The organism is Geobacter argillaceus, from assembly GCF_007830735.1.
GTDB lineage: Bacteria > Desulfobacterota > Desulfuromonadia > Geobacterales > DSM-12255 > Geomobilibacter > Geomobilibacter argillaceus.
In genome coordinates, this window is the sequence record NZ_VLLN01000004.1 from 112,475 (window position 1) to 227,817 (window position 115,343).

108 protein-coding genes, 1 tRNA gene, 2 pseudogenes and 1 riboswitch (2 of these 112 running past the window's edge) are annotated in these 115,343 nt (G+C 59.4%); of the genes and pseudogenes, 77 read left to right on the plus strand and 34 right to left on the minus strand.

All coding sequences use genetic code 11. The annotated features are described in order from the left end of the window. Window positions 1–312: the 5' portion of a UPF0158 family protein gene (locus JN12_RS04620; RefSeq protein ID WP_145018889.1), read on the minus strand. It extends 126 nt beyond the left edge of the window; 312 of the gene's 438 nt are visible here — the first part of the coding sequence; the start codon lies at window positions 310–312; its stop codon lies off the left edge, out of view. 129 nt (window positions 313–441) lie between these two features. Between JN12_RS04620 and JN12_RS04625 the strand changes: the two genes are divergently transcribed. Continuing rightward, window positions 442–1,188, plus strand: coding sequence for a UDP-2,3-diacylglucosamine diphosphatase (locus JN12_RS04625; RefSeq protein WP_145018891.1), 747 nt, complete (start codon window positions 442–444; stop codon window positions 1,186–1,188). On the opposite strand, the gene JN12_RS04630 is transcribed toward JN12_RS04625, so the two are convergent. The 5 genes from JN12_RS04630 to JN12_RS04650 all read right to left on the minus strand — a co-directional run bounded on the left by JN12_RS04630 (window position 1,161) and on the right by JN12_RS04650 (window position 5,026). Continuing rightward, on the minus strand, window positions 1,161–1,382 hold the full coding sequence (locus JN12_RS04630; protein WP_145018894.1) for a YkgJ family cysteine cluster protein: 222 nt from the start codon (window positions 1,380–1,382) through the stop codon (window positions 1,161–1,163). The genes JN12_RS04625 and JN12_RS04630 overlap by 28 nt on opposite strands. 68 nt (window positions 1,383–1,450) lie before the next feature. Then, window positions 1,451–2,785, minus strand: a complete 1,335-nt coding sequence (locus tag JN12_RS04635) for a penicillin-binding transpeptidase domain-containing protein (protein ID WP_145018897.1) — start codon at window positions 2,783–2,785, stop codon at window positions 1,451–1,453. Window positions 2,786–2,821: 36 nt separating this feature from the next. Then, window positions 2,822–4,207, minus strand: coding sequence for a YihY/virulence factor BrkB family protein (locus JN12_RS04640; RefSeq protein WP_246125748.1), 1,386 nt, complete (start codon window positions 4,205–4,207; stop codon window positions 2,822–2,824). A gap of 109 nt (window positions 4,208–4,316) precedes the next feature. Then, window positions 4,317–4,631 carry a YtxH domain-containing protein gene (locus JN12_RS04645; protein WP_145018900.1) on the minus strand — a complete coding sequence of 105 codons (315 nt, stop codon included), beginning with the start codon at window positions 4,629–4,631 and terminating at the stop codon, window positions 4,317–4,319. A gap of 5 nt (window positions 4,632–4,636) precedes the next feature. Further along, the gene (locus tag JN12_RS04650; protein ID WP_145018903.1) at window positions 4,637–5,026 is read right to left on the minus strand and encodes a DUF948 domain-containing protein; all 390 of its coding nucleotides are present in this window, start codon (window positions 5,024–5,026) and stop codon (window positions 4,637–4,639) included. A 169-nt stretch (window positions 5,027–5,195) separates the two neighbouring features. Here JN12_RS04650 and JN12_RS04655 point away from each other — a divergent pair, with 169 nt between their 5' ends. From JN12_RS04655 to JN12_RS04665, 3 genes are read left to right on the plus strand one after another with little or no spacing between them, the layout of a single operon-like run. Next, the gene (locus JN12_RS04655; protein WP_145018906.1) at window positions 5,196–5,537 is read left to right on the plus strand and encodes a hypothetical protein; all 342 of its coding nucleotides are present in this window, start codon (window positions 5,196–5,198) and stop codon (window positions 5,535–5,537) included. Window positions 5,538–5,567: 30 nt separating this feature from the next. After that, entirely contained in the window at window positions 5,568–5,849 is a 282-nt protein-coding gene (locus JN12_RS04660) for a cytochrome C (protein ID WP_145018909.1), read from the plus strand. A gap of 23 nt (window positions 5,850–5,872) precedes the next feature. Beyond that, window positions 5,873–6,517, plus strand: coding sequence for a putative metallopeptidase (locus JN12_RS04665; RefSeq protein ID WP_342795404.1), 645 nt, complete (start codon window positions 5,873–5,875; stop codon window positions 6,515–6,517). A gap of 65 nt (window positions 6,518–6,582) precedes the next feature. Here the strand turns inward: JN12_RS04665 and JN12_RS04670 are convergent, their stop codons facing one another. Then, entirely contained in the window at window positions 6,583–7,203 is a 621-nt protein-coding gene (locus JN12_RS04670; RefSeq protein ID WP_145018912.1) for a porin family protein, read from the minus strand. Window positions 7,204–7,371: 168 nt separating this feature from the next. Continuing rightward, entirely contained in the window at window positions 7,372–8,028 is a 657-nt protein-coding gene (gene elbB, locus JN12_RS04675) for an isoprenoid biosynthesis glyoxalase ElbB (protein WP_145018915.1), read from the minus strand. Between the two features lie 165 nt (window positions 8,029–8,193). Between elbB and JN12_RS04680 the strand changes: the two genes are divergently transcribed. Both JN12_RS04680 and JN12_RS04685 read left to right on the plus strand, forming a co-directional pair. Continuing rightward, the gene (locus tag JN12_RS04680; protein WP_145018918.1) at window positions 8,194–8,790 is read left to right on the plus strand and encodes a hypothetical protein; all 597 of its coding nucleotides are present in this window, start codon (window positions 8,194–8,196) and stop codon (window positions 8,788–8,790) included. A gap of 88 nt (window positions 8,791–8,878) precedes the next feature. Beyond that, a complete protein-coding gene (locus tag JN12_RS04685; RefSeq protein ID WP_145018921.1) occupies window positions 8,879–9,220 on the plus strand; it encodes a PilZ domain-containing protein in 342 nt (113 codons plus the stop codon). Between the two features lie 10 nt (window positions 9,221–9,230). Here the strand turns inward: JN12_RS04685 and JN12_RS04690 are convergent, their stop codons facing one another. After that, window positions 9,231–9,821: a helix-turn-helix domain-containing protein gene (locus JN12_RS04690; protein ID WP_145018924.1), complete on the minus strand. Its 591-nt coding sequence runs from the start codon at window positions 9,819–9,821 to the stop codon at window positions 9,231–9,233. 135 nt (window positions 9,822–9,956) lie between these two features. On the opposite strand from JN12_RS04690, the gene JN12_RS04695 reads away from it, so the two are divergent. The 10 genes and pseudogenes from JN12_RS04695 to JN12_RS20970 form a co-directional block, all read left to right on the plus strand. Next, on the plus strand, window positions 9,957–11,390 hold the full coding sequence (locus JN12_RS04695; RefSeq protein WP_145018928.1) for a DegQ family serine endoprotease: 1,434 nt from the start codon (window positions 9,957–9,959) through the stop codon (window positions 11,388–11,390). Between the two features lie 56 nt (window positions 11,391–11,446). Next, the gene (locus JN12_RS04700) at window positions 11,447–11,710 is read left to right on the plus strand and encodes a hypothetical protein (protein WP_145018931.1); all 264 of its coding nucleotides are present in this window, start codon (window positions 11,447–11,449) and stop codon (window positions 11,708–11,710) included. 71 nt (window positions 11,711–11,781) lie between these two features. Beyond that, entirely contained in the window at window positions 11,782–12,744 is a 963-nt protein-coding gene (locus tag JN12_RS04705) for an RluA family pseudouridine synthase (protein ID WP_145018934.1), read from the plus strand. 48 nt (window positions 12,745–12,792) lie between these two features. After that, window positions 12,793–13,590 carry a peptidoglycan editing factor PgeF gene (pgeF, locus tag JN12_RS04710; RefSeq protein WP_145018937.1) on the plus strand — a complete coding sequence of 266 codons (798 nt, stop codon included), beginning with the start codon at window positions 12,793–12,795 and terminating at the stop codon, window positions 13,588–13,590. Window positions 13,591–13,662: 72 nt separating this feature from the next. Next, entirely contained in the window at window positions 13,663–13,848 is a 186-nt protein-coding gene (locus tag JN12_RS04715) for a hypothetical protein (RefSeq protein WP_145018940.1), read from the plus strand. 723 nt (window positions 13,849–14,571) lie between these two features. Continuing rightward, window positions 14,572–15,999: a DUF3375 domain-containing protein gene (locus JN12_RS04720; RefSeq protein WP_246125756.1), complete on the plus strand. Its 1,428-nt coding sequence runs from the start codon at window positions 14,572–14,574 to the stop codon at window positions 15,997–15,999. A gap of 2 nt (window positions 16,000–16,001) precedes the next feature. After that, window positions 16,002–16,649: a DUF4194 domain-containing protein gene (locus tag JN12_RS04725; protein ID WP_145018946.1), complete on the plus strand. Its 648-nt coding sequence runs from the start codon at window positions 16,002–16,004 to the stop codon at window positions 16,647–16,649. Next, window positions 16,642–20,016 carry an ATP-binding protein gene (locus JN12_RS04730; RefSeq protein ID WP_145018949.1) on the plus strand — a complete coding sequence of 1,125 codons (3,375 nt, stop codon included), beginning with the start codon at window positions 16,642–16,644 and terminating at the stop codon, window positions 20,014–20,016. The genes JN12_RS04725 and JN12_RS04730 overlap by 8 nt, the downstream gene beginning before the upstream one ends. Further along, complete coding sequence (locus JN12_RS04735; protein ID WP_145018952.1) at window positions 20,013–21,200, plus strand: DUF3322 domain-containing protein; 1,188 nt, start codon at window positions 20,013–20,015, stop codon at window positions 21,198–21,200. Before JN12_RS04730 ends, JN12_RS04735 begins: the two co-directional genes overlap by 4 nt. Window positions 21,201–21,257: 57 nt before the next feature. Further along, window positions 21,258–21,449: pseudogene (locus JN12_RS20970) on the plus strand (ATP-binding protein); the annotation flags it as partial. 47 nt (window positions 21,450–21,496) lie between these two features. Here JN12_RS20970 and JN12_RS04745 read toward each other — a convergent pair. From JN12_RS04745 to JN12_RS04760, 4 genes are all read right to left on the minus strand, one after another. Then, window positions 21,497–21,976, minus strand: coding sequence for a MaoC family dehydratase (locus JN12_RS04745; RefSeq protein ID WP_145018955.1), 480 nt, complete (start codon window positions 21,974–21,976; stop codon window positions 21,497–21,499). 276 nt (window positions 21,977–22,252) lie between these two features. Continuing rightward, window positions 22,253–22,630 carry a helix-turn-helix domain-containing protein gene (locus tag JN12_RS04750; protein WP_145018958.1) on the minus strand — a complete coding sequence of 126 codons (378 nt, stop codon included), beginning with the start codon at window positions 22,628–22,630 and terminating at the stop codon, window positions 22,253–22,255. A gap of 14 nt (window positions 22,631–22,644) precedes the next feature. Next, on the minus strand, window positions 22,645–22,938 hold the full coding sequence (locus tag JN12_RS04755; protein WP_145018961.1) for a type II toxin-antitoxin system HigB family toxin: 294 nt from the start codon (window positions 22,936–22,938) through the stop codon (window positions 22,645–22,647). A 171-nt stretch (window positions 22,939–23,109) separates the two neighbouring features. Then, window positions 23,110–23,186, minus strand: a tRNA-Arg gene (locus tag JN12_RS04760). 154 nt (window positions 23,187–23,340) lie between these two features. Between JN12_RS04760 and JN12_RS04765 the strand changes: the two genes are divergently transcribed. Next, the gene (locus tag JN12_RS04765) at window positions 23,341–23,946 is read left to right on the plus strand and encodes a DedA family protein (RefSeq protein WP_407925370.1); all 606 of its coding nucleotides are present in this window, start codon (window positions 23,341–23,343) and stop codon (window positions 23,944–23,946) included. A gap of 143 nt (window positions 23,947–24,089) precedes the next feature. Continuing rightward, window positions 24,090–24,293, plus strand: a complete 204-nt coding sequence (locus tag JN12_RS04770) for a hypothetical protein (protein ID WP_145018964.1) — start codon at window positions 24,090–24,092, stop codon at window positions 24,291–24,293. Window positions 24,294–24,369: 76 nt separating this feature from the next. On the opposite strand, the gene fsa is transcribed toward JN12_RS04770, so the two are convergent. The 3 genes from fsa to folK are packed head-to-tail and all read right to left on the minus strand — an operon-like array spanning window position 24,370 to window position 25,795. Next, on the minus strand, window positions 24,370–25,014 hold the full coding sequence (fsa, locus tag JN12_RS04775) for a fructose-6-phosphate aldolase (RefSeq protein WP_145018967.1): 645 nt from the start codon (window positions 25,012–25,014) through the stop codon (window positions 24,370–24,372). Continuing rightward, window positions 25,011–25,280: an eL24 family ribosomal protein gene (locus tag JN12_RS04780; protein WP_246125749.1), complete on the minus strand. Its 270-nt coding sequence runs from the start codon at window positions 25,278–25,280 to the stop codon at window positions 25,011–25,013. The genes fsa and JN12_RS04780 overlap by 4 nt, the downstream gene beginning before the upstream one ends. Continuing rightward, a complete protein-coding gene (gene folK / locus JN12_RS04785; protein WP_407925371.1) occupies window positions 25,277–25,795 on the minus strand; it encodes a 2-amino-4-hydroxy-6-hydroxymethyldihydropteridine diphosphokinase in 519 nt (172 codons plus the stop codon). Before folK ends, JN12_RS04780 begins: the two co-directional genes overlap by 4 nt. A gap of 117 nt (window positions 25,796–25,912) precedes the next feature. Here folK and murI point away from each other — a divergent pair, with 117 nt between their 5' ends. The 15 genes from murI to JN12_RS04860 all read left to right on the plus strand — a co-directional run bounded on the left by murI (window position 25,913) and on the right by JN12_RS04860 (window position 51,034). Beyond that, window positions 25,913–26,743: a glutamate racemase gene (gene murI / locus JN12_RS04790; protein ID WP_145018970.1), complete on the plus strand. Its 831-nt coding sequence runs from the start codon at window positions 25,913–25,915 to the stop codon at window positions 26,741–26,743. Continuing rightward, complete coding sequence (locus JN12_RS04795) at window positions 26,740–27,330, plus strand: GerMN domain-containing protein (protein WP_145018973.1); 591 nt, start codon at window positions 26,740–26,742, stop codon at window positions 27,328–27,330. Before murI ends, JN12_RS04795 begins: the two co-directional genes overlap by 4 nt. Further along, window positions 27,327–29,741, plus strand: coding sequence for a homocysteine S-methyltransferase family protein (locus tag JN12_RS04800; RefSeq protein WP_145018976.1), 2,415 nt, complete (start codon window positions 27,327–27,329; stop codon window positions 29,739–29,741). The genes JN12_RS04795 and JN12_RS04800 overlap by 4 nt, the downstream gene beginning before the upstream one ends. A gap of 116 nt (window positions 29,742–29,857) precedes the next feature. Continuing rightward, window positions 29,858–30,301 carry a hypothetical protein gene (locus JN12_RS04805; RefSeq protein ID WP_145018979.1) on the plus strand — a complete coding sequence of 148 codons (444 nt, stop codon included), beginning with the start codon at window positions 29,858–29,860 and terminating at the stop codon, window positions 30,299–30,301. Between the two features lie 32 nt (window positions 30,302–30,333). Next, window positions 30,334–31,179, plus strand: coding sequence for a transketolase (locus JN12_RS04810; RefSeq protein WP_407925372.1), 846 nt, complete (start codon window positions 30,334–30,336; stop codon window positions 31,177–31,179). Between the two features lie 21 nt (window positions 31,180–31,200). Further along, a complete protein-coding gene (locus tag JN12_RS04815; RefSeq protein WP_145018987.1) occupies window positions 31,201–32,139 on the plus strand; it encodes a transketolase family protein in 939 nt (312 codons plus the stop codon). A gap of 2 nt (window positions 32,140–32,141) precedes the next feature. Beyond that, window positions 32,142–32,687, plus strand: a complete 546-nt coding sequence (locus JN12_RS04820) for a type II secretion system protein (RefSeq protein ID WP_246125750.1) — start codon at window positions 32,142–32,144, stop codon at window positions 32,685–32,687. A gap of 33 nt (window positions 32,688–32,720) precedes the next feature. Next, window positions 32,721–34,220, plus strand: coding sequence for a HAMP domain-containing sensor histidine kinase (locus tag JN12_RS04825; RefSeq protein ID WP_145018990.1), 1,500 nt, complete (start codon window positions 32,721–32,723; stop codon window positions 34,218–34,220). Between the two features lie 30 nt (window positions 34,221–34,250). Continuing rightward, a complete protein-coding gene (locus JN12_RS04830; RefSeq protein ID WP_145018993.1) occupies window positions 34,251–35,627 on the plus strand; it encodes a sigma-54-dependent transcriptional regulator in 1,377 nt (458 codons plus the stop codon). 207 nt (window positions 35,628–35,834) lie between these two features. Then, window positions 35,835–38,828, plus strand: coding sequence for a hypothetical protein (locus JN12_RS04835; RefSeq protein ID WP_145018996.1), 2,994 nt, complete (start codon window positions 35,835–35,837; stop codon window positions 38,826–38,828). Between the two features lie 70 nt (window positions 38,829–38,898). Beyond that, entirely contained in the window at window positions 38,899–42,114 is a 3,216-nt protein-coding gene (locus JN12_RS04840; RefSeq protein WP_170241845.1) for a cytochrome c3 family protein, read from the plus strand. Between the two features lie 90 nt (window positions 42,115–42,204). After that, window positions 42,205–44,004 (plus strand): CxxxxCH/CxxCH domain c-type cytochrome, encoded by a 1,800-nt coding sequence (locus JN12_RS04845; protein ID WP_170241846.1) that lies wholly within the window; start codon window positions 42,205–42,207, stop codon window positions 44,002–44,004. A gap of 663 nt (window positions 44,005–44,667) precedes the next feature. Then, window positions 44,668–48,612, plus strand: a complete 3,945-nt coding sequence (locus JN12_RS04850; protein ID WP_145019005.1) for a cytochrome c3 family protein — start codon at window positions 44,668–44,670, stop codon at window positions 48,610–48,612. Between the two features lie 197 nt (window positions 48,613–48,809). Further along, the gene (gene ccsA, locus JN12_RS04855; protein ID WP_145019008.1) at window positions 48,810–49,637 is read left to right on the plus strand and encodes a cytochrome c biogenesis protein CcsA; all 828 of its coding nucleotides are present in this window, start codon (window positions 48,810–48,812) and stop codon (window positions 49,635–49,637) included. 59 nt (window positions 49,638–49,696) lie between these two features. Next, entirely contained in the window at window positions 49,697–51,034 is a 1,338-nt protein-coding gene (locus JN12_RS04860) for a B12-binding domain-containing radical SAM protein (protein WP_145019010.1), read from the plus strand. Window positions 51,035–51,141: 107 nt separating this feature from the next. Here JN12_RS04860 and JN12_RS04865 read toward each other — a convergent pair whose 3' ends face one another. Both JN12_RS04865 and JN12_RS04870 read right to left on the minus strand, forming a co-directional pair. Continuing rightward, complete coding sequence (locus tag JN12_RS04865) at window positions 51,142–53,943, minus strand: GPMC system transcriptional regulator (RefSeq protein ID WP_145019014.1); 2,802 nt, start codon at window positions 53,941–53,943, stop codon at window positions 51,142–51,144. A 167-nt stretch (window positions 53,944–54,110) separates the two neighbouring features. Then, window positions 54,111–55,955: a TIGR04442 family protein gene (locus JN12_RS04870; protein ID WP_145019017.1), complete on the minus strand. Its 1,845-nt coding sequence runs from the start codon at window positions 55,953–55,955 to the stop codon at window positions 54,111–54,113. Between the two features lie 321 nt (window positions 55,956–56,276). On the opposite strand from JN12_RS04870, the gene JN12_RS04875 reads away from it, so the two are divergent. From JN12_RS04875 to JN12_RS04885, 3 genes are all read left to right on the plus strand, one after another. After that, window positions 56,277–58,124, plus strand: a complete 1,848-nt coding sequence (locus tag JN12_RS04875; RefSeq protein ID WP_145019020.1) for a hypothetical protein — start codon at window positions 56,277–56,279, stop codon at window positions 58,122–58,124. A gap of 101 nt (window positions 58,125–58,225) precedes the next feature. After that, entirely contained in the window at window positions 58,226–60,190 is a 1,965-nt protein-coding gene (locus JN12_RS04880; RefSeq protein ID WP_170241847.1) for an ATP-binding protein, read from the plus strand. Next, on the plus strand, window positions 60,172–61,518 hold the full coding sequence (locus tag JN12_RS04885) for a sigma-54-dependent transcriptional regulator (RefSeq protein WP_145019026.1): 1,347 nt from the start codon (window positions 60,172–60,174) through the stop codon (window positions 61,516–61,518). The genes JN12_RS04880 and JN12_RS04885 overlap by 19 nt, the downstream gene beginning before the upstream one ends. Window positions 61,519–61,595: 77 nt before the next feature. On the opposite strand, the gene JN12_RS04890 is transcribed toward JN12_RS04885, so the two are convergent. Both JN12_RS04890 and metX read right to left on the minus strand, forming a co-directional pair. After that, window positions 61,596–62,357, minus strand: a complete 762-nt coding sequence (locus JN12_RS04890; RefSeq protein WP_145019029.1) for a GPMC system MBL fold metallohydrolase — start codon at window positions 62,355–62,357, stop codon at window positions 61,596–61,598. A gap of 126 nt (window positions 62,358–62,483) precedes the next feature. Beyond that, complete coding sequence (metX, locus tag JN12_RS04895) at window positions 62,484–63,593, minus strand: homoserine O-acetyltransferase MetX (protein WP_145019032.1); 1,110 nt, start codon at window positions 63,591–63,593, stop codon at window positions 62,484–62,486. 71 nt (window positions 63,594–63,664) lie between these two features. Further along, window positions 63,665–63,771, minus strand: a riboswitch (SAM riboswitch). 219 nt (window positions 63,772–63,990) lie between these two features. Between metX and JN12_RS04900 the strand changes: the two genes are divergently transcribed. Both JN12_RS04900 and JN12_RS04905 read left to right on the plus strand, forming a co-directional pair. Continuing rightward, entirely contained in the window at window positions 63,991–64,854 is an 864-nt protein-coding gene (locus JN12_RS04900; protein ID WP_145019035.1) for an OmpA family protein, read from the plus strand. Between the two features lie 7 nt (window positions 64,855–64,861). Then, a complete protein-coding gene (locus JN12_RS04905; RefSeq protein ID WP_145019038.1) occupies window positions 64,862–65,545 on the plus strand; it encodes a Smr/MutS family protein in 684 nt (227 codons plus the stop codon). A gap of 72 nt (window positions 65,546–65,617) precedes the next feature. Here the strand turns inward: JN12_RS04905 and JN12_RS04910 are convergent, their stop codons facing one another. The 3 genes from JN12_RS04910 to JN12_RS04920 are packed head-to-tail and all read right to left on the minus strand — an operon-like array spanning window position 65,618 to window position 67,609. Beyond that, window positions 65,618–66,415, minus strand: a complete 798-nt coding sequence (locus JN12_RS04910; protein ID WP_145019041.1) for an alpha/beta fold hydrolase — start codon at window positions 66,413–66,415, stop codon at window positions 65,618–65,620. Then, complete coding sequence (locus tag JN12_RS04915; protein WP_145019043.1) at window positions 66,403–66,996, minus strand: beta-class carbonic anhydrase; 594 nt, start codon at window positions 66,994–66,996, stop codon at window positions 66,403–66,405. Before JN12_RS04915 ends, JN12_RS04910 begins: the two co-directional genes overlap by 13 nt. Window positions 66,997–67,054: 58 nt before the next feature. Then, a complete protein-coding gene (locus JN12_RS04920) occupies window positions 67,055–67,609 on the minus strand; it encodes a YkgJ family cysteine cluster protein (RefSeq protein ID WP_246125751.1) in 555 nt (184 codons plus the stop codon). Between the two features lie 122 nt (window positions 67,610–67,731). On the opposite strand from JN12_RS04920, the gene JN12_RS04925 reads away from it, so the two are divergent. From JN12_RS04925 to JN12_RS04950, 6 genes are all read left to right on the plus strand, one after another. Further along, the gene (locus JN12_RS04925) at window positions 67,732–68,700 is read left to right on the plus strand and encodes a polyprenyl synthetase family protein (RefSeq protein ID WP_145019046.1); all 969 of its coding nucleotides are present in this window, start codon (window positions 67,732–67,734) and stop codon (window positions 68,698–68,700) included. Between the two features lie 151 nt (window positions 68,701–68,851). Continuing rightward, window positions 68,852–69,106 (plus strand): hypothetical protein, encoded by a 255-nt coding sequence (locus tag JN12_RS04930; protein ID WP_145019049.1) that lies wholly within the window; start codon window positions 68,852–68,854, stop codon window positions 69,104–69,106. 319 nt (window positions 69,107–69,425) lie between these two features. Beyond that, window positions 69,426–69,959: a TlpA disulfide reductase family protein gene (locus JN12_RS04935; RefSeq protein WP_145019052.1), complete on the plus strand. Its 534-nt coding sequence runs from the start codon at window positions 69,426–69,428 to the stop codon at window positions 69,957–69,959. An 85-nt stretch (window positions 69,960–70,044) separates the two neighbouring features. Beyond that, on the plus strand, window positions 70,045–70,764 hold the full coding sequence (locus tag JN12_RS04940; RefSeq protein ID WP_145019055.1) for a cytochrome c biogenesis CcdA family protein: 720 nt from the start codon (window positions 70,045–70,047) through the stop codon (window positions 70,762–70,764). A 13-nt stretch (window positions 70,765–70,777) separates the two neighbouring features. Beyond that, on the plus strand, window positions 70,778–71,179 hold the full coding sequence (locus JN12_RS04945; RefSeq protein WP_145019058.1) for a VOC family protein: 402 nt from the start codon (window positions 70,778–70,780) through the stop codon (window positions 71,177–71,179). Window positions 71,180–71,220: 41 nt separating this feature from the next. Then, a complete protein-coding gene (locus tag JN12_RS04950; RefSeq protein ID WP_145019061.1) occupies window positions 71,221–71,859 on the plus strand; it encodes a transglycosylase SLT domain-containing protein in 639 nt (212 codons plus the stop codon). A 322-nt stretch (window positions 71,860–72,181) separates the two neighbouring features. On the opposite strand, the gene JN12_RS04955 is transcribed toward JN12_RS04950, so the two are convergent. Both JN12_RS04955 and JN12_RS04960 read right to left on the minus strand, forming a co-directional pair. Continuing rightward, on the minus strand, window positions 72,182–72,763 hold the full coding sequence (locus tag JN12_RS04955) for a DUF4337 domain-containing protein (protein ID WP_145019064.1): 582 nt from the start codon (window positions 72,761–72,763) through the stop codon (window positions 72,182–72,184). 186 nt (window positions 72,764–72,949) lie between these two features. Further along, a complete protein-coding gene (locus JN12_RS04960; RefSeq protein WP_145019067.1) occupies window positions 72,950–73,489 on the minus strand; it encodes a hypothetical protein in 540 nt (179 codons plus the stop codon). Between the two features lie 507 nt (window positions 73,490–73,996). On the opposite strand from JN12_RS04960, the pseudogene JN12_RS04965 reads away from it, so the two are divergent. The 7 genes and pseudogenes from JN12_RS04965 to JN12_RS04990 all read left to right on the plus strand — a co-directional run. Next, a pseudogene (locus JN12_RS04965) lies at window positions 73,997–74,542 on the plus strand (DsbA family oxidoreductase); the annotation flags it as partial. Between the two features lie 137 nt (window positions 74,543–74,679). Further along, window positions 74,680–75,111: a Fur family transcriptional regulator gene (locus JN12_RS04970; protein ID WP_145019073.1), complete on the plus strand. Its 432-nt coding sequence runs from the start codon at window positions 74,680–74,682 to the stop codon at window positions 75,109–75,111. Window positions 75,112–75,177: 66 nt separating this feature from the next. Further along, on the plus strand, window positions 75,178–77,145 hold the full coding sequence (gene feoB / locus JN12_RS04975; protein ID WP_145019076.1) for a ferrous iron transport protein B: 1,968 nt from the start codon (window positions 75,178–75,180) through the stop codon (window positions 77,143–77,145). Beyond that, window positions 77,142–77,315: a hypothetical protein gene (locus JN12_RS20430; protein WP_170241848.1), complete on the plus strand. Its 174-nt coding sequence runs from the start codon at window positions 77,142–77,144 to the stop codon at window positions 77,313–77,315. The genes feoB and JN12_RS20430 overlap by 4 nt, the downstream gene beginning before the upstream one ends. A gap of 73 nt (window positions 77,316–77,388) precedes the next feature. Next, window positions 77,389–78,033: a metal-dependent transcriptional regulator gene (locus JN12_RS04980; RefSeq protein WP_145019079.1), complete on the plus strand. Its 645-nt coding sequence runs from the start codon at window positions 77,389–77,391 to the stop codon at window positions 78,031–78,033. Between the two features lie 9 nt (window positions 78,034–78,042). Further along, on the plus strand, window positions 78,043–78,738 hold the full coding sequence (locus tag JN12_RS04985; protein ID WP_246125752.1) for a DUF3793 family protein: 696 nt from the start codon (window positions 78,043–78,045) through the stop codon (window positions 78,736–78,738). Window positions 78,739–78,849: 111 nt separating this feature from the next. Further along, the gene (locus JN12_RS04990; protein ID WP_145019082.1) at window positions 78,850–79,578 is read left to right on the plus strand and encodes an HD-GYP domain-containing protein; all 729 of its coding nucleotides are present in this window, start codon (window positions 78,850–78,852) and stop codon (window positions 79,576–79,578) included. 84 nt (window positions 79,579–79,662) lie between these two features. Here JN12_RS04990 and JN12_RS04995 read toward each other — a convergent pair whose 3' ends face one another. Genes JN12_RS04995 through JN12_RS05005 form a run of 3 tightly spaced genes read right to left on the minus strand, consistent with a single transcriptional unit; the run spans window position 79,663 to window position 85,286 of the window. Then, window positions 79,663–81,030, minus strand: coding sequence for a TolC family protein (locus tag JN12_RS04995; protein WP_145019085.1), 1,368 nt, complete (start codon window positions 81,028–81,030; stop codon window positions 79,663–79,665). A gap of 10 nt (window positions 81,031–81,040) precedes the next feature. Further along, on the minus strand, window positions 81,041–84,151 hold the full coding sequence (locus tag JN12_RS05000) for an efflux RND transporter permease subunit (RefSeq protein ID WP_145019088.1): 3,111 nt from the start codon (window positions 84,149–84,151) through the stop codon (window positions 81,041–81,043). Continuing rightward, window positions 84,144–85,286 carry an efflux RND transporter periplasmic adaptor subunit gene (locus JN12_RS05005; RefSeq protein ID WP_145019091.1) on the minus strand — a complete coding sequence of 381 codons (1,143 nt, stop codon included), beginning with the start codon at window positions 85,284–85,286 and terminating at the stop codon, window positions 84,144–84,146. Before JN12_RS05005 ends, JN12_RS05000 begins: the two co-directional genes overlap by 8 nt. Window positions 85,287–85,789: 503 nt before the next feature. Between JN12_RS05005 and JN12_RS05010 the strand changes: the two genes are divergently transcribed. The 22 genes from JN12_RS05010 to ptsP all read left to right on the plus strand — a co-directional run bounded on the left by JN12_RS05010 (window position 85,790) and on the right by ptsP (window position 104,404). Beyond that, window positions 85,790–86,821, plus strand: coding sequence for an energy-coupling factor ABC transporter permease (locus tag JN12_RS05010; RefSeq protein ID WP_145019094.1), 1,032 nt, complete (start codon window positions 85,790–85,792; stop codon window positions 86,819–86,821). 80 nt (window positions 86,822–86,901) lie between these two features. Further along, window positions 86,902–87,714: a cobalt ECF transporter T component CbiQ gene (cbiQ, locus tag JN12_RS05015; protein WP_145019097.1), complete on the plus strand. Its 813-nt coding sequence runs from the start codon at window positions 86,902–86,904 to the stop codon at window positions 87,712–87,714. Beyond that, window positions 87,711–88,466 carry an energy-coupling factor ABC transporter ATP-binding protein gene (locus JN12_RS05020; protein ID WP_145019100.1) on the plus strand — a complete coding sequence of 252 codons (756 nt, stop codon included), beginning with the start codon at window positions 87,711–87,713 and terminating at the stop codon, window positions 88,464–88,466. The genes cbiQ and JN12_RS05020 overlap by 4 nt, the downstream gene beginning before the upstream one ends. A gap of 67 nt (window positions 88,467–88,533) precedes the next feature. Next, the gene (locus tag JN12_RS05025) at window positions 88,534–89,013 is read left to right on the plus strand and encodes a cytochrome P460 family protein (RefSeq protein ID WP_211360502.1); all 480 of its coding nucleotides are present in this window, start codon (window positions 88,534–88,536) and stop codon (window positions 89,011–89,013) included. A gap of 158 nt (window positions 89,014–89,171) precedes the next feature. Next, window positions 89,172–90,422, plus strand: a complete 1,251-nt coding sequence (locus JN12_RS05030; protein ID WP_145019103.1) for an EAL and HDOD domain-containing protein — start codon at window positions 89,172–89,174, stop codon at window positions 90,420–90,422. Window positions 90,423–90,634: 212 nt separating this feature from the next. After that, window positions 90,635–91,393 carry a 3-deoxy-manno-octulosonate cytidylyltransferase gene (kdsB, locus tag JN12_RS05035; RefSeq protein ID WP_145019106.1) on the plus strand — a complete coding sequence of 253 codons (759 nt, stop codon included), beginning with the start codon at window positions 90,635–90,637 and terminating at the stop codon, window positions 91,391–91,393. Between the two features lie 96 nt (window positions 91,394–91,489). Continuing rightward, window positions 91,490–93,091 carry a CTP synthase gene (locus JN12_RS05040; RefSeq protein WP_145019109.1) on the plus strand — a complete coding sequence of 534 codons (1,602 nt, stop codon included), beginning with the start codon at window positions 91,490–91,492 and terminating at the stop codon, window positions 93,089–93,091. Between the two features lie 48 nt (window positions 93,092–93,139). After that, on the plus strand, window positions 93,140–93,970 hold the full coding sequence (gene kdsA, locus JN12_RS05045; RefSeq protein ID WP_145019111.1) for a 3-deoxy-8-phosphooctulonate synthase: 831 nt from the start codon (window positions 93,140–93,142) through the stop codon (window positions 93,968–93,970). 68 nt (window positions 93,971–94,038) lie between these two features. Next, the gene (locus JN12_RS05050; RefSeq protein ID WP_145019276.1) at window positions 94,039–94,971 is read left to right on the plus strand and encodes a KpsF/GutQ family sugar-phosphate isomerase; all 933 of its coding nucleotides are present in this window, start codon (window positions 94,039–94,041) and stop codon (window positions 94,969–94,971) included. Further along, window positions 94,971–95,492: a KdsC family phosphatase gene (locus JN12_RS05055; protein ID WP_145019114.1), complete on the plus strand. Its 522-nt coding sequence runs from the start codon at window positions 94,971–94,973 to the stop codon at window positions 95,490–95,492. Before JN12_RS05050 ends, JN12_RS05055 begins: the two co-directional genes overlap by 1 nt. Before the next feature lie 20 nt (window positions 95,493–95,512). Beyond that, window positions 95,513–95,698, plus strand: a complete 186-nt coding sequence (locus tag JN12_RS05060) for a hypothetical protein (protein WP_145019117.1) — start codon at window positions 95,513–95,515, stop codon at window positions 95,696–95,698. Window positions 95,699–95,701: 3 nt separating this feature from the next. Then, the gene (gene lptC, locus JN12_RS05065; RefSeq protein WP_145019120.1) at window positions 95,702–96,274 is read left to right on the plus strand and encodes an LPS export ABC transporter periplasmic protein LptC; all 573 of its coding nucleotides are present in this window, start codon (window positions 95,702–95,704) and stop codon (window positions 96,272–96,274) included. Next, complete coding sequence (gene lptA / locus JN12_RS05070; protein ID WP_246125753.1) at window positions 96,271–96,777, plus strand: lipopolysaccharide transport periplasmic protein LptA; 507 nt, start codon at window positions 96,271–96,273, stop codon at window positions 96,775–96,777. The genes lptC and lptA overlap by 4 nt, the downstream gene beginning before the upstream one ends. Continuing rightward, window positions 96,764–97,495 carry an LPS export ABC transporter ATP-binding protein gene (gene lptB / locus JN12_RS05075; RefSeq protein WP_145019122.1) on the plus strand — a complete coding sequence of 244 codons (732 nt, stop codon included), beginning with the start codon at window positions 96,764–96,766 and terminating at the stop codon, window positions 97,493–97,495. The genes lptA and lptB overlap by 14 nt, the downstream gene beginning before the upstream one ends. A 65-nt stretch (window positions 97,496–97,560) precedes the next feature. Beyond that, on the plus strand, window positions 97,561–99,000 hold the full coding sequence (rpoN, locus tag JN12_RS05080) for an RNA polymerase factor sigma-54 (protein WP_145019124.1): 1,440 nt from the start codon (window positions 97,561–97,563) through the stop codon (window positions 98,998–99,000). Window positions 99,001–99,059: 59 nt separating this feature from the next. Beyond that, a complete protein-coding gene (hpf, locus tag JN12_RS05085; RefSeq protein ID WP_145019127.1) occupies window positions 99,060–99,608 on the plus strand; it encodes a ribosome hibernation-promoting factor, HPF/YfiA family in 549 nt (182 codons plus the stop codon). Between the two features lie 54 nt (window positions 99,609–99,662). Continuing rightward, a complete protein-coding gene (locus tag JN12_RS05090) occupies window positions 99,663–100,121 on the plus strand; it encodes a PTS sugar transporter subunit IIA (protein ID WP_145019130.1) in 459 nt (152 codons plus the stop codon). Further along, a complete protein-coding gene (gene hprK / locus JN12_RS05095) occupies window positions 100,118–101,077 on the plus strand; it encodes an HPr(Ser) kinase/phosphatase (RefSeq protein WP_145019133.1) in 960 nt (319 codons plus the stop codon). The genes JN12_RS05090 and hprK overlap by 4 nt, the downstream gene beginning before the upstream one ends. Window position 101,078: 1 nt before the next feature. Then, window positions 101,079–101,936 (plus strand): RNase adapter RapZ, encoded by an 858-nt coding sequence (rapZ, locus tag JN12_RS05100; protein ID WP_145019281.1) that lies wholly within the window; start codon window positions 101,079–101,081, stop codon window positions 101,934–101,936. A gap of 3 nt (window positions 101,937–101,939) precedes the next feature. Further along, window positions 101,940–102,332, plus strand: a complete 393-nt coding sequence (locus tag JN12_RS05105) for a PTS sugar transporter subunit IIA (RefSeq protein ID WP_145019136.1) — start codon at window positions 101,940–101,942, stop codon at window positions 102,330–102,332. Between the two features lie 61 nt (window positions 102,333–102,393). Then, the gene (locus tag JN12_RS05110) at window positions 102,394–102,660 is read left to right on the plus strand and encodes an HPr family phosphocarrier protein (RefSeq protein WP_145019140.1); all 267 of its coding nucleotides are present in this window, start codon (window positions 102,394–102,396) and stop codon (window positions 102,658–102,660) included. Then, window positions 102,641–104,404, plus strand: coding sequence for a phosphoenolpyruvate--protein phosphotransferase (gene ptsP, locus JN12_RS05115; protein WP_145019143.1), 1,764 nt, complete (start codon window positions 102,641–102,643; stop codon window positions 104,402–104,404). Before JN12_RS05110 ends, ptsP begins: the two co-directional genes overlap by 20 nt. A gap of 84 nt (window positions 104,405–104,488) precedes the next feature. Here ptsP and JN12_RS05120 read toward each other — a convergent pair whose 3' ends face one another. Both JN12_RS05120 and JN12_RS05125 read right to left on the minus strand, forming a co-directional pair. After that, window positions 104,489–105,919 (minus strand): OmpA family protein, encoded by a 1,431-nt coding sequence (locus JN12_RS05120; protein WP_145019146.1) that lies wholly within the window; start codon window positions 105,917–105,919, stop codon window positions 104,489–104,491. 100 nt (window positions 105,920–106,019) lie between these two features. Then, window positions 106,020–106,301, minus strand: a complete 282-nt coding sequence (locus JN12_RS05125) for a DUF503 domain-containing protein (RefSeq protein WP_145019149.1) — start codon at window positions 106,299–106,301, stop codon at window positions 106,020–106,022. Window positions 106,302–106,495: 194 nt separating this feature from the next. On the opposite strand from JN12_RS05125, the gene metK reads away from it, so the two are divergent. Further along, window positions 106,496–107,665 carry a methionine adenosyltransferase gene (gene metK / locus JN12_RS05130; RefSeq protein WP_145019285.1) on the plus strand — a complete coding sequence of 390 codons (1,170 nt, stop codon included), beginning with the start codon at window positions 106,496–106,498 and terminating at the stop codon, window positions 107,663–107,665. 101 nt (window positions 107,666–107,766) lie between these two features. Here metK and JN12_RS05135 read toward each other — a convergent pair whose 3' ends face one another. Continuing rightward, entirely contained in the window at window positions 107,767–108,489 is a 723-nt protein-coding gene (locus tag JN12_RS05135) for a response regulator transcription factor (protein WP_145019152.1), read from the minus strand. A gap of 15 nt (window positions 108,490–108,504) precedes the next feature. Continuing rightward, window positions 108,505–109,443 carry a sensor histidine kinase gene (locus JN12_RS05140; RefSeq protein WP_145019155.1) on the minus strand — a complete coding sequence of 313 codons (939 nt, stop codon included), beginning with the start codon at window positions 109,441–109,443 and terminating at the stop codon, window positions 108,505–108,507. A gap of 147 nt (window positions 109,444–109,590) precedes the next feature. Between JN12_RS05140 and JN12_RS05145 the strand changes: the two genes are divergently transcribed. The 3 genes from JN12_RS05145 to ahcY all read left to right on the plus strand — a co-directional run bounded on the left by JN12_RS05145 (window position 109,591) and on the right by ahcY (window position 113,206). Then, on the plus strand, window positions 109,591–110,673 hold the full coding sequence (locus JN12_RS05145; RefSeq protein ID WP_145019157.1) for an NAD(P)H-dependent flavin oxidoreductase: 1,083 nt from the start codon (window positions 109,591–109,593) through the stop codon (window positions 110,671–110,673). 146 nt (window positions 110,674–110,819) lie between these two features. Next, window positions 110,820–111,761, plus strand: coding sequence for an ArsR/SmtB family transcription factor (locus tag JN12_RS05150; RefSeq protein WP_145019160.1), 942 nt, complete (start codon window positions 110,820–110,822; stop codon window positions 111,759–111,761). 50 nt (window positions 111,762–111,811) lie between these two features. Continuing rightward, on the plus strand, window positions 111,812–113,206 hold the full coding sequence (ahcY, locus tag JN12_RS05155; protein ID WP_145019163.1) for an adenosylhomocysteinase: 1,395 nt from the start codon (window positions 111,812–111,814) through the stop codon (window positions 113,204–113,206). Window positions 113,207–113,290: 84 nt separating this feature from the next. Here the strand turns inward: ahcY and JN12_RS05160 are convergent, their stop codons facing one another. Beyond that, window positions 113,291–114,553, minus strand: a complete 1,263-nt coding sequence (locus JN12_RS05160; RefSeq protein WP_145019166.1) for a hypothetical protein — start codon at window positions 114,551–114,553, stop codon at window positions 113,291–113,293. Between the two features lie 194 nt (window positions 114,554–114,747). Continuing rightward, window positions 114,748–115,343: the 3' end of an ATP-binding protein gene (locus tag JN12_RS05165; RefSeq protein WP_145019169.1), read on the minus strand. Its footprint extends 1,171 nt past the window's final position; 596 of the gene's 1,767 nt are visible here — the last part of the coding sequence; the start codon falls outside the window, past its right edge; its stop codon occupies window positions 114,748–114,750.

A 115,343-nucleotide genomic window follows, 5' to 3' on the forward strand; every position in this document is an offset into this window, starting at 1 on the left:
TTCAATCCGGCCGTACGGACTCCTGCCGGTGAAGGTCCGTTCCAGGACCTGTCTGAGCCGCTGATCCGGAATCCCTTTTATGAACTGGTGCAGCAGCAGGCGCTCCTGATCATAGTCAAAGCCGGGAATCTGCAGGTACTGGTCGCCATGCTGCGCCACCTCCATCCAGAACGCATCGTCCTCGTAGTCGGTCGGGATGAAAAAGACCTCGCCGGTACTCCTGTCGAGGAGGTAGATCAGCCCCGGATCGGGGTTTTCAAAGGCATCGATCAGGTCGTCCCAGATGATTTCAACGTCGCGGGCCACCCCCATCAGCCCCTCCTGTCCGGGGCAACATGCACGGTGAGATCCGCTGGCAAGGAGACGTGTGGGGAACGTGATCTGCTGTGTATCATTACCTCTGCCTTTACCTGTACCGCTATTTTGGCTATAGTGCCCGGCATGCACGCTATTTTTATTGCCGATGCCCATCTGCGGAGACCGGAGGATGCCAATTACCGGCACCTCCTCCGTTTCCTCGATACCCTTCCCGGGACGGTGGAGACCATCTTCGTTCTCGGGGATCTGTTTGAATTCTGGCTCGGCGCTCCCGGCATCAGCTATCCCCAGTACCAACCGGTTCTGGAACGGTTGCAGCGCCTCGTCCTGAACGGTGTGCGGCTGGTCTGCCTGGAGGGAAACCACGACTTCCACCTGGGGCCAATGTTCACCGGGACGCTGCAGGCTGCCGTTCATCCCGGCCCGGTGGTCATGGAGCTGGACGGCCGGCGGCTCTATCTCTGTCACGGCGACCAGATGAATCGGCGCGACTATGGCTATCGGTGCCTGCGGGCCGTGTTCCACTCCCGGCTGACCCGCCTGCTTGCCCGTCTGGTGCCGGCTGTCGTGCCGCTGACGATTGCCGACCGGCTCGGCTCACGATCAAAGGCGGCCGCGCCGCGGCGGAATGCACGATGGGACTACGACCGGATCATCCGGGGGTTCGCTGCCGAGCGATTCCGCGAGGGGGTCGAGGTGGTGATTACCGGCCATTTCCATCGCCCGTTCCTTGAAGAGAACGGAAAAACCGTCCTCCTTTCCTTAGGTGACTGGATCAGCCAGTTTTCCTACGGGGAATGGCGGGACGGCGTTCTCAGCCTGCGGACGTTTCCGCACGGCGCTCAACCGAGTCCGAACAGCGAAAGGTAGCGGGCAACACGGCCCTCCAGGTCGGGGGCCGCGATTTCCCTGCAGATGGCATCCGGCCGGTACCGTTGACAGACCGTCGGCCGTTCGGCGTAGATCCGGCACCGGTTGTCCCTGTCCAGGTGGCGGCATCGCACCCCCACCGGTTTTTGCAGAGTGGTGATATCCGGTGCCACGCAGCAGGTGCCGCACTGCATGCAAACCTCAGGTCGGGAATCAGGGGCTGGGAGTTCCCCGTCCTCTGATCCCCGGTCCCTGTTTCCCCTCACCTGAAAAACGTCTCCAGCGCCTTTTCTCCCACATGTGTTGCCTTGATCTTCCATTTCCCCTGGTTCACGACCAGGGCGACCAGGGCGATCTGGGGATTCTCGATGGGGGCGTAGGCGGCGAACCAGCTATAGTGGCCTTCCGGGTCCTTGCCATCGATGGAGCCGGTCTTGGCGGCAATGGAGATCGACCCGAGCATGGGGCGACCGCGCCGGTCGTGGAAGGCCCGGCGCGAAGTGCCGCTGCTGACGGTCGTGGAGAGCATTTTTGCCAGGTTTCCGGCCGTCTCGGTGGAGATTGCCCGGCGCAGCGGATGGGGCTGGGCCTGGTACACGGTCGTACCCTTGCCGCTCTTGATCTCGTCGGCCAAAAGCGGCGCCATCAGGGTGCCGCCGTTGGCTAAGGCCCCGATCAGGGCGGCTGCATGCAGGGGGGTGATCTTTACCTCACGACCGAGACCGGCACCCATGAGCATCAGGTCGGCCGTGCTCTGGGGGGTGGCGGCAATGCTCGGCTGAATCTGCGTGCCCGGAAAGAGCACCTGGTTGAAGCCGAAGCGCCCGGCATACTGCAGAAGCGGGTCCCGGCCAACCACATCACTGGCCAGGCGGCCGAAGACCGGATTGACCGATTTGCCCATCGCCTCGGTGAGGGACATTTCCTGGCTGTGGCGGCGACGGGGTTCCCAGATGCTGGGGGAGACCGAGGTCAACTTGCCGTTGAACGCCATGACGGTGTCCGGAGAGATCTTTTTTTCCTCCAGGGCCGCGGCCGCGGTAACGATCTTGAACAGGGAGGCCATGGGGTAGGGGGTATAAAAGGCCTTGCCGGGCCAGGCGGTATCCCGGGTGGAGTGGCTTGCCATGGCCAGGATCTTGCCGGTCCGAGGTTCCAGCGCAACAAAGACGCCAAAGGGAACCCGGTTGTCGTCCATCACCCGCTTGACCCGCTCCTGCAGTTCGGGATTAATGGCGTAGGTGATGGTTCCCCCGCCGGGCAGCCCCGCCTGGAGCCTGTTGCCGACCGGCTGAAAGCTCGACAACTGTTGTGCTGCCACATGGAATGAATTCCAGGTGTTCAACTCCCCGCTGGAGGGGGTGGGCACAGCCTTGCCGACACTGGAAACGGCGGAGCGGGTGGCTAAGGTGAGGCTCATGAACAGCCCGGCGATGAGGACCAAGCCGGCAACAAAGATGGCGAGCCGTTTCCGGGAGCGGGGAGGTCGCTGCTCGTTCCGTCGCCTGAAGGCGTTGCACGAACTGCCGCTGTTCCCGCTCACCAGTCGGTGCAGCAGACTCTTCTTTTTTTGGGTGAGATGTTTTACATCCTGCATGGTAGCGCGTCGTTCAAGGGGTTGATGGCTGGCACACTATATGCCGAACTGCGCTCTCTTGTCAATGTCATCCCCCTCATTTTCGGCATATTCTTCACCCCCGTTTTTGTTCGTTGCCAGGTCGCGCAGGGTGAGCCCGGCCAGCGACTCGGCACTGCACCGGTCGCGACTGGCCAGCAGAGCGCTCAATCGCTCGCCGTTGCGTCCGGGAAGGGCAGGCTGCCAGTCGCTGCCGTGGTGCTGCAGGTGGCTCAGAATCTGGTGCACGGTTATCCGGTCCGGCTCCCGGCCCGGCAGAAATCCCGGCGTGGCGTCGCCGGTTCTGGCCAGAAAGCCGGCGTTGCAGAGCTCGTCGGTGATTTCCCGGACGATACGGGTCGGCAGGTCCAGGTCTTCGGCCAGACTGTCCACGTTCCACGACGGGGTGCCGGCAAGGAATGTCCTGGCAATGTCGGTCATGATGGCCAGGGTCAGGAGCTCCCGTGTCCGCTGGCAGATGCCGGTCGTCCGCTCTTCGCGGCGGAAGGTGCGGATGTTCTGGTGGGCATAGACCACTTCCACCCCCATGAGCACGATGATCCAACTGGTGTAGATCCAGACCATGAAAACCGGCAGGGCGGCCAGGGTGCCGTAAATGGCGTTGTACTTGGAAACGCCGACCTGGAAGTGGAGATACCCCCACTGGGCCACCTCCCAGCTGGTGCCGGCCATCACGCCGCCCACCAGGGCCGAGCGGAGACGGACGCGGGTATTGGGGATGAACAGGTAGAGGAAAATCATGGCAAGCCAGATACTGAAGTACGGAATCAGGCGGAAGAGCGGCATCAGCAGCCCACCCAGCAGGGAATTGGCCATGAGCCACTGCACCATGGTCTGGCTCTGGAGGGAGGTGGTGATGCTGGTCGCGGCAAACAAGAGCAGGGGTCCGCTCACCACGACGCTTAGATAGTCGCTGAATCGTCGCTGCAGGGAGCGGGTTTCCGTAACGCCCCAGATGGCGTTGAAGGCCTCTTCCACCGAGCCGAGCAGGGAGACGACGGTGATCAGGAGGGTGACCAGCCCGATGGCGCCCATGGACGCCATGTTGGTGTTGTTGATGTAGCTGACGATGCTGCTCACCACCTCCTGGGAGCCGGCCGCCACCTGTTCCAGCAGGAGCGGTTCCAGGCGGTTCTGGACACCGAGCCCTTTGAGAACCGCGAACATCAAAGCAAAGAAGGGGACCAGGGAGAGTATGGTGGTAAAGGAGAGGGCCGCTGCCCGTTGGAGGCACAGGTCGGCCATAAAGCCCTTGGCGACGAGGAGCGTAATCTGCAGATACTTGACGGCATAGCGGCGCGGAAACGGGTAGGCGTCCGGGTTCAGTTCCCAGAGGGTGGTCGTAAGGAATGTGCGGATAGAGTCGATGTGACCTTTGGGCACGTTGCCTCCGTGCTGAGAACCGGTTCGCTGTTCGATGGCTAGCTCTAACTCGAACAGCGAACAAAAAAGAGGCGCACTGTCTGTGCGCCTCCCTCTGATGCGGTGGGAACTAGGCTCCCTTGAGGCGTTCGCGTTCCTTTTCAATCGCCTCTTTGCCGGCTTCGATAGCCGAGGAGATGATCGATTTCTTCTCCAGGATCAGGTCCTTGCCGTCGTCGAGCGTTGTCTTGATCTTTTCCTGGGCCTCGGTGGTGTACTCCTTGATCTTGTCGATGGCGTCATCGGCCAGCCCCTTGATCTTGGAGCGGATCTCCTCGCCGGTTTTGGGCGCCACCAGAAGGGCAACTCCGGCCCCTACCGCGGCTCCTGCCAGGAAGGAGAGGAGTACGGTTCCTGCGCCAACGCCGTTGTCTTGTTCTGCCATAGGTTTTACCTCCCTTTTTTCGCGAATTTTTCCACCAGAAATTTGCCGGCCACCTTGGCTCCGGAGAGCCAGAGCGAAGAGCTGGCAAGCAGGCCGGACACCGCCCCGACAATGGTGCCGATGGTCTTGAGACCCCGGCCGGTCTCTCCCACGGCGCCCATGAAGGTCTTCAGCTCATCGACGTTTTCCGCGATCCCGCCGGTAAGTGCCTTCAGATCGACCAGGGTTGCGCGCAGCTCGCTGAGAATAGGCTTCAGTTCGGCATCGGTACGGCTTATGAAGTCACGCGTCGCTTCGGCGGTCTTCCTGATTTCGATTACGGCCGGGATGAGGACCGCAGCCAGCACTACCATGGTAATCGCCACGACGGCTGCGGCAAAGCTGATAATGGTCATTCCGGTGCTCCCTTCAGTACTTTTAATGGGAAGTATAAAAGATGCGGGAAAAAATGCAACGGAATGTTTGCTGTCTTGATTTTTGCGGAAAACCTGCTATTTGATGAAGCAGTTTACTCTGGGGCCGTAAGGTTTGCCGTTGAACAGTCAGGGAGCGCAGGGGGCGTGGATGGAAAAGGAGGCAATGCTGGACAAGGCGCAATCGACTCTTGCCCCTTTTGAAACGGAAAACATCATCAATTTCATGAAGCACGTTACCCTCAAGTCGGCCATGGAGAATCCGCTCATCATCGGGATCTTTCTGGTCTTCTTCTTTTTTGCCGTTATCAAGCGCTCCAAGCCGGTACTGCTCACCCTTTTTTCCGTTATTTCCATCATGTTTCTGGTTCGTTTTACCCTGCCGGCGGAGGCGGGGAACGAGCTGACCCTCAGTTCTACTGTCCCCTTTGCCTTTGGCGGGTTGGCCATTGGCGCTGCTCTCATCTACTTCATGTTCATAAAGGGGGACTGACCGTGTGCGGTCCCCGGCAGGAGATAGTGCATGACCATTTCCAAGCGTGACTACGCCTTCATTGCCATTGTGGCAGTGGTGCTGATCGTGTTTTTTGCCATTTCGGGACCGGAAAAGACCAAAAAGGTACCCCGGGATGCCACCCACCAGCAGTTCTACGACCTGATGAACGCCGGCAAGAAGAAGAGCGACGTGGATCCGCTCTGTGCCGGGTGTCACGACGGCGTCAAGCTGAAGTTCCCGGACAAGCACCCGGCCAAGCCCGGGGGGGGGGCGATGCGCTGCCTCTTCTGCCACAAGCTGCATAAATGATTGTGAGGGGTGAGGAGTAAGGGGTGAGGAGTAAACCCGGCCGCCTTCCCGCCTCACTCCTTTCCCCTCACTCCTCCCACTCTATGACCCTGAATCTCACTGCCGAACTGGAGCGCCTGATTGCCCACCTGGCCGGCCAGGTCGAGGCGTTCGGCCACATCGACCCGGCCCGGATTCTGGTCTGCATTGCCACTACCCGCGGCAGCGGTATCCATGGCACCTATGCCAAGATCCATCCCCTCTGCTTTGCCGGCGGCAGCAAGACCACCACGATCCGCCGCGGTCGCCACACCTATACCTGCACCATGCCGACCGTTTCCCACCGGGGAGAGGAGATGCGCTACGTCATCTACTTTCTTTCCTCCCGCTTCTTTGACCTGCCATTCCGGGAAAAACTGATCACCGTTTTCCACGAGCTCTATCACATCTCGCCGGCCTTTGATGGTGACATCCGGCGTTTTCCCGGCCGCAACTATGCCCATGGCTCTTCCACGAAACGGTACAACGCCGCGATGGCCACCATGGTGGATGCCTATCTGGCAGGGTTGGCTTCCAGGGACCATCTGGCGTTTCTGGAGGTTGGGATGGAGGAACTGCGGCGACGCTGCCGGGCGCTGGTGGGACGTAGGATGACGGCACCGAAGATTCAGGTGAGACGTGATACGTGAGAGTGAATGGAGATGAAACGAAAAAGGCGGCCTTTGGCCGCCTTTTTCCGTGGGAAGAGCCAGGGTCAGTTGAAGAAGAAGCGGACCCCTACCGTGCCGGTAAAACCGGTGGGATCGAAGTTGCCATTGGTGCCGCCGTTCCAGCCCTTGATGTCGGTCTCCGGGGCTACGACAAACTTGCCTTCGGCGTTTAGTGCCACCTGCCTGGTGAGGAAGTAGTCGACTCCTCCCTTGATGTGCAGGCCGACGGTGGTGTCCACGTCATAGCGGCCCGAGCCGTTTGTCTGCTCAAGATCGCTGATGATGATGTCCAGCCCGGCCCCGGCATAAGGAGTAAGGTTCGGCTGACTGACTGCAAAGCGGTACTGGGCGCCCAGGCCGATGTTTATGACATCGAAATCGCCCTTGAAACTTTCCGTGTGGGTTTCCGCGCTGTAGCTGGAGTGGGTGATCTCCAGGTCGGCAGCGATGTTCCGGTCGATTCCATAGATGAAGCCGCCGCCCCCCACGAAGCCGGCGTCCGTCTCAAACTTGGACTTGTCGGGACCGACATCGCTGTCCGCCGGGACAATGAATCCGATCCGGCCGGTTACGCCGAGCTTCCCTTTGATGTTTTCGGCCATTGCAGTCGACGCGGAAAGGGTGACCGCTGCTGCCAGGCAGAACAGGGCGAGTTTCTTACGCATGATTGAGCCTCCTTGGTTTGCTTTCTTTCATGGTGTGGAACCAATGGTCGCCGGCATTCTAATGGAAAAGGAGTAGAGAGGCAAGGCGATGTTGACAACTATTAGAGAACAAAAAGGAAAAAGGGGCGTGATGCCCCTTTTGAAGAATCAATGCGATCGAAGAAACGGTCACGCAAGCTCAAGAACCGCCTTCACGGTCTTCTCGATCCCCTCGGCAGCTTCGGAGATCCGCTCTGCGAGCATATATGCCGGTGTGGAGACGATCCTGTTCTTCGCGTCCACCACGAACTCCCGGACCGGGCATGCCACGTGGCTGCTGCCGGTGGCGTTGATGGCGGCGGCGGTACCGGCATCGTTGCCGATGGTCAGCTGCGGATGATATTCCTTGCCAAGGGTTGCGGCGATCAGGGCCGGGGCGATGCAGATGGCGCCGATCGGCTTCCCGGCCGCGGCCACTTCCCTGAGGAGCCGGGCCACTTCCGGATGGATCGAGGCATCGGCCCCCTTGGCGGCGAAGTTGCAAAGGTTCTTGGCCGCGCCGAAGCCGCCGGGAAAGATGATCGCGTCCAGATCGGCGGCCTTTACGCCGGCGATGTCCCTGATCTTGCCGCGGGCGATACGGGCCGACTCCACCAGGATCTTGCGCTTGGCTCCGGTCGGTTCCCCGGTAAGGTGGTTGACCTCGTCCAGTTCGCTGTCCGGGGCCATGCAGACGGCCTCGGCATTGTTGCGGTCGATGGCCAGCAGGGTAAAGACCGCTTCGTGGATTTCGCTGCCGTCGTAGACGCCGCAGCCGGAAAGGACCACTCCAACCTTCTTCTTCATGGCAGATTCCCCCTTATCGTTCGTGTAGCGCTGTATGCCTGGATTTATTACCCGAATTTACCCTCTTGCGCAAGGGCGATCAGGTCGTTGTTCAATTGTACACGTCCCTTGGGAAAAGCAAGGTGCCCCGAGGACAGGGGGACGGATCTGTGGTAAATTGCTCTTATGAAGACGCGCGCTGCTACGGAACGGGAAATTGCCTGCCAGCAGATTCTGGAGCACGATTCCTCGGTCTTTTCCATCCAGTGGATGACCCTGCCGTCCGATCATGTCCATGGCATTGATCCACCGTTTCTCTTTTCCCGCTATCTGAAGTATATCCGTCGCTTTACCCTTTCGCTCATCAGGCCGCAGCTATCGGCCGACGGTGTGGAGTTCCGGCTGATGGGCATGAATGTTGTGCTGCTCAGGTTTCGGGGGCCGGTCAACAGGGAGGGGGCGGGCGAACGGTCTCTGACCCTCTCCATCGATGGCGGGCTGCTCGTGCAGCCGAAGCAGTGCGACCGGGGCGAACTGGCGTTCATGGTTACCGATACGGCTGCAGGTCTCAGGGTGACGTTGCAGCTTTCCGGCTACTGCCCGCTGTTGCTGGGGGACCAGCGCCCGGCCCTCTGGCGAAAGTGGCTCTATCGCCTGACCCAGGCCTACATCCACAAAGTGGTGACCGTGCGCTTCCTGGCCCGCATCTATCGGGAACTGGCCGGCCCCGGTGTGAAGACAAAGGTCGTGAAAGTGCTGCTGCGGGAGGGAGAGGAGGTATGACAGGTTACGTATCCCGGCGTCTTCTTGCGGTCACCAGATCCTGTGCTACGCTGTAAACGGTTCAATTTCGGGGGAATGGAGAATGCCGATGAAAGAACGGGGCTGTCGCAGGGTTCCTGCCTCGGTCGGTTGCTGGCTGCTGGAGGTGGATGGCGCTTCGTGCTTTGATACCTTCGATCTGTCCGAGGGAGGGGTGTGCGTCCAGACAGATGATCCACTGCCTGTCGGGCGGGTCGTGCACCTCGGTTTCTATACTCCGGGTTCGGCCCGACCGATTCGCGTGGAGGCAGAGGTGGTCTGGGGCTGCAGTGACGATGAGCCCAACTCGATGGGATTCAAGTTCCGAAACCTGGATGATCAGGCGCGCGAGGCACTACGCGCCTATGCCGAGCTCCTCGACCGGCAGCGGCGAACGGGGGCAGAGAAGTGACTTCGAGATGTTAGTCTTTTGAATAGAGCACGGCCACGGCCCGGGCCTTTTTGTTCCCCCTGGCGATGAAACCGTGGGGTTCGTTGGAGTCGTAGTAGACGCTGTCGCCGGGTGACATGACCAGCGTCTCACTGCCGAAGTGGAATTCGAGTTCGCCTTCCAGCAGATAAATGAACTCGACCCCTTCGTGGCGATAGAAATAGTCGTCCGACCATTGCCGCAGCTCGAACTCGACGAGAAACGGTTCGATCTGTTTGTGACGGATGCCGGGCGCCAGTGACCGGTACAAGTAGCCGTGGGGAGAGTCGTTGCCGCTCCGGCGCGGGGTCATCCCCCCATCGTCGGCCTTGGAGAGGACGTACTTCTGCCGGTCTCCCTCTTCTTCGAAAAAGTAATGGATGCCGATCTTGAGCCCCTTGGCGATCTTCAGCAGGGTGGCGATGGGGGGAATCACCTGATCGTTTTCGATCTGGGAGAGGAGGGGTTTGGAGAGTGTGGAGGCATCGGACAGTTCCTGGAGCGTCAGTCGCCGTTCCTGGCGCAGGCTGCGAATCTTCTGTCCCAGATTCAACTCTCTGACCTCTTTTTTGTGTTCGCTCATGGTCCGGTCTCCTAACGTCCCGTTATATGGCCATTCCTGCCGCAGGTCAAGCCCTTCGTGTCTTGACATCACCAGAGCTTTTGGCTACCCTGTCACCTGGTTCAGTCAATTACTCATGAATTTCGGAGTGTTGCGATGCGTTCTTGGCAAATTTCGGTAATCTGGCTCATGGTTGTCCTGCTCCTCGGTGGCTGCAAGAAAAAAGAAGGGCCGACCTTCTTCGAATCGAGCCGTTCCGGAACGGCCGAGGCACCGGTCAAGGAGGTGCCAAAGGATATCCTGGCCACCCAGCAGGCCTTCACCAACGTGGTCAAGGCGGTGACGCCGGCCGTGGTGAACATCTCCACCATCAGCAAGAAAAAGGTGATCCAGCCGTTCTTCGAGTTCTCGCCGTTTTTCGGCGACCTGTTCGAGGAGTCTCCGGCCCGTCCCCGCTACAAGAAGGAGACCAGCCTCGGCTCGGGCTTCATCATCAACAAGGAAGGGTACATCGTTACCAACGACCATGTGGTCCGGGATGCCGAGAGCATTCAAGTGAAGCTCTCCAACGAAAACATCTATGACGGCAAGGTGGTGGGGAGCGATCCCAAGACCGATATCGCGGTGATCAGGATCAATGCCCGCGAGGCGTTGCCGATTGCGGTGCTGGGCGATTCGGACAAGCTTCAGGTCGGCCAGTGGGCCATTGCCATCGGCAACCCGTTCGGTCTCGACCGGACGGTGACTGTCGGGGTCATCTCGGCCACCGGCCGCTCCAACATGGGGATCGAGACCTATGAAAACTTTATCCAGACCGACGCCTCCATCAATCCGGGGAATTCGGGGGGGCCGCTCCTGAACATCTACGGCGAGGTGGTCGGGATCAATACGGCCATCGTTGCCGCCGGTCAGGGGATCGGGTTCGCCATCCCGGTGAATATGGCCAAGCGGGTCGTCGACCAGCTGGTGAAGAAGGGGAGCGTGACCCGGGCCTGGCTCGGGGTGGCGATCCAGCCGGTAACCGACGATATCGCTGCTTCTTTCGGCCTGGGCAAGGCCCGCGGGGCGCTGGTGAGCGATGTCATGGCCGGCAGTCCGGCGGAAAAGGCGGGACTCAGGCAGGGTGATGTCATCGTCAGGTTCGCCGGCAGCGAGGTCAAGGATGCCAAGCAGTTGCAGCTGACCGTGGCCGACGCCCCCATCGGCAAACCGGTGGAGGTGGAGTTTTACCGGGAGGGGAAGCTTCTCAGGAGCTTCATTACCCTGGCCAGCAGTGACAGTGCCGTGGCGGCCCGGCCCAGATCGACCGAGCCGGCGGAGGGGTGGTTCGGCCTGGCGGTGGAGGAGTTGCCCAAGAACAAGCGGGTGGCCGGGCTTTCCGGGGTGGTCGTAACCGGCGTCGAGCCGGACAGCATCGCAGCTGAAAACGGCATCCAGCGCGGCGACGTGATCGTCTCGGTAAACCAGAAGCGGGTAGGAACCCTGGCCGAGTATGGCGCGGCCATGAAGCTGGCCGAACGGCGGGGATCAGCGGCCCTCCTGATCCGCCGCGGCAGCGCCAGCATCTATTTTGCGCTGAAAATTCGCTAGAAACCGCAATCGATTCATGTATAATGCAGCCTGAGGTTGCACGAGCGAGGAGATTCATGAACCTGATCGACAATCCCGACCAAGCCAGACGATTGGCGCGCGCCATCGTCTCCGACGTCGCCATCTATAACCGGGAAAAGGTCGAAGAGGGAATCAAGAACGATTCCATCTTCGAGATCCTTGCCGAGCAGCTCGAAGAGGGGCGGGAACACTTCAGGTCCAGGGTGTCGCCCGAACTGGGCGGCTCCAACATCTATGAGCTGGCCGTGGTCGATGTCCTGATCAAGCGGGCCGGAAAGATAGAGTCATCCATCTGGTAGCCGGCCCGGTAGTGGGTCACAGGAGAAGGCGCGGTTGGCTGTAATCGCGCCTTTTTCCGTTTTTGGAGAGTATGGACCGTTTCGAACAGACAGTTCCAACAGGTCAGGAGTCCGAGCGGCTGGACACCTTCGCGGTCCGGGTTGTGCCCGGGCTTACGCGCGCCGCTGTCCAGCGCCTTATCGAACAGGGGCTGGTTTCCGTTGACGGCGCCAGCGCCAAGCCGTCCCTGAAACTCAAGGGTGGCGAGCAGGTCGTCGTAACCGTCCCCCCCCCTGAGCCGGCGGAGGCGGTGGCCGAGGAGATCCCCCTGCAGATCGCCTACGAGGATGCCGCAGTCGTGGTGGTCAACAAGCCGGCCGGCATGGTGGTCCACCCGGCAGCCGGCAACCCGCGGGGAACCCTGGTCAATGCCCTGCTCGCCCACTGCCGCGACCTGTCCGGAGTCGGCGGCGAGCTGCGACCGGGCATCGTGCACCGTCTGGACAAGGATACCACCGGGCTCCTGGTGGTGGCCAAGAGCGACTTGGCCCACCAGCACCTGGCCCATCAGTTCAAGGAGCACTCGATCCGCCGGGTCTACCTGGCACTGGTCTATGGTTCGCCGCGGGAGGATCGGGGCCGTATTGAGGGAGAGATCGGCCGGCACCCGACCGATCGCAAACGGATGTCCGGCACGACCCGTCACGGCCGGCACGCGGTCACCCACTGGCGGGTCGTGGCCCGTTATCCCGGCATGACGCTCCTCCGGCTGCGGCTGGAAACCGGACGGACCCATCAGATTCGCGTGCACCTGTCCGAGGCCGGTTTCCCCCTGGTCGGGGACCAGGTATATGGTGGTGCCGCCCGGGCGACCAATATCAGGGACCCGCAGCTTAAGAAGCTGGTCAAGGAGCTGGGGCGCCAGGCCCTCCATGCCCAGTCGCTCGGCTTCCTGCACCCGGCAAGCGGCGAGTGGCTGGAGTTCAACGCCGACATCCCGGCCGACATGCAGGCGATCCTGGATTACCTGACCTCATTGGCCGATGGTCGTTGAACATTTTCTTCGTCCAGCATTTTGAATGAAAAAGAGGATTGCTACGATATGCAGATGACCAGAAAAGGAAACATCCATTACCTGGAGGCGAAGATCTTCCGCCGGGCGGGATTCCAGGCCCAGGGATTCACTACCCGTCACGAGGGGGTCTCCCGGTTTCCCTTCAACTCCCTGAACCTGGGCACTACCACCCTTGACCCGATTCACAACGTCCAGGGGAACCGGAGCCTGCTGGCCCGCGCTTTCGGCTCCCGGCCGGAGCGGTTGGTGACGGCCAGCCAGGTCCATGGGACCGATCTCCTGGTCATTGACCAGCCGAACGACGATTTTGCCCATTTCCTCAAGCTGGAATGCGACGGGATCGTCACCAACCAGCCAGGGGTGATGATCGGGGTCACGGTGGCCGACTGCGTGCCGGTCCTGCTCTTGGACCCGGAGAAGCGGGTAGCTGCCGCCCTGCACGCGGGGTGTAAAGGGACGGCCAACGGCATTGTCCGGAGGGGAGTCGCTGCCCTGGTCGAGCAGTTCGGGTCACGGCCGGCGGACATCCTGGCGGCCGTGGGACCCGCAATCGGTGCCTGCTGCTACGAGGTGGATGGGCCGGTCATGGAGTCCTTCCGCAAGGGAGGAAACGGCTGGGAGCTCTTTGCCACGGCCACCGGTGCCGACAGCTGGCGCCTCGATCTGGCGGCGGCCAACCGCAGCCAGCTGCAGGCCGCCGGACTCCCGGACGAGAACATCGAAACCTCCGGACGCTGTGTGAGCTGCGAGCACGATCTCTTCTTTTCCTATCGACGCGACAAGGGGGAGACCGGGCGGCAGATGGGGTTCATCATGCTGCCGTAGGGGACGCGTTGCGTGAAAAGAAGTTGAACGGGTGAAGGTGCCGCAATTTACCATCTATGCCAAGGGTGCCGGGTGGAAATCAGCTCGTTTGCAAAGCTACAGGGTGATAAACCCGGCGAGGGGCGGATTTCCAGCCGTTTTTTCAGGATGGAGGCCGATGCGCACCAGATACGCTTTAATGTAACCAGAGACCGCGTGTGGCATGGTGTGCTGCTGGCGGTTTTTTTATGCCTGCACGCTTTTTTCATGGGGGGCTGACACCGTCTTTTCGTACTAATCTCTCTATTTTTCTCTACGGTAACATTTTGCGACAGGCAGCTGTGAGATGGCTCTGGTCGTGCGGTTAATGGTAATAGTGTAATATTTTGTGACATCACATTCTGTTACACCTGACGACATGCTGTCGGTTAACATGATGAAATTATGTGAAGTAAGATTTGGCACGGGAATTGGTAGATAGAGGGTTATGCACTGGGGTTGGAGGGAGCGATGGAGACGGTCCGCGAAGGAGATTTTGAGAAGCCGCGTGTGGCAGCAGAATGCCGCAGGCGGCTTTGTTCGTTTTACCCATGGGAATACAATAGTTAGCCCGGATTATTGGCTAGACTTGTTTCGGAATTATGCATGAGTAACTTTTTCGACATTTCATTTGCACCCGTACTGGACACCTCCAGCGGGGACATCATCAGGGATTTCTTCAATCCCGCCTTGGCTGCTTCAGTCCGCTATGATCGCTGCGTTGGGTGACGGTGTTTGCAGCCAATGGCGGCTACGTGCGCTGGGTGACCAGTCCAATTCTGAGTGAAGACGACTGGAATGCATACAGGAAGGGAGTGCTGCTCGTACCGACGAAACACTCCGACTGGCACTGAAAGCCAGTGTCCATGATCGGCGGAAAACGCAATGGGTTACGGAGAACGCTTTGTAATGGCACCCACATGAGGTAGAGCGAATTTGAGCCTTGATTACACCACTCTCGACATGTTGCGCCAGAGCCACCCAGCCTGGCGGTTGTTACGCTCCGATCACGCACAACTGGTGGTAAGTTTTCTGCACCGTGTTTTCATTGTGCCCAATGTGCGGGTGATGGCGCAGGAAGATCTGGTGGAAGCGCTGAAGGACGAGCTTTTTGCCTTGCGCGAACGGTTGGGCTCGGAGGTTTTTCCTAAGCCACCCATAGATTATCTCAACGATTGGGCCGCTAATGACAAGGGGTGGCTGCGTAAGTTCTACCGCCAGGACTCGGACGAACCGTATTTCGACCTGACCCCTTCCACCGAAAAGGCGATTGCTTGGCTCGGCATTCTCACCGAGCGGAGCTTCGTGGGGACCGAGTCGCGGCTGCTCACCCTGTTCGAACTGCTCAAACAGATGAGTGAGGGGAGCGAGACCGACCCGCAGGCCCGCATTGTTGAACTCCACAAGCGCCGCGACGAGATCGACGCCGAAATTGCCCGCGTGCTGGCGGGCGACATCCCTCTTTTGGACGACACGGCACTGAAGGAGCGCTTCCAGCAGTTTATCCAGCTTGCGCGGGAACTGCTGACCGACTTTCGCGAGGTTGAGCAGAACTTCCGCGGACTGGATCGGCGCGTACGGGAGCGGATCGCACTTTGGGAAGGCGGCAAGGGGGCGTTGTTGGAAGAGATAATGGGCGAACGCGATCTTATTGCCGACTCGGACCAAGGGCGGAGTTTTCGCGCCTTCTGGGACTTCCTGATGTCCAGCCGCAGGCAGGAAGAGCTGTCGTCTCTGCTTGAGCGCGTCCTGTCCCTGCCGCCGTTGGCGGAACTGAAGCCGGACCCCCGCACCCGGCGCCTGCATTATGACTGGCTGGAGGCCGGGGAGCATACGCAGCGCACGGTGGCTCAACTCTCCCAGCAGTTGCGGCGGTTCCTGGATGACCAGGCCTGGCTGGAGAACCGCCGCATCATGGACATTCTGCACGGGATCGAGGCAAAGGCGCTGGCACTCCGGGAGTCGCCACCCACCGGTGAATTCACGGCCATTGCGGAAACCGCCGCCGATATCGAACTGCCGATGGAGCGGCCGCTTTACACACCAACTATCAAACCGGTCATCGCCGATACGGCGCTTGAGTCGGGTGATGTCGACCTGGATGCGGCGGTGCTCTACTCGCAGGTGGTGATCGACAAGGCCCGGCTGGTTCATCACGTACGCCATGCTTTGCAGGATCGCTCGCAAATCACCCTGAGCGAGCTGTGCGCGATGCAGCCGCTGCAAAACGGTCTGTCTGAGCTGGTGGCGTACCTGCAACTTTGCGGTGACGATTTCAAGGTCGTAGTGGATGAAGGGGCGACCGAAGTCATCGTGTGGCAAGGTATCGGTGCCGATGGAGAGGAACATGCCAGGCAGGCGCGTCTGCCAAGGGTGATCTTTGTGAGGTGATGATGGCGGAACTGCTGTCTGATAGGCCCGCGTCGGCAAATGACCTGTCGGTTCTGGTAGTCACCCTGCTGAAGGGGGTGATCTATCGGGAAGGGGATGGGGGGTGGTGGAATGGGCTTCTCAATCTCCAGGCCCGGATACGCGACTACGTTGCCGTGCTCGGCCTGGAATTGGTGCTTGACGAGGCAGAGGGGTATGCCTTCCTGCGTTCGTGCCCGGATGCGGAGGAGGATGGTGGCCCGAAGATTCCGCGCCTGGTGACAAGACGTGCACTATCGTTTCCTGTTAGCCTCTTGCTGGCGCTCCTGCGCAAGAAACTGGCAGAATTCGATGCGAGCGGCAGCGAAACGCGCCTTGTCCTCTCCCGGGACGGGATCGTCGAACTGATCCGGGTGTTTCTACCCGAAAGCAGCAACGAGGCCAGGCTGATCGACCAGATCGAGACCCATCTCAACAAGATCGTGGAGTTGGGATTCCTGCGCAAACTGAAACCGACTGCGGCGAACACGGGTGGGCAGACGGCCATGTACGAGGTTCGCCGCATACTCAAATCGTTCGTTGACGCCCAGTGGCTGGCCGATTTCGATAGCCGGCTGGCGGCATATCAGGCGCAACTGGCAGGGAGAACCGGAGAGACGACCGATGAGTGACCCGCAGGAGATGCAACTCGACTTTGTTGCCGACGATACCTTGTCCGGCTTCAGGCTGCATTGCCTGGAGCTGTACAACTGGGGCACCTTCGATGGCCGCGTCTGGGCACTGCATCCCGATGGCAAGACCTCCCTGCTCACCGGCGATATCGGCTCCGGCAAATCGACCCTGGTGGACGCGGTGACGACGCTTTTGGTGCCGGCGCACCGCGTCGCCTATAACAAGGCCGCAGGCGCCGACAGTAAGGAACGGAGCCTGCGCTCCTACGTACTCGGACATTACAAATCGGAGCGCAACGAGGTGAGCGGAACCGTCAAGCCGGTGGCGCTGCGCGATCACAACAGCTACTCGGTAATCCTGGGGGTTTTTCATAATGCCGGTTACAGTCAGACCGTGACGCTGGCGCAGGTCTTCTGGATGAAGGATGCAGTCGCGCAGCCCGCCCGCTTCTTTGTCTGCGCGGAACGCGCCATGTCGATTGCCGCCGACTTTGCCCAGTTCGGTACGGACATCGCCCAGTTGCGGAAGAAGCTGCGCGGGCTCGGCGCTGATGTTCATGACACGTTTCCCCCTTACGGCTCCTGGTTCCGCCGCCGTTTCGGCATCGAGAACGAACAGGCGCTGGAACTGTTTCATCAAACGGTATCCATGAAGTCGGTGGGTAACCTGACCGACTTCGTCCGCAGCCACATGCTAGAACCGTTTGAGGTTGCCCCGCGCATCACGGCCCTGATTAGTCACTTCGACGACCTGAACCGGGCCCATGAAGCCGTTTTGAAAGCCAAGAGACAGGTGGAGATGCTTTCACCGCTGGTTGCGGACTGTGAGCGGCATAGGTCGCTGGTTGCCCAGGGGGAGGAACTCCGCGCCTGCCGCGAGGCCCTCAGGCCCTACTTCGCAGGGTTGAAGCTCGGGTTGCTGGACAAACGGCTCGCCGCTCTTGCCGACGAATGGACGCGCCAGGACGTGCAGGTCAAGCGCCTGAAAGAGCGCTGCGAGGGCCTGCGGAGCGATGAAGGCGAACTGAAACAGAACATTGCCGATAACGGCGGTGACCGCCTGGAACGGCTGGCCGGCGAGATCCACAGGAAGGAGCAGGAGCGCCAGAGACGCGAACAGAAGGCCCGGCGTTTTGCCGAACTGGTGCGCGCCGTCGGCGAGGCTCCAGCCGAGGATGAGCCCGGTTTTCTTGATCAACGACGCCGTTTCTCGGCCCTGGCGGATGCGGAGCGGACACATGAGGCGGATCTGCAGAACAGGCTGACCGAGCACGGTGTGACGCTGCGACAGGGGCAGCAGGAGCACGACGAGCTGTCGGCCGAGATCGCCAGCCTGAAGACCCGTCGTAGCAACATCCCGGCGGAGCAGGTAGCCATGCGCGCCGCATTGTGCCAGGCAGTAAGTCTGTCAGAAGGGGATATGCCCTTTGCCGGCGAACTGCTGCAACTGCGCGAGGAGGAACGTGACTGGGAAGGAGCCGTCGAACGCCTGCTGCGGAATTTCGGCCTGTCGCTGCTCGTACCGGACCGGCATTACGGAGCAGTTGCGGATTGGGTGGACAGAACCCATCTGAAAGGGCGGCTGGTCTATTTCCGGGTACGTCCGGGGTCGCGGGGCGAACTCCCCGAGCTGCACCGGGATTCACTGGCGCGCAAGCTAGCCATCAAACCCGAATCTCCTTTCTACGACTGGCTGGAACGGGAACTGGCGCACCGTTTCGATGTGGCCTGTTGCGCAACGCAGGAGCAGTTCCGGCGCGAAACCCGCGCCATTACACGTGCGGGCCAGATCAAGGCGCCCGGCGAGCGGCACGAAAAAGACGACCGTTTTCGGATCGACGACCGCCATCGCTACGTGCTGGGGTGGACCAACGCGGAAAAGATCGCCGCGCTCGAAGCCAAGGCAAGGAAGTTGGAAGGACAACTGGGCGACTTGTTGACTCTGATGGGCAAGGTCCAGAAAGAGCAGAGCGCGTTCAAGGAACGTCTCGATGCCTTGTCGAAACTTGACGAATACACGGATTTCAGTGAGCTTGACTGGCAGTCGCTGGCCGTAGAAATTGCGACGCTGGAGTATGATCGGAAAAAGCTCGAATCTGCGTCCGACCTCCTCCAGAGCCTGACAATACGGCTGAAGGCGCTTCAGGTGGAACTGGGCGAGTCGGAGAAGGAACTCGAAAAGAAATCGGGAGAACGTGGCGCGACCCAGGCCAAGCGCGAGGCAGCTGAGGAACTGCGCAGTCAGACCCTGGCACTTCTAGGACCTCCCGAACAGGCCGACTATGCCGGCCGGTTCGAACGCCTTGAGGCCATGCGCGGCGAAGCTCTCGGCGAACATCATCTCACGGTCGAATCGTGCGACAATCGCGAGCGGGAGATGCGAGACTGGCTACAAGCCAAGATCGACGCTGAAATCAAGAAAATCGAGCGCCTGCGCGACAGGATCATCGATGCCATGCGCGCTTACTGCACAGCGTTTCCGTTGGACACGCAGGAGGTGGACGTGGCTGTGGAGGCGGCTTCCGAGTATCTGGATATGCTGGATAAGCTGAAGGCCGACGACCTCCCCCGTTTCGAGGCCCGCTTCAAGGGGCTCTTGAACGAAAACACCATCCGTGAGGTGGCAAATTTTCAGTCGCAACTGGCGCGGGAGCGGGAAACGATCAAAGAACGGATAGGGCGGATCAACGAGTCGCTCAACCAGATCGACTACAACCCTGGCCGGTACATAGTGCTGGAGGCCCAGCCGACGCCTGATGCCGATATCCGCGATTTCCAGTCCGAGTTGCGTGCCTGCACCGAAGGGGCAATAACCGGTTCCGACGACAGCCAGTACTCGGAGGCCAAGTTCCTGCTGGTAAAACAGATCATCGAGCGCTTTCGTGGGCGAGAGGGGCAGTCCGAACCGGATCGACGCTGGACCGTAAAGGTCACCGACGTTCGCAACTGGTTCACGTTTGCCGCCAGCGAACGCTGGCGAGAGGATGGCACCGAGCACGAGCATTACTCCGACTCCGGCGGCAAGTCGGGCGGGCAAAAGGAGAAGCTGGCCTACACCATCCTGGCGGCAAGCCTGGCCTACCAGTTTGGTCTCGAATGGGGCGCGGTCCGTTCCCGATCTTTCCGCTTCGTGGTGATCGACGAGGCGTTCGGCCGCGGGTCGGACGAGTCCGCGCAGTATGGCCTGCGGCTGTTTGCCCAGCTCAACCTGCAACTCCTGATCGTCACCCCTCTACAGAAGATCCACATTATCGAGCCGTTTGTCGCCAGCGTGGGATTTGTCCATAACGAAGACGGCCGCGCCTCCAAGCTGCGCAATCTTTCGATCGAGGAGTACCGCAAGGAGAAGGAGAGGATGGCGGGATGAGCTGGACACGACCGCCCGATCTGCGGACCCAGGTACAAAAGCTGTGGGACCGGGGGGAACTGCTTGCCGCCTTTGTCACCGGCGAGCCGTTGTTCCCGAAGCGCCTGGCGCTTAAGTCGCCCACATCTGCGGAGATTGCCGACCGCTTCGACGAGGTGCGCGCCTGGATCGGCGAGCTTCGAGCGTTACCCAACTGCCGGGTGGAGATGCGTGAGTTCAGGCACCGGCTGTTCGGCGCCAATGCCGTCCCCCAGGCGGTCTGGATCGACACGATCGAGGCTGCCCTGGCGCTTATCGGCAAACAGCGCGCTGCCGCACGATTTGCCGGGTTGATCGGGATGACAAGGGCGCTTCTGCCGCGACTCTTGCCCTGGCTGGTCAAACGGCCTTTACGGGCGCTGGAACTTGCCGACGAGTGGTGCCGCCTGCTTGAAATAGTCGCCTGGCTCGAAAAACATCCTGTCCCGGGGGTCTACCTGCGTCAGGTGGATATTCCGGGTGTGCATAGCAAGTTCATCGAGGCCCATCGCGGGGTCCTGTTGGAACTGTTGGATATCGTGCTGCCGCCCGAGGCGATCGATCCTATGGCAACCGGAGTAGACAGGTTCGCACAGCGTTACGGGTTTCGAGACAAGCCTGTTCTCATCCGCTTTCGCCCTCTCGACCATCAAGTCCCCATATTGTCTTGCGGCTTCGCGCAGGACATCACCCTCGATGCCGAGAGCTTTGCCCGGCTTGATCCCAAGGTCTCACGGGTGTTCATCACCGAGAATGAGATAAATTTTCTGGCCTTTCCGCCGGTAACGGAGAGTCTGGTCATCTTCGGTGCGGGGTACGGCTTCGAGATGCTGAGCGAGGCTAAATGGCTGTCGCGTTGCTGCATCTATTACTGGGGTGATATCGATACCCACGGTTTCGCGATCCTCGATCAGCTCCGTAGCCGTCTCGGCCACGTAGTGTCTTTCCTGATGGACCGCAGCACCCTGCTGGCCTTTGAATCCCAATGGGGGGAGGAGGGGAAGCAGGCATTACGTGACCTGCCTCGACTGACAGAGGAGGAGCAGGCCTTGTTCGACGATTTGAGAGACAACCGTATTCGCAAGAATCTGCGTCTTGAACAAGAAAAGATAGGCTTCGGCTGGGTGAAGTCGGCACTTTCAACGCTTTTAGAAGAGACATGTTAGCAGGAAACGGCAATTTCGGAGCTTTCAAAATGATAGAGCATTACATCGATAAATTCTCTGGCACAGAAAGCCTGCCGGGACGGCTACTCCGTGCTGTACCAGAGACTGCCGAAACTCCTGCGGGAAATCGCCGTATCCAGGCATGATGGCCGTTACCACAAACTGATGGCTCCCGTGGTAAAGTGCGAAGTCCTGATTCTCGATGACCTCCTCATCTCTCCCATCTCGCGGGAGGACCAGCGGGAACTGCTGGAGGTCGTTCCACACGGCCCCATCCGGACTATCCCTTTTTTGCGTCAAGCCGTTTTCCGGCAGAGAATCATCCCCACCGACTGCATGGTCATCACTACCTCCTTTTTCTGGTTCAGCACGTCGACAGAAATGCCGACCATGCCCCTGTCGGGTTTTGATCTGGAGCGCCGTGCCTCCTGAATGGTCACCCTGATGGACAGCTCATCACCCGGCCGCACAGGTTTGAGCCATTTCAGCTCCTTCACCCCTGGCGACCCGAGGCTCGCTACACTGGAGACATAGTTGTCAACCAGAAGCCGCATCATCAGTCCGGCGGTGAGCCAGCCACTGGAGATGAGACCGCCGAAGGGGGTGTCTTTCGCCGCTTCGGGATCGGTATGGAACGGTTGGGGGTCGTATCGCCTGGCAAAGTCGATTACTTCCGCTTCCGTGACCGCTATGGTGCCGAACTCGTAAATCGAGCCGACCGCATAATCCTCGAAATAGCGATTGTCTCTCGCTACGGTAAATGTTGAGTTATGCATGATTTGTTGCCTCCCTGAAGTTTATTGCTGGTCGATCGTGACTATTCCGGCAAGCGCATAGCGCCACTGAATCCTCCATGATTCGGGGTGGCAAGTTCGGACAATCATCATTAAGATGTGCCGCGCAAAGATGGCTGAAACGGCACCAGCGAAGAGAATTGATACGCAAAAAGGGTTCGGCATCAGCCGTAACTATTGTTTTTATTGGCGCGCCAATCAGCATGAAAATGCGAACTGGGAAATTGCTGTAAATATGGAATGTTAGCCGAAGAGGTGTTACGCTGCGTCTTTGAATAAGTGATACGGCTGAATCAGAATATCCGGTGGGATGCCAAGAATGCTATGAAGCTTCCTGACCATTTCCATAGTCAGGGGACGTTTACGATTAAGCACTTCCGATACCCGTGCCCGGCTGCCGATACAAGGTTCAAGGTCGCGACGTGACAGGCCCCTGCTTTCCAGGTGGTAAAGAATAGCCTCGATAGGGTCGGGCATGGGTATGCTTACATGCTTATCCTCGTAGGCTTCGACAAGCGTAACCAATACGTCAAGCCTGTCACCTTCAGAGGTATCCGGGACGGCATCGAACAAACGCTCAATCTCTTCAAGTGCAGCCTGATAGTCTGCGTCGGTTTTAATAGGTCTGATTTCCATCTGAGTACCTCCGGTCAAATAGTTGCAGCATCAATCTTATCATACTCCCCATGAGTACCGACAAAGCGGATATACAGAATAGCGTGAGTGTATTGCAAAACCACAACCAGGCGGAAACTGTTCCCTTTGATATTGAACACAACGCGGTTGTTCGGCAGAAAACTGGCATTTCGATAAACATCTTTGATGTTTTGCGGGGATTTCCATTCTGCACGCTTGACGTCAATCAACCATGCTTGCAGTGGCTGACGTGAGTCAGGATGTAGTTCCCAGAATTCCTTAAGGTATTTGCGAGAAATGACACGCACGAAAGAATTATATATTGGTCCCATAATGGGAGCAAGTGAATTGTTTACTAATTCAAGGAATTCGATTATGTAGTAGAAAACAAGGGCTTTTCCGGTTGCAGATTGTGGATTTCAACTGAAAAAGAAAAAGGTACTAAAATCATTTAAGATTTTTGTACCTTTTGGTATATTTGGCGCGCCCGGAGAGATTCGAACTCCCGACACCCTGGTTCGAAGCCAGGTACTCTATCCAGCTGAGCTACGGGCGCAGTGAGGCTTGGGCTGCTACGGGACCCATAGCGCTAACACTACTACAGGGCGCTCCGACAGGCAAGGGGTAACCACACTGCCCGTCAACATTCCTTGCGCCGAGCACGAACGTTTCACGCAATCGATGGTTACTGCCGCAAAGGAAGGGTTCAGATGATACACGAAGCGATCAACTGGCTGATCAATACCATTGGTGCCATGGGATATCCGGGGATCTTTCTCCTCATGGCCATGGAGAGTTCGGTTATCCCGATTCCCAGCGAACTGGTCATGCCCCCGGCAGGGTACCTGGCCCATCGGGGGGAGATGAATATCGTGGTGGCTATTCTGAGCGGCACCGCTGGGAGCCTGGTGGGGGCCTATGCCAACTATTTTGCGTCCCACTACCTGGGGCGGCCGCTGCTTCTGAAATACGGCAAATACGTCTGGATTACCGAGGAGAAATTCGCCAAGGTCGAATCATTCTTTCTCCGCCATGGTGAAATCTCCACCTTCATCGGCCGGCTCCTGCCGGTGATTCGACACCTTATCTCACTCCCTGCCGGGCTTGCGGGGATGCACCACTGGAAATTCTCGTTGTACACCCTCCTGGGGGCCGGCATCTGGTGTACGGTCCTTACTCTGATCGGTTATATCATCGGTCAGGAACAGGCGCTGATCATGCAATACTCCCATCAGGCGGTTATCGGGGTCGTGCTGTTCAGCAGCATCCTTATTGCCGTCTATGTGTGGCGGCAGCGAAGAAGCAGGCTCTCCTGATTTTTCTGCCGACTGCAGTTTGATAATGAGAATACTAAAGTTAATAAATGTTCAGCCGATAGGTTCACCATGACGCAGGAATGCGTGATTTCAAGCAGATCCGGGGGGGCGGAGTGCCCCGGGCGGGATGACAGGGGGGCACAATGCTGAGCATGTCGCGTAACGAACTGTATACGCTGCGGGAGAAGGGGTATCGTCTGGAGGGGGACAACTGGCTGAAGGTGCCGGTCCAGAGTCATGTTGACAGCAGCCTGAAGGTGACGCGGGTCTGTAACGGCGATACCCTGGCAGTGGTACTGATCCCGGCTGACCTCATTGATGTCGTTGAGAAGAATCCTTACTGGTAGGCTGTACTGATTTCGGTGAGACGCAAAAAGCCCCGGGATGTCTCCCGGGGCTTTTTGCGTCTGTTGGTCAACAAGGTTATTTGGGGACCTTTTCCCAGTCTTCCAGAAACTTCTTGATGCCGGCATCGGTCAGCGGATGTTTTGCCAGTTGCACGATGACCGAGTAGGGGATGGTGGCGATGTCGGCGCCGATGAGGGCCGCATCCAGCACGTGCACCGGGTTGCGGACGCTGGCGACGATGATTTCCGTGTCATAGCCGTAGTTGTCGAAGATGGTACGGATGTCGCCGATCAGGTTCATCCCGTCATGGGAGATGTCGTCCAGGCGGCCGACAAAGGGAGAGACGTAGGTGGCCCCGGCCTTGGCTGCCAGCAGGGCCTGCATGGCGCTGAAGATCAGGGTGACGTTGGTGTTGATCCCCTTGTCGGAGAACGCTTTGGTCGCCTTGAGCCCTTCGGGGGTCATGGGGACCTTGATCACGATGTTCTCGTGGATGGCGGCCAGCGCAGTTCCCTCCTTGATCATGCCGGCGTGGTCGAGGGCAATGACCTCGGCGGAGATGGGGCCGTCAACGATACCGGTGATCTCTTTGATGACCTCTTCGAATTTGCGGCCCGACTTGGCGATGAGCGACGGGTTGGTCGTGACGCCATCCACCAGGCCGAGTGCATGGGCTTCCTTGATCTCGTTCACATCTGCGGTGTCGATAAAAAACTTCATTGTTTTCCTCCTGTTTTTTCCACACTGGCATGGGCCAGCTGTTCTCGGTATTTTTCCAGGCAGGCCATGGAGCAGAAGAATATCCGCTCTCCCTCGACCCTGCCGATGACGGCGTCATCCTCGGTGACATACACGCCGCACACAGGGTCCTGGTGGGTTTCTTCTCCGCGGGGCGGTATCTCCTGCTGCGGTCGCTGGACAAGGTATCCCTTGACGATCCGGTAGAGCACGTACCCCAACAGAAGCCAGATCAGCAATCTCATCATGTCTCGATCCTTGTCACCCGCTCCCCGGGGGGCAGCATTGCCAGCAGTTGCTGAACGGTTTTGGCCAGACGCGGGTGTACGGCATCGGGTGCGATCTCGGCCAGGGGGGTCAGGGCGAACCTGCGTTCATGAAGCCTCGGATGGGGGACGGTCAGGTCCGGTTCGTCAAGCACTGTGTCGTCATACAGCAGAATGTCCAGGTCAATACTCCTCGGTCCCCAACGCAGATCCCGCTTCCGGTTGAAGATGGCGGTCTCGATGCGCTGCAGTTCGTTAAGTAGCGTCCGGGGAGATAGGGAGGTTTCCAGGCAGAGGGCGGCGTTGAAATAGTTCTCCTGACCTGCCGGCCCGACCGGCTCCGTTTCATAGAAGCCGGAAAGGGCGATTATCCGGGATTCCCGGATTTTTCCCACCTCGGCGACTGCCCGCAGGAGGTTTAGTTCCCGGTCTCCCAGGTTGGAGCCAAGGGCGATGAAGGCCTGAGCACACACCGGCGCATTAGAGCATAAAGCCATCGGTTTTTCAATGGAGAGATTCCCGCCCTCAGGGTCAAATGCCTTGACATCGGCATACCCTTCCCCTACCATAATTTCTTTTTATTACCCGCAATACTTGCACTGGCGGAGGTTGGCGTGGCCTGGCAAGCCATCGGTATATTCGATTCCGGAGTTGGGGGGCTGACGGTTCTGAAAGAGATCGTCAAGGCCCTTCCCCAGGAGGATACCATCTATCTGGGGGATACGGCGCGGGTTCCCTACGGCACCAAGTCGCCGGAGACCGTTACCCGCTACGCCCGCCAGATTGCGGGTTTTCTCGTGCGACGGGATATCAAGCTCCTGGTGGTCGCCTGCAATACGGCGTCGGCCGTTTCCCTGGAGGCACTGGAAGCCGAGCTTCCCATTCCGGTGGTCGGCGTGATCGAACCCGGCGCCCGCCGGGCCGTGGCCGTTACCAGGAGCGGCAGGGTCGGCGTCATCGGTACCGAGGGTACCATCAAGAGCAGTGCCTACACCAGGGCGATCAAGCGGCTGGCCCCGGAGATCGAGGTCCTGACCCAACCCTGCCCCATCTTCGTGCCGCTGGCGGAAGAAGGGTGGACCGACAACGAGGTGACCCGCCTGACAACCGTTAATTATCTGCAGACGCTCCGGGATGCAGGTGTGGACACACTGGTGCTCGGTTGCACCCACTACCCGCTCCTGAAAAAGGTCATTGCCGAAGTCATGGGACCGGACGTCCGCCTGGTGGATTCAGCGGAGGAGACGGCCCGGACCGTGGCCGATATCCTGGCCGAGCGCAGCCTGCTCCGCCCGGCAACGGAGATGGGAAACCACCATTACTATGTCACCGATGTGCCGGCCGGTTTCATCAAGGTCGGCAACCGCTTTCTCGGCGGGCGGCTGGGTGATGTCTACCAGGTCAACCTGGAGGATGACGAACGGCAGGCGGAGGCGAGGTCATGAAGAATCGGCGCAAGCGGCGGGGCACGGGGCTTCTGATTGTTGCCTTCATCGTTCTGGCTGTTTTTCTCGGTTTCCTGGTGCTGCGCAAGTACGAGAGCCGTCGGGTGCAGCCCGTCGTCCCTCCCCAGACCCAGCAGGCCGGGACCGTGTCGGTCATGCTCTTTTTCGCTACCCCCGAAGGGGACGGTCTGGCGCGGGAAGGGCGGGAGATCGAGGCGTGCCAGGGGCCGGAGGAGTGTGCACTGTCGGTTGTCGAGGAGTTGATCAATGGACCGGTCGGCGACCTGGAACCGGTCCTGCCGCCGGCCGCCACGGTCCGGGGAGTACAGATCATCGGCGACACGGCACGCGTCGACCTGGGGAAAGAGACTGTGGCGGCTCTGCCGGCCGGGAGCAGCGCCGAACTGCTGGCAGTCTACGCCGTTGTCAACACGGTTACGGCCAATGTGCCGCAGATAAAGAAGGTCCAACTCCTGGTGGACGGGCAGGAGGCACAGACGCTCAAGGGGCATGTCGACCTGCGTCAGCCGCTGGTGCCCGACCCGAAGCTGGAGCATACACAACCGGAACAAGGAACGAACCGATGAAACAGCAATTTCTGGAAGCCATACGCTCACGGGTCCTGGTCCTGGATGGTGCCATGGGGACCATGCTCCAGGAGCGGGGTCTGAAGCCGGGGCAGTCGCCCGAGGAGTTGAACCTGACCATGCCCGAGGTGGTGGCCGGTGTTCATCGCGAATACGTGCAGGCCGGGGCCGATATCATCGTCACCAACAGTTTTGGCGGCACCAGGGAAAAGCTGGCCCACTTCGGCCTGGCCGATCGGGTAGCCGAGATCAACCGTGCTGCCGTGGCCATCGCCCGCTCCGCTGCCGGCGACAACGCCTATGTGGCCGCATCCATCGGCCCGACGGGCCGTTTCGTCGAGCCGGTGGGCGACCTGCCCTTTACCGCGATGGCAGCCCTGTTCCGGGAACAGGCCGCGGCCCTGGTCGAGGCCGGTGCCGACCTGATCACCCTGGAGACCTTCCTGGACATCAAGGAGATCCGGGCCGCAGTGATTGCCATTCGGGAGGTGGCGCCCCGTATTCCGGTCATCGCCATGCTCACCTTCGACAACAACGGCCGCTCGGTGCTGGGGACTCCGCCTGAAGCGGCCGCCATCACCCTGGAGGCGGTCGGTGCCGATATTGTCGGCTCCAACTGCGGTCTTGGGATCGACGGCATCTACGACATCCTCACGGCCATGCGGCGGGTGACGCGTCTGCCGCTCATCGCCCAGGCCAATGCCGGGCTGCCGGTTCTGGTGGACGGCAAGACAATTTTCCCCGGCACCCCGGACGAGATGACCGCCTACCACGACCGGCTTCTGGAGTTGGGGACCCGGATCGTCGGCGGCTGCTGCGGTACCACGCCGACCCATATCGTCGCCATCAAAAACGCCCTTGCCGGCCGTGACCAGGCCTGGCGCGACGTGGGGCCGCAGGCAGGGATCACCTTCCTGTCCAGCCGGGCCGGCCATGCGGCAATCGGCGGCGGCCATCCGGTGGCGATCATCGGCGAGCGGATCAATCCGACCGGCAAGAAGGGGTTCGCGGCCGAACTCAGGGACGGCAAGGTCTCCTACATCCGGCGGGAAGCGATGGAACAGGTGGCTGCCGGCGCCACCCTGCTGGATGTGAACGTGGGAACCCCGGGTATCGACGAAGCCGCGACCATGGAACAGGCGGTTTTCTGCGTCACCGGTTCCGTCCAGGTACCCCTGGTCCTTGATTCTTCCAGCGCCGAAGCCCTGGAGCGGGGGTTGCAGTCTGCTGACGGCAAGGTGCTGGTCAACTCGGTATCGGGTGAAAGGAAGAGCCTGGAGCGGGTCCTGCCGCTGGCGAAAAAGTATGGGGCCGCGGTCATCGGCCTTGCCCTTGATGAACAGGGTATCCCGGCCACGGCCGAGGAGCGGTTGGCCGTGGCCGGCCGGATCGTGGCAGCTGCGGGTGAGCTGGGCATTCCCGGGTCTGACGTGGTGATCGATGCCCTGACCCTGACCGTCAGCGCCGAGCAGGCCAAGGCGATGGAATCGATCCGGACCATCGACCTGGTCAAGAGGCAGCTGGGGGTGAACACGGTGCTGGGGGTGAGCAATATCTCCTTCGGCCTGCCGGCCCGGCCGCGCATTTCGTCCACCTTTTTTGCCATGGCCATGGCCGCCGGGCTGGATGCGGCAATCGTGAACCCCAAGGAAGAGGCAATGATGGCCGCCTTCAGGTCGGCCATGGTGCTTCTCAACCGCGATGTCAACGCTGCCGGGTATATTGCCGCCTACGCGGGAACCCTCCCGGACGCACCGGCAACAGCGGCCCGGACCGTGCCGCAGGATGTGCGGGGCCGCCTGTCCCTGGCGGTGATCAATGGTGACCGGGAGAACGTGGCAACCCTTGTCGAAGAGGCGTTGGCCGAGGGGCTCACCCCGATGGCGGTGAGCAACGAAGGGCTCTTGCCCGGTCTGGAAGAGGTGGGGCGCCGGTTTGAAAAGAACCAACTGTTCCTCCCCCAGGTCATGCAGTCCGCCGAGACCATGCAGGCAGCCTTTGCCCGTTTGAAGCAGGAGCTGAAAGGGGCGGAGATGGTCAGTGCCGGACGAATCCTGATGGCTACCGTGGAGGGGGACATCCACGACATCGGCAAAAATATCGTCTGTACCCTGCTGGAGAACCATGGCTTCGAGGTGATCGATCTGGGGAAGAACGTTGCGGCCGACCGGATCGTGGCCGAAGCCGTGTCCCGGCGGGTGGACGCCGTCGGTCTTTCGGCCCTGATGACCACGACCATGGCCGAGATGGAAACCGTGCTGGCCAGGCTGAATGATGCCGGCGTCAAGACCTTCACCATGGTGGGGGGAGCGGTGGTTACCCAGGAGTACGCCGACAGGATCGGTGCCGATCTCTATGCCAAGGATGCCATGGAGGCGGTGGCCCGGATCAAGGCCCTGCTGGCTCGTTGACAGCGGCCGCCGGACAGGACTTGCCCCCAGCGGTCAGCGGCTGCTTTGCCCTTGCAACGGTTTGATGCGTGTGCTAATTTGCAACCATTACGTCATTTGGCGGACAGGGACGGACAATGGTCGTAGGCTTCAATCACAATATCGTGTACAAGGGGGAAGGGTTCCACATCCAGACCGAAGACAGCGGCATCAACAACCCCCATATCATTACCCTCCTCTACAAGGGCGGCAACATCATCTCCTCCAAGAAAACCAGTTACGCCGACATCGTGAAGATGGACAACCTTGAACAGGTGGTGGAGGAGTTGATGAAGGAGCAGCACAAGGAGATGCTCCGACGCCTCAAGTCCGGCGTACTCGACGACCGTCTGGGGCTGACCGGCAAAGTGGGGGCTGCGACAGCAGTGAAAACGGCATCGCCGGCCTCTGTTGCCGAACCTGCTTCCGCCCCTGCTGTCGCTGATCTTCCGCTCTCCATCGCCACGCCTGCATCCACATCTGCGCAACAGAGCCTTGACGACATCATTTTCGATTTCCTCACCTCGGGTGAGAAGAAGTAACGCACCACACCGGTGCAGGAAAGGACCCTCTGGTGAACGATACCGTTCAGGCCTTGACCGAAAAGGCCAGAAGACTCCGCGTCGACATCGTGAAGACGCTTCACCGCTCCCGATCGGGACACACGGGTGGCTCGCTGTCGGCCATCGACATGATTACTGCCCTCTATTTCCACAAGATGCGCCATCGGCCGGAGGAGCCCTCCTGGCCCGATCGCGACCGTTTCGTCCTCTGCAAGGGGCACGCGGCACCGGCTCAGTATGTGGCATTGGCCGAGGCAGGCTATTTCCCGAAAGAGGACCTGATGACGCTGCGCCGTCTCGGCAGCCATCTGCAGGGGCATCCGGACAGCAAGGTGACGCCGGGGGTGGAGGTCTGTACCGGGTCGCTGGGGCAGGGGCTTTCCATGGCCAACGGCATGGCGCTGGCCATGAAGCTTGATGGCCGGGCCAGCAGGGTCTACGCCCTCCTGGGCGATGGCGAGCTGCAGGAGGGGCAGGTGTGGGAAGCTGCCATGGCAGCCCCCCATTACCGGCTCGACAATCTCTGCGCCCTGGTGGACTGTAACGGTCTGCAGATCGACGGCGAGGTGGCGAAGGTGATGAACGTTGCCCCGGTTGCCGACAAGTTCCGGGCCTTTGGCTGGCATGTCCTGGAGATCGACGGCCACGATATGGCCGCCGTGCTCCGGGCACTGGACCGGGCCGAGACTCTGACCGGAGCGCCGACGGTGGTCGTTGCCCGGACCGTCAAGGGAAAAGGGGTGTCGTTTTTCGAGAACAAGGCCTCCTACCATGGCGTAACCCCGTCAGACGAGGAGCTGCCGCGGGCGCTGGAATGTCTCGGCTGTTTCGAGGACTGTGAGAAGATCGTTGATTAGCCAGAAAGGATACGGACGAGCATGAGCACAATGATTGCGACACGGGACGCCTACGGCGAGGTGCTGGCCGAACTCGGCGCGGAGAATGCGGATGTGGTGGTACTGGACGCCGACCTCTCCGGCTCCACCAAGACGGCGGTCTTTGCCAGGAAGTTCCCGGAGCGCTTCTTCAATATGGGAATCGCCGAGGCCAATATGATCGGGACTGCCGCCGGCCTGGCCGCTGCAGGTAAGATTCCGTTTGCCTCGACCTTTGCCATTTTTGCGGTTGGACGGGCCTGGGAACAGATGCGGCAGTCGGTTGCCTATCCCAAGGCCAACGTGAAGATCGTGGCGACCCACAGCGGCGTCACGGTCGGTGAAGACGGCGGCTCCCACCAGTCGGTCGAGGATATCGCCATTACCCGCGCGGTGCCGAATATGACGGTGATCGTGCCGGCCGACGGAGAGGAGACCAAACAGGCCATCCGGGCGGCTGCGGCGTACAAAGGACCGGTGTATGTCCGTCTGGGGCGCAACAAGGTGCCGACCATATTTGGCAACGACTACCGGTTCACCATTGGCAAAGGGGTGCAGCTGCGTGAGGGGACCGACCTTACCTTTGTCGCTACCGGTCTCATGACCGCCCAGGCGCTGGCTGCCGCCGAAGAGCTCGCCAAGGGGGGGATCTCGGCCCGGGTGGTTCACCTGGCGACCATCAAGCCGCTCGACGAGGAGATCATTGTGGCCGCTGCCCGGGAAACGGGAGCCATTGTCACTGCCGAGGAGCACTCCATTGTTGGCGGCCTCGGCGGTGCCGTTGCCGAGTGCCTTGGCGAGCGGTTCCCCACTCCCCTGGTCCGTGTAGGGATCAAAGACCGCTTCGGCACCTCGGGCAAGGCCGAAGAACTGCTCGAATACTTCGGACTGATGCCCGAAGACCTGGTTGACGCGGCCCGCGAGGTGCTGGCGAGGAAATAGGCGTGAAAAGATCCCGGACACCTTCAAATGCGGGATTCACCTATATTGCGGTCCTGGTCATGATCGTCATCATGGGGATCATGCTGGGAGCCGTGGGCCAGAGCTGGCGGACGGTGATGAAGCGGGAGCGGGAAGAGGAGCTGTTTTTTAGGGCCGGGCAGATCCGTGAGGCCATTATCCGCTGGAACAAGCCACGACCGGGCCAGCATATTGCCACACCCCTCCGGGAGCTGAAAGACCTCCTGAAAGATCCCCGCTCCATTGCCAAGGTCCGCTACCTCAGGCGTCTCTACCTCGACCCGATTACCGGCAAGGAATGGAAGGTGATCCAGGACCCGGCCGGTGTGCGCGGGATCATCGGGGTGGCGAGCACCAGTGATGATGAGCCACTGCGAAAGGGAGGGTTTCCCGAGGAGTATGCGGAATTCGAGGGAAAGACCAAGTACAGCGAGTGGCAGTTCGTCTACAGTCCATTGAAGCCCGGTACCAAAAAGGGTACGGGCACACCGCAGCAACCGGGCGGTCAGGGAGCTCAGGGGAGTCGCTGAGACCCATCTTTCCATGCCTGCTGAGGAGGCCCGTTGTTCTTTAAAAGTCTGACATCCCGGGTGATTCTCATCTGCATGACCCTCCTTGCCTTCGGTATTACCCCCTTCGCGTTCCAGAACTTCAAGCGCGAGCAGGCCCAGCTGATCAATGCGGCAAGGGAGAGCACCGAACTCCTCCTGCAGACCATTGAGCGCAGTATCTACAATGCGATGCGCATCGGCAACACCGAGGACACCAAGATCATCCTGGAGATGGTCGGGCAGAACAAGAAACTCCTGGGAGTGCGGATATTCCATCCCCATGGAGTAGTGCTGAAGTCGTCCATCGGTGAAGAGGTCGGCAAACCGGTAAGTGCAGAGGATTACCAGCTCTATATCAATAACCGGAAGGAAGGCGTCACCTATTCGGAAGACAAAGGCGAAGTCCTCCGGATGCTGAAGCCGATCTACAACGACGAACAGTGCCATGTCTGCCATGGTCACAAGACCAAGGTCATCGGCATTCTCAATATCAACTACTCGCTCCAGGAGACCCGCCAGCGCCAGGTCGAAGTTACCAAGCTGTTCATCTTCTCTACCATTGCCACCATTGCCTTCCTCTCCATTACCATCTCCATGGTCATGTTCCGCTTCGTCAGAACCCCCCTCAATCTCCTGGTCGACAAGATGGCCGAGGTGGAGAAAGGGGACCTGTCGGTCAGGATGGAGCAGGTCTCAAACGACGAGATCGGCCGGCTGACCGGCAGCTTCAACTCGATGATCGAACGATTGGACGTAGCCAAGCGGGAGCTTGACCAATACCATTTCAACCAGATGGAGCGGGCCGACCGTTTGGCCTCGGTTGGGGAGATGGCCGCCGGCATTGCCCATGAGATCAAGAACCCGCTGACCGGTATTGCTTCGGCCATCACCATTATCAGGGACGATTTGGAGCAGGGCGATCCCCGTGCGGAGATCCTCTACGAGGTCCTTGAGCAGATCAAGCGGCTGGACAAAACCGTCAACGATCTGCTCTTCTTCGGTAAACCGACTCCCCCGGAGCCTACCCATGCGGATGTGAACACGGCCATCAAAAAGACGCTGCTGTTCGCTGCCCAGCACCGGGGTGGTTCGGGCAAGCACATCGACAAGGTACTCGATCTTCTTGAGGATCTTCCACCGGTTTTTGTCGACATCAAACAGATACAGCAGGTGTTCCTGAACCTGATTCTCAACGCCATCCAGGCAATGCAGGACGGTGGGATACTGACGATCCGCACCGATCTCGTTGACCATGAGGGGGTGGAGTGGGTGCGGATTGCCATTGCAGATACGGGGCCGGGCATCCCGCAGCAGATCCTGGGCAAGATATTCACTCCCTTTTTTACGACCAAGGCCCAGGGTACCGGGCTCGGGCTCGCCATCTGCCACAAGCTGATCAGTCAGCAGGGAGGGATTGTTTCGGTCTCCAGCGAAGACGGCAAAGGGACGGTCTTTACCATCGAAATTCCCGCAGCCCGGCTGGAGCACAAACAGACCGACTCTGTTGAGTAACCGGATTTTACCTGTAAGCAAGGAGCTTTTATGCGTAGGACCAAGATACTGGTTGTTGATGACGAACATCTCATCCGCTGGTCGCTGGAACAGAATCTGAAAAAACAGGGATACGAGGTCGTTACTGCCGGCAATGGCGAAGATGCCCTGCGGATTGTCCGGGAGGATCAGCCGGACCTGATTCTTCTCGATATCCAGCTTCCCGGCATGAGCGGGCTGGAAGTGCTGGAAAAGGTCAAGGAGTTCGATGAAGACATCGTTGTGATCATGGTCACCGCCCACGGCGGGTTGGAGACCGCAGTCAACGCCATGCGTCTTGGTGCCTACGACTACCTGAACAAGCCGTTCAACCTGGACGAGATGGCCATTGTCATCAAGAAGGCGCTGGAGACCTCCGACCTGCGAAGGGAGGTGGCGAGCCTTCGGGTCGAGCACAAGAAGGTCGGTCTGCCCAATATCGTTGGTCGGGGCCGACACATGAGCACCATCCTGGATATGATGGACAAGATCGCCAGGAGTGAGGCCGCGACTGTCCTTGTTCAGGGAGAGTCGGGAACCGGCAAGGAATTGGTGGCCAAGTGGATTCATTACAAATCGAATCGGGCCGAAAAGCCGTTCATTGCCATAAACTGTGCTGCTGTTCCCGCCACGTTGCTGGAGAGCGAGCTTTTCGGCCATGAGAAGGGTGCCTTCACCGATGCCAAAAATACCAAGAAAGGGTTATTCGAGCTAGCCGATGGCGGGACCGTATTTCTGGACGAAATCGGCGATATGGAGATGGGGATGCAGGCCAAGCTCCTCCGCTTCCTGGAGGACCGGACTTTTCGTCGCATCGGCGGATCAAAGGTGATTCCCGTCGATGTCCGTATTATATCCGCCACGAACAAGGATCTCCTTAAAGCCATTGAAGCCAAGGAGTTCAGGAATGACCTCTACTACCGCTTGCAGGTCATACCGGTCTATCTGCCGCCGCTGCGTGAGCGCCGCGACGACATACCGGTCCTGGCACAGCACTTTATCGATACGTACAACCGCGAATTCGGCAAGAGTGTGAAAGGGCTCTCTCCAGCAGCTGAAAAGCTTCTTGTCGACTACCCCTGGCCCGGCAATATCCGGGAACTCAAGAACGTATTGGAACGAGCCATTATTCTCGGGAACGAAGAAACATTGTCGGTGGATCATCTTCCACTTGAAGTGACGGCCCGTTCTGCTGTTTCTATGTCGTCGGTGCCTATGGCCACCTTCCGGCTTCCTCCCGAGGGGGTGGATATCGAAGAGGTGGAAAAGGAGCTAATCCGGCAGGCCTTGGAAAACAACGACTGGAACCAGTCCAAGGCCGCCAAAAAACTTAATCTCGGTGTAGACGCCTTTCGTTATCGGATGAAGAAATTTGGCTTTCTTAAATGAATAATTTCTAGTAAAACCGTATGGGCTGCGTGAACCGTAAATATAAGACGGCTTGTAAGCGTGGGCGTCCGGCCGCGTTCACTTTTGACGGGGTGCATGATTCTGGTGTGGGCATCGATGTTGCAGTTCAACGACAAAGTCTGACAGCATTATGCCTACGGTCATCGACCTGTATTCGACTTCTCCACTAAACTCGGAGGCTTTCATATGGTATCCATCATGAGAAGAGACGTATGGACTCTCGCCATCTCGCTGTTGCTTGCGGTCATTTCGCTGAATGGCACAGCGATAGGCGCAACCGCGCCGGTAGTGAAGTCCCTGGCGCGGGTGACTCCTTCGGTGCCGTTCAAGGGGGCTCCCGGGAAAATAGCACAGGACGCGACAGGCAATATGTATGTTACCGATTTCTGGGCTAAAAGCATCGTCAAGTTTGACCGGGCCGGAAATCGTCTCGGCAGCATTCAGCTGGCGGCGCGGCCGGTCGGTATCGCTGTTCAGTCCAACGGCAATCTTATCGTCTCGTTTCAGGGACCCCAGTACTATGTGGCTATCCATAGCCAGGCCGGTTCTGAATTGACGCGGCTCGGTGCCGGAATAGGCGAGTTCTACAAGCCTTCTGGTATTGTCGTGGACGCACAGGGTTACATCTATGTTGTTGATACCGGTAATTTTTATGGTGTGGGCAATACCTGTGTAAAGGTCTACGACACTAATGGCAATCCTGTTACCACCGGTGTCAATGCGGCGGGATATCCGGCAAACAGTTTCGGTTCGGATGCTATAATCGGCGTTGTGTCGACCGCGACGCAGTTTATCGATCCGGTGGGTATTGCCTATGATAAAGCCGACAATCAGGTGGTCGTGGTGGATACGATCAATGGCCGGATTAAGTTTTTCAGTGCCAAGAGCAGTGTGACTCCCTTTGCTTTTGTTCGCTCGTTGGGGGTACTTGGAGCAGATGTAACCGTAATGCAGTTTGCGGCTCCGCAGGATGTTGCGTTTGATTACACCTTGGATGTGAATGGCAATCCGACCGCTCTCAGTCGGATGTTTGTGCTCGATAAGGCTCGGCAGAGAGTGGTTGTTGTTGATCCCACCGGTACCGGGACCTGGTTGGAGACGATTGATGCCACTGCTGTGCCGGGCAGTGGCATGCGTCTTCCAATGGGCATGTATTATGATCAGACTCTGAAGGCGTTATGGGTGTCAAGTGCTTCCGATAAGACTAATCAGGCCGGCCTGGTGGCGTTTGGCATAGACAAGCCGGCCTCAGATGTGTGGCCGCCACCTGCACTGTATATTTCTATCAACGAAGTTGGGCTGCCTCATAATACGACAGCTTCGCCGATTAACATCGGCGGCTCTGTCGATTTGGGGGCTACGGTGTCGTGCACCAATACCTGGAGCAACGCGATTCAGGGTACTTACACCTGCAGCGTTACCGGCAACAACTGGAGCTGTTCGATCCCCTTGCTGGATGGCAGCGGTGGTAACTATTTCGTCTGTACTGCAGCCAAATCCGGTTTTGCCAACACCTCAGTTGCTCCTTCTCACCCGGTTTACAAAGCTGTTACCCTTGGCACTGCCGTTGTGGCAACCGTTACTCCCTTTAATCCGAATATCGTCAACACGAAAAATGTACAGGTCTGTGGCACTGCCGAAGCTGGCGCCACGATCGAACTTAAAAATACGACGACTGGTACCGGTTACACAGCACCGGTCGTAGCCGGCTCCTGGTGTGTCAGCAATGTGTTGTTGGCCGAAAACGACAATACACTGCAGGCAACTGCCTGGATACCGTTTCGCACCGATACGGTTGTCAGTACCTTGATCAAGGCCGATACCACCCCTCCCGACCTGTCGCAGATTGCGTTCGTCATGAATGGCGGAACAGCCAAAGAGCCTACCCAGAACGTGACCGGCATTGTCGTCGATCAAAACCCCGACAAGGTCTTCGTTTCGCTCAACGGCTCCCCGGTGGTACAGCTTCAGGCAACCGCGACACTTGATGCCAGTCATGTGATCTACAGTGCTCCAGTATCGCTGGCCCACGGTCTGAATACGCTGGTTGTCTCCTCCACCGACAAGGCAGGTAATACCGGTTCCGTAACGCGGACGATTACTCTGGATACGGACTTCCCGGCATCTGCCGCCCTGACTGCGCCTGCTGACAACAGCTACCAGACAGCCGCCGGCACGACAGTCTCCGGGACGGTCTCCTCACCATCAACCGCTGTGAAGGTGTTCGGGACCCCGGCGACAATCAATCCCGACAATACTTGGTCTGTCAACCTGCCGACTCTGCAGGCCGGTCTGCATGAATACCCTGTTGAGATCGTCTCGGGAACCAGGACTGCCGTCCAAAAACTTGCCATTTTGCAAAACTCCGACACCTTGTCGCCCTACGCAGTTGATCTTGCCATCAATTCACCGCGGGCTGACAAGGCGATCAAGTCTCCGAATACGGTACCGCCTTATGGTGTCTTCAGTATCCCTGTCAGCGGCACGACATCAGCCGGTGCAACCAAGGTGGAAGCCGGGATTGACGGTGTCTTTACCGACATTACGTTAACTGGTTATACAACGGCGACCGGCGCGTTTACATTCCAGGTAAACGTGGCGGATGCCGATAATTCACAAGTGACCCATGTAGTTGCGGTCAGGGTAACGACGTCCACTGGCAAGACAGCAACGGCGTTCAGAAATATCATTGTTGACACCAAGAAGCCCGACTTCTCCATCCAGGCCCAGGCTGATCCGGCTCCTCTGGCGCTCATGGGCAATGTCGATCCGAGCGCCATAGTTACTGCGCAGGCGTCCAATGGCACACAGCCGGTCAACGTTACCATTACCTATGACAACTACAATGCGGCAAACAATGGAACGGTCTGGCATGCTACGCTTCCGTCAACCTATACCAGTTTGACTTTCACCGCCACTGACCCTGCGGGCAATGCCACCACCCGGAGCTATGTTGCCGGTGTGCCGACCGGCGATGTGGATGGCGACGGCGTTGTAAGGCTTGCCGATGCCATGCTTGTCCTTCGTTTTATTGCAGGTACCCAACAACCGACCCCGAGCCAGTTTGCCCAGGCGGATGTTGGCCCATTCCTGAACGGCAAGCCGACACCGAACGGTCAGATCGACATTTCCGACGCCCTGAGAATCCTGCGCAAGGCACTTGCCCTGGAAACATGGTAAGGATGTGCAGATGATGACACATTACAGACTGAAGATATTCGCTTTCATATGCTTTGTTAGGAGCGTACCCATGAAAAGGTCAATCATTGCAGCCTTACTTTCGGTGACGGTGGTAATCCTTGCTGCGTCAGGGGCACAGGCTTTCTTATATCCCCACGCGAGCCCGGAAGGACAGGATATTTGCGACTATTGCCATGCGATGCAGGGGAACGAAGGCAGTGGTATCCCGCTTGAAAGGCGATCCAATGCCTGTATAACCTGCCACAACGTAAGTGGAACTGCCGCAAGGATGCCAATCGAGGCATCTACGGAATCCAGTCGCTTTGGCAACGGTCCGGTATCCGGAACGCAAAACAGCCACAACTGGTCGGCAATTGCTCCTTTTGCCGCACCGTCCATGGCGACACCACCAACATCTCCTCAGCTTGTAACTGCGGCCCAAAACCCGAACATATACCTGGCTGATAGACTTTCATGCGGCGGCTGCCACAATATCAAGGCTGGCGTCAATAGCGGAACCAACAAACCTCTGCTCCGGCTTGACAATGCCGGAGATGCTCTCTGCCGTGATTGTCACAAGAGCCGCGACACTGCGACGGCACTGACTGGCAGCCATCCGATCAGCCGCAACTATTCGAGCGTATACAAGAACAATACTACCGCCTACCGCAGAAACCCCAAGAACGCGAACACGGCCAACTATACCAGCGATCTCGGTCGCTATCTGAGTAACGGGAATGTCGTCTGTACCACCTGCCACGGCGTGCACTATGCTGACTCCGACAGCGCCACCTTCGACAACCGGAGTACCGCCGCTGGTCTGAATCCGACCGGGTTCTCCCGTTCTGCCGGCAGCCTTCTCCGCACCGATCTCCGTGGCGCGACTTCTGACAACCTGAACATCTGCTCCAACTGCCACAAAGAGACAAGAGAGCGGAACCATAATACCGCATCGCAAAACGTCCAGTGTGCCGACTGCCACAGTGCCCATGTCGACTACTTTGACGAAGGGGTTGGGCCGAACGCCAAACTGGTCCGCCGTTACATGAACATCTCCACCCAGTATGGCGCGGTTCGTTCACAGCGGGCGGTTTTCAACGGCGCCACCTCAATGTGGTTCAAGAAGTATGACGGGACCGGTGTCTGCCAGTCCTGTCACAAGACTATTCCGGGTCCGGCTGTGCAGGCGAAATATCCTTCGACCCATGATCTTGTAAATGCCAAGGACAGCTCATGCACTCCCTGTCACCAGCATTCGAGCGGTTTTGCCTTTAGCGGGGACTGTACCGGCTGCCATGGCCAGCCACCGGTGAGCAGTACCACGGGTGGCCCCAGCGGTTCACCAACCGGTTACACCGGTAATGATGGTACGTCTCCCCACATCAGCCATGCAGGTACCGGAAGCTACTACAGCTACCGCTGCAAGGAGTGTCACTACGACGGCATCAATGGCGCTGTGCACAACACAACTCCGAATACCTTCCAGAGCGTCTTCATCGATCCGCTCAACACAATTGGTCAGATGGCCGGCTATCCGAACAAGCCTGCCGACTACAATGGTGCCGCGCAGTCCTGCAGCAACGTATATTGTCACAGTAACGGTGCCCCCCGTGGCGGGGTTATCGCCTGGAAAACCAGTCCGACATGGGCTGGCATGAAGGGAAGCATCATCGGCCAACCGAGTGAGTGTACCTCCTGCCATGAGTATGGCAATACGCTGAACACCAACGCCCACTACCGCCACGTCACCGACGCCGGAAAGAACTGTAATACCTGCCACTCAGCAACAGTGGATACCTCGGGCAGGATTATCGACCGGACCAAGCATGCAAACTCCATTAAGGATGTCGCAGTGTTGAGCCCGTCTCTTCCGGGTGCTGCGGTTTCCTCTTCCTTCAACAGTGTCGACGCGACCTGTACGAATGCCTGCCATCAGAACATCACCCGTGATGTGAACGGCAACAAAGTCTATACGGCCCCGCTTCGTCCGGCCAAATGGGACGATACCGTTAAGGGAGCGGCATACTGCGGATCCTGCCATGCGGCTTCCCCGACAACACTTGCTCACCCCGTACACCTTACCTCGGTAAGCGGTCCTAAGCTGGGCACGGCCTGTACGCAGTGCCACCCCTATACCGCCACTGGCGCAGGAACTACCCATGTGGACGGAACGGTCGAGGTGGTCACCCAGACGACCGCCTGTACCCCCTGCCACCCGGCACCGGCAAGTGCAACCTGGACACTGGCCAGCTCGGTCACTTGTCAGTCGTGTCACCTCAATGGGAAATCAGTCGTGCCGGTTGCCGGTTTCGGTACATACACCGCTCCGGTAAAATCGTTGTTCACGGTGAGTGGTCATGGCCAGGCAACGACCAATTACAATCTGAGCAATCAGTGCACCGCCTGTCACTCCAACAACGAAACAGACCCCCACATCGGCGGCGGCCCGACGGCGAAGCGCCTGACGCTCCCCAACGACAACGGTCTCTGCAACTCATGCCATACCACTGCGTCTGCGAAGGGGCTGCCGGTTGCCAAGGTCGATCTGCCGTCTCACACCGCCTTCACCAAGTACACGTCAGCTGCATCGAACCAGTTGGCAGCCAAGTGTACCGCTTGCCACGACGTCCATGGAACCACGAACGTTTCCATGGTCAAGACCGTCGTCAACGGTATGAGTGTGACCTTGACCAATCTTTCCACAGGCTTTATTGCTTTGACCCCCGGGCCTGACGGGAAGTACCATGGCATCTGCCAGGTCTGTCACACCAGGACGTACGTGTATCGCAACAGCCCGACGAAGTTTGCAACCTACTCAGGACTTGGCACCGGTCACGACCGCAAGTGGTGCCTCAATTGTCACAAGCACAAGGATCCGAAGGGCACCTTCGCCTTCCAGCCGGTTGGCGGCTGCAGTGTCTGCCACGGCTATCCGCCGGTTGCCTCTATGGCTGGCCTGGGAGTGAGCGGCAACTACTCCTCCGCCAAACTTCAAAACTACTCCGGTGGCGGCGGTGCCCACAGTGTTCAAGGCCACCTGCCGAAGACCCTCACTGTCACTAATGGTAGCGGTTACGGCTCCTGCGTGACCTGTCACAATACCGTCACTACCGTACACAACGTCGGAGGTACGCCGGTTAAAGCTCAATTTGTCAATGTTGTGGTCGATACGAAGTACAAGTTCAACAAAGATCTGTCGATTACCTACAGCAGTCTGACCGGTACCTGTTCCAACGTCAGCTGCCACTTCCAGCCTACCCCGAAGTGGAGCCCGGTAAAGCAGTAAGCATGCCTATGGGGGGAGCTCCGCTCCCCCTGACGAAAGGGTATCGGTATGAAGAATGTTCTGTTTTCAGTTCTGGATAAGGAGCATACAATGGAAAAGCGTCACGGAGTGGTAATCAGTAAAACCGGACTGATAATCGGGCTCCTTTCACTTTCGCTCGTTGCAATAACTGGTAACGCTCAAGCTGCGATACAGTGCTACGACTGTCACGGCGATCGGACAACAGGAATACTGAAGCCAAAAGATTCTTACAGCGACATGGGCGCGAGCAATCTGCGCAACTCTACGACCGGCGCTTTTCTTGGAGACCACGAAACACACCTGGGCGCAGCACCCACTGCAAACGATTGTGTCAAGTGTCATAACAACCAGAACTACACGACCGGTCACGCGGCCTTGGGCAACTTCAAGATTCAGGTCAACCCGGCGCTCAATAACTTTTCAACCTCACTTGGCAGGGCGCGTTATGGGAAGCCTATCTTCTTCAACCAGACATCGGTACCACAGACAGCCTCCTGTTCGAACGTGAACTGCCATTTCGTCTCCAAGCCAACCGATCAGTGGGGTACCAGGCCATATGCTACAGCCGATGCGACGACTTGTAGCAAGTGCCACGATGCCATCCCCACCTCGAATGCGCACACTAAGCATATTACCTATCTCGGTGGTACAACGGGCGCATGTTCCCGTTGTCACAACAATTACCCTGCAGCGATCAAGCCGTTTCAGCATGCAACCAGCGCAGGGCGGCGCCCCATCAGCGTCACGTTTTCAACCTATAGTGGCAGTTACAGCGGAGGCAACACCCTCTTTTTCCCAGGGCAGACCGGTCGCGTGGTTGGTAGTTGCAGCAATGTCTATTGCCACAGCAACGGTCGCAAGATCTACACCTCACCCCAGTGGAGTTCCACTAATACAGCTGGTTGCACTTTTTGCCATCCGAACCTGAGCGCAACTCACCTGAAGCATGTTGCCACCATTGCGACTGCAACCTACGGTAATACAGCCAATAATACCACTGATGCTGCTTATGACTTCGGCTGCGGCAACTGCCATCCGATTAACCCTGCCAATCACATCAATGGCTACATCGAGTTGACACTCAATAATACTCACGGTGGTCCGCTCAAGTCGAAGAACAATGTGGCTGTAGACAATGCCGGTTACAAACAGAATGTGGGCGTGTCGGTCACCTGCTCGGCGGCTTATTGCCACAGCACCGGTTTTACAGCCAATCTTACGTTTGTTACCTCCCCTGACTGGTATGGTACGTATACTGGCGACCGGTGCGCCATGTGTCACGGTAACTCGCCAAACAGCGATTCGGTTAACAGGCCCGGTTCTCCTGCCCACAACGCACATGCTGTCGGTATCCACTACGACGACATCTATAACGGCGTGAGCGGCAAGTACGGTTATTACAGTTCAGCGACCAAGCCCTCCGCTCACGGCGATCCGAACCAGGCGACCATCATCAGCTGCGACATCTGTCATAGCAATACGGTTGCCACCGATCCGGCCGGCAAGAACGCCAACGATAAGAACAGCATCTGCGTTACTTGCCACTCCGCTAAATCGCGTGTTCCGACCATCAAGCGTGCTGCACATGTCAACGGCTCTGTTGATGTAATATTTGCCGCGGTAAATGTCAGGTCCAAGGCACAGATCCGCGATGCCAGCTTCAGCAGCTACTCTGCGGTCTGGGCACGCACAACGTACAAGGTTGACAGCGGATCGTACGATACCGCCAAGAAGTCGCTTAATCAGGCAACATTTACCATTGGCGCTTCCGCTGGCCAGGGGACCTGTGCGACGGTATCCTGCCACAACGGTTACACGGTCAAGTGGAACGACACTGTGAACTGCAATAGCTGCCACAGCAGACTGTAGCACTCTGCGCCCTAATGCGGCACCTTTGTCGGGCCGCATTAGGGCGGGTTCTTTCTGTTTGATTTTTTAGGTGAGGTCACCATGGGAAAGACATTTACGAAGACAATTCGTGGGATGAATCTTTGGGCAAAGGTAGCGCTGATTGTGCTGTTTACCTTTGCCCTTTCTGTTTTCATGTACGAGGGGTGGTACAGGCCGCTACAGGTGCAAGCTGCAACTGTTACTTATCAGGCATCTGTACCCGATACAACAACGGGCTTAGGTGCTGACGGTATCTGCAACGCTACTTCTGGTGCGCCCAATAATGTAACTGCAAACCTTAAAGACACCATTGCTACAACGTATACTACCAGTGCGTCCAGATATTATCCGACAACTGGACTAGTAAACGGCACTACAACATCGATCGCAAAATTTTATGGCCCGGTGTATACGTCCAATACGGCAATAACTGCTCCATCGGCATCAGTAGCTATTCGTGGCTATAATGCAACAGATCAGTGGACTTTTCATCTCTACGAATACGATCCGGCCGGGACAGCAGGCAATAAAAGATTGTTGGCCACCTCTTCGACCATAACAAGCGGAACAGGTTCCACTGTAGCCGCCTCGCCAACGTATGTGTTAAATGCCAATAATGTTGTAGCAAGCGGTCATCGTTTGATGATGGAAATAATTTACAGGCCTGGCGGCACTACATTGACACCGCGGGTCTATCTCGACGGCACTTCGTCAACAAGTTGGACCAGATTGACGGTAACCGAGACTGTTGCTATTGATACGACTGCCCCGACGGTCACGGCATTCACCATGCCGTCAACCGCCACCAGCACTACTGTGAATGTAAGCTCCTTTACTGCCACAGATGCAGTTGGTGTAACCGGCTACATGATTACCGAATCCGCAACTGCACCAGCCGCCGGTGATGCCGGATGGAACGCCACGGCACCGACGACATTCACCTTTGCCGGTACCGGTGCACGAACGGCTTATGCTTGGGCAAAGGATGCAGCAGGCAACGTGTCGACCAGCCTCAGCGCCAGCGTCACCATTACGCTTCCTGACACCACTGCTCCGACTGTCACGGCATTTACCATGCCTGCAACTGCAACCAGCACCACAGTTAGCGTAACCTCCTTCACGGCATCGGATGCAGTGGGCGTGACCGGCTACATGATTACCGAAAGTGCCGCCGCTCCGGCTGCTGGTGACCCTGGCTGGAACGCCACCGCACCGACGAGTTTTACATTTGCCGGGACCGGTGCTCGCACAGCCTACGCCTGGGCGAAGGATGCCGCGGGTAATATTTCGGCGAGTAGAAGCGCCAGCGTCACAATCACGGTTGTCAACGGTACAACCGCATCCGCTCTGACCTTCAGCGGTGTCACTTACAATACAATTGTTGTCACTGCTCCATTCACCGGCGATGCCAATGGCAATAATAGCTGCGTTATCAAGTGGGGTACGGTAAACGGCACCTACCCGAATACCGCCACTTCAACAAAATCAGGCAACTCTTATGTGGCGACTGTTTCCGGTTTGTCTGCAACTACCAGCTATTACTTCCAGGCCACCTTTACAGATGTGGACGGCGTTACAGGCAGTCCGGTAACCGGGGCACAAACGACAGCGATCTACACGAGTCCGCTCATGCACGCCAGTGCGAATCTGGGGACCAAGTATGGCACCTGGGGAACGGCCTTCGACTGTACGACCTGCCACGCTGCTACGACCGCCAACGTCAAGCAGGTTGCAGACATCATCACTACTCCGAACGGTCCCCGGCAGGTGGTCTTCACCAGGATGACCGCCTCTGTCATCAGTTCCATGGGGGTGTTGGGGAACGACCAGCGGACCGATCTGGCCCGGTCCACCAACGTCTGCGAGGTCTGTCATCACAAAACAACGTACCATCAGTACAGCTCTATAAAGGTCGGAGTTGACAAAACTCACAACAACCGCACCGATTGCGTCACGTGCCACGCCCACGCCAAAGGCTTTGCCGCCTCTTGTGCCAGCTGCCATGCCGGTGACGGCGGCCCGGTGACCACCTCGCCGACGACCAATGCCCTCGGTGGCGCCACCGGCGCACATGCCAAGCATACGGGCGTCGCCCCGGCCGGTCTGGCTATGAAGTGTGGTGGGTGTCATGACGCCTATACTACTAACCCGATGGGTGACAACCGGATCGAGATCGGCTTCAACATCAACGCCACCAACTTCCCGAACGGTTTTAACGGCACCGTGACTGGCGGGTCCTTTGTCGGGACCAATACCCTGAGTACCCCCTACATCTGGCGGGGTACCGGTACCACCACCTTCAGCACCTCCGCGGCCAAGGATGTCACCTGCTCCGTGTACTGCCATGGCGGCTGGACCAATTCAGGTGGCACTACACCGTCCTGGGTCTCAGTCACCGCCTTGACCTGCGGCAGCTGCCACTTCACCAGTACAAACCCGCCGGCGGCCGCGGGCGACCATGCCGTGCACCTTGGACTTACCGGGACTCTGGCGTTGACCTGTGCCAACTGCCATCCGAGTGGCTCATACACCAATCAACACCTTAACGGTAATGTGGAATGGTCGCTATCCGGGGCCAAGTATAATGCAACTTCAAAGTACAAGAATGCGCTTACTGGCTCAACAAACTCCGTAGCTCCATCTGCTTCTTACGGGTCTTGTGCCACTACCAACTGCCACGGCCAGTTGTCGCCGACCTGGGGCGGCACCGTTGGTACAACCGGTCAGTGCCAGAAGTGCCACGGCTCGCAGTCCGTTGCCTTTGCTACCGTTACATCGGCTCAGGTGGCTCCCGGTACCGGAAATATTGATACCGGCCGGGTAACCGGGGTGACTGTTCGTGGTGGCATGCACCAGGAGCACCTGCAAGGTACTGCCGGGATCAGCGAGCCGGTAAAATGCTCCGAGTGTCACGTCAAGGTCAACGCCATTACTGATGCCACGCACATGAACTACTCCACTGCTACGATCACCTTCAGCGGCACTGCTACTGCCGCAAGTCATGCGCCGACCGTGAGCCGCGTCAGCGGAGTGATCAACTGCAACAATACCTACTGCCATACCGCCAATCGTCCGACAGGTACCGGAGCTGGTCAGTCAGGCATTAATAATCCACCGGTATGGAATAATTCCGCTCTGATCGGTGGCACCTCAATCGCCGACACCTGTACCGGAAAGTGTCACAACATGCCCCCGGGAGGCGCTATTGCCGGCGACAACCATGCTGGTTTGACTGCTTCCGGCACCTACACAACTCCGGCAAGTCTGGCCGCCTGCAGCTCCAACTCCCCCGCTACCGGCTGCCACCCGACCATCAACGCGGCGCCGACATCGATGTTGACGATCTTCTTCAACAAACTGCTGCATATAAACGGGAAGGTTGAGGGAGGCACCTGCGTTGGTTGCCATAGCAAGGTTATTACCCGTACCAAAGGTCGCCCCGGCACAACGCTTGCCAATGTGGTAGCAGAAATGAATACCGCGGGTAACTGGAGTCACAAGCGCTCCGGAGCGTATGCGGTAACGGACGAAGACTGCTGCGTCTGCCACCTCGAAGGTTCATCGGTTGATCATAAGCCGACCGCCTATCATCAGGATGGCAACATCGATCTGCGCGACCCGAAAGGATTAACACCAGAAGCTCCCATCACCAATATCTCAGGTGGAGCGTTCACCTTCCAGCGCTTCTCAACCTCGTATGCGGCCGGATCTCGTACGTCCACCGGCCATCTGTCAAACAACATCGACAACGTTATCACGCAGAAGTTCTGCCTGGCCTGCCACAGTGCCACTGGCGCCACGAACTCCGGGGCATGGGTCACCGGAGGTACCCAGTACAAGCCGTTTAACACGACCATTTCCGGTGCTGGCTATGTAACTCCTCTCTCTGCCGGCGTTGCCGGCGGTGTGGTCGACGTTGATTCCATGCTTGCAACGACAAACTCCACATTCCACCCCGTCAAAGGTCCGCGTACGAACAGTTATGCCGCAAACTCACGTATGAATGCGCCCTATGGCGTAACCAAGACGAACGGAACACCGTCAAACGGTGTAGTTATCAACTGCTTTGACTGTCATAATGCGCCAACACCGCTCACTCGCCGTACCGTCACTGCCCACGGTGCTTCAGCCGCTAATGCCTTCCGGGGCACGTACTACACGACGACGGCGACACTCTGCCACACCTGCCATGCCGGGTACTCAGCCCTCAGTGGCGGCATGGGCCACGGTTCGGGCTCGGCGTTCTATTCCTCCGTGGACAGTGGCATGGATACCTACATGTCCAACCAGTGCCAGAAATGTCATGCCAGCACCGACACGGCAGTACGTCCGGTGCGGGCCGAGGATGCCCACGGATTCTCCTACTTCGCCGGTTCCGGCACCGACAAGATGTGGCCCCGCGGCGCAACCGAAACGTACAAGATGTATGCGTTCATCCGGAACACGAATCAATGGACTGGCACCCTTACCTGGAAGCCGTTGTCTGGGCCGAGCGTACCGGCTGGTTCCGCGACCTGTGGTGGCAACATGACCTCATCAACCTGCGGTGACAGTATGACCGCCTACACACCAGGCGGCGCCTACTGATTGCTGCCAAACTGTGCAATGCTGATAAGCCCCGCCCGCAACAAGGGCGGGGCTTATTTTATGGTGCGCCCGGCAGGGCGAATGATGATGCGGAACAAGAAGCGTATTTCATAAGCCCCGCTTCCTCTTCTCAATAGGTTTAATATGGCGTATGATGCGCCTTGGTGTGCTACTATTCTTGTTAACAAGGAGCCTGTATGAAACCTGAATTGATGATTTTTTGGATAGCTGTTTCGCTGTATGGTGTCAGCACGTTCAGCTATATCTTCGGTATGATTGCGAAGCAGGATAAGCTGTTCACCATTGGCCTGTTCAGCGCACTGGCCGGTTTTATACCGCATACGGTTCACATTGGCATGCGCTGGGCTGCGACCGGCATCAGCCCTTTTATTGCCACATCCGAGTCGCTTACGCTGGGAACGTTCATGGCGGTGCTCGTCTTCCTTGTTTTCCAATTTACCACGGGGAAAGTGAGACCGTTGGGGGTTCTGGTCATGCCGGTATCCTTTGTGCTCCTGGGGTGGGCAGGGACATTGATGAAAGAGGTTGCAAGCACCCTTGCCCCCGCGCTGCAGAGCGGCTGGATATGGGTACATATTGTTGGGGCCTCGGCAGGGTTTGCCGCGGTTCTTATTGCCGCAGGTTTGGGCCTGTTGTATCTGCTCAAGGATAGAAATCCTGGCGGCATTTATGAGAAACTCCCGGATCTGAGGTCGATGGATGACCTTTCCTATCGGTTTGTTGCCGGCGGTTTCATCATGTACGGCCTCATGATGGTTTCGGGTTGTTTCTGGGCGAATCAGGTTAAGGGCAGTTACTGGAACTGGGATCCGGTTGAGGTCTGGTCACTCATTTCCTGGCTTACCTACGGGATCTATCTGCATTTGCGAATCACCTTCGGCTGGCGGGGCAAGAAGCTTGCCTGGTACGCACTGATTGCCCTGTTGGCGATGATCGTCAGCTACTGGGGCATACCCTTCACCGTGGAAACGTTTCATAGCGGTTTCCGCATCGAACACAATTAGGCAAAACATCTGAACCGTGGGGGCTGGACGTTGATTGCCAATAGTGAGTGTCTATAATAATGAAACTCTGTATCATCAAACCTCCCCTGCCCTTTGGCTGGACACCGGTTGCGCCGCCGATCCTTGAATATCTGGCGGCACTCACCCGTAGGGCCGATCCGAGTATCGAGATTGAGTTGATCAGCGCCAGTGCCACTCCGGATGTTTTTGATACGCTGGAGTGCGACCTGGCCTCTATCAGCCTGCTGACGCCGACGTCGGTGCCCGGGTACCTGATTGCCGAAGGTCTGCGGGCGAGAGGCATCAAGGTGGTGTTTGGCGGCATGCACGCTTCGGCCATGCCCGAAGAGGCGAAGCAGCATGGCGATGCGGTGGTGATCGGCGAGGCCGAATCGGTCTGGCCTACGGTGCTGGACGATTTCCGGGCCGGGCGGTTGCAGCCATTCTATCATGGGGAACAGCTGCCGCTGGATAACCTGCCGACCCCACTGTACGGGATGCTGAAGGGTGGGCACCAGTTCCGGATAGTCAACACGTCGCGGGGGTGCCCGTACAACTGCACCTTCTGCTCGGTCAAGCCGTTCTTTGGCGAAAAGATCCGTTTTCGACCCATCGACGACGTGGTGCGCGACGTGGCAGCAATCCCGGAAAAAATGTACATCAACGGTGACGAGAACATCTGGTGGCAGGGATTTGAACAGCGGGCCATCGACATGTTCACGGCGCTCAAGGGAAGCGGTAAAAAGTGGATGGGCTTCGGCAGCCTGAGGCCGGTACTGACGCCGGAGGGTTCCCGCATGCTGAACGCTGCCAGGGAGAGCGGCATGCTGACAGTCTGGGTCGGCTGGGATGCCATCTCTGATGAATCGCTTGCAGCGTATAAGGCCAACGGCAAGATCGGTGTTGACCGCGAACGGGCGGTGCGCACCCTGCGGGATCATGGCATCGATGTGTCACTGTTCTACATGCTCGGCAGCAGAGAGGATTCGCTGGAAGATTTCAAGCGCTCCATTGAAGTTGCCGACCGGCTGGGGGTGAGCATGCACCCTTCACTGGTGGTTCCCTATCCGGGGACGGAACTGCGGCAACAGTATGAGCCGTATCTGTACAAGGACTTGGGGTGGGAGTACTATACCGGTGCATACGCACTGTTCGATCATCCGGATACTGCCATGACACCGGAAGCGCGGGAAGAGGCGTTTTACGAAAGTTCGTTGGAACTGTTGAGCTTGCCGCGGGTGCTGCGGCATATGTTCAAGGTGCCTCTTTCGGGGTTTCCCTATGCTCACATCCTTTCGTTGATGAACCAGTTGCCGGTCCGCAAGGGGATGAAGATTGCGTATGAAAAATGGAAGGCCGAAAAGAAGACCGTGCGCGCAAAGCAGCTCATCGATTAGACAAGGCAATGGTTCCGTAACCCCTTAACTTTAGAATTAACGTAGCAGTAGGGCTGGCAGCTCTCAACCTGCAATTCTTTATCCCTCTTCCGCACTACGCCAGTCTCCTAGCTCATTTTCACCGTCTTGTACAAGAAATTCTTGAATTTGAAAAATCGTCTCCGCTCCTCCGGGTCGTCGGTGATATCACCGGTGACGGCCTTGAGAAAACGTGCCACTTGAGGCATGCCGCGACCGGCTGTCTCACGGGCTGCCTCCACCACCAACCTCACTACGTCACGGGAAATTCTGCTGGCGGAGTACGGTTCGTAAACGGCTGACCAGAAATCTGCCCCGCCGGCGATGGAAGCCAGGATCTCGGTTGCCAATTGGCCGGCAAGTGCTGCAGCCGGTTTGCTCTCATGGTTTGCCAATCCGCCCAGCATGGCCCGCCGGATGTTGTCGCCGGTAATGATGTTGCCGGATCGGAAGAACAGGGCACGCAGGAGGATGCTCCGCAGCTCGCGGATGTTTCCCTGGTAGGTGTGGGTCACCAGAACCTGTTTTGCCTCCTGGGAGAGGCCGGGCGGCTGGTCAGCCGGATCGTCTTTGCCCCGGTAGGTCCGGTAGAGCTTCCCCAGGAAGTGGGTTGCCAAGTCGGGGATATCCTCCCGCCGTTCGTTGAGCGACGGGACCGTGACCGAGAGTTCGGCCAGCCGGTGGTAGAGATCCTCCCGGAAGGTGCCTTTCCCGATCTCCGCCTGCAGGTCCTTGTTGGTGGCGGCAACCAGGAGGACCCGGCTGAAACGCTGCTGGTTGTCCCCCAAACGGATGAAACCCCCATTATCCAGGAACCGAAGCAGTTGCACCTGGGTCTTGGGGTCGGCATCGCCGATCTCGTCCAGAAAGACGATCCCCCCCCCAGCCTCTTCCAGAATCCCTTTGCGGTCGCTATAGGCGCCGGTGAATGCCCCCTTCTTGTGGCCGAACAGCTCCGAATAAGTGAGTTCCCCGCTGTAGGCGGCAATATTGGTCTTCTTCACCGGCAGTTCGCCGTTCGGGTTGATCCGTTCCCGGTACAGCTCGTTCAGCTTGTTGTAGAGGTTGTTGAAAAAAAATTCCTTACCCGAGCCGGTCTGGCCCAGCACCAGGATCGACGGGAGGCCGATGGTCGCCTCCTGGAGAACGTTTCTGCTCCAGAGGGCGATCCGGTTGTGGATGGGGGTGGAGACGGTGTTGATGAATTCCACGATCTCCTGGGCCTTGCGGCTGTTGCCGATGATGTTTCCCAGCCGGTAGGAGGAGACCTGCGGGTCTTTGTAGGCTACGTCCCGCTGCAGCTTGGTTACCTCTCCCTGCAACGTCTCGATCCGCTGGATATCGGAGATGTGACGGGCGGTCAGCCGGTCGATGATCTGCAGGATACGCTTGTGCTCTTCCGTGAAGTAGGCCGGTTGCAGAGAGTTGAGGCAGATGACCGCGATCACCTCGTCGTCGCAGATGACCGGCACGGCGATCTCGCTCTTGATCTCCTCGTGCATGGAACGATGAAAGCCGCCGGCCTGCTGTTCTTCCTCGATGTTCCGGATGATCTTCGTCTCCTTGGTCCATGCCACGTAGCCGGTCAGGCTACGCTCCTCCGGCGGGAGTTCGGGGCCGCCGACCGGGAACGGAGGGATGTGTTTTTTCAGCCAGGCCTTGTTCTTGGCCCCGACAATGGTTCCCTGGTCATCCTCCACCACCAGCCATTTCCCGTCCTCCCGTTCCTCTACTATGGCGATGCTCCCGGTGTCGGCACCGATCAGCTCGGTTGCCTTGGAAAGGACCTTGGTGAGGAAGAGGTGGACCCGCTCGTTCCGCTCCCGGAGCAGGTCGGAAATCTCCGACAGGACGCGCACCTCAAGGTGCTCGCCGCCGATCTCCTCGATGACCCGCTCCACCATCTCGGCGTGGGTCTGCAAGAGCCCCATCTCGAAGTCCGAGAACCGGTAGACCTCCCGGGTGAAGTAGTTGACCAGGCAGATCACCTTGCGGGTGGCCGGGTCGAAGCGGGGGACGACGTACAGGGACCGGAGCGCCAGTTGCTCGGTCAAGGCCTGCTTCTGCAGGGTCTGCTGGGCCAGGTTGAGGAGCGAAAGCGGGCGCAGCAGCCGGTCGTCGGTGATGATCGCATCGTTGTCCACATACCGGGAGATGAGGGATTGCCCCCTGGCCAGGCCGATGGCGCCAAGGGCTTCGTATTGGGCCTTCAGCTCCGGGTTTTCGGCATGGCTGGCCAGGATTTCCAGCTTGCCGGTACCGGACGGGACAAGTACGGACGCGAGGGATACCTTGTCTATCAGGCGGACGGCCGATCTGGCCATGAAGCCGGCGGCCTCCCGCTTTTTGTATTCGTCCACCCGGCGCGAGAGCAGGAGCTGCTGATGGTATTTGCGCGCCAAGTCGAGCCGGTCGGCGATGTCCACCAGGAACTGGCCGATGAGCCCTTTTTTCCGACCGTCGAAGCTCTCCCCTTCGGCCTGTCGGTCGCAGCAGAGGACGCCGATGGATTTTCCGAAGCTGGTAATGGGGAAGAGGGACGAAGAGGTGATGCCGAAGCGGGCCACGAATTCACGGTCCGCGTCACAAAGCTGTTTCTGGGTGGCCCTGAGCTCGGTCGGTTGCTGGGAAACGAAGACGGTGGAAACCAGGATGTCGCCGGCATTGATCGGGAAGGTGATTTCCCGGATAGCTGCCTGATCCTGGCCGGTGGCGTAGTTGCAGGATAGCGCGCCCCTCGTGAGATCCTCCAGGTAGATCCTGACACTGCAGGACGGGGCCAGTGCCGTGATCCCGCCAGCAAGGGAGTGCAGCATCTCCTCAAGGTTTTCCTTGCCAAAGGCAGCAATTTTTTCCCGCAGTTCGAGAAGGGTCTGTTTTGTGCGCTCCATTGTTCCTCCTGAGTAGGTTTGCTACTCAAGTGTGCAGTGTATGGCGGGGTGGGTGGGGAAGTCAAGGGGGGAAAGGCAGGAGCAGGGATGAAGGAGCGAGGAACGAGGGAAAAGGGTGCAAACCTGTACGAATAGAGTAGCTATTATCGAACCTCGAACCTCGAACCTCAGTTCAGTCCCTGCCGTATCTGGTAGAGAACATCGCGGGGAATGTTGTTCAATTCCACGTACTCGCGCTCCAACTCTTCCACGTAAAAACGGTCGAGACCGGAGTTTTCCAGGAAATCCTCCCGTAGGGTAATTGCCTTTTCCGCAATGATCTGCGGCAGGAGGTTGTGAAGGTAGATGGCCTCTTTCTTGATCGTGAGAACGGTTTCCTGGAACAGGTCGGCAGGGATATCTCGCTTGAGAAGTTTCTTCGCCCGGAGTTCGTCGGCCACCTCTTGTTTGAGGAACTCCTGGTCCGCCTTGGTGGCATACTTGGAGTAAAAATTTTTGATCCGGTCCCGGACATGTTTGAGCAGCAGCAGGAAGAGCCGTTCCTCGCCGTCAATTGCCAGCAGTTGCGCCAGCAGGTCGGCAATGGTCAGCTGCTCCTGTTCGACCTGCTGCACCCCCAGCAGGAGGGTCGTGATTTTTTTCCTGCCGTAGTTTCCCAGGTACTTGTTTTCCAGGATGCCATCGATGAATAATTCCCGGAAGAGGTCGGGTTTCAGACTTTCGAACTCGCGTTGATTGCCGACAATACTCCGGAGTATCTCCTCCGTGACCCGAACGTTTTCCATGAAGGCAAGCTGGTTCAGCGTCTGGGAGGTGGCGTCGTAGCGGTCAAGGTACGTGATGACGCCGGAAAATTCCTCCAGAAGTGAGATGTCCGCGCCATCCCGGATGTTTTCATCGCACGATTTGCTCACCTCCAGCAGGATCTCCTCGAAACCGTGATTGCGGTGCTCGGTTGCCTTTTTCTTGGCATTCAGGAGCTTCAGGATATCATCCCGGTCAATACGGTTTTCGATCACCTGCTGGCCAAGGAAGAGCCCTTCCAGGATCTGGCGTGTCTCGGCGATGTAGTCGGCTTCGTCGACATCCACCTGATGTCGTTCCTTGCGCAGCAGTTCGTCAAGGGTATAGAACAGTGCGCCGGGGATCTTGTTGCGCACCGACAGGGTTTTGAGGCGGGTCAGACGGGCATTGTCCAGCGTGCTGATCTCTCCCTTCCGGTTGCCGGAGAGCAGGATGTTCCGGTACTCGTCCACTATCCGCCGGTTGTCCGGGTGCTTGTACATGACGTCGATCCTGATCCGTTCCTGCTGGTAGCGGTCGATGTTATGGCGGGCAGCCAGGGCAGTGAGCGTGGCGAAGTCCTCGTCGGCGATCCGTTTGTTCCGCAGGTAAAAGGAACGGAACAGATCGCTGTACTCCTGGTGGGGCATATGGATCAGCTTGAAGAGGAAGAGCTGGGCGTGTGGACCCCTTAACAGGCTTAAAAGGTCGGCGATGATCTGGTTGTCATCGGCGTCGGCAATTGCGGGGGAACGTTTGATAAGTTTGCCGAAGCGGCGCAGCAGCTCCTCCTGCTGGGCTCTATGAGTAATCCCCAGTGTTTCGTCGTGGACGAAAAAGAAGTAATTGCAGACTGCGTTGCCATCGAAGAATATTTTCTCGAAGGTAATGGAACCCTCAGTCCGCTCACCGATCCTGAGACTACCGGTTCGATCGTCAGAATGTGTGCCGTACATCACCAGCCGGTTAACCACATCCCCTTTTGCCAGGTCGGACACCGGTTGATCCACGCCGAACATGTACTCGCAGAAGGAACCTCCGTTCCCCCGGTGTTCGATGCCGTTGGTAGCGATGATGAACTCGTTGCCGGGTGAGAAGAAGCGCAGGGCGCCCTCGTCTCCCTGCTCGGATGAGAAAAAATAGCGCTGATGCGAATCACTGCCGGCAGCAATGGCGTAGTATTCGATCAGTCTGTCCACGAAGCCGTGCAGCCGAATGTCGCGGTACATGGGGTCGTCCCGTTGGAGAAGATGGCACCGTCAGGTGCGTGCCCACAAGGCTACACGAGAAAGGGGCGTCCGGCAACTGGTTAATGGCTTTAACAATCAGCGCTTGTCTTCCGCCATGACTGAGTAAGCGGTCCCCTCTTCCTGGGGGAGAGGGCTATGGTGTGGTCCCCCTTTGGTTATTTTTGAATCACGGTCAGTGGTTATTTTTGTGCCACTTTCAAATAGGGGTAGATGGGTATCATCTCGGTTTCATTGATATTTTGTTTTGGCAGACTTCGTGCTCTTCTCCGGTTAAAACATTTCGCCGTAGGAGGCCAAAAGATGAACCGATTGATGATTACCCTGGCGGCACTGGTGTTGCTCGTCGTTCCTGGCTGGGCTGAGGCCCGGGAGAAATGCCTCACGTGCCACGAAGGGATCGAGAAGATCGCAGACGGTCCGGTGATGGGAAATCTCGGCTGTACTGACTGTCACCGCGGAAACGCTGACGCCACTGACAAACAGCGGGCACACGCCGGCATGCACGCCAACCCGAGCGACCTGCGGGTAGCGGCCGGGACCTGCGGCACCTGCCATCCGAAGGATCTGGAAAATGCCATGAAGTCGCTCCACGCAACGAGCGCGGGCAAGATCAGCGGCACCCGCTACGCCTGGGGAACCCAGGGGCGCGAGGGGATCTACGCCAACCAGCAGGTTGAGAACCCCGGGGCGAAAAAGGGAGCGAAGGCCCTGAAGGGGCTCCCGTCCTATGACCCGAAAAAGCCCGAGGGGCCGGAGAACTCTCCGGCGGACGACTACCTGCGCAACCAATGTCTCCGCTGTCACATCTGGAGCAGCGGCAATCCCCAGGACGGCGACTACCGGGCGAGCGGTTGCGCTGCCTGCCATGTCCTTTACTCCGACGCCGGCGCCTACGAGGGGAACGACAAGGTGATCCCGAAGGGAACGAAAGACCGCCCCCGCTTCCACCGGATCACTACGAAGATTCCCGTCAATCAATGTCTCCACTGCCATAACCGGGGTGGCCGGACCGGAGTGAGCTATATCGGCGACATGGAGAGCGACGGCTACGGGACCCCCTATACCGCCTCCGGCGGCAAGCAGGGTAAGCTGCACGGCAAGAACTACAACCACCTCTCGGCCGATGTCCACTACGACAAGGGGCTCGCCTGCATCGACTGCCACACCCGGCAGGACCTGCACGGCGACGGCAATATCTACGAGAAACGGGAGCAGGCGGTGGAAGTCCGTTGCGAGGACTGCCACGGCACCCTGAAAAAGCGCTCGAGGTTCACGACCTCCTGGGGGAACCCCTTGCCGAACCTGAAAGAGGAAAACGGCAAGGTGGTCCTCACCGCCAAGGTGTCCGGGAAGAAGCATCTTGTGCCCCAGATTGCGGACATCTCCTTCAAATCCGAGGGGTATGCCGCCATGGTGGCGATTCCCACCCACATGAACAAGGTGGAGTGCTACGGCTGCCATGCAAAGTGGGCACCCCAGTGCTACGGCTGCCACGCCAGACAGAACGTGGGTAAGAGCGGTGCCGACTGGCTGAACGACAAGAAGGGCGACGACCCGAGCAAGGCCGGGACCAAGGCGAACCGGCAGAGCAGCGCCTTTGACTGGGATGAATCCCGCTCCTATCTGCGCTGGGAGAGCCCGGTCCTCGGCATCAACTCCCGCGGCAAGGTGAGCCCTTTCATCCCCGGCTGCCAGGCGATATTCACCCAGGTGGACGGCGATAAGGGAATTGTTCACAACAAGGTCTACACTACCAAGGATGGCACGAGCGGCATCGGCACCAACCCGATCCAGCCCCACACCGTCACGAAGGAGGCCCGCAGCTGCGCCGATTGCCACATGAACAGCAAGGCACTTGGCCTTGGCAGCGGTATCTACGACAGCAGGAAGAACGGCCTCCCCATCGATTTCGAGCTGGAGCGTATCGTGGACGAGAACGGCAAACAGCTCCAGGAGACCGCCCACGAGGGTGCCCGCCCCTTTAACAAGGCGGAGCTCGAGCGGATGGATCGAACCGGCACCTGCGTGGCCTGCCACTCAGGCGATCCCAAGGTCTGGCAGAAGGCGAAGGGAAAGGCGACCGCACCCACAGACGAACTGCACCGCACGGCCATAGAATCAATTCTGAAAAAGGCAGCAGGAAAGTAGAAAGACCAAATATATGCAGTGAATGGGGGCGCCGTGTGCGCCCCCTCAATTTTTACGCTATACTCATTTTCATGAAAAATAATGACCGAAATAGAACAGGGATGCTCAGCTTCCGTTTCCCGATCCGGGCCAAGATGCTGGTCGCTTTCATTGGGCTCGCCCTGGTCCCCATGCTATTTCTCGGTCTTCTTGTCACCCGCCGGGCAGAGCGGCTCCTTGGGGACCGGGTCGCCCAGGAGCTCTCCATCGAGGTGGCAACGGCCGCGGACACCATCGAGGTCTATCTGGCCGGCGCCCGCCGCGATGTCCTGTCGCTGGCCCGCTTTCTGGAGCGCCGCCTGAAAACGCGGATGACTGAGGCCGAGTGGCAAGGGGTGGAGGAAGAGTTCCTGCGAACCATGGAGGCGGAACAGGCGTACTATCAGGTACGCTTTATCGCCGTCGACGGCATGGAAAGCATCCGGGTCAACAACGAAAGAGGCCGGCTGCGGCTCGTCCCGCGGTACGGGCTTCAGTACAAGGGGGATCGCTATTATTTCCGGGAGGCGCTGGCAACCGCGCCGGGAAAGGTCTACCTCTCCCCCCTTGATTTCAATGTGGAAAATGGCCGGATCGAGGAACCGCGCCGCCTGGTGGCCCGGGTGGCCACGCCGGTGCGAGACGATTCCGGCCGTGTGCGGGGAGTGGTGGTGATCAACGTCTTTGGCGAGGAGATGCTCGGCACGCTTGCCAGGCTGAAGCCGTCTCCCGGCATTCGGGTCATACTCCTCGATGAGGCGGCACGTTTTGTCGAGATGGAGGAACAGGCGGGAACTCCCCACTTCCGGGCCGGCACCCCCGAGGAGCTCGGGAATCTGAGAGGGATCGGTATCCCGGCCCCCGACACGAAAGCCACGGGGATTGTTCGCACTGCCGGCGATACCCTGCTTGCCGCTGCATCGGTGCATGCCGGACCCGGCAAGGTCTGGCGTCTGTTCAAGATATACCCCCGCGCCATGCTCTTTGCCGATATTACCCGATTGCATCGAGCCATCATGTTCCTGGCGTTCCCGCTATTGCTTCTGGCCGCGGGGCTGGCGATAATCGCCGCCAGAAGTTTCAGTCGCCCCATTCGGGAGCTTTCCCGGTTTGCCGGGGACGTGGCGGCCGGCGACTACAATAGCCGGTCGCCCATCGCCAGCCGCGACGAATTGGGAGAGTTGGCTACGGCCCTGAACGATATGGCCGGCTCACTGGCCTCCTCGCGGGAAAAGCTCGATGAATGGAACCGTAGCCTTCAGGGTGAGGTGGCCCGCAAGGTGGAAGAGTTGCGGGAGTCGGAGGCCGTTGCGGAGGCGGCCCGCAAGGGGATACAGAAGCTGGAGCGGCAACTGATCCAGGCGGATCGACTCGCTTCTCTCGGGATGCTGTCGGCAACCGTTGCCCATGAGATCGGCAATCCACTCGCGGGGCTCAAGATGCGCCTCCAGATGCTGCTCCGCAAGAATGCGGCGGCCGAGCCGGTGCGGGGAGACCTGGAGCGGATGCTGGCACTCGTCGACCGGCTCGCCGAATTCCTCACCCATCTGACCGGCTACGTCACCCCCGCCGCAGGCGCCAAAGCACGGACGGTCGATCTTGTCCGGGCATTGCAGGAACTGGAGTTCATACTGCGTGAAGAGGCGGATAGGCGCCACATCTCCCTGTCACTCGATCTGCCCGAATCCCCGCTGCCGGTCTGCGCTCCGGGACAGCATCTGCACCAGGTCTTCATGAATCTCATCCTCAATGCCCTCCAGGCAACGGGAGAAAGGGGTTCGGTGAGCGTTGCGGTGGAGCGGGCCGGGAAGACGGTGCGGACTACCGTCCGGGACAGCGGCCCCGGTCTCCCCGAGGGTGTCGGTGAACACCTTTTCGAGCCGCTGTTCACCACCAAGGAACAGGGGACGGGGCTGGGGCTCGCCATTGTCAGGCAGTTGGTCAATGAAATGGAAGGCAGCGTAACGCTGGGCAACCACCCCGCCGGGGGAGCGGTTGCCGAAGTGATATTACCGGAAAGGAGCGGGGAGTGCGGGGACGAATCCTGATAGTGGAGGATGAACAGGAGGTGCGGGGCGGGCTTATGGAGTTTCTCCGTGACGAAGGGTACGAGACGGCCGGAGTGGCGACCCTGGCCGATGCCCGCCGGGAGCTTTCACGGTCACCCGCAGAGTTGGTGCTCCTCGATCTGCGCCTTCCCGACGGATCAGGGCTCGACCTTCTGACGGAGCTGCAAGCGCCAAATGCGCCGCCGGTCATTGTGGTCACCGCCTTTCCCGAGGTGCAGACCGCAGTCCGTGCGCTCAAGCTCGGGGCTCACGACTACATCAACAAGCCGTTCGACCTGGACGAGTTGCTTCTTGTCGTGAACAGGACCCTGGAGGCCCGGGAGCTGCGGGAGGAAGTCACCTCCTTCCGCGAGGGGCAGAAGCAGCGTCTGCGCCGCTCCCTCGACCGGATAGTGGGGGGGTCTCCGGCTCTGGCGCAGCTTCGGCGCGAGATCGACATGGTGGCCGCTTCCGATGCCACCACGGCCCTGATTCTCGGTGAGAGCGGGGTCGGCAAGGAACTGGTGGCTGAGGCGATCCACTACCGAAGCTCCCGGTGCGACGGGCCGCTCGTGAAGGTGAACTGTGCCGCAATCCCGGCGACGCTTCTGGAGAGCGAGCTCTTCGGCCACGAGAAGGGGGCCTTCACTGACGCCAGGACCACCCAGAAGGGTATGTTTGAACTGGCCCACCGGGGGACCCTTTTCCTCGATGAGATCGCGGAGATGGACGAGCGGCTCCAGGCCAAGCTCCTGCGGGTCCTGGAGGACCGGACAATCACCAAAGTCGGGGGGCAGCGGCCAATCACGGTTGACGTGAGGATCATCGCGGCCACTAACCGGGACCTGGCATCACGCATCAAGGCCGGCCACTTCCGTGAGGATCTCTATTATCGCCTCAATGTGTTCCCCCTCTTCATCCCTTCCCTTCGGGAGCGCACCGAAGACATCCTTCCTCTGGCGGAACTTTTTCTCCGGGAGTTTCTGACTCGCCAGCCGGGTAAGTCGTGCTGCCTGACCGCAGATGCGAAGCGCAAGCTCCTTGCCTACCACTGGCCGGGTAACGCACGGGAGCTTCGCAACGTCATGGAGCGGACCGTTCTCCTCAATCGGGGAGGCGGGATCGCCGCTGCTGAACTCTTTCTCGATACCGAAAGGGCAGGCAAGATTTCCGGGGAGGGGCAGGTTACCACCCTCGCCGAGGTGGAACGGGGGCACATCCTGCGGGTCTACGGGCAGACCGGGAGGAACAAGAGTCAGACCGCCTGCCTCCTCGGGATCAATCGCCTCACACTGCGGCGTAAGCTGAAAGAGTTCGGCATCGAGTAATGTACCCTGGGGATGGGAAATTCCGGCGCTGAAAACCGTGAATCATCTGTCGGATATTCGCAACGAGTCGGGATGGCTTAGATCGGCGAAGAAATCCTCAGCCCGTCGTAGGCAAACCGGACCCCGGGCGGGAGCTTGCTTTCGTCGGCGTGGAGCACTTCGTGGGTCAGGTGGGTGAGGATGGTGCTGCCGGGGCGCAGGATGCCGGCGACCTCCAGGGCGGCCGGGATGTTGAAGTGGTGCGGGTGAGGGGTGTAGCGCAGGGCATCGATAATCAGAACTTCCAGTCCCGACAGGAGCCCCATTGAACTCTCCGGGATACGGCTGCAGTCGGTCAGATAGGCTATGTTGCCGAACCGGTAGCCGGTGGCACGCATCTGCCCGTGGCGAAGCGGGATCGGAACGATCTCCAGGCCAAAGAGGCTGAACGGTCCATCCACGGCCTGAGGTGCCAGGAGGGGGGCGTAGCCGGCGCCGGTGTGTCCCTCGAAGATATAGGCAAACTTGCGGGCAATGGCGGCCATGGTCTCCGGGTCGCCGAAGCAGGGGACGACCTCCTGGTGAAGGAAGTGAAAGCCGCGCAGGTCGTCGATCCCATGGATATGGTCGGCATGGGGATGGGTAAACAGGACCGCGTCGACCCGGGGAATCCCCTCGCGGATCGCCTGCTTTCTCAGGTCCGTGGAGGTGTCCACCAGGATGTGGCGACCGGCGTGTTCCACGAGGAGCGAGGCGCGGGTCCGCTTGTCAAGCGGGTCGCCGGAACTGCAGACCCGGCAGTGGCAACCGACCATCGGCACACCGGTGGAGGTGCCGCTGCCGAGGATGATGACGTTCATGATAGTGTCCCTGCTGGTGATGGCCTCACCATAGCACGAGCATCGAAGGTGGGCAAGGGCTCAAGGGGGGCGTCCGGCAGTAGCCATTTAAACTGGATTCGACAGTTGCCACTCTCCGCTGTTCGTTCAGGGACTGGTGGCAACCCGTTCCAGGAAGGAGTCGACCAGAGGCGCAAAGGTTTCGTGTTCCAGGAGAAATGAGTCATGCCCGTAGCTGGAACTGATCAGGTGGTACTCCACGTCCTTGCCCAGTTCCCGGAATATCCGGGCCATTTCCTCGGTCTGGTACGGTGGATAGAGCCAATCCGAGGTGAAGGCGAGGAGCTGGACCTTGGCCGTTACCCGGCTGAAGGCATCGTGCAGCGACTCGTACCCCAGGGCCGCGTCGTACAGATCCAGGGCTTTGGCCAGGTAGAGAAAGGCATTGGCGTCGAAGCGGTCGACGAAGTTGTAGCCGTTGTAGGAGAGGTAGCGCTCAACCTCGAACTGGCCGAAGAAGTCGAACAGACCGTCCCTGGCGGAAAAGCGGCGACCGAACTTGGCCTGCATCGACTCGTCCGAGAGAAAGGTGATGTGGCCGATGCCGCGGGCCAGTGCCAGGCCGTCCTTGGGATTCTTGCGGTACTCCCCCTTTTTCCAGTTCGGGTCGTTGAAGATGGCCCAGCGGGCCACGGCATTCAGGCTGATCGCCTGTGGGGACGGGGCGGGGGTGGTGGCCAGGGCGACGATGGAGGCGACCCGCTCGGGGAACTGGGTTGCCCACTCCAGGGCCTGCATCCCTCCCATGCTCCCGCCCAGCACGGTGACCAGCCGGTCGATCTCCAGATGGTCGATGAGCAGCTTCTGGGCGCGGACCATGTCCCGTACGGTGATGACCGGAAAAGTGAGGTTGTAGCGCTTGCCGGTTTTGGGGTTGATGCTGGTGGGGCCGGTGGAGCCGTAGCAGGAACCGATGACATTGGAGCAGATGACACAGTACCGGTTGGTGTCCAGGAGCCGGCCGGGGCCGACGATCACGTCCCACCAGCCGGGTTTGGGATCGTCTTCGCGGCGTTTCCCGGCCAGGTGGGCATCCCCGGTCCAGGCATGGGTCACCAGGATGGCGTTAGACCGGTCGGCGTTCAGCTCGCCATAGGTCTCGTACACCAGGGTGATGGGGCCCAGGATGCGGCCGCTCTCCAGCCGGAGGTCCAGATCGAACGTGACCGATTTTTCTTCAACGATGCCGACGGACATGAACCAAAAAACGCCCCTTCTCGTTCGATGATGAGAAGGGGCGTTCATGACGTTGGCGGTCTCGTGCTCCCATCTCATCTGTGCCCGTTTCGGGCAGGATTTAGCACCTGGCGTTTCCATAAGGAAACCGGTTGCTGTGGCTTCGCAGGGCCTTTCCCTCCACCACTCTCGATAAGACGTGCTGCTATTCGATTGTAGACCGCAGAATACGGAAGGGGTGGCTGTTTGTCAACGGCAAATCCACAACTGGCCGGCAGCCCTGGTTGCTCGTTAGCCCTGAGCCCCGGTTTGACTTTGTTCTCCCCCGCTGGTAAGCTTGCCGACAGGCTCGGCCCCTTGTAAGCCGCTCCGGCTTCGACGGTTCCGGTCCTGATTATATTGAGCAAAGGAGGATTTTATGGGGAAATTCATGCTCCGGCTGGCCATGCTGGCCATCTGCGCAACAGCCCTTTCCGGCTGTCTGGTCGGTGAGGGGAAGTATCTGAAGAAGGTCGAGGAGGCCGATGATCTGGCCAGGAACCTGGCTGGACTCCAGAAACGATACGATGACCTGGCGAGTGACAACCGTAATCTGAAGGCAGAAGTGGAAAAGCTGACCGGTCAGGTGGCCGGGCTGACCAGCGACAAGAACAAGCTGCTGGCGGATAAAAAGTCTTTGGACAGCGACCTCAAGTCTTCCAAGAGCGAATCGCTCCAGCGGATCGGCGAACTCCGCCAGCGGATCGGTGACCTGGAAACGGAAAACGGCAAGCTGAAGCAGGACGTGGCCACGCTCCAGAAGGCCAAGGAGGAAAAGGTCCAGGAGGTGAGCAAGACCTATGAACAGCTCCTTGACAAGATGAAGAGCGAGATATCCCAGGGGCAGGTAACCATTTCCGAGCTGAAGGGGAAGCTGACGGTCAATATGGTAGATGCCGTCCTGTTCGACTCGGGCCGGGCGGAAGTCAAGAAAGAAGGGCTGGAGGTCCTCCAGAAGGTGATCGACATCCTGAAGAGCGTGCAGGATAAGGCTATCAGGATCGAAGGGCACACGGACAATGTCCAGATCGTCGGCAACCTGACGAAGCGGTTCCCAACCAACTGGGAGCTTTCGGCTGGCCGGGCCATCAATGTCGCCCGTTATCTGCAGCAGCAGGGGATCGATCCGACACTCCTCGCTGCCGTTGCCTACGGCGAGTACAAACCGGTGGCGTCGAATGATACGGACGAGGGGAAGGCGAAGAACCGGCGGATCGAGATCATCCTGGTACCCAAAGACTGATTGCGCGATGAAGAAGACGAAACATACTGAGCAGAAGCCCAAGGAGTTCGCGGCCAAACCGTTTGCGGCGCTGAAGGGGGTGCAGCCCATAGCGGCGGCTCCGGCCGTCACGAAAACCGCACCGCCGGCACAGCCGCCTGCTGCGGCAACGGACGACAGCGACCTCTTCCTCAGGGCCATGGCCGATGTCCGGCGATTCGACCGGCCGGCACCGACACCCGAGAAAAGGTCTCCCTCCCAACCGGCGAGCCGGCCGGCGGTCCGCAGGATCGACGAGGAGGAGCGGCAGCTCTTTCTGGATACCCTGCAAGGGTTGAAGCTGGACGTTACCTTTCAGGACGGGGCTCTCGACGAGGATGAGAGCGTTCCCGCACCCCTGGCCGTGAACCGGATGCGCCAGCTCCGGCGCGGAACGATCAGGATCGACTACGAGCTGGATCTCCACGGCCTTACCCGTGACGAGGCCCTGGAGGCCCTGGCCCGCTTCATTGGCGGAGCCTTCAACCGGGGGCAGCAGGCGGTGCTGATCATCACCGGTCGGGGGAACAACTCCCCGGGCGAGCCGGTCCTGCAGCGGGCCGTCACCGGCTGGCTCAGGGGCGATGGGAGGCAGTGCGTGGCCGAGTTTGCCCTGGCTCCCCGGAACCTGGGAGGAGACGGGGCGGTGGTGGTCTTTCTTAAGGGAAAGTAGGCGGCTTCGGCGCAAAGCGGTGGTGAGTTGTTAACAAAACAAGGGGCGGCCATTTGGTCGCCCCTTGTTTTTCTATGCCGGGAGGGTGGCGAGGAACTCCAGCAGTACGCGGTTGAAGAGCTCCGGCTCTTCAAGGTTGACCAGATGCCCGCCACGGGGGATGAGGCGGGCCGTGCAGTTCGGGAGCCCCTGGGTGAAGGTTTCGGCGGTTGCCGGCGGGGCGGCCTGGTCCTGGACTGCGCTGATGACCAGAGACGGTTGCCGGATGGTGGGGAGGAGCGGTGTGAAGTCCGGTCGCTCGCGCATGGCCAGCAGCCCTCCGGCCAGACCGCGGGAGCTGGTTGCCGCCATCCAGGAGTAGGCTTCCCGGGCCAGGTCGGGCTTTTCTTCCGGCGTGCCCGGTGCGAAGAGTACCTGGGTGAAGGCATCGGTAATGACCTGAGGCCCGAATCGCATCACATCCTTGGCCAGGGCCAGGCGTTGCGCTTTCCCCGCCTCGTCGTCGGCCGTGCTGCGGGTGGTGATGAACAGTGCTGCCCTGACACGCTCGGGAGCCTGCAGCAGCAGCCTCAGAAGAACGTATCCTCCCATGGACATGCCGCCAACCACGGCGCGCTCGATTCCCAGGTGATCCAGCAGTTCCAGGATGTCATCCGCGAACAGTTCGATGCGGTACGGGCCATCCGGCGCATCGCTGTCGCCGAAGCCACGGAGGTCCGGGGTGATGACCCGGTAGCCGGCAGCTGCGAGGGCTTCTGTCTGGAGCCGCCACATCTTGCGGCTGAGGGGGAAGCCGTGGATCAGAAGGACGGGCGGCCCGCTGCCAACGTCATCATAGGCCATGCTAATGCCGTTGATCATGGCCTGCATGATCTGCTTCCTTGCTGTGCAGAGGTATGTATTGCCTCATATCCGTTGATCACGACTTCCAGGTGTCCGTCATTGGGACAAAAGATTAGACCGTGAATCGGCACGTCTTTGGGGATGAGCGGGTTCGAGCGGATCTTTTGCACCACGTCGGCAACGTTTTCCTCCGGGCAGCCGAACGCCCCGATCCACTGGGCAAGGTCCGGGACATGGGTTTCTATTGCCCCGGCGTCAATGCCACGGGCGATCATCTCTTCCTTGAGCCGCTCAGGATCGACGCTTGCCATCCCGCAGTCCTCATGGCCGATGACGAACACCTCATCCACCCCCAGCATGAATATGGCCGCCACCAGACTTCTGATGACCCCGCCATGAATGGGATCGACCAGGGTGTTGCCGGCATTTTTGATGACCTTTGCATCGCCGCGCTGAATTCCCATGGCCGGTTCCAGAAACTCGACGAGGCGGGTGTCCATGCAGGTAAAGATGGCAAATTGCCTTTTCGGGTTTTTGGGAAGCGGTGGAAAGGCCCCGGGACGAACGAACTTGCGGTTCGCCTCCAGGACGCTATCGAGCAGGGTCATGGTCTGTTCCTCCTGGCGATGACTGTCGCTCTTCTTGTAACGTGAAGCGGCTTTTGTGTCAATCGTCGCTGAGCGGGGTGAGAAGTATTGCCCGGGCAATGGTGAGTCGATCCCCGCTGTCCGGGTGGGCTGGGATGTTTTGCAGGAACAGGGCATTGACGGTGGCAAGGGCTTCATTGAGACGTTCGAGCTGAATGACGGCGTTGCCGGGAAGTGAGGCCAGACCCTGAAAGTTGCGGGGACAGTGGTCCTCGCGGGTGCCGTCAGCTGTTTCCAGCAGGATCGGGAAGCCATGGGTGCGACAGATAAGAGGCCTGGCGTCGTACAGGAGGCAGGTACTCTCCCTCAGGAGTGGGCAGGGAGCCTCCGGTGTGGTGCTGGCGGCCTCTGCCCGCAGTTCGGTCCGCAGTGGCTCGGCAAGCGCGTTGACCGCTTTGGCCAGGGCATACGCCTCCACCGGAAAGAGGGTGAGGTGGCGACAGCAGGCGTCGCAGCCCGGAGCACATTTGATGTGGTTGCCGTAAACAGCGGCTATCCGCTCGCAGAGGGCATCCACGTTGGCGACCAGGATTCGATAGTTGGCAAGAGCGTCCATGATGATAGTCCGTTTCATCCTCAGAGATCGCAGCTTACCTTGTCCTGCGCGTTAGTGCAAGCGCTCCTCCGGCCGAGAAATGCTTTGACAAAGCCCGGAACATTCTTTTAGTATGGCCCAAAATTAAGCGAGGTTATGGAATGGATGCGGCTCTTGCCCTGATCGGGGAAGACCTGAAGAATGTGGAACTGCAGTTCAAGAAGGATCTGGAATCCAACGTTCCCCTTATCCGCAAGGTCGGGGAGTACGTGCTCTCCAGTGGCGGCAAGCGTATCCGGCCTGCTCTCCTCCTCCTTGCCGCGCGTCTCTGCGACTACCGGGGCGGGCGCTCCGTTCCCCTTGCCAGTGTCATCGAATTTATCCACACCGCCACCCTTCTCCATGACGACGTCGTGGACAGCGCCAACCTGCGGCGCGGTATCGCTTCGGCCAACAGCCTCTGGGGGAACGAGGCATCTGTTCTGGTCGGCGATTTCCTCTTTTCCAAATCCTTTTCACTCATGGTCGCCGACGGCGATCTGAACATCCTGCGGGTCCTCTCCGCCGCCACTACCCGGATTGCCGAGGGCGAGGTGCTGCAGCTGGTCTGTACCAGCGATCTGGAGATGACCGAGGAGCGTTACATCGAGGTGGTGGAGTGCAAGACCGCGATCCTGCTTGCCGCTGCCTGTCAGTCCGGTGCCATACTGGGCAAGGTTTCCCCCGAGCGGGAGGCGGCCCTGGCCGATTTCGGCATGAAGCTGGGGATCGCATTCCAACTCATGGACGATACCCTCGACTACGTGGCCAAAGAGGAGGCGTTTGGCAAGAGCATCGGCCACGATCTCGAAGAAGGCAAGCTGACCCTTCCCTTGATCCACGCCCTGCGGCACTGTGCGCCGGACGAGCGTGATCGTATCGGCGAGGTAATCGTCAAGGACTCCCTGGAAGACGAGGACTTTGACGATGTCTTCGCCCTTGTCCACACCTATGGGGGGATCGATTATACCGTGCGCCGGGCCGGCAACTACGTGGCAGCCGCAAAGGAGTGCCTGGCCGGGTTTCCGCCATCACCGGCCAGGGAAGCCCTGTTCAGCCTTGCCGACTACGTGGTCAATCGGGAGCGTTAAATCGCCGCTCCCTCCCCGTCAAATAGCTTATTCCCCCCACTCTCACCCCCCGTCTCCGTGGATTACATACTGTTTTTCCCCCGGTATAGAAGTTGCTATTAATGTTTGTTTAGTAAGGCAATATCAGGCAATTTTGCCGGAGACAATGCTCATGGAAGAACTCCGACTCGTTCATCAAACGGAAGTCGAGATGAATGGGGACCGTTACACGGTCAAAGTTTTCTGCCGGGCTGATGGTCGTCACGTTGCCAAGACCCGTTTTGAGGACGACGACATCATCAACGACGGTGATACGCTGGAGGAGGCGCTTGCCAAACACGAGAGCCTGCTGCCGCTGGCGATCAGTTCCCGCCGGATGATGAAAGAGTTCAGAGGGGTTGTCAACCACCGGGAAGGAAACTCCTGAACGCGGGAAGGTCTTCTTTTCACAGGAAAAGGTCCTTGCATTCATAGAGGAATTGGCATAATAGTGTCCCATGATATCGGGACCGGTTGTGCGAATTGCTTTACGTGCCTTTTTCATCGCGGGCATTCCCTTGTTTTGCTACCTGTTCACTCCTCATCTCGCAGCACATGATATCCTTCAACTCTGTTCCTATCCCCCATTCATTACTGCTGCGCTATTACCCGCGGCCTTACCGCCACAAGCCTGATCTATGCTCATCACGTGCTGTTCCAGTGGAAGGCTGGATGAAATATCACAATTCCCGGGAGGAACGTATACAATGAAAAGACTGATTGCACTTTTGCTGGTGATGCTGGCTGTTGTCACTGCCGGTTGCAGCAAGGGTGATGAAAGGGCTAAAGGGAAGTCCTCGGCGGCGAAAGTCGTCGAAGGGACCATGGCTCCTGACTTTACCGCCAGAGACATGGCCGGTAAGGAGGTGAAACTCTCCGATCTGCGGGGTAAGGTGGCGCTTGTCAATTTCTGGGCCACCTGGTGCCCTCCCTGTCGGGAGGAGATCCCTTCCATGGTGAAGTTGAATCAGGCCATGGCCGGCAAGCCGTTCCAGATGCTGGCCCTTTCCATCGATGAAGGGGGAAAGGGGGCGATCGAGCAGTTTTTTGCCAAGAGTGGCCAGACCCTGCCGGCTTACCTGGACGGCGAGCAGAAGGTGGCCGGCCTCTATGGAACCACCGGCGTGCCGGAGACCTTTGTGGTGGACAAGAAGGGTGTTATACGTAAAAAAATAATCGGTGGAATGGACTGGAGCGCCCCTGAAGTGATAGATTACCTGAACGGCCTGGCTGGGCAGTAGGGCCGACGTGGTTATCCTAACCCAAAGACCATCGAGGTTTCGTAACCCTCGGTGGTCTCGTGCATGTCATTAGGCGGGAGGCGACGTGGAAGATAACATCAGCTATTTCGGGGCGTTCATTGCCGGCCTCCTGTCGTTCCTTTCCCCCTGCGTTCTCCCGCTTATCCCCTCCTTTATCACCTACATAACCGGGCTTTCCTTTGCCGACCTGCAGGCCGAGCACCCAACCCATAAGGTGCGTAAGCAGACCATCATTCATACTCTTTTGTTCATCGCCGGCTTCACGGTGGTCTTCGTCCTGTTGGGGGCATCGGCGACTTTTGTCGGCGGTTTTTTGCAGGAGCACACGACCATCATCCGCCGGGCTGGCGGTATCCTGATCATTGTCTTCGGTATTCATGTGAGTGGTTTGGTGCCGATTCACCTGCTCCTGGGGGAGAAGCGGGTCACCCTCCACCGTAAGCCGGCTGGCTTTCTGGGTAGTTTCCTGGTGGGGCTTGCCTTTGCTGCCGGCTGGACCCCCTGCATCGGACCGATCCTCGCCTCCATTCTCATGGTTGCGGCCACCGAGGAGACCGTCTACAAGGGGATCGCACTGCTCCTGGTGTACTCGCTGGGGCTCGCCATTCCCTTTTTACTCGCCAGTCTGGCCATGCACCAGTTCATGGTCTTTTTCAACCGCTTCAAGAAGCATATCCGGATCATGGAGGTCATTACCGGGGTCTTTCTGGTGGTGGTCGGCATCATGATCTTCTCCAACTCACTGTCGGTGGTGCAGCGCTATTTCATGCGCTTTGCCGAATGAGCAGGGGCCTTCCATGAGCATTCACGGCGGAATTCAACTGACGGTTACCGACCTGGATACGACCGAAGCCTTTTATGGCGGCATCCTGGAGTTACCGGTTCAGCGGGCTTTGACCGCCCCCGGTGCACCGGAGCATCTGGTCCTTGCTGCGGGCGGGTTCGAACTGATCTTTGTCCAGGAGGCAGCCGTTCTCCAGAACCATCCGATTCTGGCCGAGCGGTTCGAATCGTGCCCTCGTGGTATCGGCATGACGCTCCATTTTCAGGTCAAAGACCTGGACGGTATCTACGAGGCGATTCTGGAAGAGGAGATGGAACTGCTCTATCCCCTGGAACTCAAGCCTTATGGTGTCAAGGAACTCTGGTGCTTTGACCCGGATGGCTACCTGGTAGTGCTGGAAGAACCGCTGCGCTGACATTAGATCGGTTGTGGAGGAAGGTGTTGGCTTTACGCTGCTTGAAAACGATACGGTGCCTGGGCGTTACGGCGCTGCTGCTCCATCTGCTGGTTGCCGACTCCTCGGCGTTCTGCTTCGAGGAGGCGGGCTCCTTGTACGGCATCAATCCGCTGATCCTGCGGGCAATTGCAAAGGTCGAATCCAACTTCAATCCCGGCGCGCTCCATCGGAACACCAATGGCACCTACGATTTCGGCCTGATGCAGATCAATTCGAGCTGGGCACCAATCCTGGGCCGGGAGCGCTGGAATCTGCTCGGCGATGCCTGTTACAACACGATGACCGGGAGTTGGATACTGGCCACCTGCATGAGCAAGTACGGTTACACCTGGAAGGCGATCGGCTGTTACAACAGCCAGACGCCGGAAAGGCGGGATCGATACGCGCAGATGGTCTTCAGGCAATTGCAGGGGATCGAGGCCAGTGACCGACGGGCCGAAAAAGCAGCGGGACGCCGCTATGAGGCGACCCCGAGCGACCGGCAGGGTCAAGCGGGGGTGGCCCCGCCATTTCAGGCGGTGCCTCCGGAGCGGCTGCTCGAACCGCCCGCTGTTCCTCCGGCAGCGGAACAACCGGCCCTTCAGGATACCTCCGTCACGCAGGCGGCTGCATTGCCGGTCCCCGGAGACGGCTCGTAAGGAAAACATCCTGACATCCGGGCAACAGATGAATACGTTCTTATCCTGATCGAACGTAAAGGGGAGTAGTTATCGGCCACCGACAAGGCCGATCCGGGTTCCATCAATACGGTGGAGAACATCGCGGGCTGCGGCCATCCACTCTGCCGACTGCTCCCTACCGCCACCTTCCGCCGAAGGATACTCGCTGTAATAGAGGTATTCTGCAGGAGGTGCAGCATGCGAACGCCAAGGCAAACCTTGACCGGGATGCTATTGTATTGAAATTGTTTTTCTCATCCACCTCAGTCCTAATATTGTCCTACTTCTCGCCTTTGGCTGTTCATTGAAACATAGGCAAGGTAAAAAGGATTATGCCTACTCCACCGGTAAGCAGCGAACCAAACCAGACCAGTCTGTAGCGCGTAAGTGCCGCCACTGCGCCCAAAGCAATGGAGACCTGAAAAAGAGCGACCGCACTTGCGAACCCATGGTGCTTATGGAGAAGGTGGTCAGATTCTTTAAGCCGTTCGTCCCGTTCCCGTTCCTTCTCCCTCGCCTTATTCTGAATCTCTTTCTGTTCCTCGCCGTATCGACGCATTTTTTCTTCATAGGTGGAGGGAGGTTCCTTGCCAATGGCCAACCATGGTGTCCGCGACGCTTCCTGGACCGCTGCCTTGATCCCCTTAGCCTGGTAATAGGCCCATTGATCCGAGGCTTCGGATTGCAGTCGTGTTGCTTCCGTCTTCAGTACCAAGGCCATGTTGACGGTGGCGCCGGCCTGAAGCGAGGCGATGGCGGCGAGAACCGCCAGGATTGCGGTAGTAATGGAAATCTGCTTGAGGAACGATCCACCCTCCCGCTCGAGTTCTTCCATGATAGCTTCGTGCAGTTTTTCGGTTTCAATCTCTGGGCCTTCAGGCATCTGAGTTTCCTTTCATCCGCCAGAACGGCAGTAACCAAATGTGAATAAAAGGGGGCATGGGTTGGTGTAATAAAGTTATCCAATGGCTATCAAGGAAGACAGTATTTATATTTTCTTCTTCAATCCAACGGCTTTAGGCGCAGCGACAGAGCGACGTGAAGACCGTCTGCCGCCGGGTGTTAGACATCACTTCATTCCTGACAGCAGCAGGAACACGTTTTTATCTGGATAATTGGTCGAAAAGTGAAAGATTTTCTGTACAACTATAAACAGGACCATTGGAGTGAAGAAGGTATACCAGAATACTTTCGAGTTGTTCTCTTGGTTCTGTAAATTAGACTTCTTTATGGCAAGTTGGTGCTTTCCTGCCTTTAATACAAAATGTAAATAACAAGCTACATATGGAATGCCGACCCATATCAAATAGGTGAAGGTTTCTTCATTGTCCCCGTAAGAGAACGCGCCAAACTTTGAAAGTAGATACTGTGTTGATATGAAAAAGTAAATCACGTACCACAGCCCGGTCATAATGTTTGCAGCGACTATGTCCCTTATAGCTTCTGTGAAGGCAGCATAGATTTTTGCCTTCTCGTAATTCCTTTGCTCTTTCAGTGCGATAGCATCCTTTAACTTCTCGGTTATTGGCGGGTAAAACAGTAGACAGAAAGCTATTGTAACAATGGACATAGCAACAAAAATTACTCCGAATTTCATCCCTTCTGTCATACCGTCCTCGTCATCATCCTTCTTTTCTGTCTAACCCGTTATTGAGCAGTTTCCCTATATATGAAACATGTTCCCTATATAGGAAACTTGCTTCTTATATAAGAAATTTATGGACTTTTACCACCTTTTTGAAATCCTTCCGGAATTCTCGTCTCAAGCTCCGTTTCATGGGGAGTTCCGGGGACAATACTCAATTCCGTGTCCGTCCCTGTTTTACATACGAAAAAACCGCTCCATCAGCCCAAAGCTGACCCGAGCGGCTTTCTCAACCGGTATGGCCCCAAATGGATACCATCCCACCCTCCCCGAAGTAACAAAACAACCTGATAATACGTGATTTATTACCCCCTTCCCGGTCTCATGTCAACGTTCAAATCGGCTAATGGCAAGAGTGTTGCCCCATCCCATAAACCGGCTACAATGAAACCATGCCGGTCGAGGAGGTGTGTCATGAGCAACGAGCGCGTCGTCGAGGTCTTTTTCGACTATATCTGACCCTGGTGCTATCTCGGTACCGTGCGTACCGATCGTTTGCAGCAGGAGTACGGAGTCGAACTGCGCTGGACCGTTTTCCCCCTCCACCCGGAAACGCCGGAGGAAGGGATTGAACTCGCCGAGCTCTTTGCCGGGCGGGAGGAACAGATCAATGCCATGCAGGCGAGGTTGCGCCAGCTGGCCGCCGCCGAGGGGCTTCCGCTGGCGGAGCGAACCCGCACCTACAATAGCAGGCGGGCCCAGGAACTGGGGAAATGGGCGGAAGCGCAGGGAAAAGGAGACCTTTACCGGAAAGCGGTCTACCGGGCGTATTTCGTCGAGGGACGGAACATCGCCAAGGTGGACGAACTCGTGCGGATCGCCGAGGCCGTAAGCCTTCCGGGGGATGAGGCGCGAGCGGTCCTCACGGCTGAAAGCTTTGCCGCGGCAGTCGATGCCGACTGGCAGCGGGCCGGGGAACTGGGGATCACTGCTGTCCCGTCCCACCTGTGTGCCGGGAAAAGGCTCGTGGGGTTCGGTTCCTACGTTGATTTCGAGCGGCTCATCGGGAAGGGATGAGACGCTCGATCGTCTATTCGCCTGACGTTTTGAAAATTCGCACCCCCTTCCGGAATTTACAAGAGTGCAGAAAAAATGTTGACAGTACGGAGTCTCCGCCTGTACTGTGAAAATCACTTTCAATAGAAGGGGGTCCCGTGAAGCGGACCAAAAAACAGGTCTTCAGAGAATTCATCACTGCCAAGGGGCTCCGCTCCACGCGGCAGCGGGACATCATCCTGGATGCGTTCCTCTCCGCAGATCGCCATATCAGTATCGAAGAGCTTTATCGCAAGCTCCGGGCCAAAAACCCCGGCATCGGTTATGCCACGGTCTACCGGACCCTGAAGCTGTTCGCCGAATCCGGCATAGCCCGGGAGACCCATTTCGGGGATGGCCAGACCCGCTATGAGCACGTAACCGCCGGCGAGCACCACGATCACCTGGTCTGCATCCGTTGCGGGACGATCGTCGAGTTCGAGAACGAGACGATCGAGCAGCTCCAGGCCGATGTGGCCAGCCAGCATGGCTTCAGGATCGAAACCCATAAGCTGGAGCTCTATGGCCTGTGCGCCAGGTGTCAGCAGTAAAAAAATTTATCAATAAGTTGAAAATGATTATCAAAAGCATCGAGTGGAAAGAAAGGTAGCAACCTCATGACCCATAAAGAAGGGCAGCAAGTGACGCCGACCACCCGGAAGGTGGCACTGGTCGGCAATCCCAACGTGGGGAAGAGCGTCCTGTTCAACGCCCTGACCGGTGCCTACGTGACCGTCTCCAACTATCCCGGGACCTCGGTGGAGGTGTCCCGGGGGAATGCCACTATCGAAGGGATAGCATGCGAGGTCATAGATACCCCCGGCATGTACGCGCTCCTTCCCATTACCGAAGAGGAGCGGGTGGCCCGGGAGATCCTCCTGAACGAGACCCCGGACCTGGTGCTCCATGTGGTCGATGCCCGCAACCTGGAGCGGATGCTGATGATGACCCTGCAGCTGATCGAGGCGGGGCTGCCGGTGGTTCTGGTGGTGAACATCATGGACGAGGCGGAGCGGATGGGGCTGACCATCGATACGAAGCTCCTTGAGGAGAAGCTGGGAATACCGGTGATTGGGGCTGCAACGGCGAAGAAGCGGGGGCTTCCCGAGATACGCCGCACCATTGCGACCTATCTGCATGAGAAGCGGGCGGTCTTCGGGTATTCCCGCCGGCTGGAGAATGACATCGAGGAGATCACCTCCCTGCTGCATGGGGAGTATCGGCTCTCCCCCAAGGCGATAGCCCTCCTGCTGCTGCAGCGGGACGATGAGGTGGCAGCACTGGTGCGGGCCCAGGAGGGTGAGCATGCCGTTGCCGTGGAGGAAGCGGTGCGCCAGAAGCGCTTCGATCGTCGCGAATCGTTCCACCTCGACCTTTCCATGGAGCGGAAGGGGGTGGTCAAGGGGCTTCTGAACGGGGTCTTCATCCTACCGGACAAGCGGCGGATCACCCTGAGCGAACGCCTCTCCAACCTGGCGGTCCGGCCTCTGACCGGTGTCCCGCTCCTGCTGGTGGTCCTCTACTTCGGTCTCTACAAGTTCGTCGGCGACTTCGGGGCCGGCACCCTGGTGGACTTCCTTGAGGGGAAGCTGTTCGAGGGATGGTTCAACCCCTGGATCAGCGGTCTGGTCAAAGGGTTCGTTCCCTGGGTCCCCATCCAGGAGCTCTTTGTCGGCGAGTATGGCGTCATCACCCTGGGGTTGCGCTATGCGGTCGGGATCATCCTCCCCATTGTCGCCACCTTCTTCCTCTTCTTCTCGCTTTTGGAAGACAGCGGCTATTTTCCGCGACTGGCGCTGCTGGTGGACCGGATCTTCAAGAAGATCGGCCTCACCGGCAGGGCGGTAATCCCGATGGTGCTCGGCTTTGGCTGCGACACCATGGCAACCATGGTGACCAGGACCCTGGAGACGGTGCGGGAGCGGATCATCGCCACGGTCCTGCTGGCGCTGGCCATCCCCTGTTCGGCCCAGTTGGGGGTGATCATGTCGCTCCTGGCCAAAAACCCCGGTGCGCTTATCGTCTGGAGCGTCTGCCTGACCCTGATCTTCCTGGTGATCGGCTTCCTGTCGGCCCGGCTGATGCCCGGGGAGACACCGATGTTCTACATGGAGCTTCCCCCCATGCGGCTCCCCCAGCTCAGCAACATATTCACCAAGACCTACACCCGGATGCAGTGGTACTTCATGGAGATCCTCCCCCTCTTCATCCTGGCTTCGGTCCTCCTCTGGCTCGGGAAGATCACCAACTTCTTCCAGACCCTGGTGGAGTGGACCAGCCCGGTCATGAGCGCCATGGGGCTCCCCCGCGAGGCGGCCATTGCCTTCATCTTCGGTTTTTTCCGCCGCGACTACGGGGCAGCCGGACTTTACGACCTCCAGGCCAAGGGTATAATGGACGCACGGCAGCTGACCGTCGCGGCGGTCACCCTTACCCTGTTTGTGCCGTGTGTTGCCCAGTTCCTGATGATGAAGAAGGAGCGGGGTGTGCTGGTGGCCACAGTGATCGGCGTCTTTGTCAGTTTCGTCGCCTTTGGCAGCGGCTACCTGCTCAACCAGTTCCTGCTGGTGACGAGGCTCTTATGATCACCTGCGGCTTCTGTGGACACGAGTTTGCCGAGGAGGAGGGTATCCGGAGCTGTGGCGGTTGCGGCGCCGGCGGCTGCCGGAATGTCCGCTGCCCCAGGTGCGGCTATCACAATCCCCTGGAGCCGGCGCTGGTCAAGAAGCTGAAGAAGATGCTGGGCGGCAAGTAGGGGCAAACCTCGTGTTTGCCCAACCAGGGCGATCACCAGGATCGCCCCTACCTAACAATTGAAGGAGTTGATGATGAAACTGACCGATAAAGCGGAAGAGATCCTGGAAACGATGTGGAGCGCCATCGAGGAGGAGGGGGCGGGGTTCGTGGAGCTGGAAAAGCTTTCCATCCCGATCGATGACCCGGCTATCAGGGAGTTGACCACCCATGCCTGCATTGAGGTAAAGGGAGATCGGGTCTACTTCCGTCCCGAGGGGCGCAGCGAAGGGCGCAATACCATCCGCCGCCACCGGCTCGCCGAGCGGCTGATGATGGATGTCCTTAATATCCGTGGGGAGAACGCCGAGGACAAGGCATGCCAGTTCGAACACCTCTTGAACGAAGGAGTGGACGCAAAGGTCTGCACCATGCTCAACCATCCCACCACCTGCCCCCATGGCAAGCCGATTCCGCCAGGGGAGTGCTGCGATGCTGCCAGGAATGCCGGCGACCTGGGGGTGGTTCCCCTGACCGAGCTGAAGGCCGGGGATGAGGGGGAGATTGCCTATATCCAGACCGACGACAACCGGAAGATGCAGAAGCTGATGGCCATGGGGGTCCTGCCGGGCAACCGGGTCGTCCTGATGCAGAGCTTCCCCTCCTACATCTTTCGGGTCGGCTTTTCCGAGTTTGCCATCGATACGGCCCTGGCCCGGGAGATCTTTATCCGGAGATAACACTGTGGGATGGCAATGGAGGTGCGGTCGATGGTACCGGTAAGTTTAGATGATCCCTCAAAGTCGCGGCGACCGATCTGGCACGATGTGTCAGCCAGGTTTATCGACCCATCCGAATGCCTGGCTTCCTTTCTTGCTCTGGAGGCAGCAGAGGTGCTTGAGGGGGCAAAACCGGCTAACCTCATATCTGTCGGTAACCGGAAACGTTCCTGCGGCAGGAATCTGTACGAACTATGGCGCAGTCTGGGTGGGGCCGTTCTGGCCGGAAGCGGACTTATGGCCCTGGAACTTGCCGATCGCGGCGATTCCGTTATGCTCCTCCTCTACTCGCCTTTGGCGATGCAGGCGCTCCTGGAACGGTCGAATGTTTTGGCGGTGCTGAGGCGGGCCGGATATGCCGAGCACGAAAGCATGGACGAGATTCTTGACGAGTTGGCCTCGCGTGTGGCAGTGGGCGGCTTCCCCCATGAGATCGGGGTGTTCCTCGGCTATCCGCTCAAAGACGTGGCAGCATTCATGGGATGGGTCCGTCTTCCGTTTGTCAGCCAGGGGCCGTGGAAGATCTATGGCGATCCCGGAGAGAGCCTTCGCCTTGCAGCGACCTTCCGCTGTTGCCGTAAAAGGATGGCGGAACGCCTGGAGAGCTGTGCCTCCCCGTTTGAGTGTCTCGGCAGTGGTGCCGGGTCACGAGGGATTTTTTGCTGATCTGTTATTGAAAATGGATATCCATATCGGCGCAGTCCCTGTGTGTCGCGCTGATCGGTGGAATAGGATGTCATGAGAGACAAAGAGGGAAGGCCGAAACAGGATAACGACATGTTAAATGCTTCAACTCCAAACGGCCAGGTGATGTTACTCGACGGCATTACGGCTTTAGCGGGATCGGTGCGGGTAGAGGGATCGGATCAGTTGCATCAGTTTGCCGAGTCGCTGGGGAATGCCGTGGATGCACGGGATCCGACGACCTACAACCATTCCTGGGAAGTGGCGGAGGTGGCCCGCATGCTTGCCCGTGCCTTGGGATTGTCCCCGGAGCAGGCGGAAACAGTCCACGTGGCGGGACACCTGCACGATATCGGCAAGATCGGGATGCCGGACGAGATTCTGAAGAAGCCGGGACGGCTCACCGACGAGGAGTGGCGCCTGATGAGGCACCACCCGGAGGTCGGGACCGACATAGTCCGCCCGATAGAGGCCTTCTGTTCGAGAGGAGGCGTTGCCGACATGATCCTCTGCCATCATGAGCGATTCGACGGGAAGGGATACCCACTGGGTTTGATGGGAGAAGATATTCCCCTTGGCGCTCGGATCATTGCGGTTGCCGATACCCTGTCGGCGCTTCTTCAGGACCGCCCGTACCGGAGCGGGACCTGCTTTGAAGCCGCAATGGCGGAGATCCGGCGCTGTGCGGGAACGCAGTTCGACCCCGTCGTTGTCATTGCCCTTGAATCGATCAGTAAAGAGGCGGTTGAATTCTTCACCGACAAGCTCGACCGGTGGGTGTTCGGGCGAAAGCCGGCAGTTGCGGTCTGTCTGAAAACCTGAATTCGGCAGAATGTACGTCCCTGTATCTGCTCTTCTCTCCGACGTATCCGCGCTGCTCATACCAGATAATCCATCCACACACTGTCACAGTTCGGGGCGCATTCCCGCGCTCAGCTGCAGCCGCACCGTGGCATTGGCCAGGTCGGCCAGGGCCTGGAGGTAGCCGAGATGGACGTCGTCGGCCGTACGCTGGGCATCGAGCAGTTCCAGCAGCGAGGCGGCGCCCTTGCGATAGCTGGTACGCTTGCCGTCGAGGACGTGATCGGCATCCGCCAGCACGTGGTCTGCGTAGCTTTGCACGTTCGTGGCGGCGGCCCGGTACTGCGCGTGGGTTGCCCGCACCTCTGTCTCCGCCTTGAGGAGCGTCGAGCGCAGTTGCAGCTCCGCCTGCGTCACCGCCGTTTCCGCCTGGACCAGTTCGCCGCGCTGCAGCCGGGAGAAAGGGATCGGAATCGTGACGGTGAGCCCGAGCGTGGTCGAGGAGGCTAGCGTCGGCGAGTTCGTCACGTTGCCGGCGCTGTCGAAAACCGATTGGACCTGGGGGGTGTGGGTGACGCCGATGTTGACCGTCGGGTCGACCCAGCGGTTGGCGCGCGCCAGGTGCAGGTTGTCGCGGGCGTTTTCCACGGTGACCCTGGCAACCCGCACGTCGTCGCGGTTTTCCAGTGCCTGCCGGATCAGTTCGTCGAGCGGGGAACGGAGGGGCTCCCGCTTCAACTCGCAATCGACCACCCCCCCCGGAAAGAGCTCAACGAACCGTATCCCGAGCGGCGCGGAGAGATTCTCCGCTGCTGCGCTGGCGTCGGCCCTTGCCGAGGTGACGTCGGTGCGGAAGCGGTCGGCCTCGACGCGAGACTGGCGCAGTTCCAGCATGCCGATATCGCCCACCTTGTAGCGGATCTCGTTGGCGCGCACCACCTCCTGAAACGAGGTGAGGCTCGACTCCTTGCGCGCCAGGGCATCCCGGGTCCGGCACGCCTCGACGAATGCCGCCGCCGACTGGGTGCCGAGGTCGCGCACAAAGGCCCGCACATTGGCCTCCGTGAGCTTTACGTTGCTCTGGGCCGCACGGATACGCTTGCCGCGTTTGCCGGCGGTCTCGACGGTGATGGCGAGCCCGGCCGTGGTCGCCAGGGCCGCATTGTCGCGGTTGGAGGGGTTCAACTCCAGTGAGGCGATTCCGGCCGTCAGTTGCGGATCGGGACGCACCCCGGCGATGGAGATTCCAGCCTTAGCGCTCGTCACGTTCTCCCGCTGGTTTTGCAGGTCGAGGCTGTTCTGTTCCACCGCCGTCAGGTAGTCGTGAAAGGTGACCTTGTGCGGGGGGGATGCGGCTGGCGGCGGTGCTTGCGTCGGGGCGGGCGCAGTTTCTGCCAGGGCATGCGCCGCGGGCAGGAGCAGGAAGGCAAGGGTGACGGTAAGGGCGATTTTTCGTTGTGGTAAACGGTACATCGGTTACTCCTTATACGGTAGTTGGTTCTGAAGCGGCCGCCGCCCGCCTCCGGTCGTTCTTTTCATTCCACTGCTCGATCACGTAGTAGAGTGCCGGCAGGAGCAGCAGGGTGAGCGCCGTCGCGCTCACGAGCCCCCCCACCACGACGGTGGCGAGCGGCCGTTGCACATCGCTCCCCAGACCATGGGCCAGAGCTGCGGGGGTCAACCCCAGGGCCGCCACGGTGGCGGTCATCAGCACCGGGCGCAGCCGCTCGCGGGCGCCGTTCACGACGGCGTCCTTCAGGGACACATTGGTCTCCCCTCTCCGGCGGTTCAGGTTGGCGATCATGATGATGGCGTTCAGGACCGCGACCCCGAAGAGGGCGATGAAGCCGACCGCGCTGGAGACGTTCAGGGTCATGCCGCGCAGGTGGAGGGCGATGAGCCCTCCCAGGGCGGCGAGCGGCACGACGAGGAGGATCAGCGCCGGCTGGCGCAGGTTGCGGAACTCCCCGAAGAGGAGCAGGAACATGAGTGCCAGCACCATGGGGAGAATCAGCGCCAGGCGGGCCTGGGCGCGCTGCTGGTTCTCGAACTGCCCCCCCCAGGCGATTCTGAAGCGGGCGTGGTCGTACTTTACGGCGGACTCGATCGTATGTTTCGCCTCGCCGAGGAATGACGAGAGATCCCGGCCGCGCAGGTCGAGCCGCACGGTCAGGTGACGTTTCCCCATCTCGCGCGTAATGGTGCTCTCCCCGTCGTCGAGCCGGATCGAGGCGACCTGCGCCAGCGGAATGCGCGCACCGGTCGGGGAGGTGAGTACCAGGTTGCCGATGGCATCCGGGTCGTTACGCGCTTCGCTCGCAAAGCGTACCGCGATGTCGTAGTGCCGTTCGTCGATGAAGAGTTGGCCGACGGGCTTGCCGCCGATGCCGGTGCCGATCAGGTCGGCGATGTCGGCGGCGTTGATGCCGAAGCGCGCCGCGGCCCCACGGTCGACGGCGATGCGTACCTGGGGCAGGGGGGGCTCCTGGTCGATGGCCACGTCCTGGGCACCGGGGATACCCTTCAGCACCCGCTCCACGTCGGCGGCGATGCGGCGCGACTCCTTGAAGTCGTTGCCGTAGACCTTCACCACCAGGTCGCTGTGGGCGCCGGCCACCTTGTCGAGGATCATGTCGGAGATCGGCTGGGTAAAGCCTACCTGGACGCCGGGGAGCTTCTTGAAGCGCGCGGACATCCGGTCGATCAGCTCCTGCTTGGAGAGCCCCGATGCCCAGGTGTTGTAGGGATGAAGGCCGACGATCGCCTCGATGTGGGACGGGGTGAACGGGTCCATGCCGTCGTCGGTGCGGCCGAGCTGGGTGACGATGTAGGAGACCTCCTTGAACTCCCGCGTTGCCCGACGCAGTTCATTGGCCATCTCGGCGGCCTTCTCCAGCGAGATGCCGGGGGGGAGCGTCACCTGGAGCCAGATGGAGCCCTCGTCGAGGTAGGGGAGGAAATCCCGGCCGATCGTCGCCCCCAGCCCCACGACGAGGGCGAGCGTGATCGCGAAGGCGGCGACGGCCCGCCGGGGATGGCCGACGATGCGGGAGAGGAGCGTTTCGTAGCGCGGCGAGAGCCTTTCCAGCAGCGGGTTGTGAAAGACGCGGCCCGGCCGGCGGTAGGCGAGGTAGGCAAGCCCCGGAATGAGCATGAGGGCCACGGCGAGCGCCCCCAAGAGGGCAAAGCCGACCGCGTAGGCCATGGGGGAGAAGAGCTTGTATTCGATGCGCTGGAAGGCGAAGAGCGGCAGGTAGGCGGTGATGATGACGAGCATGCCGAAGAACATCGGCCGGGTCACCTGGAGGGCGGCCGTCATCACCTCGCCGGCGGAAAGGGTGCGCCCTTCGTCTTCCTCCCGTTTGCGCAGAATGTTCTCCACCACGACGATGGCGCCGTCGACGATGATGCCGAAGTCGATCGCCCCGAGCGACAGGAGGTTTGCCGGGATCCGGAAGTGGTGCATGCAGATGAAGGCGAACAGGAGGGAGAGCGGAATCGTCACCGCCACGATCAGCGCCGCGCGCGGGCTGCCGAGGAAGAGGAGGAGCACGAGGGTGACGAGGATCATCCCCTCGCAGAGCGTCTTGCCGACGGTGGAGACCGTGGTGTTTACCAGGTTCGTGCGGTCGAGGTAGGGGATGACCTTCACATCCTTGGGGAGGATATGCTCGTTCAGGTCGCGGATCGCCTCGTGCACCCCTTCCAGTACCCGTGAGGGGTTTTCGTTCTTCAGCATGAGGGTGATCCCCTCGATGGTGTCCGGGTTGTCGTCCTTGCCGAGCACGCCGCGGCGTTCCTGGTGGCCGAGCTTCACCTCGCCCAGGTCCCGCACGAGCACCGGCACGCCGTTTTTCTGGGTGACGACGATGTTCCCCAGGTCGTCCAGCCCGCCGATCAGCCCCACCCCCCGCACGACGAACCCCTGCTGGCCGCGGTTCATGATGCTGCCGCCGGCATTGGCGTTATTGGCGTTGATCGCCTGGGTGATCTGGCCGAGAGAGATGTTGTACTTGGTGAGTCGGGCAGGGTCGAATTCGAGGAGGAACTGGGTAGTGAGGCCACCGAAATTGGAGACGTCGATCACACCGGGGACCTGCTTCAGGCGCGGGATGACCTTCCAGAACTGCAATTCCGAGAGCTCGCGCAGGTCGCGGCTCTTTGATTCGAGCGTGTAGCGGTAGATCTCGCCGATGGGCGAGGTCATCGGATCGAGACCGGGCTGCGCGCCGTAGGGGAGGGAGACGCCGCTGATCCGCTCCTGGAGGCGCTGGCGCGCCCAGTAGTCCTCAACCCCGTCCTTGAAGACGACGGTGATGAGCGAGAGGCCGAAGGTGCTGTTGGAGCGCATGACGTGCATGCCGGGGGCGCTCATGATTTCCCGCTCCAGCGGGATCGTGATCTGCTGCTCTACCTCTTCGGCCGCAAGCCCCGGGACCTGGGTGATGACCTGGGCGCTCACATCGGAGATGTCGGGATAGGCTTCAACGGGGAGCTGTCGCCAGCTGTACCAGCCGTAGAGGGCGACAAAGGCAAATACCAGGCCGACGATGCCGCGCCGGTTGAAGCAGAGGGTGACGAGACGTTCAATCATTGAGGAGCACTCCCTCCTTCACCACGATCCGCTCGCCGGCCTTGAGCCCCGAGACGACCTCGATACGGTTCCCCAGCTGGGCGCCGGTCTTGACGACGCGCGGCTCGAACCGCCAGGGGGAGGTTTCGACGAAGATGCGGCTGTTGAGGCCGCTCTGCACGAGCGCCGTCGCGGGCACGACGGCCGCCTTGCGGGCAGGGCCCTTGAAAACCACCTTGGCGAACATGCCGGGTCGGAAGCGTCCCGAAGAGTTGTCGATGGCGATGCGCACCTTAACGGTGCGGGTGTCCGGCTCGAGCAGCTCTCCCACGTAGCGGACCTTCCCGGAGAAGCCCTCCCCCTCGTAGGCGTTCAGTGAGATCCGGGCTTCCTGGCCGACGAACACGGAAGCGAGGTCTTTTTCCTGCACGCTCGCCGCGAGCCAGACCGTGGAGAGATTGGCCACCGTCATGATCGGGGCGTTGGTATCGTTCCAGAACCCTCCCTGGGCGCCGGTCAATTCGATCACGTGTCCCGCAATCGGCGAGCGGAGCGTGTACTGGCGGCCGTTGCCCCGGCCGAGTGCGCTTCCCAGGAGCGAGAGCCGCGTCTTGGCCCGCTGCGCCTCGCTCGCCGCCTGGCTGTAATCGTTCTCGGCCTGTTCCAGGTCTTTGCGGGCGGAGATCTCGGCCCTGGCGAGCTCTTTCTGCCGCTCCAGGCTGCGTTTCGTCAGGCCGAGGGCCGCCTCCGCCTTGGCGGCGTCGCTGTACGCCTGGGCCATGTCGGCGGAATCGAGGGTGAAGAGCGCTTCCCCTTTCCTGACCGGGTCGCCCAAGTGCTTATGGAGTTGCACGATCCTGCCCGAGAGCGGCGGCACGACCTTGATCAGCTTGGCCGGGTCGACCTCCACCACCCCCGGTACCGTGATGGGGGGTTCGACCGATTGTTCCTCTACCGCCGCGACCTGGAGCGAGCTGCGCAACGGCGAGGCGTCCGGCACACGGACGCGACCCTCCTCACGGATGAGCGGGGCGTTCGCCTGGGCCGCCGGCTCGGCCTGGTTGGCGTGGGATGGTTTCGCGATGCTGTCGCATCCCGCCAGCCACACCGCCGCAAGCACCAGAACGACCCCTTTCATGTTCGACGACTTACTCATTACGCTTCTCCTTTCTCGAATCCCTTTAAACCCCGTCCGTCGGGACGGTGTACGATTGGTTGAACAGATGTCCGGTTTTGCTCCGCAATTAACCGGTTGTCAATTATTGATAATGAATGCTATCCTCAACAACCCACCCCCAAAAAGGCCATGGCGAACTCTGTACTGCCGTGGCGAGGAAGGGAGTGTATAAGATGGGAGTGCTGTCCCCAGAAGCGGTCTTGATCTGGGGTGGATGAATTTGATAGTCGTTTTCAACTTATTGAAAGCCGGTCAGCCTGTCAAGAAGATTTTGTCGGTTCTCCTGAAATTCCGAATCCGGGTGAATGGAATTATCACAAATCCAAGTTTCCGCTTTTACAAAAGCACGTTTCTCCGTTCACTTTTCCCGGTGATATCGTTTGACAGGTGGGTGGTGGCGGGGTATTAGTGTTACGAAACTCCAAATCGTAACACACTTGTCTCCGCCCGCCTCCTGGCCGGCGGAAGGACGGAGGTGCGCCATGCACATGGCGGATGCGCTTGTCTCGCCTGCTGTCGGCGGCACCATGTGGGCTGCCACGGCCGGTACCATCGCCTACTGTTCCGCACGGTTGCGCAGGGATCTCGATGACCGCAAGGTGCCGCTCATGGGAGTGCTCGGCGCATTCCTCTTCGCAGCCCAGATGATCAACTTTGCCATTCCGGCAACCGGCTCCAGCGGTCATCTGGGGGGAGGACTCCTGCTGGCGATCCTGCTCGGCCCGCATGCCGCCTTCCTGGTGATTGCGTCGGTCCTGGTGGTCCAGGCGCTCTTCTTTGCCGACGGCGGGCTCCTGGCCCTGGGGTGCAACATCTTCAACCTCGGCTTTTTCCCGGCGTTCATCGCCTATCCCTTCATCTACAGGAAGATCACAGGTCCACGGCCGAGCCGGCGGCGGCTGAACGTGGCTGCCATCGTTGCCGCCATTGCCGGGTTGCAGATGGGGGCCTTCGGCGTGGTGCTGGAAACCGTCTTGTCCGGGATCTCCTCGCTGCCGTTTCCGACATTCGTTGCCTTTATGCAGCCTATTCACCTGGCAATCGGCATCGTTGAGGGGATTGTGACCGCGGCAGTCGTTTCGTTTGTGTACAAGGCACGTCCGGAAATCATCCGGAGCGCTCTGGACGCCCACCCCATGGGCAACCATCCGATGCGCACCATCATTCTCGCCTTTTTTGCCGCTGCTCTCCTGACCGGCGGTATCTTTTCCCGGTTTGCCTCGGTAAACCCCGACGGTCTGGAATGGTCCATAGCCGGGGTGACCGGCAAGGAAGAACTGAAGGGCCGGGAATATGGCGTGCACGGTTTGCTGTCAGCATTGCAGGGGGGAATTGCCTTTCTGCCGGATTACTCTTTTAGGCGGCCGGCAATTGCCATGGCCGAAGATGCCAAGAAAAAGGGCGCGGATCGCGGGATCGAAACCGGCATTTCCGGGATCGTCGGAAGCTTCATCACCCTTGTGATGGCGGTTCTTGTCGGGGTTGCGCTTAAGCGGCGGGCGGCTCCCGGTTGAGGGAGGGGCGGATGTCGAAGGCACCGGTGGGAGGGGGCGGACCTCTCCCTTTTGTTTTTATCCGGCCGTAAGGGATGGCTATGGTTTCCATTGATGGTGCAGTGCTGGATTTCAAACGTCTGGACCGGCTGGCAGCCGGGGATACACTGCTCCACCGGCTTGATCCGCGGGCGAAGGTGCTGACTACGCTCGTCTTCATCACGTCGGTCGTCTCCTTCAGCAGATACGAGCTGACCGCCCTGTTCCCCTTTTTCATCTTTCCGGCGGCCATGATCGCCCTCGGCAATCTCCCGGCCGGCTATATCGTCAGGAAAATAGGGGTCGTTATTCCGTTTGCCATTGTCATGGGTATGTTCAACCCCATTTTCGACCGGCAACTGCTGATCCACGTCGGTCCGCTCGGGATCAGCGGTGGCTGGCTCTCCTGCGCCTCCATCGTTGTCCGGGCCATGCTCACTGTCGGGGCGGTCCTGGTCCTGGTGGGGGTGACCGGGTTCACCGCCATCTGTCGGGCCCTGGAGCACATGGGACTGCCGCGGGCCTTTGCCGTGCAACTCCTTTTTCTCTACCGCTACATCTTCGTGCTTACCGACGAGGGGGGGAGGGCGTCGCGGGCGCGCGAACTCCGTTCGTTCGGGCAGTGGGGTTTGGGACCGGGCAGCTACGGATCAATGGTGGGACATCTCCTGCTCAGAACCTGGCAGCGGGCCGAACGGGTCCATGTGGCCATGCTGGCACGCGGGTTTACCGGGGAGTTTCATACGCAACACCCGTGTGCATTTGGCTGGAAGGAGTCTGTTTTTCTGGTGGGCTGGTCTCTGCTCTTTATCGTTTTACGCCTGCATAACGTCTCCCGGTTGCTGGGGGAGCTCGTAACCGGAGCGCTGTCATGAGTCATCACATCGTCGAGGTCAGGAACCTCGGTCATGTCTATCCCGACGGTACGGCAGCCCTGCGGGATGTTTCCTTCCGGATACATCACGGCGAGTCGGTGGCTGTCATCGGCGCCAACGGGGCCGGGAAGTCGACCCTGCTCATGCACCTGAACGGCTATCTTTCCGCGACAACCGGGGAGGTTCGGATCGGCGATTTCCCGCTCACCAGGACGACCCTGCCCGAGATCCGGCGGACGGTCGGCATGGTCTTCCAGGACCCTGACGATCAGCTCTTCATGCCAACGGTGCATGACGACGTGGCCTTTGGCCCGCTCAACCTGGGATTCCCTCCCGCCGAGGTCGAACAGCGGGTCAGGGATGCCCTGGAGCGGGTCGGGGCCGGGCACCTGCAGCACAAGGCTCCCTACCATCTCTCCGGCGGGGAGAAGAAACGGGTGGCCATTGCCACGGTCCTCTCCATGGCGCCGGACATCCTCGTCCTGGACGAGCCGACCAGCGGTCTCGACCCCTTTGCCCGGCGACAGCTCATGGGGCTCCTCGGCGACTTCCGGCACACCAGGATCATCACCAGCCACGATCTTGACATGGTGCTGGAGCTGTGCGAGCGGACCATCGTGCTGCACGAGGGGGAGGTGAGGGCCGACGGTCCAACCCGGGAGATTTTCGGGAACGAGGCGCTGCTCGCCGCCTGCCGACTGGAAAAGCCGCTCACCATGCAGGGGTGTCCGGTGTGTGGTCGGGCCGGTTGATTTTTTTGCTGACAACTCGGATGCTCTTGGTTACCCTCTGTCCGGACGTCCAAGGAGGAACTATCAGATGAAAATGACAGCCATTGCCATGACCCTTTTCTGCATCTTTGTCCTGTCTGCCGCTTCAATCGTGTCGGCGGCGGAGAAGGCCCCTCTCCCCAAGGGGTACCAGAAGTGGGCGAAGAGCGGCGAGAAGGTCGTGACCGACAAGAACTCCCTTTTTTACGGCATTCACTATATCTACGTGGATGCCAAAACCATGAAGGCTTACCAGGCGGGCGGACCCTACCCGGAGGGGAGCCGGTTCGTGGTCGAATACTTCAATATCAGGGATGAGGGTGGCAAGCCGGTCAAGGGGAAGAAGAACATGATTGTCCTGATGAAAAAAGACAATAAACGGCAGGAGACCGGTGGCTGGCTCTACGCAGGCTTTAATGGCGACGGAACCCCGAGTGCGGTCGATCCGGTGAAGAACTGCTACGAATGTCACCTGAAGGAAGCCAAAGACCGGGGCTTCGTCATTTCGCGCTACGCCCAGTTCCGGTAGTGGGTACGTCCGTACGCCGTGGGCTGAATCGGGAACATTTTCCCTGGTGCCAATTTTTTAAAGTATGTTAGGCTCTTAATGCCGGTCGGCCGTTTCGGGCCGACCGGTCTCCGTCCTTGCCAACGGCGACGGAAGCCTGTCTCCGCGAGGCTGTCAGCATGGCCGAATCACCCGCCGATACCAAGCTTTTCATGGGACGCCAGCCGATCCTGGACAGGGACCAGTCGCTGGTGGCTTACGAGCTTCTGTTTCGCTCCGCCAAGAGCCTGCTCCAGGCCAACGTGACCGATTATGCCCATGCCAGCGCCAGTGTCATTCACAGCGCCATAACCAACTTCGGCCTGAATGAACTGTTGGGGCGCCACAAGGGGTTTTTCAACGTCAGCCTTGAACTGCTGATGGATGATGCCCTGGAACTCCTTCCCCGCAACCAGGTGGTCATCGAACTCCTGGAAACCATCCAGCCAAGCGAGATTGTCGTTGCGCGTTGCAACGAATTGAAGCGAAAGGGTTTCTCCCTTGCACTTGACGATAATCTCTTCGATCCTTCATTTGCCCCGCTCTACGAACTGGTGGACATCGTCAAGGTCGACCTCCTGATGACGACCCCGGATGCGCTCTCACCAATGGTGCAGCAATATAGTAACTGGCCCCTCACGCTCCTGGCGGAAAAGGTGGAGAATATGGAGATGTTCCAGCTCTGCCATGGGCTGGGCTTTCACCTGTTCCAGGGGTACTACTTTGCACGGCCGGTGGTGCTCAACAAGAGGCGGGTGGATGTTTCCGGCATCTCCCTCCTGAAGTTGATAGACCTGGTGATCAGTGATGCCGAGATTCAGGAGATCGAAGAGACCTTCCGGAGGAACCCGAGCCTGGCCTACAACCTGCTGCGCCTGGTAAACTCGGTGGCCATGGGGCTTCGGGAGCGGATCAAGACCCTGCGTCATGCCATTGTGGTCCTGGGGCGCCAGCAGTTGAAGCGCTGGGCCCAACTGGCACTCTATGCCAGCAAGGGGGGGGACACCATCATGAGTCCGCTCCTGGAAGTGGCGGCCATGCGCGGCCGGTTGATGGAGCTGCTGGTCATAAAGAACGCCCAGCTCGGCATTGACCGGGAATCCGCCGAACGGGCTTTTATGACTGGTGTGCTTTCCCTCATCGACGTCCTTTTCGAGACCTCCATGGACGATGTGGTGCGGCAGCTCAACCTGGCGGACGATATTCGACAGGCCCTGCAGGGGCGTAACGGCTATCTGGGACTACTTCTCATGCTGGCCGAACGCCTCGAGGAGAGCGACTTTGCCGGTGTGCTGCCGCTGCTGGCGCAGCTGAAGGTCAAAGAGGACGTGCTCATGGCCGCACAACGGGAGGCGATCCAGTGGACCAACAACCTGGCCGAGATCGCCTGAAATCCAATCTTGACACCGGCTCCCCTTTTGGGGTACCTTTCTTCGTCCCACCACCTGCCGGGACTGGTGCGAAGCCGAGTTAACGCGCCGGCCTGATTGAGGCCGTAGCCGGAATTCCGAAGCTTCCGCGCGTCGTACTTCGCTCCACCATGCCACCCGCTGTTCATCTTGAGCGCACATCGTATAAAGGAATTCCGGACGGTCCCCGAGCAATGAAGATCACAGCGATCATTCCTGCCCGCTTCGCCTCAACCCGTTTCGAGGGGAAGGCCCTTGCCGATATCGTGGGCAAGCCGATGGTGCAGCATGTCTACGAGCGTGCTTCCCGGGCATCCCTGGTGTCAGAGGTCATCGTCGCCACGGACGACGAGCGTATCCTTGCCGCGGTCAATGGGTTCGGCGGCCGGGTGGTCATGACCGGGAAAGGGCACGAGACCGGCACTGATCGCCTGGCAGAGGTTGCTGCAAGCCTGGACAGCGACCTGATCGTCAATGTCCAGGGCGACGAGCCACTCATCGAGCCGGCAATGATCGACGAGGCGATCCGGCCTCTCTTGGACCAACCGTCGATCCCCATGGGGACCCTCAAGTCCCGCATCAGCACCCTGCACGACTTCCTCAGCCCCAATGTGGTCAAGGTGGTTACGGATCGGGACGGGTTTGCCCTCTATTTTTCCCGCTCTCCGCTTCCCAACTTCCGGGATAAGTGGCACGATCTGAAGGACGAGGCGTTCGTTTCCGGCAAGCTTCTCTGCTACAAGCATGTGGGTCTCTATGTCTTTCGCCGGGATTTCCTTCTCCGGTTCGCCCAGATGCCCCCCACCTGCCTGGAGCAGGCGGAGAAGCTGGAGCAGTTGCGGGTACTGGAGAACGGTTACCGGATCAGGGTGGTGGAGACGGAGCATTCCTCCATTGGGGTGGATACCCCGGGTGACCTGGAAAAGGTGTTGGAAAAACTTAGAAATCTGTGAGGGGTAAGGAGTGAGGAGTGAGGGGGAATGCTGAGGGTCGGTTTGTCCGCTCCTTACCCCTTACTCCTCACTCCTTACTTATTGAGGAGTGATGTGATGAAAACCAAATTTATTTTCGTGACCGGCGGCGTGGTCTCCTCGATCGGCAAGGGGCTGGCAGCGGCCTCCCTCGGTGCTCTCCTGGAGGCCAGGGGACTCAGGGTGACCCTGCAGAAACTCGACCCGTACATTAACGTTGATCCCGGCACCATGTCCCCGTTTCAGCATGGCGAGGTCTTCGTTACCGACGACGGTGCCGAAACGGACCTGGACCTGGGACACTACGAGCGGTACACGTCGGCCAAGCTCTCGAAGAAGAGCAACTTCACCACCGGCCAGGTCTACTTCTCGGTCATCGAGAAGGAGCGGCGCGGCGACTACCTGGGCGGGACCGTTCAGGTCATTCCCCACATCACCGACGAGATCAAGCACAAGATTCTGGAGAATGCCAAGGGGCACGACGTGGCCATTGTCGAGGTCGGCGGCACGGTCGGCGATATCGAGTCGCTGCCGTTCCTGGAGGCGATCCGTCAGTTCAAGGCCGACCGCGGACCGGGGAATGTCCTTTACCTCCATGTCACCCTGGTCCCCTACATCCGAACCGCTGGCGAACTGAAGTCAAAGCCGACCCAGCACTCGGTCAAGGAGCTGCGGGAGATCGGCATCCAGCCCGACATCCTGATCTGCCGCTGCGAACAGGACCTCCCCAAGGAGGTGAAGTCCAAGATCGCCCTGTTCTGCAACGTCGAGGATAAGACGGTCATTACCTCGGCCGACGCCGACCATATCTATGCCGTTCCCCTGGCCCTCAACCTGGAGGGGCTGGACGAGCAGGTGGTGGACAAGCTGAATATCTGGACCAAGGCACCTGACCTGACCCCCTGGCAGGAAGTGGTGGCAACGCTCCGCAATCCGCCCAACGGCGAGGTGCGGATCGCCGTGGTCGGCAAGTATGTCAACCTGGCCGACTCCTACAAGTCTCTCAACGAGGCCCTGACCCATGGCGGTCTCGCCAATGACTGCCGGGTCCACCTCGACTTCGTGGATGCCGAACGGATCGAGCAGGAGGGTGTCGACGGCGTGCTGGATGCCGCAGACGGGATCCTCGTGCCGGGCGGTTTCGGCGAGCGGGGTACCGAGGGAAAGATCAAGGCGATCGAGTTTGCCCGGACCCGCAAGGTTCCGTTCTTCGGGATCTGTCTCGGCATGCAGATGGCGGTGGTGGAGTTCGGCCGCAATGTCTGCAATCTTTCGGACGCCTGGTCCAGCGAGTTCAAGGCCGATTGCGCCAACCCGCTGATCCACCTGATGCAGGAGCAGCAAGGGGTCGTCCGCAAGGGGGGAACCATGCGGCTCGGCGCCTATCCCTGCACCCTGGCCAAGGGGACCGTCGCCCTGAAGGCCTACGGCTCCACCGACATCTTTGAGCGACACCGCCATCGCTACGAATTCAACAACGCCTACCGCGAGGTGCTGACAGCCAACGGGCTGGTCCTCTCCGGGATTTTCAAGGAGGGGGATCTGGTGGAGGTGGTGGAGATCGCTGACCACCCCTGGTTCCTCGGCTGCCAGTTCCATCCGGAATTCAAGTCCAAGCCGCTCAACCCCCATCCGCTCTTCCGGGCATTCATCGCGGCAGCGCTGCAGAATCGTAAGTGAGGAGTGAAGGGTGAGGAGTGAAGGGTGAGGAGTGAGGGGGAGTCACAAGTGGTTAACGAAATAGCAATCGGCAACGTCACCATCGGCGGCAACCGGCCCCTGGTCCTCATTGCCGGTCCGTGCGTGATCGAGAACGAGGCCGAGACCCTGCGCTGTGCCGAGCGGCTCAAGGCCATCACCTCTGAGCTCGGAATGCAGCTCATCTTCAAGGCCTCCTACGACAAGGCGAACCGGACATCGGTCAGCGCCTTTCGCGGTCCGGGCATGGCCGAAGGGCTCAGGATACTGGCCAGGGTGAAGCAGGAGTACGACCTGCCACTCCTCTCCGATATCCATGGCCTGGAGCAGGTTGCGCCGGCCGCGGAACTGCTGGATGTGCTCCAGATCCCGGCATTTCTCTGCCGTCAGACCGACCTGGTGGTTGCTGCCGGCCGGACCGGCAGGGTGGTCAATGTCAAGAAGGGTCAGTTCCTTGCCCCGTGGGACATGGAGAACGTGGTCGGGAAACTGCGCGCCACCGGCAACGACCGGATCGTCCTGACCGAGCGTGGCGCCTCCTTTGGCTACAATAACCTGGTGGTGGATATGCGGAGCCTGCCGATTATGCGCCGGACCGGCTGTCCAGTGGTCTTCGACGCTACCCACAGTGTCCAGCTTCCCGGCGGGCAGGGGGGCTCGTCCGGCGGCCAGCGGGAGTTCGTCGAGTTTCTTGGCCGGGCTGCCGTTGCCACCGGCATCGACGGCATCTTCATGGAAGTGCACGAAGAGCCGGACAAGGCGCTGTGCGACGGCCCGAACTCGGTCCGCCTGGCTGACCTCACCGACCTGCTCGGTCAGCTGCTGGCCATCGATGCCATTGTGAAGGGACGTAAGGGGTAGCCGTCGTGCGAAGCGGACAGGAACAACACGGTGTGGACGTCATTGCCGAGGCCAGACGGGTTATACGCATGGAGGCGGAGGCGTTGCAGGCCCTCAGCGAGGCTATTGACGGCGAGTTTGTCCAGGCGGTGGATCTGATCCTTGGCAGCAGCGGGCGGGTGGTGGTCACGGGCATGGGAAAGTCGGGCCTGATCGGCCAGAAAATTGCCTCCACCATGGCCTCGACCGGCACCCCGGCCTTTTTTCTCCATCCGGCCGAGGGGGTGCATGGCGATCTGGGGATGATCATGAAGGGAGATGTGATCATTGCCGTCTCCAACAGCGGCGAAACCGAAGAGGTATTGCGCATCCTGCCGGTCATCAAGCGCCTTGGCAACAAGCTGATAGCCATGGCCGGGAACCCCGATTCCACGCTGGCCAGGGCCGGGGACGTCTTTCTGACAGTCGCCGTCAAGGAAGAGGCGTGCCCCCTCGGGCTGGCACCGACCTCCTCCACTACGGCCACCCTGGCCATGGGGGATGCCCTGGCCGTCTCCCTCCTGCTCAAGCGTGGCTTTCGGGCCGAGGACTTTGCCCTGTTTCACCCCGGTGGTTCGCTGGGCAAGCGCCTGATCCTGACCGTGGAAGACCTGATGCATTCCGGCGGCGAACTGCCGCTCGTTCTCGAACAGACCCTCATGCGCGAGGCGCTGTTCGTCATCACTGCCAAGGGGTTGGGGATCACCGGTGTGACCGATCCCAGTGGCGCCCTGGTGGGGGTCATTACGGACGGGGATCTGCGGCGGGCGCTGGAACGTGGCGGAGACCTGCTCAACAGTCCCGCAGCAGAACTGATGAGCCGCCGGCCCAAGCGGATCGGGCGGTTTGATCTGGCTGCCAGCGCCCTCCAGCGCATGGAGGAATTTTCCATCACGTCGCTCTTTGTTTTTGACGATGAGCTGGCACAGCAGCCGGTGGGGATCGTGCACCTTCATGATTTGCTCAAAGCGGGGATTGCCTGATGAACGAACAGCGCCTCAAGCCGGTCAAGCTCCTCATTCTCGATGTGGACGGCGTCATGACCGATGGCCGGATCATCTACGACGCCAATGGGGTCGAGTCGAAGTTTTTCAACGTCAAGGACGGGCACGGCATCAAGATGCTCCAGCGGAGCGGCGTGCAGATCGGCATCATCTCCGGCCGCGAATCCATGGTGGTCACCAACCGGGCAGCCGAACTGGGGATCACCCTGGTGTACCAGAAGGCATTGAACAAGATCGGGCCATACGAAGAGATCCTCAGGGCCACGGGGCTCCGGGACCACGAGGTCGCCTACATGGGAGACGACATCCTGGATGTGCCGGTCATGCGACGGGTTGGCTTTGCCGCTGCTCCTGCCGATGCCATGGAGGACGTGCTGCCCCATGTCCATTTCGTCACCCGGAATCGCGGCGGTTGGGGGGCGGTACGGGAGGTCTGTGACGTTCTCCTCAAGGTCCAGGGGACCTGGGACGAAGTGACGGCCCGTTACAATCTCCATTGAGCAGCATTGGTTGAGATCAGATGTGGAATAAAACCGGAACGCCCGCTTTCGCAGATCTGGAAGCGGGCGTTTTTTGTTTTGAAAAGCTTGAATATCCGTTGTTTTTGGGAATAGATTTTTTTAATTCAATCTTTGTGCCAACTTTGTTGTTTGCTGCCATAAAGCCCTTTACAGGTCACGGGGTTGATGGTATACTCCGCCGCTGAACTATGCCAAAAAACAATAAATTCAGGCATCTTCTCGGGTGGGGACTGCTCCTTGCCGTTCTTTTCCTGAGTGTATACATCATAGTGAGGCAGCGGCATACAGGGCCGGTGAGTGATGCAACCCAGCAGGCGCCACGTGCCGAGGTGACGGTCAAGGGGGTTCGTTTCACGGAAGAGAAGGGGGGGCGGAACGTGGTCGATCTGGTGGCCGCCACCGGGGACTTCGACCGGACCCGCAACGTGACCCGGCTTACCAAGGTGAGGCTCGTCTTTAGCGGCGAGAGATCCAGAGACACCATGACCGTGACAGCCAATGATGCCGAATACGATAATGCCACCCGTGATGTGCGCTTGCGAGGGTCCGTGCTGGCAAAGGGGGCAAGCGGTGCCGAATTCAGGACCGAACAGCTCGAATACCTTGCCGCCAAGGGGGTTGTCAGGTCAGCCGGCCGGGTCAGCTTGGCCGACGGGAACCTCCAGGTGGAAGGGGTCGGCCTGGAGGGTACGGTGCCGGGGAGGAGTGTCAGGATCATGCGGGAAGTGACGGCCCAAATCGGACCGGAGGGGAAGCGATGATGGTCGCCTGCAAACGGCTGCTGAGCGCCGCGGCCCTGGTGACCGGCCTGCTGGCCACTGCCCATGGCGTGGAAATCCGGTCAGCTCTGCCGATACAGATCAAGTCCAATGAGCTCCTGGCCGATAGTACCAGGAAAACTGCCACGTTCACCGGCGATGTGGTGGCCCGGCAGGGCGACCTGACCATTTATGCCGACAAACTGCTGATCGTCTATGCCGAGTCGGAGCAGGAGGTCAAGCAGGCCGAGCTGTTCGGCAAGGTCAGGATCGTTCAGGGTGACCGGATCGGCCAGGCCGGACATGCCATATACGATGCCCGGCAGGGGACGATCCTGCTGGATAAGGACCCCCGGGTTTCCCAGGGGGAAAACGTCATTACCGGGGCAACGATCACCTACTTCGTGGATGACGGTCGCAGTGTGGTTACCGGAGGCGGCAGCGGGCGCGTGGAGGCCATAATTCAGCCCCGTGGCAAAAAGGCGGGGAGCAGTGCGCGTCCCTAGGTCACTGCGGGCGGAATGCCTGCGCAAGTTCTACAGCAAGCGGCCGGTGGTGAATGGTGTCGATCTGGTGCTCCGCTCCGGAGAGGTGATCGGCCTGCTCGGACCGAACGGGGCGGGAAAGACCACCACCTTCTACATGGTCGTCGGGCTCTGTCGGCCGGACAGCGGTGCGGTGTACCTGGATGACCGGGCCATTACCGACCGCCCCATGTACCAGCGAGCCAGGCTCGGTATCAGTTATCTTCCCCAGGAACCGTCGGTGTTTCGTCAGCTGACGGTGGAGGAAAACCTGCTGGCGGTTTTGGAACTCCTCGGGCTGGATCGGTTGGAGTGCCTGCACCGGGCCGAAGAGCTCTTGACCGATTTTCGCATTACCCACATTGCCAGGAGCAAAGGCTATGCGCTTTCCGGTGGTGAGCGCCGGCGGGTGGAGATAGCCAGGGCACTGGCGACCTCGCCTGCATTTATCCTGCTGGATGAGCCGTTTGCCGGGATTGACCCCATTGCCGTCATGGATATCCAGGGGCTTATTGCGGAATTGAAGGAGCGGGGGATCGGCGTACTCATCTCCGACCACAATGTGCGCGAGACGTTGGGGGTGTGCGATAAGGCCTATATTCTCAATGCCGGTGAAGTGCTGGAATTCGGCGATCCCCAGGTCATTGCCGGAAGCCGGAAGGCGCGGGAAATATATCTCGGAGAAAAATTTCGCCTTTGACCGGTGCACCAAGCAGGCATTAACCGATCAACCTGATAAAATTGTCATAAAAGGGATCCTCAACTATGGCCATTGAGATGCGCCAACAGATGAAGCTGACGCAGCAGTTGGTGATGACTCCCCAGCTGCAGCAGGCAATCAAGCTGCTCCAGCTTTCCCGCTTGGAATTGCAGGATGTGGTTCGCCAGGAGTTGGAAGAAAACCCGGTGCTGGAGGAGACACTCGAACAGGAAGAGGCAAAGGAGGGGACACAGCTGGAACTGCAGGAACAAGAGGCCCCCCTCCAGGAAGAAAAAGATACATTCGTCGAGGTGGCTGCCGGCGAGGAAACCCTCAAGCAGATGGACTGGGATACCTATCTGGAAGGGTATAATTACAGTGCCGGCGAGCAGTACAACGATGATGAGGATCGCCCGTCATTTGAAAATCTCCTGAGCAAAAAGGGGTCGCTGTTCGACCATCTCATCTGGCAACTAAGCCTTTCCCGGCTTGATGATCAGGAGATGAGGGTCGGTGCGGAGATCGTCGGTAATATCGACGAGGACGGCTACTTCAGGGCTACGCTCGAAGAGGTTGCCCTCGCGTGTCAGACCTCGGAAGATGTGGTGGCGTCGGTATTGACGCGGGTGCAGGAGCTGGACCCCCCCGGTGTCGGTGCCAGGGACCTCAGGGAATGCCTGCTGCTCCAGGTAGCCCAACTGGGAATGGGGGGCAGCCTGGTCGATGCCATCATCAGGGACCACCTCAAAGACCTGGAGACCCGCAAGTACAAACAGATTGCCAAGGCGCTGGGGGTCGAGATACAGGACATTTTCCTGGCGGCCAAGGTTATTTCCGGTATGGACCCACGCCCCAGGCGGATCTTCGGTTCGGAGGAGACCCAGTATATTTCCCCGGACATTTTCGTCTACAAGATCGCCGACGATTACGTGGTGGTGCTGAACGACGAAGGGTTGCCCAATCTGCGGATCAGCCCGTTCTACCTGGAGTCGAAAGGCAAGGGGGGCTCGGGGACCGAGGAGTACGTGGCGGACAAGATGCGTTCGGCCATGTGGCTCATCAAGAGCATCCATCAGCGCCAGCGGACCATTTACAAGACCGCCAGGAGCATCGTCAAGTTCCAGCGGGAGTTTCTGGACAAGGGGATAGAGTACCTGAAACCCCTGGTCCTGCGTGATGTGGCGGAAGATATCGGTATGCACGAATCGACCATCAGCCGGGTGACCACGAACAAGTACATTCACACCCCCCAGGGGCTGTTCGAGTTGAAGTACTTTTTCAACAGTGGCATTTCCACCGGCGACGGCGATTTCGTTGCTTCGGAGAGTGTCAAAAACAGGATCAAGGAGTTGGTTGAAGCGGAAGATCCGCGTAAACCTTACAGCGATCAGGCATTGGCCGAGCTTCTGTCAGCCAACAACATCAATATTGCCCGGCGTACGGTGACCAAATACCGGGAGATGCTTCGCATCGGCTCGTCATCGGAGCGCAAGAGGCTTTTCTGAGCCTGTCCCGTCAGGGACAGAAGACAACATCCACAAACCGCCACACGAAGGAGGAGATTATGCAGATTGCTACCACATTCAGGCACATGGAGCCCAGTGAAGCCCTGAAGAGCTACGCTGAGGAGAAGCTGGAACGGGTTAAAAAATATATCGACGAGCCGATCGTAGCCCAGGTATACCTGACCGTGGAGAAGATCCGCCATATCGTCGAGATTACGCTGAATGCCAAGGGGATCACCATCAAGGCCTCCGAGGCGACCAACGACATGTATGCTGCCATCGATGCGGTCGTGGACAAGATGGAGCGCCAGCTGCGACGTTACAAGGAGCGGCTGAAGGACCACAAGCCGACCGCCGACAATAATCGCGGTCGTCAGGCACAGAAAACCATCGTTACGGCGGAGAGTGTCGATCAGCAGCAGGAGCCGGTCGTCATCAGGAGCGAACCGATCTCCATCAAGCCGATGTCCGTAGACGAGGCGGTCATGCAGATGGACCTGATGCACAAGGATTTTCTGGTGTTCACCGATGCCGCGACCGAAGGGATCAACGTCATCTACCGCCGTAAAGACGGCAACTACGGCCTCATCGAGCCGGCCAGGGGGTAGTGGGAAGGAGCGTGGGATGGCGGCTGATCCGATTCCGGTACGTAGTATGGCGATATGCTGACTGACGACCTGCAGCCAGCGGCAATCATTCCGGTACTCTCTGCCAGGAACAAGGAAGATGTTCTGGCGGAACTTGCCCAGAATGTGATTGACCGCCATCCGGCGCTCGACCGCCAGGATCTGCTTCAGATCCTGAACGAGCGCGAGAAGCTGGGAAGCACCGGTATTGGCGACGGTATCGCGATTCCCCACGGGAAACTGCGGCAGGTGAACGAGTTGATCTGTGCTTTCGGTAGAAGCCCGGAGGGTGTGGATTTCAGCTCTTTGGACGGAAGGCCGGTTCATCTGTTCTTCCTCCTCGTTGCCCCGGAAAATGCCGCCGCAGTACATCTGAAGGCCCTGGCGCGGATCTCGCGCATTCTACGGGACCCGGCAGTACGCAACGCCCTGATGGCTGCCGACGATGTCCGGGAGCTATTCCGGATTTTCCAGGAACAGGATAATCGGTTTTGAATACTATCAGCCTTGCCATCCAGGATCTCCTCGAGGATGCCGAATACGGGCTCGACCTTAGGCTGATAGCAGGCCAGGCAGGGCTTTCGCATCGTCTTTACAGTTCTCGGATCCAAAAACCGGGTCTTGCCCTGACCGGCTATACGGAGCATCTGCACCCCGACCGGGTCCAGGTGCTGGGGAACACGGAGATCTCCTACCTCAGTCAGATCCCGAATGACCAGGCGGTCGGTTACGTACAAAAGCTCTGTTCCTTCCCCATCTCCTGTTTCATCATTACCAAAGGACTCGATCCCCCTGATTTCCTCAAGCACGAGGCCGAAAATGCCGGCATCCCCCTGCTGGGAACCGCTATCCAGTCGTCAACCTTCATCTCCCTCATCACCAAGTTTCTGGAGGAGCGTCTGCTCCCCACTACCCACATTCATGGTGTGCTGGTCGATGTCCTGGGGGTCGGGGTGCTGCTGCTCGGCAAGAGCGGCATCGGCAAAAGTGAGTGTGCCCTTGACCTGGTGATCAGGGGGCATCGCCTGGTTGCCGACGACATCATCCATGTGAAGAAGAAGATGCCGGCCTCCCTGGTGGGACAGGCTGCCGAGATGATCCAGTACCACATGGAGATTCGCGGACTGGGAATCATCAACATCAAGGATCTTTTCGGGGTTTCCTCCATCAGGGAGAAAAAGATCATCCACATGGTGCTGGAACTGGTGGAATGGGACCCGGAGCAGGAATACGAGCGGCTCGGCATCGATGACCGGGTTTACTCCATCCTCGGGATCGATCTGCCGCACCTGAAGATCCCGGTCCGTCCCGGCCGCAACCTGACCTCCATCATCGAAGTGGCTGCCCGCAACTACCTGCTCAAGGGGATGGGCTACCACTCGGCCCGCGATTTCCACGAGCGGTTGATGGCACGGCTGGAAGTGCGGCCGCTGGGGGACGAGGTTGAATAAGCTGAGGATCGTCATCATCACCGGTCTTTCCGGTTCCGGCAAGTCAACGGCGGTCAAGGCCCTGGAGGACGAGGGATTCTTCTGTCTGGACAACCTGCCGGTCGCCCTCTTTGCCACCTTTGCCGAACTGGTGAACAAATCGACGGAGCGGATTCGGGATGTGGCCCTGGTCAGCGATATCCGGGGCCGGGACTTCCTGAAAGGGCCGGAGAATATGGTGCAGGAACTCCGCGCCCAGGGGCATACGGTTGAGGTCCTGTTCTTCGACGCCACCGACGAAGTGCTGATCAGGCGCTTTTCCGAGACGCGGCGCCGGCATCCGGCCCTGGAAGGGGGCTCGGTCCCCGAAGGCATCCGTTTCGAGCGGGAACAGTTGATGCCGTTGCGCCGGATCGCCACGGCCATTATCGATACCTCTGAACTCAATGTCCATCAGCTGAAGGAGCAGGTAATCGCCTGGTCCCGCGGGGAAGGGGCGCCGCGGGGGTTGACGATCCAGCTCTTTTCCTTCGGCTACCGCTACGGTATCCCCCTGGAGTCGGATCTGGTGCTGGACGTACGTTTTTTGGCAAACCCGCATTTTGTGCCGGAACTGAAGCCGTTGACCGGTCTGGACCCAAAGGTGCGCAGCTATGTCATGGAGCACCCGCTCACCGCTACCTTCATGGAAAAGCTGCACGACATGATCGATTTCCTTCTTCCCGCCTATGAGCGGGAGGGAAAGACCTACCTGACGATCTCCATCGGCTGTACCGGAGGACGGCACCGTTCGGTATCCATTGCCGAAGAGCTGGCGGTCTACCTCCGGGGACGGAGGGGAGCTCTGACGGTGGTCCATCGCGACATTGAAAAAGGATGAACAATGATAGGTCTGGTTGTGGTAGCCCATGCGGGCCTTGCCCGCGAACTGCTCAATGCAGCGCAAATGATTGTCGGCCCCATCCCGCTGGCCGAGGCGGTGGGAATTGAAACCGGCGCGGCGGTGGAGGCCATCCGGGAGGAGATCGCCGGGGCAATCGGAAATGTCGGCGCAGGAGGGGTTGTGATCATGACCGATATGTTCGGCGGGACCCCTTCCAACATGAGCCTTTCGTTTCTTGAAGATGGCCGGGTGGAGGTGCTTACCGGCGTCAATCTTCCGATGCTGATCAAGTTTGCCGGGGATCGGGGTCGCTATGGTGTGGCAGAGCTGGCTGCCAAGTTGAAAGGGTGCGGCCGGGACAGTGTGGCCGTGGCCGGCGATTATCTGAAATAGTGTCGGCCCTTGCTGGCGACGTCCATGTTGTAGATCCGCTATTGCTCCGGAGTGCGAATAGATGCAGAGAGAAAAGTTTACCATCATTAACAAACTGGGGCTCCATGCGCGGGCCTCGGCGCTCTTTGTCAAGACGGCGAGCCAGTTCACTTCGGAAGTGAAGGTGTGCCGTGATGAAATTGAGGTGAACGGCAAGAGCATCATGGGGATCATGATGCTGGCTGCAGCCAAGGGTACGGTCATTCAGGTAACGGTCGATGGTGAGGACGAGGAGCGCGCTATGGCAGTCCTCGGGGAGTTGATCCGCGATGGGTTTGGCGAAGACTGAAAATCGACATTTGCAGGGGCTGGCAGCCTCTCCGGGGATCGCCATCGGTTTGGCCCGGGTGACCGACCGGAGCCGGGTAGTCGTGGCGGAGACCAGTATCGAGCCCGATGCCGTAGCGGATGAGGTTCTCCGCTACCGGGAGGCCCTGGCCAGGACCAGGCGCGACCTTGCGCAGCTGAAGAACCAGCTTGCCGCCGAGCGCGGCCATGAGCACCTCTACGTAATCGATACCCACCTGATGATGCTGGATGATCCGATGCTGGTGGCTGAAACGGAGCGGATCATCGCCACCGCGCTCATCAATGCCGAAGCAGCCCTCAAGAAGACCCTCCAGACCTTTCACGCCTTTTTCGTCACCATTGAGGACGAGTACCTGCGGGAACGAAGCAGCGACGTGGAGATCGTCGTCGAACGAATCCTTCGTCATATGGTTGGCAAGGAGCAGGAGTCGTTGAACGAGATCGACGGCAAGGTCGTGATCGTGGCCCACGACCTTTCCCCTGCCGACATCCTGCAGATTGACAAGAGCAAGGTGATGGGCTTTGTCACCGATCTCGGGGGAAAAACGTCCCATTCGGCCATTCTGGCACGGGCACTGGAGATACCGGCGGTTATCGGCCTGGAAAATATTACTTCTGCCGTGGCGACCGGCGACCATCTGGTCGTCGATGGCAGTACCGGGACCGTTGTTATCAATCCCGACGAGGACACCTTTCGTGAATATCTCCGCCGCAAGCAGTACTTCGAGTATGTCGAGCACGAATTGGCCAAGATTCGTGACCTGCCTGCCGAAACCCTTGACGGCCACTCAGTCAGCCTGATGGGCAATGTGGAGTTTGCGGAAGAGATTGACGCGCTCAAGGGGCATGGTGGGGAAGGGATTGGCCTCTACCGGACCGAGATGCTCTTCATGAACCGCAACGAGCTGCCGACGGAAGAGGAACAGTACCGGTCATACTCGGCAGTGGTCAGGGCCATGTCGCCGGGAGTGGTGACCATCAGGACCCTGGATGTGGGAGGGGATAAGTTCGTCCCCAACCTGAACCTGGCCGACGAACTGAACCCGGCTCTGGGGCTCAGGGCCGTCAGGCTTTCCCTGCGTCACCCCGAGACGCTCCGGCCACAGTTGCGGGCGATCCTGCGGGCCAGCGCCCACGGCCGGGTACGCATTTTCTTTCCCATGATCTCCGGTATCGACGAGGTGCGGGCCGTGAAGCGGCTCCTGGCAGAGGTGGCGGAAGAGCTGGGACGGGACGGGATACCGTTTGACGGGCAGGTTCCGGTCGGCATCATGATCGAGGTGCCATCGGCAGTCATCATTGCCGACCTGCTGGCCCGGGAAGTGGATTTTTTCAGCGTTGGCACCAACGACCTGATCCAGTACTCACTGGCCATCGATCGTACCAACGAGCACCTTTCCCACCTGTACGAACCACTCCATCCGGCAGTGCTCCGCTCCCTGAAGATGGTGACCGACGCTGCGCATGCCGCGGGGATCAGGGTCTGCATGTGCGGGGAGATGGCGGGTGACCCGACCTATCTGCCGATCCTCCTGGGGCTCGGGTTTGACGAACTGTCCATGAACGCCCCATCCATCCCGCGCGTCAAACGTATCCTGCGGCGTTGCACCAAGGCCGATGCCGACCGGCTGACCGCTACCGCACTGACATTTGCTTCTGCCACAGAGGTGGAAGGGTTTCTCAATGGCGAAATTGCCGCTCATTTTTCGGACAGTTTCGACTGATCCTTTACGGTGCAGAAGGAGAGGAATTAAAAAAGGCGTTCCCCCGAGGAGGAACGCCTTTTTTAATCAATCCAGCGGTTTTCTCTACTTATTGATGGTCACAACGCAGTCGATTGTTGCATCGATCCGACGGTTCTTGGCCCGTCCTTCCGCCGTGGCGTTGTCGGCAACCGGCTTGGTCAGGCCGAACCCTTTTGCCGTAAGCCGGTCACCGGCAATGCCGAATTTGTCGATGATGTATGCGCGTACGGCATCGGCCCGCTTCTGGGAGAGCTTCATATTGTATTCGGCGCCCCCCTGGTTATCGGTATGTCCTTCGATGACGCCGGTGGCGTTCGGATACTTGTTGAGGAAGTCGCCAACCTGTTTGATATCGTTGTGGTACCTGGGCTTGATCACCGCCTTGTCGGTATCGAACTGGACTTTCAGGGTGATACAGATCTTCTCGGACAGTGCCACATTGGCACTGCTGCTGGCCCTGCCGCCATCGCCGGTGCAGTTAAGCGTGTAGGTGGTGGGGGCTGCAGGGGTTACGCTGGTTGTTCCCTGTGGCTGGACCGCCCCTACGCCGGGCTGGATGTCGCAGTTCGTTGCATTCTGCGAACTCCAGCTGAGCTTGGCAGCATTCCCTTTCGTTACCGTGGCCGGTGCGATTGACAGGGTGGCGGTTGGTGCAGTCGGCTGGTTTACCGCGACGTTTGCTGCACTGGTGGCCGAACCGCCGTCGCCGGTGCAGGTCAGGGTGTAGGAGGTGGCAGCAGCCGGGGTAACGGTCTTGGAGCCCTGTGGTGCCACGGTTTCTCCATCCGGCTGAATTGTGCAACTCGTGGCATGTTGCGAACTCCAGCTCAGCGTGACGGCCTGGCCCGGGGTGATCGTGCCAGGAGCGGCCGACAGGGTTGCGGTCGGAGCTGCCGGGGCAGGCGCGGCCGGCGGGGGGGCCACGACCGGTTTCGGTGCCGGCGCTACCGGTTTGGGTGCCGGTTCGGCGCCGCCGAAATAGAAGGCCGCGCCTACCGTATATTCGAGGTTGTGCAGTGTTCGGTCCTTATCCGAAACGAGATGGCGGACATCGGTCCGGAGCGCCAGGGTGTCGGTCAGGAAATACTTGAGGCCGACGCCATAGTTGAGAGCCCCGTACGTCGTTTTTGTCTGTTTTTCCGGGTCGACGGTAATGGCGCCGTAGCCGGCCGCCAGATACGGAACTAAACGCGCTTCGGGGAAAAAGTGGTAAAGAGCCTCCAGCCGGTAATTATAGATGTCGGCATCGCCCGCTCCGCGGGTTGATTCGGTGGAAACAAAGTCGAACACTGCTTCGAGGCCGACGTGCTCGGTGAAGTTGTAGCCACCCCGGATGCCATAGACCGGCCGGGTCTCCAGGTGCTGTTTGCCATCAAAAGTATATCCGCCGATGAACGGCGAGATCACGAATGTTTCCGCTTTGTTGGCCGCATGGGCCGTGGCCCCCACGAGAGCTGCCGAGAGGCATGCTGCCGCCACAATGGTTTTCTTCATACGTCCCTCCTTGTTTTTTACCAGTTTTTATGAAGATGTACTCACATCTGAGTGGGAATTATACAGGCGAGATGCCGTTTTGCAAGGGAACGCCTTATATTTATCGTTCTTCATAGTCAACAAAGTGTATTGGCAGATCCGGGCGCTCACCGACTATCCATTCCTCAAGCTGCTCCAGGAGCCGGCGGGCGTAGCCACGGTCATTGCTCACCGTCACGAAGGCCAGCTGCGCCGAGCCCCAATCTTCCTGGTTGGCCACTTCGGCCCCGGCCACATTGAACCGGTTGCGTGCCCGGGCTATGATGCTCTTGATGATGCCCCGTTTACCTTTCAGGGAAGTGCAGGGAAGTTCCAGTTCGATCAGGAGCGAAAGAACGTGCATGTCATCACCTCCGGTTTCGGTATTGTCCGGGCCATAAAGAGCATTGTTGCCGGTGGGTTGCCGCCTGTCAAGGCCGGCCGGGTGATGGTTTTCATGCTTGACAATAAGGTCGGTCTAACGATATATAGGACAGTCTTTTTATAACGATACGAACATTCCGGCAGCGGGGTGAACAGAGGGAGGAAATGCAGATGATGGAGATGGATGACTACATATTTACGTCCGAGTCGGTGTCGGAGGGGCACCCCGACAAGGTGGCCGACCAGGTTTCGGACGCCATTCTCGACGCCATCCTTGAGCAGGATCCCAAAGCTCGCGTCGCCTGCGAGACACTGGTGACCACAGGCATGGCGGTGATAGCCGGTGAAATCACCACCTCTGCTATTGTCGACTACCCCAAGGTGGTCCGTGAGACCATCAAGGAGATCGGCTACAATGACTCGGCCATGGGGTTCGACTGGGAAACCTGCGCCGTCCTCGTTTCCATCGATAAGCAGTCTCCCGACATCGCCCAGGGGGTGAACGAGGGGGACGGGCTCTACAAGGAGCAGGGGGCCGGCGACCAGGGGCTGATGTTCGGCTATGCCTGCGATGAAACCAAAGAGCTGATGCCGATGACGATCCTTCTTTCCCACCAGCTGGTGAAGAAGCTGGCTGATGTGCGCAAGTCCGGTGTCCTCGATTTCCTCCGTCCCGATTCCAAGTCCCAGGTTTCCATCCAGTACCTGAACGGCAGGCCCGCCTTTGTGGACACGGTGGTCATCTCCTCCCAGCATACGCCCGAGGTCACCTACGAGACCATCAAGGAGGGGATCATCGAGGAGGTTGTCAAGAAGGTCATTCCGGCCAACCTGCTGACCGACAAGACCCGTTACCTGATCAACCCCACCGGCCGTTTCGTTGTCGGCGGTCCCATGGGTGACTGCGGCCTGACCGGCCGGAAGATCATCGTCGACAGCTACGGCGGCCATGGTGCCCACGGCGGCGGTGCCTTCTCCGGCAAGGACCCCAGCAAGGTGGACCGTTCCGCTGCCTACATGGGGCGCTACGTGGCCAAAAACCTGGTGGCTGCCGGCCTGTGCGAGAAGTGCGAAGTCCAGGTTGCCTACGCCATCGGCGTGGCCGAACCGGTATCGGTACTCGTGGATACTGCGGGCACCGGCAAGATTCCGTCCAAGCGGATCGCCGAGATCGTCCGCGAGGTGTTCGACCTCCGCCCCCGCGCCATCATCGAGCAGTTGAACCTGCTCCGCCCGATCTACAAAAAAACCGCTGCCTACGGTCACTTTGGCCGCGAACTGCCGGAATTCACCTGGGAGCGGACCGACAAGGCCGCCATCATCAGGGAGAAGGCGGGAATTTAAAAGGCCGTAACTCGTGACTGGTGACTCGTAAAAGCGAACGGCCGGGAGATTCTTCTTCCCGGCCGTTCGCTTTTCGGATTAAAGGTTCTACGTGCTCCCTGTCACGAGTCACGAGTCACGGCTTTATCCCTTGTGAACCGGTACCCCACCCCCCGGACGGTCTGAAAGAAGATTGGGTCGGCCGGATCGGGCTCGAAGTATTTGCGCAGCCGCACGATGAAGTTGTCCAGGGTCCGGGTTTCGGCGTTGGCGGCGTACCCCCAGACCTTTTCCAGGAGCTCGGCCCGGGAAAGGGTTGCCCCCTCATTTTGGAAAAAGAGGGTGAGCACCCGTACCTCCAGGTCGGTCAGGTCGATTTCCCCCTGGGCTGTGCGTGCCCGGTAGGAGAGGAGAAATACCTCATTGTCGCCGAACCGGTACCCTTCCTCCACCGGCTCCGGCCGATACCAGGCCGACCGCCGGAGCATTCCCCGTACCCGGAGCAGAAACTCGTCCAGGCTGAATGGTTTGGTCAGATAATCGTCGGCGCCGCTGGCCAATCCGGTAATGCGGTCCCCCTCGTTAACCCGTGCGGTGAGGATCAGGATCGGCACCCGGCTGTCCATCTCCCGGACCTTGCGGCATACTTCGAAGCCGTCCATGCCGGGCAGCATCACGTCGAGGATGACCAGGGAAAAGCGCTCGAAGGAGAGGCGCTCCAGCGCCTCCTCGCCGCTCTCCACATGGCTTACCCGGTACTCATCCAGTTCCAGGTTGTAGCAGATCCCCCGGGCCAGGTGGATCTCATCCTCCACGAGCAGTATGTGCGGTTTTTCACTCTCCATGCTCCATCCTCTCGATCATTCGGCACACGGCAGGGTGACAATAAAGGTGGTGCCCCTGCCGGGTCCGGCGCTTTCCGCATGGACGCTCCCACCGTGCTCCTGGGCTACCGACTTGACGATGTACAGGCCGAGCCCAGAGCCGCGGATGTTTTCGCCATGCTCCCGGACCCGGTAGAACATCCGGAAAACCTTGCGCAGTTCGGCAGCGGAGAGTCCCTTTCCCCGGTCGCTGACGATCAGCTGACAGGCGCGGCCGGACTTTTTCAGGGTAACCGTGATCTCCGGTGCGGCAGGGCTGTAGAGCATGGCGTTTTCCAGCAGGTTGCGCAGGGCGGTTTCCACTCCCTCGCTGTCGAAGGGGGCCTTAATTCCCGGTTCTATATCCATGGTCAGGCAGCCCCCCTCCGGGAGGAGCTTGCGTTTCTGTTCCAGTGAGCGGGTCACGAACGCGCTCAGATCCTGTACCGGGAAGCTCTGCTTGCCGCGGCGCTGTTCGAGCTTGGCAGCTATCAGGATATTGTTGATCAGGTTGTTGAGGCGTTCCGTGTCGGAGAGCATGGTCTCCAGGAACCGTTCGAGCTTGTCGGGCGATGGCTTCCTGAGGCGAATGGTTTCCAGGTGGAGCTGGATGGAGGCGAGGGGGGATTTGAGTTCATGGGTCACCTGGGTGATGAAGGCCCGTTGTCGCTGGTAGAGGCTTGACTGGCGTTTCCAGAAGAGGAATATGGCGTAGAAGCCCGCCAGGACCACCAGAAGCAGGATAAGCCCCTCCACCAGCGACACCCAGTCGAAGCCGGGGGGCACCATCTCCGGTCGGTAGCGCTCCAAAAGCCTGCGCAGTTCGCGATGGCGCCCGACCATCCAGGAGATCCAGAGGATGACCAGCAGGACCCAGACCAACTGCATTGCCACCATGGTGACGACCGGTGTGAAGTATCGTTTGAGCCTCGTCATGCCGAAGATGTATCATGGGCTCAGGCTCTTGGCAAGGTGTGATATGGGGCGTATTCCCCCGCATGCGGTAGCTCGGTTTTACAATTCTATTACACACGTATCTTGCCGCTTCTGATACTGTTTTGTAAAACGTCAGGAGGGAGTCTAGTGCTCAAACCGTTACGGATCGGCAAGCATATCGCGAAGTACCCACTAATCCAGGGTGGGATGGGAGTGAGGATTTCCGGAGGTTCGCTCGCCGGCCATGTGGCCCGTTGCGGCGGCGTCGGCCTGGTGGCCGCTGCCGGCATCGCCCTCAACAGCTCCTACTTTCGTGGCAGCAACTACCTGCAGGCCGAGCCCGAGGCGTTCAAGGCCGAACTGCGCAAGGCCTACGAGATCGCCCCTGACGGTGTGATCGGGGTCAACGTGATGGTTGCCCTGGCCGATTTCGAGACCCTGGTGAAGGCTGCCATTGACGGCGGCGCCAAGGTCATCGTTTGCGGCGCCGGCCTTCCCCTGACCCTTCCCGGCCTGACGTCCCATGCGCCGGATGTGGCCCTGGTGCCCATCGTTTCCTCCCTGCGGGCTGCCCAGCTGATCATCAAGAAATGGGAAAAGGGATACAACCGCCTCCCGGATGCCATTGTGGTGGAAGACCCGGATACGGCGGGCGGCCATCTGGGAGAGAAGATCGAACAGATCGGCACCGGCGACTACGACCAGTACGGTACGATCCGCGCCATCAAGGCGTTCATTGCCGCCGAGTTCGGCCGGGAGATTCCGGTGATCGCCGCCGGCGGCATCTGGGACCGTGCAGATGTCATGCATGCCCTGGCCGAAGGAGCCGACGGGGTACAGATGGCGAGCCGCTTCGTGCCGACCGTGGAGTGCGATGCCGACGATGCCTTCAAACAGGCCTATCTGGAGTGCCGAAAAGAGGATATCGGCCTGATTATGAGTCCGGCAGGTCTTCCGGGGCGGGCGATCATCGGCAACCAGGAGGCGATTGTCGGCTATGACCAGGACAACGCCACCCTGTGTGCCAATGCCTGTCTGAAAAAATGTTCCTACAAGGAGAGCGGCGAGCGGTTCTGCATTGTATCCGCCCTGGACCGTGCCCAGCGGGGCGACGTGGAGACCGGTCTCGTTTTCTGTGGCACCAATGCCTGGAAGGCCGAGCGGATCACCACGGTTCAGCACGTCTTTGACGAGCTGTTCGGCGAAATGGCCGCAGAAGAGGCCGCCTGAGCGGTTGCCGCTGCCGGCGCCGGCCGGGCCGGTTCGTAACGCAAAGCCGTCCACCCCACAGGTGGGCGGCTTTTTTGTTGCGTACGAGTCGTTGTTGTGTTAAATCAAGAAAAGTTGATATATGTTAGCCGGGGAAGTTGATATTCATGCTCGAACTGTTCAAGGCCCTGGCCGATCCCTGCCGCCTGCGTCTCGTGGCGGTGCTGTTGCGCGGTGAATTTACGGTGCAGGAGTTGACCCGCATCATGGGAATGGGGCAGTCGCGCATTTCGCGCCATCTCAAGATCCTGACCGAGGCCGGTGTCCTGACCGTCAAGCGTCAGGGGACCTGGAGCTACTACCGGGCAGGAGAGGGGAACTCCTTCTTCGGCGCCATCCGCCCTGCCTTCGAGCGTGAGGTCGAGTCGCTGCCAGGGCGGGCCGCTGACCTTTCTGCCGTGGCCCGGATTCTGGAAGCGCGGCGCCGGCGCAGCCAGGAGTTTTTTGATCGGCATGCCCGCCAGTGGGACGACTTGGCCCGGGTGCTCCTGCCGGTGCCGGACTACCAGGGGAGACTGCTGGAGCTGATTCCCGCAGGGGAGATAGTGCTGGAGATCGGTGTCGGTACCGGCGGCCTGCTGGCAGCATTGGCCGGACGGGCGAGGAGCGTGATCGGGGTGGACCATTCACCGGCCATGCTGGAGGAGGCACGGCGTCGACTGGCTGCTGATGGCGTTGGGGGCATCGAACTCCGCCTGGGAGAGATGACCCATCTGCCGTTGCCCGATGCCTCCGTGGCGTGCGTGGTGGCGAACATGGTGCTGCACCACGCGGCAGACCCTGCTGCGGTGCTGACCGAGATCCGGCGGGTGCTGGCATCCGGCGGATTGCTGGTTGTTGCCGACCTGGCCCGGCACGAGCGGGAGGCGGCACGGGAGCAGTTGGCCGACCAGTGGCTGGGGTTCGAGGAACAGGAATTGACGGAGTGGCTGGCGGAGGCCGGGTTCTCGGCCGTCAGCTGCGAGCGTCCGGAGGCGGCTGACGGCCAGGAGGCCGTGTTGCTTGTGAGGGCCCTTGCCGGAACCGAAGAAAACAAGCGGATGCAGTGAGTGTCTACGAAATCTCTGCACAAGAACACCAACACAAAAGGAGCGTAACCATGTCACAAGATTACATCATCGCAGACCTCAAACTGGCCGATTGGGGCCGCAAGGAGATCCGGATCGCCGAGACCGAGATGCCGGGGCTGATGGCCATCCGCGAGGAGTTTGCCGCAGCGCAGCCGCTCAAGGGTGCACGCATCACCGGCTCGCTGCACATGACCATCCAGACCGCCGTGCTGATCGAGACCCTGACCGCCCTGGGCGCGGAAGTCCGCTGGGCCTCGTGCAACATCTTTTCCACCCAGGACCATGCCGCCGCTGCCATTGCCGCTTCCGGGGTGCCGGTCTTCGCCGTCAAGGGGGAGAGCCTGGAGGAGTACTGGGACTACACCCATAGGATCTTCGAGTGGACCGACGGCGGTTTTTCCAACATGATCCTGGACGACGGCGGCGACGCCACCCTGCTGCTCCACCTCGGTACCAGGGCGGAAAAGGACCGTTCGGTGCTGAACAACCCCGGCTCCGAGGAGGAGACCATCCTCTTTGCCGCCATCAGGGCCAAGCTGGAGAAGGACCCCACCTGGTACTCCACCCGTATCGCCCAGATCAAAGGGGTGACCGAGGAGACCACCACCGGCGTCCACCGTCTCTACCAGATGCATGAGCGTGGCGAGCTCCGTTTCCCGGCCATCAACGTCAACGACTCGGTGACCAAGTCCAAGTTCGACAACCTGTACGGCTGCCGCGAGTCACTGGTGGACGGCATCAAGCGGGCCACCGACGTGATGGTGGCCGGCAAGGTTGCCCTGGTCTGCGGTTACGGCGATGTGGGCAAGGGGTCGGCCCAGGCGCTGCGGGCGCTTTCCGCCCAGGTCTGGGTGACCGAGGTCGATCCGATCTGCGCCCTGCAGGCCGCCATGGAAGGGTACCGCGTGGTGACCATGGAGTATGCCGCCGACAAGGCCGACATCTTCGTTACCTGCACCGGCAACTACCACGTCATCACCCACGAGCATATGCTGAAGATGAAGGACCAGGCGATCGTCTGCAACATCGGCCACTTTGACAACGAGATCGAGGTTGCCGCCCTGGAGAAGTACGAGTGGGAGGAGATCAAGCCCCAGGTGGACCACGTGATCATGCCGAGCGGCAACCGGATCATCCTCCTGGCCAAGGGGCGGTTGGTGAACCTGGGGTGCGCCACCGGCCACCCGAGCTATGTCATGTCGTCCTCCTTTGCCAACCAGACCATCGCCCAGATCGAAATCTTCACCAATCCCGGCAGGTATCCGGTCGGTGTCTACACCCTGCCCAAGCATCTGGACGAGAAGGTCGCACGGCTGCAGCTGAAGAAGCTCAATGCCCAGCTGACCACCCTGACCAAGGAGCAGGCGGACTACATCGGAGTAAAGGTGGAGGGGCCGTACAAGGCGGAGCATTACCGGTACTGAGAGCCGGTTAGCAATGTTAAGCGAGTAAGGGCCGGAATTCATATTCCGGCCCTTTTCTTGTCTGTGTGCCGGACCAGGTGCAGATTAGTTATCGCTGCTCAGCACGAAATTCAGATCGTCCCAGTCGATGTTGATCTCCGGTTTGGCCGGAATGTCCGATTTAGGATCATGTCCGGCCATGCCGATGGCCATGATCAACAGATCCGACTGCCCGGGGGTGAGCAGTCGCGGGCCCCACTGGAGGAACAGTACCCGGTTGTCCGGGCTGTCCAGGGGGATATGCCGGGATTCGTCGGATATCTTTCCTTCCTTGTTTGAAACGTAGACCAGTTGGGGCCGTATCATGCCGATCCACTCAATGAAATTGGCCATGCGCGAGAAGCGCTCCTTTTTTTCGTTGATAGCCCGGTTGCCGTAATCATACATCCCGACAAAGGAGTTGTTTTGCGGATCGATCAATGATTCGTAGAAAAAAAGCCGATTTTTTGTCCACCCGACATTACCGATTGATGTGCCGTAATCCCCTACCCATGGTTCATCGCCGTAGACATAAAAATAGCCCGCCGGCTGTTGTCCCACGTTGGTGATCCTGATGGCCAGCACAAGGTAGGGTTCTCCTGCCCGGTAGAGGGCGTAACGGTCGATCCTGAACGGTACCTTGTCCACAACTGCCTTATGTCGGCTGTGGATGATCAGTTCTTGGCTGGTGGCGAATGGGACCCGGCTCCCCAGGAACTCCCAGTCGGAGGGGTAGACCAGTTTATCCGGCGAGTCGGCACCGGCAATTCCTTCATTGGCATTGCACCAGAGGTGGAACCATTTCCGGCTGTCGAAGTACGCCATGCCGGTTTCGTTCATCTGGACGGTTTCGTGGGCGTAGCGGGAGTAGGGGAGGCCGCCACCGACAAAGAGCCCCTGGGGTGACTTGCCGTTGGAGTCGACGAAGCGGCCGAAACAGATGATGAACTGGCTACCGTCAGTGCCCTGGCTCTGAATAAAGCCTCTGCCCTGACGGTCATTCCACCGGTACGTCAGGTGGGCATGGGCCTCGTTGTCCTGCTCCGGAGATCCGGTGCGGAGCAGATTCAGGAAGGGCTCGTACTCGATCCTGGCAATCAGCCGTTCGTATTCCCCGAGGAATATCTCATCCTTCACCTCAAATACCGCCCGACCGGTTCCCTTGAGCAGATAGATGCCGTCGAAAACACCTTCGATGGAAAAACGGACCAGGGCGGCGATGAGTACCAGCGGGAGAAGGATGAAGGAGATAAAGAGCCGTAGCCAGTAACGGAGGAAGAACTGCCAGGTAAGATACAACGGTTTCCTGATGACTTTTTGTGGGTCCATGGAGGTTATGCCCGTGTGTGTAGTACATCCTATCGGAATGTGTGCGCAGCGCCCTTGAAGCTGTAAACGGCACAGGGCTGAACGTCAGGCGCAAAGAACATGCGTCATCTGCGATAGTTGTAGTAAGGTTTGCCGATTGAGTCTGGTCAGGTTTTCGATGGGTTGATGTTCCCCGGAGGCTTGTCGCGGTTGTTTCAGGCCTTCCTGAGTGTGAAGAAGAAAGTCGTTTCTTTGCCGGGAATACTTTCAACACGGACGGTGCCGCCATGGAGTTGCACGATATGCTTGACAATGGCGAGGCCGAGACCGGTCCCGCCCTCCTGACGGCTGCGGGCGGAGTCCACCCGATAGAAGCGTTCGAAAAGGCGGGGGAGATCCTGTGGAGGGATTCCCTGGCCAGTATCCCGTACGGCTATCTCGACTTCATCGCCTGTTTCCCTGGCAAGGAGGTCGATCGTTCCGCCTGACGGGGTGTATTTCACGGCATTATCCAGGAGATTGACCAGGACCTGCTCCAGACGACCGACATCGGCGAGTACCTTAAGCCCCGACAGCCTGCCCGGGTTGATCGTGATCTCCTTCTCAGCTGCCTTCTGCTCCAAGAGCATCCGGGCGGTTGCAACCACCTCCGGCAGTGCCACCGGGTGGAGTGTCAGGGTGTAGCCGGCCGATTCCAACTCCGAGAGGGTGAGGAGGTCGCCGATCAGGTTTGCCAGCCGGTCGGCATGGGTATGGATGACGGCCAGAAAGCGTTCCACGGTTTCGGGAGCAGTCCCGATCGCGCTTTTCC

Coding starts and splice junctions, on each gene's coding strand:
- JN12_RS04925 (WP_145019046.1), top strand. CDS start 67,732: ATGGATGCGGCTCTTGCCCTGATCGGGGAAGACCTGAAGAATGTGGAA.
- elbB (WP_145018915.1), bottom strand. CDS start 8,028: ATGAAGAAGAAGGTTGGAGTGGTCCTTTCCGGCTGCGGCGTCTACGAC.
- JN12_RS04945 (WP_145019058.1), top strand. CDS start 70,778: ATGAGCATTCACGGCGGAATTCAACTGACGGTTACCGACCTGGATACG.
- JN12_RS04745 (WP_145018955.1), bottom strand. CDS start 21,976: ATGCATAACTCAACATTTACCGTAGCGAGAGACAATCGCTATTTCGAG.
- JN12_RS05040 (WP_145019109.1), top strand. CDS start 91,490: ATGAAAACCAAATTTATTTTCGTGACCGGCGGCGTGGTCTCCTCGATC.
- JN12_RS04860 (WP_145019010.1), top strand. CDS start 49,697: ATGAAACTCTGTATCATCAAACCTCCCCTGCCCTTTGGCTGGACACCG.
- JN12_RS05055 (WP_145019114.1), top strand. CDS start 94,971: ATGAACGAACAGCGCCTCAAGCCGGTCAAGCTCCTCATTCTCGATGTG.
- JN12_RS04730 (WP_145018949.1), top strand. CDS start 16,642: ATGAGTGACCCGCAGGAGATGCAACTCGACTTTGTTGCCGACGATACC.
- kdsB (WP_145019106.1), top strand. CDS start 90,635: ATGAAGATCACAGCGATCATTCCTGCCCGCTTCGCCTCAACCCGTTTC.
- JN12_RS04690 (WP_145018924.1), bottom strand. CDS start 9,821: ATGAGCGAACACAAAAAAGAGGTCAGAGAGTTGAATCTGGGACAGAAG.
- JN12_RS04865 (WP_145019014.1), bottom strand. CDS start 53,943: ATGGAGCGCACAAAACAGACCCTTCTCGAACTGCGGGAAAAAATTGCT.
- JN12_RS05160 (WP_145019166.1), bottom strand. CDS start 114,553: ATGGACCCACAAAAAGTCATCAGGAAACCGTTGTATCTTACCTGGCAG.
- folK (WP_407925371.1), bottom strand. CDS start 25,795: ATGGCTTTATGCTCTAATGCGCCGGTGTGTGCTCAGGCCTTCATCGCC.
- JN12_RS04915 (WP_145019043.1), bottom strand. CDS start 66,996: ATGACCCTGCTCGATAGCGTCCTGGAGGCGAACCGCAAGTTCGTTCGT.
- JN12_RS05150 (WP_145019160.1), top strand. CDS start 110,820: ATGCTCGAACTGTTCAAGGCCCTGGCCGATCCCTGCCGCCTGCGTCTC.
- hpf (WP_145019127.1), top strand. CDS start 99,060: ATGCAGATTGCTACCACATTCAGGCACATGGAGCCCAGTGAAGCCCTG.
- JN12_RS04995 (WP_145019085.1), bottom strand. CDS start 81,030: ATGTACCGTTTACCACAACGAAAAATCGCCCTTACCGTCACCCTTGCC.
- JN12_RS04645 (WP_145018900.1), bottom strand. CDS start 4,631: ATGGCAGAACAAGACAACGGCGTTGGCGCAGGAACCGTACTCCTCTCC.
- JN12_RS04630 (WP_145018894.1), bottom strand. CDS start 1,382: ATGCAGTGCGGCACCTGCTGCGTGGCACCGGATATCACCACTCTGCAA.
- JN12_RS05090 (WP_145019130.1), top strand. CDS start 99,663: ATGCTGACTGACGACCTGCAGCCAGCGGCAATCATTCCGGTACTCTCT.
- JN12_RS04795 (WP_145018973.1), top strand. CDS start 26,740: ATGAAGAATCGGCGCAAGCGGCGGGGCACGGGGCTTCTGATTGTTGCC.
- lptC (WP_145019120.1), top strand. CDS start 95,702: ATGCCAAAAAACAATAAATTCAGGCATCTTCTCGGGTGGGGACTGCTC.
- JN12_RS05020 (WP_145019100.1), top strand. CDS start 87,711: ATGAGTCATCACATCGTCGAGGTCAGGAACCTCGGTCATGTCTATCCC.
- JN12_RS04980 (WP_145019079.1), top strand. CDS start 77,389: ATGAAACTGACCGATAAAGCGGAAGAGATCCTGGAAACGATGTGGAGC.
- JN12_RS04625 (WP_145018891.1), top strand. CDS start 442: ATGCACGCTATTTTTATTGCCGATGCCCATCTGCGGAGACCGGAGGAT.
- cbiQ (WP_145019097.1), top strand. CDS start 86,902: ATGGTTTCCATTGATGGTGCAGTGCTGGATTTCAAACGTCTGGACCGG.
- fsa (WP_145018967.1), bottom strand. CDS start 25,014: ATGAAGTTTTTTATCGACACCGCAGATGTGAACGAGATCAAGGAAGCC.
- JN12_RS04720 (WP_246125756.1), top strand. CDS start 14,572: ATGTTGCGCCAGAGCCACCCAGCCTGGCGGTTGTTACGCTCCGATCAC.
- JN12_RS04905 (WP_145019038.1), top strand. CDS start 64,862: ATGAAGAAGACGAAACATACTGAGCAGAAGCCCAAGGAGTTCGCGGCC.
- JN12_RS05125 (WP_145019149.1), bottom strand. CDS start 106,301: ATGCACGTTCTTTCGCTCCTGATCGAACTGGAACTTCCCTGCACTTCC.
- JN12_RS04960 (WP_145019067.1), bottom strand. CDS start 73,489: ATGACAGAAGGGATGAAATTCGGAGTAATTTTTGTTGCTATGTCCATT.
- JN12_RS04805 (WP_145018979.1), top strand. CDS start 29,858: ATGGTCGTAGGCTTCAATCACAATATCGTGTACAAGGGGGAAGGGTTC.
- JN12_RS04845 (WP_170241846.1), top strand. CDS start 42,205: ATGGAAAAGCGTCACGGAGTGGTAATCAGTAAAACCGGACTGATAATC.
- metX (WP_145019032.1), bottom strand. CDS start 63,593: ATGTCCGTCGGCATCGTTGAAGAAAAATCGGTCACGTTCGATCTGGAC.
- JN12_RS04930 (WP_145019049.1), top strand. CDS start 68,852: ATGGAAGAACTCCGACTCGTTCATCAAACGGAAGTCGAGATGAATGGG.
- JN12_RS04815 (WP_145018987.1), top strand. CDS start 31,201: ATGAGCACAATGATTGCGACACGGGACGCCTACGGCGAGGTGCTGGCC.
- JN12_RS04990 (WP_145019082.1), top strand. CDS start 78,850: ATGTTAAATGCTTCAACTCCAAACGGCCAGGTGATGTTACTCGACGGC.
- JN12_RS04685 (WP_145018921.1), top strand. CDS start 8,879: ATGAAAGAACGGGGCTGTCGCAGGGTTCCTGCCTCGGTCGGTTGCTGG.
- JN12_RS04955 (WP_145019064.1), bottom strand. CDS start 72,763: ATGCCTGAAGGCCCAGAGATTGAAACCGAAAAACTGCACGAAGCTATC.
- lptA (WP_246125753.1), top strand. CDS start 96,271: ATGATGGTCGCCTGCAAACGGCTGCTGAGCGCCGCGGCCCTGGTGACC.
- JN12_RS04680 (WP_145018918.1), top strand. CDS start 8,194: ATGAAGACGCGCGCTGCTACGGAACGGGAAATTGCCTGCCAGCAGATT.
- JN12_RS04725 (WP_145018946.1), top strand. CDS start 16,002: ATGGCGGAACTGCTGTCTGATAGGCCCGCGTCGGCAAATGACCTGTCG.
- JN12_RS04920 (WP_246125751.1), bottom strand. CDS start 67,609: ATGAAACGGACTATCATCATGGACGCTCTTGCCAACTATCGAATCCTG.
- JN12_RS05120 (WP_145019146.1), bottom strand. CDS start 105,919: ATGAAGAAAACCATTGTGGCGGCAGCATGCCTCTCGGCAGCTCTCGTG.
- JN12_RS04850 (WP_145019005.1), top strand. CDS start 44,668: ATGATGGAAATAATTTACAGGCCTGGCGGCACTACATTGACACCGCGG.
- JN12_RS05050 (WP_145019276.1), top strand. CDS start 94,039: ATGGAGGCGGAGGCGTTGCAGGCCCTCAGCGAGGCTATTGACGGCGAG.
- JN12_RS05110 (WP_145019140.1), top strand. CDS start 102,394: ATGCAGAGAGAAAAGTTTACCATCATTAACAAACTGGGGCTCCATGCG.
- JN12_RS05060 (WP_145019117.1), top strand. CDS start 95,513: ATGTGGAATAAAACCGGAACGCCCGCTTTCGCAGATCTGGAAGCGGGC.
- JN12_RS04670 (WP_145018912.1), bottom strand. CDS start 7,203: ATGCGTAAGAAACTCGCCCTGTTCTGCCTGGCAGCAGCGGTCACCCTT.
- JN12_RS04935 (WP_145019052.1), top strand. CDS start 69,426: ATGAAAAGACTGATTGCACTTTTGCTGGTGATGCTGGCTGTTGTCACT.
- JN12_RS04750 (WP_145018958.1), bottom strand. CDS start 22,630: ATGGAAATCAGACCTATTAAAACCGACGCAGACTATCAGGCTGCACTT.
- JN12_RS04735 (WP_145018952.1), top strand. CDS start 20,013: ATGAGCTGGACACGACCGCCCGATCTGCGGACCCAGGTACAAAAGCTG.
- JN12_RS04900 (WP_145019035.1), top strand. CDS start 63,991: ATGGGGAAATTCATGCTCCGGCTGGCCATGCTGGCCATCTGCGCAACA.
- pgeF (WP_145018937.1), top strand. CDS start 12,793: ATGCAGATGACCAGAAAAGGAAACATCCATTACCTGGAGGCGAAGATC.
- JN12_RS04870 (WP_145019017.1), bottom strand. CDS start 55,955: ATGTACCGCGACATTCGGCTGCACGGCTTCGTGGACAGACTGATCGAA.
- ptsP (WP_145019143.1), top strand. CDS start 102,641: ATGGGTTTGGCGAAGACTGAAAATCGACATTTGCAGGGGCTGGCAGCC.
- JN12_RS04830 (WP_145018993.1), top strand. CDS start 34,251: ATGCGTAGGACCAAGATACTGGTTGTTGATGACGAACATCTCATCCGC.
- JN12_RS05030 (WP_145019103.1), top strand. CDS start 89,172: ATGGCCGAATCACCCGCCGATACCAAGCTTTTCATGGGACGCCAGCCG.
- JN12_RS05005 (WP_145019091.1), bottom strand. CDS start 85,286: ATGAGTAAGTCGTCGAACATGAAAGGGGTCGTTCTGGTGCTTGCGGCG.
- JN12_RS04705 (WP_145018934.1), top strand. CDS start 11,782: ATGGACCGTTTCGAACAGACAGTTCCAACAGGTCAGGAGTCCGAGCGG.
- JN12_RS05025 (WP_211360502.1), top strand. CDS start 88,534: ATGAAAATGACAGCCATTGCCATGACCCTTTTCTGCATCTTTGTCCTG.
- JN12_RS04890 (WP_145019029.1), bottom strand. CDS start 62,357: ATGAACGTCATCATCCTCGGCAGCGGCACCTCCACCGGTGTGCCGATG.
- JN12_RS05140 (WP_145019155.1), bottom strand. CDS start 109,443: ATGACGAGGCTCAAACGATACTTCACACCGGTCGTCACCATGGTGGCA.
- JN12_RS04655 (WP_145018906.1), top strand. CDS start 5,196: ATGGAAAAGGAGGCAATGCTGGACAAGGCGCAATCGACTCTTGCCCCT.
- feoB (WP_145019076.1), top strand. CDS start 75,178: ATGACCCATAAAGAAGGGCAGCAAGTGACGCCGACCACCCGGAAGGTG.
- JN12_RS20430 (WP_170241848.1), top strand. CDS start 77,142: ATGATCACCTGCGGCTTCTGTGGACACGAGTTTGCCGAGGAGGAGGGT.
- JN12_RS04835 (WP_145018996.1), top strand. CDS start 35,835: ATGGTATCCATCATGAGAAGAGACGTATGGACTCTCGCCATCTCGCTG.
- JN12_RS04910 (WP_145019041.1), bottom strand. CDS start 66,415: ATGCAGGCCATGATCAACGGCATTAGCATGGCCTATGATGACGTTGGC.
- JN12_RS05105 (WP_145019136.1), top strand. CDS start 101,940: ATGATAGGTCTGGTTGTGGTAGCCCATGCGGGCCTTGCCCGCGAACTG.
- ccsA (WP_145019008.1), top strand. CDS start 48,810: ATGAAACCTGAATTGATGATTTTTTGGATAGCTGTTTCGCTGTATGGT.
- JN12_RS05135 (WP_145019152.1), bottom strand. CDS start 108,489: ATGGAGAGTGAAAAACCGCACATACTGCTCGTGGAGGATGAGATCCAC.
- JN12_RS05010 (WP_145019094.1), top strand. CDS start 85,790: ATGCACATGGCGGATGCGCTTGTCTCGCCTGCTGTCGGCGGCACCATG.
- JN12_RS04770 (WP_145018964.1), top strand. CDS start 24,090: ATGCTGAGCATGTCGCGTAACGAACTGTATACGCTGCGGGAGAAGGGG.
- JN12_RS04800 (WP_145018976.1), top strand. CDS start 27,327: ATGAAACAGCAATTTCTGGAAGCCATACGCTCACGGGTCCTGGTCCTG.
- JN12_RS04765 (WP_407925370.1), top strand. CDS start 23,341: ATGATACACGAAGCGATCAACTGGCTGATCAATACCATTGGTGCCATG.
- rpoN (WP_145019124.1), top strand. CDS start 97,561: ATGGCCATTGAGATGCGCCAACAGATGAAGCTGACGCAGCAGTTGGTG.
- JN12_RS04700 (WP_145018931.1), top strand. CDS start 11,447: ATGAACCTGATCGACAATCCCGACCAAGCCAGACGATTGGCGCGCGCC.
- JN12_RS04780 (WP_246125749.1), bottom strand. CDS start 25,280: ATGATGAGATTGCTGATCTGGCTTCTGTTGGGGTACGTGCTCTACCGG.
- JN12_RS04695 (WP_145018928.1), top strand. CDS start 9,957: ATGCGTTCTTGGCAAATTTCGGTAATCTGGCTCATGGTTGTCCTGCTC.
- JN12_RS04635 (WP_145018897.1), bottom strand. CDS start 2,785: ATGCAGGATGTAAAACATCTCACCCAAAAAAAGAAGAGTCTGCTGCAC.
- JN12_RS04650 (WP_145018903.1), bottom strand. CDS start 5,026: ATGACCATTATCAGCTTTGCCGCAGCCGTCGTGGCGATTACCATGGTA.
- JN12_RS04875 (WP_145019020.1), top strand. CDS start 56,277: ATGAACCGATTGATGATTACCCTGGCGGCACTGGTGTTGCTCGTCGTT.
- JN12_RS04840 (WP_170241845.1), top strand. CDS start 38,899: ATGAAAAGGTCAATCATTGCAGCCTTACTTTCGGTGACGGTGGTAATC.
- metK (WP_145019285.1), top strand. CDS start 106,496: ATGGAGATGGATGACTACATATTTACGTCCGAGTCGGTGTCGGAGGGG.
- JN12_RS04880 (WP_170241847.1), top strand. CDS start 58,226: ATGCTCAGCTTCCGTTTCCCGATCCGGGCCAAGATGCTGGTCGCTTTC.
- ahcY (WP_145019163.1), top strand. CDS start 111,812: ATGTCACAAGATTACATCATCGCAGACCTCAAACTGGCCGATTGGGGC.
- JN12_RS04660 (WP_145018909.1), top strand. CDS start 5,568: ATGACCATTTCCAAGCGTGACTACGCCTTCATTGCCATTGTGGCAGTG.
- JN12_RS05000 (WP_145019088.1), bottom strand. CDS start 84,151: ATGATTGAACGTCTCGTCACCCTCTGCTTCAACCGGCGCGGCATCGTC.
- JN12_RS04985 (WP_246125752.1), top strand. CDS start 78,043: ATGGCAATGGAGGTGCGGTCGATGGTACCGGTAAGTTTAGATGATCCC.